Genomic DNA, 115343 nt, shown 5'->3' with positions numbered 1-115343 from the left:
GTGCGCGTGCCGGTCAAGATCGTGGCGAGCGTGATGGCGTTCGGCAGCGGGGTGCTGCTGTCGGCGGTGTCGTTCGAGCTGATCGCCGAGGCGCACGAGCGCGGCGGCATGCGGCCGACGGTGCTGGGCGCCCTGGCGGGCGCCCTGGTCTACACGGGAGCGAACGTCGCGTTGTCCAGGTACGGCGCGCGGCACCGCAAGCGCTCGGGCGAGCAGCAGCCGTCCGAGTCGGACAAACCGGGGTCGGGCACCGCGATCGCGCTGGGCGCCTTGCTGGACGGGATACCGGAGTCCATCGTCATCGGCACGAGTCTGCTCGGCGGCGGCGTGGTCAGCGCGACGACCGTGGTGGCGGTGTTCATCAGCAACGTCCCCGAGGGGCTGTCGAGCGCCTCGGGCATGCGCCGGGCCGGGCGCGGCAAGGGCTACGTGTTCGGCATGTGGGGCACCATCGCGGTCGTCAGCGGCCTGGCCTCCATGGCGGGATACGGCCTGCTCGACGGCGCTTCGGGCGGTCTGCTGGCCGCGATCACCGCGCTGGCGGCGGGGGCCATGCTGTCCATGATCGCCGACACCATGATCCCCGAGGCGTTCGAGAACGCGCACATGTGGATCGGCGTGATCACGGTCGTCGGCTTCCTCATCTCCTTCGGCCTCTCGCAGCTGGATCCCTGAGGACGGGCGGCGCCTCGATGTGGAGACGGCGCTGTCGCACACCTCGCAGCTGGACTCCTGCGGGCGGGACGGCGGTTCGCCGTTGACAATGCCCTGCTCAAAGAGCACAATATATTGTAAATCATCGATGTTTACGTGAACATTACGTGTAAGACCCGAAACGCCCCCACCCAGCGAAGGCGGTCATCATGCCGAAGCACCCGACCTCACCCGAGCCCGATCGCCCCGCCCCGCGCTGGACCAGGCGGGCGGTGATCGCGATGCCCGCGGCCGCCGCGGTGCTCGCCGGAACGGCCGCCCGGGCCTCCGCCGACGACCGGATGAGCGCCGCCGCCTGGGAGACCGTCATCAGCGGCTCGTTCGCCGGCCGCCAGGCGCTCGAATCGGAGTGGAACTACCTCTACCCGTGGGGGTCGGACCACAACGGCACCGCCCGGATGTACGCGAGCTCCACGGACAACAACCACCTCTACCTCTCCCCCAGCGGCCAGCTCAACATCAAGGCCACCCGGATCGATTGGGACGAGGGCACCAGCTCGAAGGACCCGCACCTGCCGATCCACTACCACTCGGGGGCGATCCACTCCAAGGAGCTGATCACCGTCTCCGACCAGTTCCCCAACTACGAGATCCGAGGGGAGTTCCAGGCGCCCTCGGCCCGGGGCACGTGGCCGGCGTTCTGGATCACCGGCGCGAACTCGTGGCCGCCGGAGAGCGACATCCTGGAGTACAAGGGCGACGCCAGGAACTGGTTCAACACCTACGACGGGTCGTGGGACAACACCGTCGTCCCGGTCTCCTCGCCCGGCAGCTGGCACGAGTACCGGATCTGGATGACCAAGGTGAGCGGCGCCGACGTGGACATCCACTACTACCTCGACGGGACGTGGAAGGGCGCGCACCGCGGATCGAACTTCGTGGGCGAACCGATGCACCTCATCATCAACCTCCAGATGGAGGGCTCCTCGGGTTCGTCGGGGCCGGGCGGCGACACCTACTTCAGGGCCAGGAACGTCTACGTGGGACGTTCGCGCGCATAACGCACGCGCCGCCGCGGGCGAGCCTGACGGGACTCCATCGAACCGGTCGCGCCGGACATCGCGCCACAGTGCACCGATCCCTTAATCTGGGAGCACACCCTCACGCCCCGAGATCTTGGAGTCCTCGATGCCCGAACGCCGCCCCGCCCCTCCCCACCGAATCGGCATCGACGAGTGCCGCTCACTGGCGCATCGCGGCGATCGGCGCCGACGGGCCGCCGAGTCATGAGCGCGGACCACCGGAGTCGGCGGCGGAAGTGGTGGTGGGCGCTGGTCGCCACAGTGGTGGCGGCATCGACCGTCGCCGTGGTGGCCGCCGCGTTGTGGGGCGGCACTCTCTGGAAGCAGGTGCCGTACGTCGTTCTCACCCTGTGGCTCGGTCCCTTGATCCCGCCGCTCATGAGGTGGGCTCGAAATTGGGAACCGCGCGGACGCCGCCCCCGCTCGGCCGCTCGCCGTTCGCGCCGCGGCGGTCGGGGCCCGAGCGCCGACGAGCGGGCGCTCGACGTTCCCTGGACCCCACGGCCCCAAACGGAGCACGTCTTCAGCGCGCAGGTCTCCATCGCCATAGGGTTGTTCATCACCGTCTTCACCCTCTTCGCCTACATATCGCCCACGGTGCGCGACCTCTGGTTCGGCACCGCCGCTGAACCCCATCCCGAACCCGAACTGCTGCAAACGCTGGGCATGCTCATGGTCGGCACCTGCGGCATCGGTCTCGGTTCCACACAGCTGTCGGCCGATCCCGATCAGGCGTCGATCAGAGTCGACGCCGAAGGGCTCACCGTCCGCGTGGGCAGGTATCGCTCGCGCCTGCCGTGGAGAGAGGTCGACGGACTCACCGAGAAGAGCGGATTCCTCATCGTCGAGTCCGGGGCCCTCGACCGGCGCCGCGCCCGCAGGTTGAACACCGAGGTCGGAGCGCGACAGGGTCTGGACGGAGCGCTGAGCCTCTGGTCCGAGCAACGACCTCGGGCAACGGTCTGCCATCTCAAAGCGTTGACGGGGCCGAGCGCGCCGCTGTTCGATGCGATAGCGGAACGCTGGGGCGGGAACGTCACCGGTCGGCAACGACCGCAGCAGCGAAAGCGACCGCGGAAACGGTGACGGTGAGCCTCCGAGCGCCACGGGCAGGGCGGCGACACGTGCTTCAGGACCAGAAACGTCTACATGGGCCGCTCCAGGACCTAAAGAAGTTATATTACATCATACATATTACACTATATAATATAGGTTATATGGTATAGGTTTCAGTCGCTCTCGCGCCGGGAGAGGGTGCGGCCCTGCGGCGAAGGCGAGGTGCGGCGAGGCCGGAGGCCGCGGCCACTCCCCGCGCGTAGGGACGCCCGCCCGAACGAGGCCCGGTGATGTCGCCGCGCCGGGCCACTCCCGCGCATAGGGACGCGAGGCGGTATCCGAGCCCACTCACCCGCCCGCAGTATGGGCGCGGCAACGCAGCGAGCGGGCACGCGGCTCGCGCGGCGCGACGGCGTCCGGCTCGGGCGGCGTGAGACGGACGGGTTCGTTCGGGGGACTCGGTCGGGTGTCAGCGGCGGTCGGATCATATCGGTACGGGCGGACGCGCTCGGGGACTCGGACGCCGCCTGAGTACACCCCTGCGACGAGGGCGAGATACGTTCGCACGCTGATGCGGCGTCGGCCGCACGCCGCGACGATGAAGTCATGGATGACAACATCGTGTCGACCGACCGGTTGACGAAACGCTACGGCGACCGCGCGGCCGCCGACCGGGTGAGCCTGACCGTGCGCCGCGGCGAGGTCTACGGCTTCCTCGGCCCCAACGGCGCGGGCAAGACCACGACCCTGCGGATGGTGCTCGGGCTGGTCAAGCCCAGCGGCGGCTCGGCACTCGTGCACGGCCTCCGGCCGGGCAGCCCCGAGGCGCTGCGGCGCACCGGCTCCCTCATCGAGGGGCCCGGGTTCTTCCCGTACCTCTCGGGCCTGGAGAACCTCCGGGTCGTCGGCCGCTACCGCGGCCTGGGCCGCTCCGACGCCGAGGAGGCGCTCGAACGCGTCGACCTCGCCGACCGCGGCAAGGACCGCTTCCGCACCTACTCGCTCGGGATGAAGCAGCGGCTCGGCGTCGCCGCCGCCCTCATGGGCCGCCCCGACCTGCTCGTGCTCGACGAGCCCACCAACGGCCTCGACCCGGCCGGGATGGCCTCGATGCGCCGCCTGATCCAGGACCTGAGCAGCGAGGGCCAGACCGTCCTGCTCTCCAGCCACCTCCTGGCCGAGGTGCAGCAGTGCTGCCACCGCGTCGGCGTCATCGTCGACGGCCGGATGTCCTTCGAGGGCACCGTGGCCGACCTGCGCGGCGCCCGGGTGCTGCGGGTCCGCGCCGAGCCCGGCGACCGGGCGATGCCGATCGTGCAGGGCGCGGCGGGCGACGTCGAGCAGAACCGCGACGAGGACGGGCGCGCCGTCCTCACCGCCGACGCCGCGGGCGTCGACGTCCCGGCCATGGTGCGCAAGCTCGTGGCCGACGGCGTGGACGTCCACTCGGTGGCGGTGCAAGAACGCTCACTCGAGGACGTGTTCCTCACGATGACGGAGGCAGGACGATGAACGCTTGGTCGCACAGCACACGGGCCGAACTGCGCAGGCTGATGCTCTGGCCGGCCACCTGGGTGCTCGGGGGCGTGTGGATCACCCTCCTGTTCGCCTTCGCGTACGCCTTCCCCTACATCGCCTACCGCAGCGGCGACGCGGACGCCTTCCAGGGCGGGCCGACGGCCGAGCTGCTGGCGTCGATGCTGCCGCAGGCGGCACCGGCGATCCTCATCCAGGGCACGCCGATGTTCGGCGGCGCCGTGGCGATGATCTTCGCCGCGCTCACCGTGGGCAACGCCTACAGCTGGGGAACGTGGAAGACGGTCCTGACACAGGGGCCCGGCCGGGTGGCCGCCGCGGGCGGCACGGTGACGGCGATCGGGGTGTGCGTGGCGGGGCTCGTGCTCTTCAGCACGGTCTTCACGCTCGGCCTGTCGAGCCTGGTGGCCGGGATCGAGTCGCAGGCCCTCGTCTGGCCCGACTGGGGCGACATGGCCGCCTCGGTGGGCGGGACCGCCCTGGTGCTGGGCATGTGGGCGGCCGGGGGCGTGTTCCTCGGGGTGCTGACGCGGGGCCCGGCGCTGAGCGTCGGCCTGGGCCTGTTGTGGACGCTGGTGGTGGAGAACCTGCTGCGCGGCGTGTCCCAGCTGATCGACGGCATGCCCGCCGTGGTCGACCGCCTGCCCGGCTCCAGCGCGGGTTCGCTCGCGGGGGCGCTCAGCTCGGCGGCGGGCGGCGCCGAGGGCACGCCGGGGGTGCTCGATGCGCTCTCCGGGCCGGTCGCCACGGGCATGCTGGTCGGCTACCTGGTGGTCTTCGTGGCCCTCGCCCTGACCCTCATCAAGCGACGCGACGTCGCATAGCCATCGCATAGTCACAAGGACGGCACGGGCGTCTGCGATCGGCCAAAGGCCGGTCGCAGACGCCCGTCATCGTCCCAGCGGCCGCACCGGTCTTCACTCGCGGGGTGGTCGGCGGGTTCTGGAGCGGGACCGTGACTGCGCACTCTGGCCGTTCCACTGTGCATTTCGGCCGTTCCCAAGTCGAAGGGCGGCAAGCAACCGCTTTCACCTCGACACCGCCAGTTGCGAACCGGTGGTAAATTCTTGTGATCACGCAATGACGCGACTCTGCCCCATGACTAGAGGAGTCCCCTCGTGCCTGATTCCCCCGGCGAAGGCAGCCGATTCTCCGCCGACCTCTACGAGCTGTACGAGGTCGCACAAAACGATCTGCGGCCACTGGCAGAGCAGTACAGTGGATACTCCGCGAAGGTCGATCAGACGACGGCCTTCAACCTCGATCCCGCTCCGGTCGCAGGCGTCATGTCCAGAGGCAGCGGGATCTTCCGCTCCGGTTCGGCGCTTCTCGCCCTTCGCGACGACGTCCAGTACGCCTTCGCCAAAAGCAGCGAGAACATCGAGGCCGCGGCCACGACGCTCATCGAGGTCGCGGAAAACTACGCCGGCGCGGACGACGAGACACAGTCCGACTTCAACGCGCTCTTGGCGGAAGGCTTCCCCGACGGTGAGGAGCCCGGAACGCCGCCGCGCCCCCCAGTCTACCCCGACGGAAGCCGGAATCAAGGTCGCCCGGTTCCCGAAGACTGAACCGCCCGGCCCCTCCCGGCACAACCACACTGGAGACACGATGCCAGTCCCCCAAACCCCCGAAGAACTCGAACAGGCCCTCTACGAGCTCGCCGTGAACATCCACGAGCTCAAGGCGCTCGAAACGGCCATTGACGCCTGGAATCCCCTCTCGGCGGCCGCCGCAGCGGTCGGCACCGGTCTTCCGTTCAAGGCATACTACGAGGCCGCGATGGAGAAGGAGGGAGCGGTCATTTCAAGCGAGGACAGTCCAGACCTCGGAGGCATCCCTGACTTCTGCCGGAACGTCTACAGCATCGACGCGGAGCAGTTCAGCGGTGCCGCAGAAATTCTCGACGTGGTAGCTCTGGACATGGTGGACCTTGAAGGAGCGCCCGGCAATGTGCTCAACAAGATCGGCGACTGGTACGGAGACGCCGCAGAATCCTTCGAAGAGTACTTCAGCGGATACCGTCCGGCTCAGCTGCGGCAGGCAGAGATGTTCGCCGCCGCGGACAACGCGTGCGCGTCATTGAAGGCGATGGCGAGTGCGGCCAAGGACTCTGCGGGCAATTTGATCGATGGCGCACTCACGCTGACGGCCGAGATGATAAAGGTCTATTGGGAGCAGCAGGAGGCCATGCAGGACACGATCACCATCGGGGTTCTCTCTCTGGTGGCCGCAGGACTGAGCGCGGGAGCCTCCGCGGGGGCGCTGGCCATTGCCGGGGCGCTCGGAGGCGGTGTGACGGGGTTGGCGGGAAGCATGTACTCATTCCAATTGACCGAGAAGCAGTTGACCGCGAAGAACGTGAGTTCGCTGCTGAGAAACCTGGGCACGAGGTTCGGCGAAGTCGAGACTGCGCTCAGGGAGGCCGACGACGAGATCTATGCGGCCATCGACGCGGTTCGCAGCGAATGGCCCATGCGGAAGGTGGCGATTCCGGTCCCTCCCGGAGCTGACGAGATCAACACCGAGAGCTTCCATCATGAGTCAAGCCTTTAGCCAGTCTCCCGGATCCCAGAAGTGGTGGGGGGAGCCCGGTTCCAATCGACGGATGTTCCTGGTGCTGGGCTACATAATTGTCATCATCGGGATGTTCGTCTCATACGAGCTGTTCGACCACCTGAGAATCGACTACCGCTTCAACGCGCCCGAGAGCTGGTCGACCACATGCCTCGGCAGTGTGGACACCACGGCGGAGCTGCTGGGGTGGGACGGGGTGGAAGCGGACTCCCCGGGGATCTCGAAGGTGGGAACGACCAGCGAATATCGGTGTGAGTGGAAATGGTGGGGAACCAGCGAGTCGGCCACCGACAGTCAGGAGATCACAATCGAGATCGACGTCAGAGACCAGCAGGAATACGGTCCCTACGAGCCGATGTTCGATGACGGCGGGTGGCCCGACTACAAGGCACTCAACGGGTGGGAGCACGGCACCTGCCTCCACAAACAACGACCGGGCATCGACAACTCGTACAGGTGCGTCGCTTCCGAGAGCAATCTGCGAGTCACCATCTGGAGCCGAAACAGCTCCGGAGACTCCGACCGCGACCCCAAGTACTTCGGCCCAGAGGAGAAATCGGTCGAGGACATGACCGTGGAGCTCGGGGAACTGGTGCGCTCGGTGTTTCACAAGTGACAGGTGAGGCATCCCAGCGTTCGCATCGATCCTCGCCCGCCGAGAACGGCGGCGGTGTCGGAGTCGAGTTCCAAGGTCTGGTCTTCCGCGAGGTGGGGCGGTAGGGTCTGGTCTTCTACGAGAGGAGGCCCGGTGTGGCGGCGAGGATCGATTTGACGTTCGACTGCGCGGACGCGGTGCGGTTGGGCGAGTTCTGGAAGCTGGCGCTGGGGTATGTGGACGAGCCGCCGCCCCCGCCGTTCAAGACGCGGCAGGAGTGGCTGCGGCACCACGGGGTGACCGAGGACGATCCGAGCGAGGGCACCTGGCTCTGCGACCCCGAAGGAATCGGCCCGCGCCTGTCGATCCTGCGCGTGCCCGAGCCGAAGACGGCGAAGAACCGCCTCCACATCGACATACGCGTGGGCGGCAAGGGCGACGACCGCTGGGAGCGGATCGCCGCGGAGGCCGAGCGCCTGAAGGCGGCCGGGGCGACCGTGATCGACGAAGCAGAAGGCCACCACATGGTCATGGCCGACCCCGAGGGGAACGAGTTCTGCGTCGCCTGAGGTGCGGTCGTGTGTTCGAATTAAATGCGTTGATTCCCGCGCGGTGATCTTGGAGGATATGGGTCGCGACGAGGCCCGTTGTCCCCCAGCAAATCCCGTGAAAGGAGTCTTGCCGTGCCATTCACCACCCTCGAGACCAAGGCGGCTCCGATCCGCCTGTGGGGCGATGTCGACTCGGTCGAACCGCAGGCCAGGAGCCAGCTCTACAACATCGCCGCGCTGCCGTGGGTCCACGGCGTCGCCGTCATGCCAGACGTCCACTATGGCATCGGTGCCACCGTCGGCTCGGTCATCGCCATGCGCGGCGCGGTGTCGCCCGCCGCCGTCGGCGTCGACATCGGATGCGGCATGACCGCCCAGCGCACCTCGCTGACCGCCTCGGACCTGCCCGACGACCTGAGCCGCCTGCGCTCGGCCATCGAGGCCGCCATACCGGTCGGACGCGGGATGCACAAGAGCTCGGTGGACGTCAAGGGGCTCAAGACCGGCCTGCACGGCTGGCACGAGTTCTGGTCGGGCTTCGACGAGCTCGCGGGCCCGGTGGCCCGGCGCGTCGAGGCCAAGGCCATGAAGCAGCTGGGCACGCTCGGCGGCGGCAACCACTTCATCGAGGTGTGCCTGGCAGACGACGACCAGGTCTGGCTCATGCTGCACTCAGGGTCGCGGTACGTCGGCAACGCCTTGGCGGAGCACCACATCGAGCGCGCCAAGGCGCTGCCGCACAACGCGGACCTGCCGGATCCGGACCTGGCGGTCTTCATCGCCGACACGCCGCAGATGGAGGCCTACCGGCGCGACCTGTACTGGGCGCAGGACTACGCCCGGCGCAACCGGGCCATCATGATGGCGCTGCTGCGCAAGGCCGTGCGGAAGCGGTTCCCGAAGGCGCGCTTCGAGGCCGAGATCTCCGCGCACCACAACTACGTGGCCGAGGAGACCCACGACGGCCGGGAACTGCTGGTCACCCGGAAGGGCGCGATCCGCGCCGGGAAGGGCGACATGGGGATCATCCCCGGATCGATGGGCGCCTCCAGCTTCATCGTGCGCGGGCTCGGAAACGGGGCGTCGTTCGAGTCGGCCTCGCACGGGGCCGGCCGGAAGATGAGCCGCAACGCCGCCAAGCGCCGGTTCACCGCCGAGGACCTCGCGGCGCAGACCGAGGGCGTCGAGTGCCGCAAGGACGCCGGGGTCGTCGACGAGATCCCGGGCGCCTACAAGGACATCGAAGCGGTCATGGCCGCCCAGACCGATCTCGTCGAGATCACGGCCCGCCTCCGCCAGGTCGTCTGCGTCAAGGGCTGAACCGCGTGAACCGCCCGCGGCCCGTACGAGCCGCGGGCGGTCACGTCTGCGGCCGCTTCACCGCTCTTCCACTCGGAACCCGCGACGACATCGCAGTCGCCGTCAAAGCCGTCCCACTCGGCCGATCTCCATCGCACCCTTGACGGGGATGCCGCTCACGGGGTACGCCTCCTCCCGGCTCCCCCGCAGCGGCGCGCCCTTGTTCGCCTCGCATGAGCCGTACCAGAATCGGCATCGCCGAAGACGGGTCCGGTCCCACTCTCCCCGACCTCGCCTCAGGGTCGGCGGCCTCGGCGGTCCTCACGGCGTCATCGACTCCGTCGAAGGGGAACCGCACCGCGATGTCCTTGCCCGTGAGCAGCTTGTGCTTGCGCATCAGCTCGTCGAGTTCCCTCGAGGACCTGGGCCCCCGGACATCGAGGACGTGCCAGAGCAGCCACATCTCGAACTTCAGGTTCGACACCAGAAGAAGAACACCGTGCTCCGCGGCGTACTCGGCGGCTTCGGAGAGGGTCGAATGCCGATCCCTGTCCACCAGGCATACGCACCAGTCGTACTTCTTCTGCCGCCGCTCTGCGTCGTCCATGAGCTCGATGCACTTCGTCACTACCTCTCGCGGGTCTCTCCCGACCCCGACGGCCTTGACCGAGACGCGGACAGCGCCTTACCTGAGATGCTGCCCGAGCCCTTCGACGTACTGCGGCTCGGTTCGGATCCCTTCCGCGACCACCAAGCCGCGCTTGTACACCGGTTTCGGCTGCCTCTTCCGGCGCCGACCGGCGCCTCCGGGCATCAGCCGGACGCCTTCCGGGTCAGCAGTCGGCCGATCGCACTCGGTGCCAGCCTCGGTGTGCCGCCGTACCTTCCGATCAAGTACCGCTTGGAGACGTTCGCGTCCTTGTGCCTCGGGAAGTCCGACAGGCAGGACAGTTCCGTGGCGCCCTCATTGGACTTGTCCGTGAACCAGACCTGTTCGGGCTCCAACCTGACCTCGCTCAGCGGCGACAGGATGTAGCTGTCGTGGCTGATGAAGACCAGTTGCGCGCCTTTCGTATTCAAGGCGGGATCATCGAAGATCCTCAACAGGGCCTCGATCAGGTGCGGGTGCAGGCTCGAATCGATCTCGTCCACGCAGTACAGCCCTCCGCACCGCAGCATCTCGATCGCGGGCACGCTCAGTGCCAGCCATGCCACTGTCCCGTCGCTCTCGGATCCGATCATGAACGGGGGGCGATCCGCTCCGGTGCCGCGGTGCGTGAAGAGCAGGTTTCTCACCACCGCGTCGGATTCCTCCGGTCCGATGGCGACCCTGACGGGAGGCGGATCGTCTTCCTTCTCCTGGGTGTCCTTATCAGCGCGCGCTCTGGTCAGGGCTTTGATGTCTTTGAGCAGATCCTGGAAATCAGAGGGGTAGGAGTCCTCCCGGATGTCGACGTGCTCCACCCCGATATCGGCCGCCTGGAGGAGTGTGACGATGTCGTCGAAGTCGATCGAACCGTCGGCCAGGAATTCGGTGATCGACCTGAGGCGCTGCTCGCGATGCCCCGGCTTCACCGTCATCTGGTCGAACCGGCCCACCAGGCCCCGTGCGATCTCGGCGAGCTGCGGATGTTCCAGCAGCACCGCCCGGCTCAGCACGAGTTCGCGGTTCGTGACCTGGCCGATGGCCCGGAGCGTCGGATGCGTCTTGAGCATGCCCGCTTCACGGTCTCGTTGGAGCAGCGTGCGCCAGCGCTTCGACGGCACGTCGCGCAGCCATTCGGCGCGCACGCCTTCGGCGTCCACCTCGAATCCGTACGCATAGCGGCGCTCGGCATGGACGAACTCGATCTCATATCCGCTCGGCTCGTCCTTCGAGCGGTCGTCCAGCAGGAACGGGAGCCGCGGCAGGTTGGGAAATCCTTGCCATGTCGTGGCGGAGCTCTGGATCGCGTCGAAGGCGTAGGCGATCGCGTCGAGGACCGCCGACTTGCCGGATGCGTTCGCACCGAAGATCCCCGCGAGGGTGTAGACGTGATCTTCCCAGCGCGTGCCCTGAGGTGGTAGCAGCGTCCGCAACGAGGGCTTGGTCAGATCCAGGACGAGTTCATCGCGGATGCTCAAATGATTCCGGACCGTGAAACTGAGCATCATCATAGATCGATCCTGTCAACTGAAGGGTCTACATCACACGTTTTTCGCGCTGAACACGCCCTTGAGCTTGATCTCAAGCTCTTTGTCATGACGCTGGCAGCTCACCGCGGCCCTACGGCTCGGGCTGCCGGTCCTCGGCGTAGGTCTCGACCTGCTCAACGACCTTCTTGACCGCGGCCCGTACGGGCCGCGGGGCGGTCCGCGATCGTGCGAGCCCGGAGACGGCCTTGCGGGCATGCTCGCCGGTCATCTCATCGACATCGAGGGACGGCGGCGAGGTCGTCGGTTCCGGAGATCAACCGGAGGCGACCTCGGTCAAGCGGTCGAAGAGCGCACGTATGTAATCGGTGCTCATCCACTGGTGCAGCACATCGGAGGAGATAAGGCAGTCGGATGCGAGATCAGTAGTGTCGCAGTACTGGTGATAGATCAGGTCCTCAGCGTAGTTCTCCGCATCCGCAGCGAAACGAAAGTTGATACCGACTGCGAAGTCCTCCGCCTTGGCCCAGCCTCCGACGATGTAGACGTCTTGGCTGTAGTAAAACCCGTCGAGCGCATATGTCTCCCCGCTGCCCCATCGAGTCGTTATAGGACGGACCATCCAGTCGAGAATCTCATCGGCTTTCGCCTGCCCGCTGAGCTGGAACCTGCCGAAGCCTCCATGGGAGTCCTCGGGATCCAGGTCGCTCGCGTCGAATATTCGCGCGATGAAGTCTATTCTGCCGACCTTCTCGCCCCCTTCCATAAGGGGGAGATACCCATAGCATTCGCTGAACTTCCCTGTCGCCTCCTCGGACCAGTCGACGGTAGCGGAATCTGCACCGAAGACCATGCCGGGCGCATTACTTACATCGAGTATCTCGCAGGGATGTTCATAGGCGAGGACCGGCGGAACGGACTCCTCTGGTTCGGGGTCGTCTGACGAGAAACAGGCGCCGGTCGCGAGGAGGACCGCTGCCGCCATCGCGGCCGACACGATTCGGATCCGTGCCGTTCTCGACGGCTTTCCGGTAAGGCACTTGTTCATGTCGTCCTCGAAACGTTCGTAAATCGAAGAGGTCATGGCCGCCCAGACTGACTTCGTCGAGCCCATGACCAGGCTTCGCAGGGTCTTCTGACCCGTCGTTGAGAAGGCGGCGCTGCTTTCATCGGCTTCTGCAATCAACCGGAGGCGACTTCGGTCAAACTCTCGAAGAGCGCACGTATGTAATCGGTTTTCATCCATTGGAACAGCACATCGGAGGAGATCAGACAATCAGATGCGAGATCGGTGGCGTCGCAGTATTGGTGATAGATCAGGTCCTCAGTATAGTTCTCCGCATCCGCAGTGAAACGAAAGCTGACACCGACTGCGAAGTCCTCCGCCTTACCCCAGCCCCCGACGACGTAAACGTCTTTGCTGAAGTAAGCTCCGTCGAGCTCGTACGTCTCCCCACCCGTCCATCGCGTTATGATAGGACGAACTTTCCAGTCTAGAATATCGTTGACTGCCGCTTGACCGCTCAGCTGGAATCTGCCGATACCGCCGTTGGAGCCCTCGGGCTCCAGATCACTCGCATCGAATACCCGCACGAGGAAATCTATACCGCCGACCTCTTCGTTCCCTTCCGTGAGAGGGAGATACCCATGACACTCGCTGAACTCTCCTGTTGCTTCCTCTGACCAGTCCGCGGTAGTAGAATCCGCACCGAAGACCATGTTCGACGCATCGCTTATATCGAGCATTTCGCAGGGATGCTCATAGGCGAGAACCGCCGGAACGGCCTCCTCTGGTTCCGGATCGTCTGACGAGAAACACGCACTGGTCGCGAGGAGCGTCACTGCCGCCACCGCAACCGACACGATTCGAATCGGAGCCGTTCTCAACGATCTCCCGGCAAGAATTGATATTCCTGTCATTCAGTACACCGCCCCTTGGATCAGGCCACTGGTGTCGGCGTCAACCTGGGCTATGAACTCGGATATAGTGGATCTTCCGTCAGCGAGGGTGGACTCGACGGTTGCCAGAACGTCATCGATGCCAGCCGCCAGTGCCTCGAAGGTGTCAGAGTCCATGCCTACCTCATATTCACCAATAAGGTACTTGTCCTTGAAGCTGGTAAACCATGAAGTATCCTGTTCCCCTTCAGCATTCTCGATGCCGAAGTTCTCAACGATGGAGACAGCTCCATCGATATATCCCAAAGGCGTGAACATGGCAGTGCCAAGGTATATGTTCTCCAGAACAAAACTGCGCGCTTTCTGAACCTCTATCAGTTTCTCCGCCAGGTTTGAGAGTCGAGCCCCAAGACTGTTCCTGGTCTCGGCCTGAATCGTGAATTCGGCGACCGTAATCTGTGTAATCAGGTACAGCAGCGTCCTCTGGTGACCGGCATTTGCACGCATGTTCCCGAATGCCAGGAACGCTTCGTTGTTGTCAGATCCACCCGTCCATCCTTCGAAGAGGTCGGCAATCCGATTGAAGCTTGTCCCTTCGTGTTTTTCTATGAAGTCACCGAAAACCTCATTGAAATCGACCAAGCGGTCAACCGCAATAGCCACGTCTAGGAGCGAGTCGGGGTAGAGCAGGCTTGAGAGCTTCGTCGACGCGTCGTTGAAGCGCTGCGAGGCGTCCTGCTGCGCCTCGCCGCAGATCGAGTCCAGGTCGGATTCTTCGGCCTCGTACGGGACCGCGCAGTTGGTGGTCTCGCTCCATTTCTCGGTGGGCGTGTACGGGCTCGTGTCGTCGTAGTTGAACGATTCGGTATGCAGGATCCATTCTTCCCGAGTCGCGTACCAGACCTGCTGCCCTATCTCCGGAAAACGCTCCAGCACCAGCTCCCGCGTTCGGATCTCGACCATGGGCCGATAGAACTGGTACAGGTATTCGTCGATCTTCTCGGGCGTTATCTGAAGGCAAGTCGCCACTTCTGAACTGAACGTGGACATGTAAGGAGCCTCCTTCTCTCTATCAGGGTCAGTAGTTGACGTCCAGTTCGCTCTGGAGCTCGTCCAGGTCAAACTCCGCGTTCGCTTCGTCTTCGCGCATGGTCTCCGCGGTGGCCTTCATCGCGCTGCCGAGGTGTTCGAGGTTCTTCGCCGAGAGCTTCATGCCGTCCTCGAAGCGTTCGTAAAGGGCTCTCCAGGCGGCGCCGACTTCGGCGGCACCGGGCGGTTGCACCGGAGCCCCACCCGAACCGGGGCCGGTGTTCGTCGTGACCGAGGCCTCTTGGAACATGGAATCGCGTGCGCTTCCCGCGCTGCGGGCGCCTTGCGCCAGATCCCAGTAATCGTTGGACAGGCTCGGCAAGACATCGCGGCCTATCTCTGCGATCTGGTCGATGTCGTAAGTTCGGGACATGGACGATTCCCGTCATGTAGAGGGCGTGGCTGTGTCACGGCGCTCGCGCAGCATGGGCAGAGTCCCGCCCCGCGTTCACCTGGATACTTGGCGAGGCTTCGTCTGCGGGGTCCACAGGGGCGTGATCCGTCCTACTGCGCTCAGTGCCGTAAGGGTTACGCGACAGACACTATCGCATCACGACGAATCGGGGGGTTCCAGTCGCAACCGACGCCGTCCGCCGCCTCGAAGCGTCCGTAAGTCCACTTTCGAGCAGGATGTCCCCGGTCACGGGGAGAACCGGTTGGCGCGGACCGTGAGGCGGCTCCTGCGGGGAGGACGTTCCCGGCCGCGGGGGAAACCGGCGGGCGCCGGCATGATCTTCCAGGGCGGAGCGAGCGGACTCCCCGCGGGTCCCGCAGGTGTCCGGCACCGTGCACAGTGGCGCTACGCTCCGGGCTGCCAGTCCTCGGCGTAGGTCTCCACCTGCTCGATGACCTTCCTGATCGCGGCCCGCTGCCCGTCCGGCGGGTAGCCGTGACGGCGCAGCAGCCGCTTCACGACCAGCCGCAGGTTCGCCTGGACGTCGTCGCGCTTGGCCCAGTCGGTGGTGAGGTTGGAGCGGACGCTCCTCACCAGGTCGCGGGCGATGGCCGCGAGCTTGCCCGAGCCCATCTCGTCGAGTGCGGCCGGGTAGGAGGCGACGGCGTCGTAGAACGCCAACTGGTCCTCGGTCAGGCCGAGCGCGGCCCCGCGGTCGGGCTCGGCGGAGATCTGCTTGGCCATCTCCACGAGCTCGGCGATGATCTGCGCGCTGGAGAGCTGCTGGTTGGTGTAGCGGTTCATGAGCGCTTCGAGCTTCTCCGAGAGCTCTTCCTGCCGTACGACGTTGTGCCGCACGTTCTTGCGCATCTCCTGCTGCACGAGCCGCTGGAGCGCCTCGATGGCGAGGACGGGGTGCTTGTCCTCCTGCATGCGCCGGATGAAGTCCGCGTCCAGGTGGGAGAGGTTCGGGCGCGGCATCCCGGCGGCGGTGAACAGGTCGAGCACGTCCCCGGCCTCGACGGCCGCGGCGGTCATCTGCCGCAGCACGGCCTCGATCTGCGCCGAGACGGCCTGCCCGGCGGCGCGGCGCTCCTGGGCGTCGTAGGCGGCCATGTGCCCCCGGACGTCATGGAAGAACTCGACTTCCTTCCGCACGGGCTCCTTGTCGGCGTCGCGGGCGAGCCGCCACAGGGCGACCATCTTCTGGGCCTGCTGGTTGAAGCGCGCCTTGAGGGTCGGCTCCTCGGGGTCGAGCGGGTCGTTCGCGGGGTTGGCCAGGTCGCGAAGGTGGTTCATCGCGCCGAGGACGGCGTCGTTGTAGGACGTCTTGTGCTTCTTGGCGAGCGCGCCGCGCCAGTCGTAGCCGTCGAGCAGTTCGGAGCCGATGACGTGGAGGACGTCGCGGAGGTGCCCGATGGCCTCCTCGGTCCTGCGCCCCACGGGCCGCTGCTCCTGGTCGTCCACGGTGTACTCGGCAAGGGCCTTGTAGAGGTGCTCGGTGAGCGGGGAGTAGCCGACCATGAGGCCCTCCTCCTTGACACCGAAGGTGCGGTTGGCGCGCGCGATGGTCTGCATGAGCAGCGCGCCGCGCAGCGGCCGGTCGATGTAGAGGGTATGGAGAGGCGGGGCGTCGAAGCCGACGAGCATGCGGTCCTTGACGATGACGAGCTCGAGTTCGTCCTCGGCGCTCTTGACCCGCCCTTCGAGGGCTCGGCGCTGGGAGGGGCGCAGCATGTGGTCGGCGAGCTCGGTCTCGGAGGGCTTGCCGGAGATGTTGACCTTGATCTTGCCGCGATCGAGCCGGTCGTCGTGCCAGTCGGGACGGAGCTTGACGATCTCCTCGTAGAGCCGGACGGCGATCACACGGGAGGCGACCACGATCATGGCCTTGCCGCGCACGCCGAGCTCGGCTTCGACGGCGGCGGCGCGCTTGTCCCAGTGCTCGGTGAGGTCGGCGGCAAGCGTGCGGAGCCGGTCGGGCGCGCCGTAGACGGCGCTGATCTGCGCGGCGGCCTGCTTGGCCTTCTCCTGTTCGGACTCGTCGAGGTCGTCGAGGATCGCGGAGGCCCTCTCGTCGAGCTCGGCGGCGACGTCGTCGGGGACGTCGACGTCGATCACGCGCGACTCGAAGTAGACCGGGACGGTGGCGCCGTCGTTGACCGCGCGGGTGAGGTCGTAGATGTCGATGTAGTCGCCGAAGACCTCGCGGGTGTCGCGCTCGGCCTCGGAGATCGGGGTGCCGGTGAAGGCGATCATGGTTGCGTTCGGGAGGGCGCGCTTGAGGTGTTTCGCGTAGCCGTTGATGTCGTCGTAGTGGCTGCGGTGGGCCTCGTCGACGATGATCACGATGTTGCGCCGGTCGGACAGGAGCGGATGGTCGGCGCCGGATTCGCGTTCGCCTTGGGTGCGGCCGAACTTCTGGAGGGTCGTGAAGATGATCCCGCCGCTGAGTCGGTCGAGGGCGGTGCGGAGTCCGGCGCGCTTGGTCATCTTCTGGGGCTGTTCGGGGAGGAACTCGGAGCCGCGGAAACCTTCGAAGAGCTGACCGTCGAGTTCGGTGCGGTCGGTGATGACGACGACGGTGGGATTGCCGAGGGCACGGTGCCGCATGATCTGGGCGGTGTAGAGCTCCATCTCGAAGGACTTGCCCGAGCCCTGGGTGTGCCAGACGACCCCCGCGCGGCCGTCAGAGCGGACGGCATCGACGGTCTTGGAGATGGCCTTCGAGACGGCGAAGTACTGGTGGGGCTTGGCCACCATTTTGATGGGCTTGCCGTCTTCGTGGTTGAAGCCGACGTAGTGATCGAGCATCTCGATCAGGCGGGTCGGTTCGTAAAGGCCGTCGAGCGCGAGGGCCGTTTCGGTGTTCGACCAGGTCGAGGGGGGTTGTGGGACGGGCTGGCCGTCGGGGTCGACGTTCCAGGCGGCGAAGTGCTCGATGGGGGTGAAGACGGAGCCGTAGCGGGCGCTGGTGTTGTCGGCTATGAGGCAGTAGGCGGTGGCGGAGAAGGCGAGGGGGAATTCTCGGAGGTAGGTCTGGAGCTGGGCGTGGGCGTCTTCGATGGCGGTGTCGGAGAGGGCTGGGCGTTTCAGTTCGGCGATGGAGATCGGGAGGCCGTTGAGGTAGAAGACGATGTCGAAGCGGCGCTCGTGATCGCGGTCGACGAGGCGGACTTGCTGGACGGCGAGGAACTCGTTGTTGGAGAAGGTGTGGCGGTCGATGAGGTGGACGGTCGGAAGGTGAAGGGTGCCCTCCGAGTCCGTGTATTCGATGCCCTGGATGCCGGAGGTCAGCAGCTTGTGGATGCGGAGGTTCTCGGCGAGGGGGTCGGCGGACTCGGGGGTCAGGATTTTGGAGACTGCTTCGTCGATGGAGGAGGAGGGGAGGGAGGGGTTGATGCGGGTGAGGGCGGCGTGGAGGCGGGGCGGGATAAAGAGTTCGGCCCAGTCGGAGCGCTGGCCTGTGCCCGGGGCGATGGCCTGGCCGGTGGTGGTGGACCAGCCGAGTTCGGAGAGGCGGGCCATGCACTGAGATTCGAGCTGGGCCTCGGTAAGGGATGTCATGTCGCTTCCTCCACGGTTTTTTCGGCGTCTTTGACTCGGATCTCCCCCGACATGAGGCGGGGCAGGAGTGTATCGCGCAGCTCTGCCAGTTTGAGATTCTCTTGTTCCGCTAGCAGAGATCGATTCCACAGAGGCCTAATTCGCGAGTCCAATTCTGTAAGCGTTTCGACCCCAGGAACATCCACTGGATCATCAAGGTGCCTACGTTGAATATGACCCATAGTTGTCGCCTTGTCAGCCGCTATAGCTTGAAACTCCTTGATCTTTCGCGCAACTAGTTGATAAACCAGCCACATCGGCATACCATCGTTAGGAATTACCTTGAATATGTGCTGATTGACAATTGCTTCCGAGCGGAACCATCGCTTGACAGTCAACGACCCCGACCAAGAAAAGAGCACATCCCCTGCGCGTGCCAGGTATTTTTCAGGCACCTCTATTTCGTTATATACCGTAGAGAATCCCGGTCCATTATTCAGCTCAGCAATGCGAACGACCATACGACCAGAACTCGTAGCATCCTTCGTGAACGCGCGTCCATTGATAAACTTAGCTGTCTGCGACAGCGGCACCAAATCGAACTGACTAGGTTTCGCCTTCATACGAGACTCTAGCAAAAGACTACAGAGTTCATCAGCTGTTGAGGCGAGGCGGTTATTGACGGCGATCTTGTCATCCAAAGCCCTAAGTACTGCTACCAAGCTTGCTTGTTCATGCAACGACGGTACCCGTACACACTCCCTGTCAAGGAATACCTTGAATTGGAAATTACTGATCCCTGTAGACTGATTTTCGTAAAATGCTGCGCGCCCCGATCTATGCATGTCTTGCAAGGCATACGATGCGTACTGCGGTAGTATGACAGACGAACGCACTCGGATCAGCCTGCAGAAACTTGCAGGAATTACCGCCTCCTTGAAAGCATCAAGAATCTCCTGTGTGATCAATAGCGATCGTCCGGTGCTTTGGCCTTTAACACTACTGCCACCGGAAATTTCCAGGAGCAAGTCGCCGTCTTTAAGCAGGCGCTTATTAGCTCGTTTCGCATTCTCCCATCTCCGAGGGACCTCTTCCGTTTGGATTTTTTCTACCTGGCTGAAATCGGTTCCTCTTATAACTGCTACTGGAATGGAATCCACAGTCGGAATGTCGGTGCCCCATCCACCACCCAAAGCGAAGTCAACAATCTCTTTGAATGGAATATTATCGACCATCAATCCTCCCGATTTGAGTACGCACTTCCTGTTCAAGCTTTGCAGATTCTTCAAAATTGGCGAAGAGATCTTTGGTCAAGCGATCGATCTTTTCTCTGATCGGTTCTCCGTCATCTTTTTCTTTCTCTGTCGTTCCCACATACCGCCCCGGAGTGAGCACGTAGTCATTTTTAGCGATCTCTTCTAGCGAGGCGCTGTAACAGAAGCCCGCCTCGTCCGAGTACTCCAGATTCTCTTCCTGGGCGCTCTTCGTTCCTCGCCATGCCCTATACGCGTCAGCGATCTTGAAGATGTCCTCATCCGGGAAGACCCTCTCCGTCCGGTCGGCCATCACGCCCAACTCCCGGGCGTCGATGAACAGGACTCGGCCTTGCCTGTCCGTCCTCCCGCTCTTCGCGCTCTTGTCCTTCGTGAAGATCCACAGGCACGCCGGAATCTGCGTCGTCCTGAACAGCTGGCCCGGCAGCGCGACCATGCACGACACCACATCCGCCTCCAGCATCGCCCGTCGAATGTCGCCCTCACCGCTCGTGTTCGAGGTCATCGAGCCATTCGCCATCACCACACCGGCCGTGCCGTTCTCGCTCAGCTTGTACAGGATGTGCTGCATCCAGGCGTAGTTGGCGTTCCGCACGGGCGGCACTCCGTACCGCCAGCGCCTATCGTGCTCGTCGCGGTACCAATCCTTCAGGTTGAAGGGTGGGTTCGCCATGATGTAGTCGAACCGCAGATCAGGGTGCCGGTCATCATGAAACGTGTCGGCCCACCGGCTCGACAAGTCGCCCCAGATCCCATGGATGGCCAAGTTCATCTTCGCGAGCCGCCAGGTCCGCTCGTTCAATTCCTGCCCGTACACGGCCAAGCTGTCGCGCCGTCCCTGGTGTGCCTCCACGAACCGCTCGGCCTGCACGAACATCCCACCGGAACCGCACGCCGGGTCGTAGATGCGCCCTTCGTAAGGCTCGATCATCTCCACCAGGGTCTTTACGACACTTCCCGGCGTGTAGAACTCGCCACCCCGCTTGCCCTCGGCCTTGGCGAACTTGTCCAGGAAGTACTCGTACACCTCACCCAACACATCCCGCGCGGCCTTGCCATGACCCGTGAACTTGGTGTTGTTGATCAGGTCCACCAGTTCCTTCAATCGCCTGGTGTCCACGTTGTCCCTGTTGAAGATCTTCGCCAGCACTCCACTCAAGGACTTGTTGCTCTTCATGATCTCGCCCATGGCGTCGTCGAGCCGCCGCCCGATCGTCTCCGGCGTCATCTGCTCGACCAGCGTCGACCAACGCGCCTCCACCGGCACCCAGAAGACGCCCTTGGAGATGTAGTAATCGACCTCCTCCAGCTCCTCGGCGATGTCCTCCTCCCCGAGCCCTTCGGCCTTCAGCTCCTCCCGCACCTCGTCCTGGCACTCGTCGAAGGCGTCGTTCACATACTTCAGGAAGACCAGGCTCAGCACGAAGTCCTTGTACTGCGAGGCGTCCATGGACCCCCGCAGCTTGTCCGCGGCCTTCCACAGCATGTCCTTGATGTCGGCCAGGTTCGCCTTCGGCGCCAGGCCGGGCAGCGGCTCTGCTCCGGCTGCGGCTCGTTTCTTGGGAGGCATCGTCAGTCTTCCTTCGTCTCGGTCATCACTGGCTCAAGGTCTACGGTTCCGTCGGCGAGACCGTCGGCTATCTGGGCGGTCAGGGCGTCGAGCGCCGCGAGCTCCGCGGCGGCCCGCTCACGTCGTCGGGCGATGGCGTCGAGCGCGGCGGCGGTCGGCGCGAGGTCGGACGGCGCGAGGATCGGCAGCCGCACGTCGGCCAGCTTCTCCCCCGGCTTGGCGCAGCGACGTATCAATGCTGCCAACAGCCAAGGGGTGAGCCGGTCTTCGCCTCGCGGTCCGATACGGATTACACGCGCGGGACGCACGGCGAGTTTCGCGCCGTCGACATCGACCCACGCGTCCTGTCCCTCACGGCTCGCCGCCACCACGACGTCACCCGGACGTGTCAGCTCGGCGGCCTGGTACGCACCGAGCGCGAGCCGGTCGAGGCATCGCGCGCCGATGCGCTCGGGCTCGGCCACCTCTTCAGCCCCGAGTAGGAGGATGCCGTCGTCGCTCACGTGCTCTTCGAGGACCCGCAGGCCCGGAACGACTCGCACGTACCTCTGGGACCGCAGGCGGGCGATGCTGGCGGTCTGCGGCCGGACCGGCGCCGTGGCGGCGCGCGGGTCGAGCCAGGCGGCCATCGGGGCGTTGCCGTCCTTCGAGGCGAGCGCGTCCAACCGCGTTCCGATCGCGAGCATGTCCGCGACCCGCGCGGCCCCGGCGACGGCGGCCCGCGGAGGCGGGCGCAGCGCACCCCAGTCCTTCCTGAGCCGTTCGATCTCGAAGGGAACGGCCTTGTCGCGCTTGCGCTTTGCGCGGAGCCGCCAAGTGAGGATGTCTTCGGCGGCCTCGTCGGCCGCGGTGCTGGTGAAGGAAGCACCGCTGAAGACGGCGCCGCCGAGGGCATCGGTCCGCAGGTCCGCCAGCAGCACCCGCCCGCGGCAGTACGCGGGGAGCGGTTTTCGCATCACCCATACGGCGGTCTTGTGGGCGGCGCGGATCGGGATCTGGCCGTCCGGGAGACTGACCACGGCCTCGGCACTCGCCTGGGCGAGCAGCCGCAACCGGAGATGCTCCAGCTTGGACTGCCCCCGCAGGTCGGCGGCGAGCGCGCTCTCAGGGCCGAGGACGACGGCGCTCGACGCCTCCGGCATCCGCAGCGAGATCCTGTCGACCGCGTCGAACACGGCCTCGGGGTCGCTGAGGCGCTGCGGCAGCGCGGTCACGACCCGGTCGGGCCTGGCGATGTCGTCGGGGAGATCGTCGCCGTGGAAGATCTGGACGTCCAGCCCGCCGTCCGCGGCGACCGCGAGGCGCCTGCGCGCCAGGCGGAGCAGGCGTTCGTCGTCGACCGCGCCGACGAAGCGCGGGGCGTAGACCCCATCGGGCAGCCGCCGCGCCGCCGCCGCGAGCAGCGCGCCCGAACCGGCGTAGGGGTCGGCGATCACGAACTGGCCGCCGTCGTCGGTGAGGTCGTCGACGGTGAGCTCGTCGCGGTCGACGATCACGGGCGCGCTCGGATCATCGGCGACGTCACCGAGCGCGAGCCTGACCAGGAATTCCTTGGCGCCGTCCGCGAGTTCGACGGCCGCAATCGCGGTGTCGCCGAGGCGTCGGTGCATCGCGATGATGTCCTCACAGGCGTCCTCGTGGGTCCACCAGGCGTCGATGAAGGCGTGGAGCAGGACCGCGAGCGCCGCGCCTTCGCTTGGGAGGCCGGCGATCTCGGAGTAGAGGCACTCGTCGTCGGGGTCGGCTTCGTCGGCGGCGTCGGCGAGCCGGGCGAGCGCTTCGGGTGCGGGGGTGTCGGGGTCCGGCCAGGCGTTGGTGCGGTGGTGGAGCGCGACGAGGGCCGTCGCGGCGTCGATGAAGTCGCCGCGCGGCCACGTGTCGGCGGTGGCGGACACGTTGTGGCGCGCGAGCTCCGAACGGCCCTCGGCGGGATCGATGCGACCGGTGCGCTCCAGCCATTCGAGGACGGGTTCGACCGCGAAGTACTGGGTCTGCCCTTGGCGGCGCACCGGCTCGGGAAAGTCGCCGAAGCGCCTGCGCCAGTTGTGGACGACGTCCTTCTGGACGCCCGCGAGACCGGCGATCTCGGCGGCGGTCAGCAGCGGGTTCGGGTTCTGGCCGGAGGTCATGTCTCCGTCTCCCTTCCGCTCGGCGCCTTCAGATTTTACGATTAGAACGTCCGATCGGATTGTTTAGGGTCGACCTCGCTGATAGTACCTGCTATCAGCATTCTAGTTTAACTCCGCGCGAGCTTGGGGGACGGTGGTGCTCATCGATAACGGCCCAAGACACGGAAGGTCAGCCATGAGCACCACCCCGCCGCCCCCCGAGCACTCGCAGCCCCCGGAGAACCCGCAGTACCCGCAGTCCTATCCCCAGCCGGGCTATCCGCAGCCGGGCTTCGTACCGCAGGCTCCGCCCGCCGCCAAGAAGCCCTGGTATCTGCGCTGGTGGTCGATCACCATCGCGGTCGTCTTCGTCCTGTGCTGCTCGGGCGGCATCATCGGCGCGCTCGGGGACGACACCGACACCGGCGACGAGGCGTCCGAGGCTTCGAGCGACGCCGACGACCAGAGCGCGGCCGAGACCGGCGAGCCGGCCGGCGCCGACGAGGCCGACGAGGCCGGGGGCGAAGAGGCCGAGGGCGAAGCCGAGGAGGCCGAGGAAGAGGAGGAGGCCGACTACTTCTCCTCGTCGTTCCCGGTCTTCGACGCGGTCACCGAGTCCGGCTCAGGTGACAGCGTGATCGACCTGCCTGCCGGGCAGGGCATCATCACCGCCTCGCACTCGGGCTCGGGGAACTTCATCCTCACCACCCTCGACGAGAACAACGAGATGTCGGACCTGCCCGTCAACGCGATCGGCTCCTACGACGGCACCGCCGCCTACGGGATCGCGGGCTTGGGAGGCGACGCGACCTCATTGGAGATCACCGCGGGCGGCTCCTGGGAGATCACCATCGCCCCGATCGCCGACGCGCCGGAACTCGGCGACCCGCAGGAGTCCCAAGGGGACGGCGTGTACCGCTACACCGGCGGAGCGGCCAACTGGAAGCTGACGCACGACGGCGCGCACAACTTCATCGTCACCTACGTCAGCGACTCCATGTTCGGATTCGACCTGCTCGTCAACGAGATCGGCTCCTATGACGGCACCTCGGCGGTCACCAGCGGCCCGGCCGTCGTGATCGTGAACGCCGATGGAGGCTGGAGCATCGCCTCCGAATGAGACTGTCCGGTTCGGCCTTGTCTTTGGGAGGCCGAACCGGACTCTTATCGAGAATGCGGCGGACGGCGACTCGGAACCGATCGGCGCCCGCCACCCCTTCAGAACCGTAAGAACTTCGCCCGAGAAGGCCCCGGAAGGAAAGACCGAAATGTCGGATCGCCCCTATGAGCAAGCATCACCGCCCGAACCGCCCCCGTCCAACGCGGTGCCGCCCGACGCGGTGCCGCCTGACATGACCGAACCGCCGTCGCCGCTCGGCGCGGCTTCGCCTTCGCCGTCCGAACCGCCGCCGTCCGGACCGCAGCTCGAACCGCCGTTGTCCGAACCGCTGCCTTCCGGCGCGGTTCCGCCCCCGCAGACTCAGCAGGCCCCGCCGATTCCGCTTGCCCCGCAGCCTCCCAAGCGCAGGCGAGCTTCCGCGGCCGTCATAGTGTCGGTGATCGTCGGAGCCGTCTTCTTCTTCGCCGCGGGGCTCGCGGTCGGTATCGGCATCGACGGCGCGGGAGGGGAGTCCTCCTCTTCCCTGGTCGAGGCTCGTGAGAACTGCGCTCCCGATTCGCTCGACATCCGCATCGGCGACGACGGGGACACGCTCATAATCGACCGCGCGGGGGCCGAAGAGAACCCGGGAGCCGACTACTTGGACGTCCTGTGCATCTTCGATGAGTTGGGGGTGCCCGATTCCGTGACCTCGCAGATCGAGGGCACGCGTGCCCTCGACGGGACGCAGGAGGCCGACTTCGGCGAGTACTCGGCGTTCTGGACGTACCACCCGGACGACGGCCTGAACATGACCATCACTTGGAATCCGTGATCGAGTTCCCGACACGCACGAAGGCCGAGCCGGACCCGGCGGGCGACGCGGGGCCCGGTCCGCGCCGCTTGGGCGGCAGCCCGTCGGCGCGCGGCATCGAGGACTGAGCGTTCCCGGAGCCGCGCGGCAGCCGAGCGTGCGCGGCGCGCACGGTGCCCGCTGGTTCGGAAAGCTCGGACGTCAGACCGCCGAACCCGTCCGGACGCTCAGCTGGACGCCCGGTCGCGGCGCCTGCCGTGGCCGGGCGTCCGGCGGCGTCACAACTGGTCTCCGGGCACGAGGTGCTCCGGAGGATGGGTTCCGCCGCCGTCTTTCGGGTCGCCCTCGCAGGTGACTCGGTGGTGGATCATGTTGTTGGGGATCAGCAACACCTCGGCCGTCCGCTCGGGATGCTCGGGACCGAGCCAGCTCTCGCCGGTGAGCAGGCGATCGGACTCCGGCCGCGTCTCGGTGGAGTAGACGACCGCGCATGACAGCGCCACGCGGTCCGCGTCCACCGCGCACAACTGGAGACCGACGTCCCGCAGCGCGTCCCCGTAGGATTCCCCGTAGTAGTCGAAGCTGTAGGTGACATCGACCATGTCGCCTTCGTCCGGCGTCTGCGGGTGCGGGCTCAACTCCCAGTCCAGGATCGCGACGGTGACGCCGAGGGGTTCGCCGTCCGTGCCCACGGCGTCCACTTCGGCCGCGGCCTCCCCGCGCTCGGCCGTGGTGTCGGTGCAGCCCCAGGAGTCCGAGCAGCCGGACGAGACGAGCAGCGCCACGGCCGGCGGAACGACGGCGAGCAGTCGCAACCAAGGGGCCACTGGTACCTCCGGGGATCGTGAGACGAGTTGCGGCCATTGTTCCCACGGGCCGATCCGGACGGACGGCCGGTCATGCGTGGAAAGATCCACGCCACACCGGGTTCAGGAGTCGCCGGGCTCTTGCTCCCATTGGGCCACGAGTTCTTCGGCCTCGTCGAGGAACTGCTCGATACCGGAACTCACCGCCGGGTCCTCTGCCGCGATCTTCGCGATCACGAGGACCTGGACGCCGATGATCTCGTCGGCCGAGATGCCTTCGAGCAGGTGCGTCTCACCGGCGCTTCCGCGAAGGATGCCCTCCACCGTCAGCGGCCGGATTTTCAGGCCGGAGTTCTGGTAGTTGCGGCACAACTCGGCCGAGAACTCCGCCAGGGTGTCACGGTTGAGGTTGTCCTTGAAGTGGCGGTCCATCAGGACGGCGAACACCCCGGAGAGGAACTGGTTGAAGGGGACACGGTCCTCGGCGGGCAGGGCGGCGTTCAACTCGCTGGCGTCCTGGCCGCGACCGGTCGCCATCAGTCTGATCTGTTCGCGGTATTCGTCCTTGACGATCATTCCGTGTTCCCCCTAGTCTTTGGCCAGCTTCTGGCCGGTTTCTGGCTGGTTTACAGCCGGTTTGTGGCTGATTTGTGGAAGCTTCGCGGCGCGGGCGGTCCCGCCGCGCGGGGGTAAGGCTACTGGCTTTGCCGCTCCCATGCGGTCACGAGCGCTTCGGCGGCGTCGAGGAACGCGTCGATGTCCTTCGAGGCGTCCAGGTCGTAGCTCGTCAGCCTGCCGACCACGATCGTCTGGGTGGAGATGATGTCTTCGTTCGAGAAGCGCTCGAAGAGGTACTCCTCCCCGGCGGTCGCCCGAAGGACGCCTTCGACGGTCCAGGAATCGAAGGTGATGTTGGCCGCTTCGTAGTCGCGGCGGATTCTGGTGACGAGCTCGGCGATGGTCTGCGGCGAGATGCCCCCGGGAGCATGCTGAAAGTGGTTGTCCAGCAGCACGGAGAACAGCGCCGCGTGGAGCAGGCGGTAGCCTGCCCATTCGTGGTCGGACATCGCGTCGCTGAGTGCCTGGGCCCGGTCGAGGTCGCCGGTCGCGAACGCCTTGAGCTGTTCGCGATGCGCGGGTGCAATGTTCGCCATCGCTCCTTCTTTCGCTGACGGGTTCGTATCGGCGGCCTGGATGCCGCAGCGGTCCGGAAGCCCGTGGCGGCGCCGTCTCGGTATCGCTCGGAAGGCAAGGACGGGCAAAGGAGGGCAAGGGGCGGCGAAGCCGCCGCCCTGAGGCGGGCCGTTATTGGTCTTCTTGCTCCCATTCGGCCACCATCACTTCGGCTTCATCCAAGAACCGGTCGAGGTCGGGCCGTACTGCGGTGCCCTGGGTGCCCAGCTTTCCGATGACCATGACTTGGGTCGAGACGATGTCTTCACTGGTCAGGTCCTCGAAGAGGGAGGTCTCACCAGCGCTTGCGCGGATGACTCCTTCGACTGCCAACCGATTGAAGGGCACGCCGGAATCCCTGTAGTCTTCGCGAAGCTGATTCGCAAACCCTGCAATCGAATCACGGCTGAGCCCCGTCCCGAAGAAATCATCGAGAAGCAGCGAGAACACCGCAGAGAGATACTGGCTATAAGCTTGGTGCTCTTCGGGAGGCATGGCCTCGTTCAACTCGCGCGCCTTGATGAGGTTACGGGCCGCGATGGCCTCCACGAGATCCCGGTGGACGGGCTTAATCGTTGTCATTGTTCTTCTTCCTCCCTCTCCTAATCCTTGATGACGCTTCAAGCGCCCCGATGCTCAGGGTAACGGTGTGAACGATCGTGTCCACGATGTTCAATGACGGCGGCGGTGGCGGCGGGGCAGAGTAGCTGATCACTTGGGGTGTGCAGTCTTGAAGTGTGAACGCTTCGGTGCTGCCTGGCGTGTCATCGAGCCTCGACAGCGCCTCGATGCCTTTGCCGACTTCTTTCGAGAACGATTGAAGATCTTCGACCTTACGAGCCGAATGCCGAGCGGTGCGGCGGAACCCGCCGAGCTTCTCATCCTCCTGCGATTTGTCCACGAGTTCCTTGCCAGAGGCTCGGGGTTCGTGTTCGGGCTCGGCCGGGATCAAGGTGACCTTCACCGGTTGGCCGTCGAGGTCGGTGATGAAGGTATGGCCGCCTTCCGGTTCCGATGGCGAACCGTTCTCGGAGCCGGAGGCATCGCTGCTGGAGGCGCTGGCGGTCGGTGAGCTTCCTCCGCCTGCCGCGCCTGCTCCGCTTGCTCCTTGGCCGTCCATCACGGCTTGCAGCACCCGCAAGGCGTCTTCGAGGTGGCCTTCCGCGAGCCAGCGTGTGTTGCGCGCCTGACCGAGCTGGGTCTTCACCTCGCTGATCTGCGCCGCTTTGCCTCTGGCTCCGATGTCCGTGAAGCTCCCGGCCAGCTGATCGGCGATCTCGCCCGTGCTCGCCATCGCGGCTTCGAGGTCATCGGACCGGCCCTTGTCCGCCGCCACCTTCGCGGCGAGTTCTCCGATGCGACTCATCAGGCGTGCTTGGCGGCCTCGGCGGCGCTGCGGGCCTGCTCGATCTGATCGGCCGTCGCGGCATTCTGCGTCGCGGCCTGCTCAATTTGGTCCTTTGCAGACTGGAGCGCGGCCACCACGCCGCCCGCACCCAGCGTCTGAGCAGAGGAGACCAGCTCCTCGGCCAGCTGCTTACTCGCCCCGATCTGAGCGGTGAGTTCTTCTGCGGCTTGCTTGTTCGCGTCCAGGGCGGTCACAAGTTCGTCGATTGAGGCCACGGGGTGTGATCCGTTCTACTGCGTTCGGTGCCGAGTGGGTTACGCACCGAACGCTATCGCGTTACGGCGAACGGATGGGTCCCGGTTTCGGCTGTGCCCCTCCGCCATTCCGGAAAATCTCGCGTGTTGGGGGTTATGTTTCCGCAACCGGTGTGCGAAGATGCTGACACGACGCGCAGGGCGCGTACTTTCGATCAATCAAATACAGGCCCGGTGGGCCGCCTTCACAGTCGCTAAACAAGTCGGCGGCCCACCCTCGAACCCTGAGAGGAAACCTCCCATGGTTGGTGTCAGCCTACGCCAAAAACCGGCGTACGCAACAGACCAAAACGCATCCGCCTCACTCCGTCCCGCCTCCATCCGGCCCGTCTCCGGCACGCCCGCCTGGGCTCGGAACGACCACGCCCCCGGCGCTCCGGGCGCTCCGCGTCCGGCCTCGCCCTGGGACACCTGGACCATCCCGCCGAAACCCGCCGCACTCAACCGCACCCGCAAACCCAGTCCACGCCCGATCGAGTCCGCCAATCCCGCCGATCTCGCCGAGTCCACCGGCACCGGCACCATCACCGCAGTCACCGATCCCGCCACTGAGCCTTCGCCGCCGTTCCGGCCCTGGCGCATCGACTTCGCCCGGCCCGAGGTCGTCGAATACCCAGCCACCGAACACCCTGTCGTCGAACCACCGATCACCGAACCGTCCGATTCGGCGACCGTCGCTCGGCGGCTGCTCCTGCTGCTCGGACTCGCCTACCTCTTCCTCGCCGCCCTGGCCTCCGGCCTCGCCTATACCGGATACTTCACCACCTCAGGCGACAGCAGCCGTGGCAGTGGCACCAGCAGTATCCGTAGCGGAACCCGAATGAATACTGCAAACGATGGCGAGGAATCCTCCGAATCGTTCGAACCATCCGAACCGTCTGAAGGCACACTTCCGCCGCAACCGCCATCCCCGCGCCCGCCCACGCGCGACCCCGACGCGCCCGGCCTGCACACCCGCCCGGACGGCAGCCGCTACCTCGTCATGCCGCTACCGGCCGACCTCGCCGACCGCTTCCGCGGCCGTGCGAACGCCGTCCACGCAGTTCAGGCCACCCACGCAGTCCCGGCGATGAGCGGGGGCGCCCTGTGAGCCTCGCCCGCTACGCACCCCACCGCATCCGCGCCCACTACCTCCGCGCCCTCAAAGCGCTCCCGCTCCCCGCCCCGCAACCCGAACCGATCGACCCGAAGCGCCTGACCGTCCTGGGCCGGGGCTGGGTCGACCAGCGCCGTCTCGTCTTCGGCACCCTCACCGAGGCCCCACGCCTCTGGGTCGCCTTCCACGGCCCCGCCGACACCGATGAACGGTCCCTGATCGGCTACTTCACCGGCCTCGCCACCGGCGAACCCGACCTGTGGCTCTGCGACGACGCCCACCGCGCCTGGACCCTCGAAGGCCAGAACACCGCGAACCTGAAACGGGCCGCCGCCCGCGTCTGGTTCGACTGCCAACGCGACTGCGAGGGCTGACCCGATGAACCACAACGACCGCAGAGACCGTACCGACCGCAACCGCGCGGACCGTACCGATCACGCCGATCACGCCGATCACGCCGACCGCACCGACCGCACCGACCGCACCGATCATGTCGGGCACGCTGGGCACATCGATAGTCCATACAACATAAGTCATACAAGTTACATGTGCCATCCGATGAGCTACGAGGAGCGCCACGCGCTCTTCCGCACGCACGCGAGCGCGGTCTTCGACGGCGAGCCCGCCGAGGCCCACCGGCTCCGGCAACTGATCTACCCCGATCACGCCCTGGCCCATCAGGTCTTCGTGTTCGCGCTGTTCACCACCTGCCTCGACGACCACTTCGGGTCCGAACTCGACTGGTCGGCGCTGGGTGTCCTCGTCGAACGCGTGCGCACCGCCTACCCGGCCGTCTCGCCGTTGAAGACCGAAGCGCTCATTCGGGTCTGCTACGGCGAGGCGGAGCTGTACCCCGAAGTGCCGCAGTGCGAGCACGACGCCTCGATGTGGGCCGTCTGCCGCCTCGTCGTCGGCGCCGGACGCACCGAGAAGGAGCTGGCCGCGCTCTACGAACGGGCCGAGGAATTCGGCCGTGAGACCGTGCGCCGCGTCTTCGCCTCCCCGCAGCTCCACGGCTGGCGCGACGAACCGGAGAGGACCGGGCCGACCGAGACGGGTTGCGAGCGGATCGAACCTGAGAAGGTCGAGCCGACCGGGACAGGATCCGAAGGGACCGAACAGGATCGGACCGAGCCGACCGAAGCGGGACCCGGGCAGACCGAGCCGGGGCGGCCTGAGTCGGAGCGGAGCGCGCCGAAGCGGGCCGAGTCGGATCGAGCTGAGCCGAAGCGGGCCGAGTCGGACCGGGTCGAGCCGGAAGAGACAGGACCAGAGCATTTCAGATCAGAGCCGGTCGGGCCGGAGCGGAACCAGCCACAAGAGACCAGACCACAGGGGACCGGACCGAAGGCGAACACACCCACAGAGGACACGCCGTGAAGCCCGAACAGCTCCACCGGGCGGTCCTGACCGCCACCGCCTTCGGCGACAAAGTCCGCTACCGCGAGCTGCGCGGGCGCTTCGGACCGTACGACGCTCGCGGCGAGTTCGAGCACCTCGAAGGCGCGGCCGCCGTCTGCCTCGCCTACCGGCTCGGCGAAACCCGGCAGCGGCGAAGGCGAACCGACCTCGCCGAACCCGCCCAGCCTGCCGCGCCCGCCCGGGCCGCAGGGCCAGCGGGGGCCGACCGGGCTGCGGAAGCCGCGGGGGCCGCTACCGCCGCCGGTCGCACCGACAGCGCCGACACCGCCGATGCCACCGGCGGCACCAGCGCCACCGGTGCCGCTGGTACCTCCGCCGATCACACCGGCACCGCTGATACCTCTGGTACCGCTGGTACCGCCGAGAGATCCGACCGCGCCGAGCTGGGGCGGTTCATGGCCGAGCTGCGCGCCGCCGGACCCGAACACTGGCCCGAGCACGGACCGCCGAGCAACTTCCTCGAAGTCGAAGGCGTCATCCGCGCTCTGAGGGGCGAACGCCACCTCATGGCCGAGATCGGCGGCGACCGCATGCGATCGGTGTTCCGCTTCCTCGTCCGCTACCTGACCGCCACCGTCCCCGAGATCCACGAGGACTTCGACACCGTCATCGACCAGGCCCGCGAATACATCATGCGGGGCCTCATGGGGTGAACCGAGCGCTGGCCGACGAGCCCGTCCCGCACCTCGTCGGCCGCCTCGGCCTTCTCGGCCCCACGGCCGAGCCCGTGCCGGGCGGGCGGGCGAAGAGGCGGGCGAGCCCGTGCGGGCGGGCGGGGCAGGCGAGCAGGCAGGCGAGCGGCCGGGCAGGCGAGCAGGCAGGCGAGCGGCCGGGCAGGCGAGCGCGGTCTTAAAGCGTGACGCCGCCCGCCTGATCGGCGGGCGGCGTCACGTTCGGGGGTTGCGGGGGTTGTTACCGAGGGTTGTCGGGGATTACGGCAGGTTGGCGATCACGAAGGGGGCGTGACCATGAAGGTAGTTGTCCCAGCCTCCCGTGACCGGCGCTCCCGCCGACAGCAGGTTGGTGGAGTCGTCCCCGACATCCAATTTCCATGCCGTCCACGAGATCCCTCTGGCGCTCATCCAGTCGATCCAGCGCTGAGCCTCGTCGAGGCACACCTGCCCGTCGAGCCCGCCGTCGGCGTCGCTGGCGCCCCACTCGGTCACGAACAGGGCCAAGCCCGCGTTGATGGCCGTGTCGGCCTTGTCGCGCAGCCAGTCCTTGTGCGTGCACGAGTAGAAGTGCAGCGTGTACATCAGGTTGGTGCCCGAGACCGGATTGGAGGCCGCCACGTCGACGTCCTGCGACCAGTTCGGGCTGCCGAGCACGACGATGTTGTCCGGGTCCTCGGCGCGGATCGCCGAGATCACCGCCTCGTGGTACGGCTTGACCGTCCCGGACCACGAGACCTGCGTGGGCTCGTTGTACGGCTCCCAGATGACGTTCGGCAAATCGCCGTAGCGCTCGGCCATATAGGAGAAGAACTCCACGGCCTCGGACTGGTGCTGGTGCGCCTCGTGCGCGTGGAAGTCGACGATGACGTAGACGCCCGCGGTCGCGGCGTTGTCGATGACCTTCTCGACCTCCGAGCGCCACAGGCCGGGATTGTCGAGGTAGGCGCCCTCGGGCTCCACGCCCATGGCGACGCGGAAGACGTCGATGTTCCAGTTGTCCCGCATCCACTCCAGCGCCGACAGGTTCTGGGCGTACGGCTGGGTCTGCCAGTGCAGCCACATGCTGGAGACGCCGCGCAGCCGCATCTGGTCGCCCTGCTCGTCGCACATGTGGGTGCCGCAGACGTGGAGCTGTCCGTGCTCCGCCACGGGGCTGCCGTCGGGGGCCTGGTTGTCCGGGTCATCGGTCGGGTCGTCGGTCGGGTCGGTGGGATCGGGGCTGGTCGGGTCCGGGTCGGTGGGGTCGGTGTCGTCCTCGCCGCCGCAGCTGACGCCGTTGACGCTGACGTTCTCGATGTCACCGGCGGTGCCGCTCGCGGTGAAGCCGAAGACCTCCTTGGTCTGGCCTGAGGCGATCGAGCCGTTCCACCCCGAGTCGGAGGCGGTGAAGTGCGATCCGCTCAACGACTGGTCGGTGACGTTCCAGGCGCTGATGCCGGAGACGGCGCCGGTGAAGTCCCATTCGACCGTCCAGCCGTCGAGCGCCTCGCCCGCGGTGATGCTCACGTTGGCCTGGAAGCCCGAGCCCCAGTCGTTCACGACGTTGTAGTCGACCGCGCAGCCCTCGGCGGCGTCGGCGGTCTGCGCCGCGACGAGCGTCATGGCGCTCGCGGCGAGTGCCGCGGCGGCCGCGGCGACGGTCGCCAGTCTTCTGCGTTTTCGGTCTACTCGCATGTTTCGATGTCCTTTGCTGGTGTGAGGCGCGGCCGAACGGGGTCCGCTCGATGCCGGTGTGCGGACGCTTCGCGAAAGGAAGCGCTCCCAACCATCACATTGAAGTTTGCCAATATGTTGCCGTCGAGTCAAGCCCCCGCCGCCCGACCGCGGCACCTGTCCGACGGAGTCAACAATCCGACACTCCGGCCCCGCGCCCCCTCCGATCGGACGGACGGGAACCGCGCGAATGCCCAGGAACACCGTGCCGAGCGGGGTCACCGCGTCCGGTTTCCGAAGCGCCTCAGCGAGTTCGCGCATTCTCCCAAGTCGACTTGAGCGGGCGTGCCCGGTGCTAGGTTCACCTGGTCGCGACGGTCCGTGCCGTCGCAATCACACACCGACACACAGGGGGATACCTATGTCCGAACAGACGCTCGCCAGGGAAGACACGCTCAGCACCACCGGCGGCTCGCGCACCTTCGCCGGCCAGTTCGTGGTCAAGTGGACGCCGTCGGAGAGCACGGCCGAGCTGGTCGTCGAGATCACCGCGGCCGGAACGCTGCTCGACCAGCGGACCTTCACTCCCGGCAACGCGAGCCACCACATGCAGGGCAACGACGGGTCGTACGGGGTCGAAGGCCAGCTGATCGCGGCGTTCAACTCGCCGCCCACCAGCGGCACGCTGCTCAGCACGAGCCTCGTCTTCACCTCGCCCGACGGCGAGCACCCGAAGTTCTCGGGAACCATCGGCACCTGGTAGCCGACCCACCGCGTCGCTCGCGGCTCCACCGGCCGCGAGCGCCACCCTTCCAAGCGATCGGAGACCGCGGCCATGCCCGAACCCGCGAACGACCCGCCCTTCTTCACCAAAGTGGCGGCCGTGCCTTTCACGGCCTCCCTCTACGAGCGCCCCGCGGGCGCCGCCGGACCCGGCTGGACGGCGTTCGCCACCTTCACCATCGGCAGCACGCCGGACGCGCTGACCTTCGCCCAGTCGTGGTCCGACTACCTCGGCAAGCCGCTCGCCGGCCAGAACGGCGGCGTCTACATCGTCGCCGCCGAGCGGCCGTCCGACCCCGGCGGCTACCTCGGGCGCCTGCTCACCGCGGTCCGCGCCCTGAACGTGAAGGCGGGCGGCTTCGGCTACCGCTACCTGTTCTTCGGCGATCCCACCTCGAAGGACCCTTCGGCGCTGCCCGGCACCATCCCCTTCGCGACCGGCTCGCGCGACCCGAACGATCCGGGCAAGGTCCACGGCTGGAACAACGGGGAAAGCCGGATCACCACCCGCGGCATCGGACTGGCCGTGGCCGACTCCGCCTACCTCTACTGCGACGTCGAGACGTCGTCGCTGCGGCTGGCGCCCAACGGCAGCGCGGGCATCACGCTGCTCGCCAACAAGTACGCGCCGAAGACCATCTCAAGCCTCGACAGCCCCGTGTCGGTGCCCCTCGACGGGCCCACCGGCGGCACGCTGCGGTTCGGCCTCAAGCTGACCGTGTCCGACGACCCCCAGCACGACGACTTCACGCTCCTCGACGTGGGACTCAAGTACTTCACCGAGCGCGACGGGCGGGTCATCAGCCAGCGCTACCCCGTGTTCGGGCCGCCGGTCGGCGGCGCGCCGGTGCCGTTCGACGTCAGCTACGACCCGCTGCGCCCACTCGACCACGGCCGCACGGCGTTCGCCTTCCGGGCGCCCGGCGACGGCGACTGCGCGCCGATGGCGAGCGGCCTGCGCGACGACTTCGCCCACCCCGTGCGGCTCGTGCCCCAGGCGGGCGAGTCCCGGCTGGTGGTCCAGGACGACATGATCACCGTCGACTCGCCGAATCAACGGCAGCACGCGTCCTACTACCTGACCCCCTCGGGGCCGTTCACGCTGGCCGCCGGGGACTCCAAGCCCCCGGCCGCCCGGGTGATGTGCGGACTCTCGCCGCTGGAGTCGGTCGTCTTCGACCCGCCGGGATCGCGGCTCGCCTTCCACCCCGACGCCGACGCGTACTCGCCGCTGCTGGCCGACACCGTGCAGGACGGCCATCCGCCGCGGCTGTCCGACCGCTTCCGCACCTCGTGGGCGACCATCACGGCGCGGGCCGCGCAGCCCCTGACGACCGCCCCGGTCTACCTCTCCCAGCCGCAGGGCTCGGCCATGTTCGGCCACGGCGACAAGACCGGCGTCCCCTACCTGGAGCACCGGGAGACACCGGCCGCCGTCCTGCGCGACGCCGCCGCGAGCGGCTCGTTCCCCATGGCGCCGTACGGCCAGGTGGTGTTCGACGCGCACCCCGACACCTTCAGCGCCGACGACGTCGCCGCGCTCGAACGCGACGTCCTCGCCGTCGAGCGGCGGGCGCGGATCTCGGCGGCGTCGCACAAGCCGACGCCCGCGACGCTCGCCGAGACGGCGTTCGCCGTCGATGCCACCGGTGCCGATGACGCCACCGGCGATGCCACCGGAGATGCGGCGCAGCCGATGCGGGTGACGACCCCGCAGGGCTTCATCGCCGACCTCGCCTCCGACGGCAGCGGCGACTGGAAGCGGCTGCACCTGGCGCAGACGTCGTGGTCGCCCTCCCCCGAGGAGTCGCCGACCGTCACCACGCTCGCGTTCGACGACGTCGACGACACGCTCCGCGCCGCCTTCCAGACCAACCAGCAGTTCCTCGTCGTCACCAAGCCGAAGGCGCCGTGGAACCCGTCCAAGGCGGCCGGGACGTCGACGACCGTGTTCGAGGACCAATTGCGCCCGCAGGGCTGGCCCTTCGACATCCGCACGGGCACCCGCTCCGACCCCGGCGACTACCGCAACGTGCTGCTGTTCAAGTTCTGCGACGGCTCGATCGAGCAGCGCATCGGCGACATCGCGAAGTGGACGGCGGCAAAGGACTTCAACGCCGACCCGGCCGACGTCGCCGAATGGCTGGCCGCCTACATCGACCAGGCGAAGCAGCTGGCCCAGGGCCCCGACGGCGCCTATTTCGCGAAGTTCGTCGACGCGGTCACCTCGGAGTCGTGGCGCGGCATCCTCGCCCTGCGCGTCGACGTCGACGCCTCGGCGCTGCCGCAGGAGCTGCGCGGCCTCGCCGCCGGAATCGATCTCGACGACTTCAACGCCCACCACGTCGGCATCGACCTCGGCTTCGTCGACACCGCGGACGGCCAGCTGCGCGCCGACGGCAACAGCTCGCTGTTCGCCACCGTCTACTACCTCGATCCGACCTACGCCGCCGGACTCGACGCCGGGGCCCCGCAAGACCTGCCGACCCCGGTCGTGGGCGGCGGCGACTACGCCTTCCGCGTCCTGTCGCTCAAGACGCTGTTCGCCAACGCCGAGATCACGGCGTTCGCCAGCAAGTCGCAGATCACGCTCGACCGGCTCTTCGGCGACCAGATCGGCGGCCTGACCCTGAACGGCGTCGAGGCGCCGAGCAACTCGCTCGTCCTGGACGGCACCTACGAGAACCACGACGGCGTCGGCGTCTACATCTTCGGCACCGACGCCGACGCGAGGTTCCTTCCGGTGAGCAACCTCTGGCGCGGCATCGAGACGGTCCGGGCCTCGTTCTCCACGCTGCGCGCCGACGATGCCGAGGTCGTCTCGCGCTTCTCCTTCCAGGGCTTCCTCGACTTCGCGTCGGTCAGCGCCGACGACGGCACGACGCGCACGCCGCTGGACGTCTTGTCCTTCGGGGGTGACGCCGAGGGGACCGACCCGGCGGGCAGCGGACTGCCGTTCGCCGAACTGCACCTGGACATGTCGTTCAACACCGCCTCGCCCGGCACGCCGTCGTTCGCCTTCCGCGTCGACCAGATGACGTTCGCGCCGACCGTCGCCCAGGCGCGCGGCGACAGCCTCTACGCCAGGATGCCGCTGACCCTCACCGGGATCACGGCGAGCACCGCGAAGCCGGGCGACCTGGGCTACCTGCCGGTCAACGCGCTGTCGCTGCCCACCGATCCGCTCGGCGGGCAGTGGTACGCACTGGTGTACACATTGGATCTCGGCACGCCGGGCGCGCTCGCCGCCTCGGCCGGGTTCGCCGCGCGGCTCATGGTGGCGTGGGGGCCGCAGAGCCAGGGCAACGGGTACCGGCTGTGGATCGGCCTGTCGCTGCCGGGCGTCAGCGGCACCTCCCGCGGCTTCTCGCTGCAAGGCGTGCTCAAGCTGACCATCGGCCGCACCCTGCTCTACCGCGACCCGAAATCCAAGACCTTCGTGCTGCGACTGACCAACGTCCTGTTGTCCCTGCTGGGCATCTCGCTGCCGACCGGCACGTCGACGGCGTTCATCGTGTTCGGCAACCCCGACCCCGGCAAGCGCGACGTCGTCGGGTGGTACGCCGCGGTCAACCGCGAACCGAAACGGGAACAGCAACAGCCGTCGTCGATCACGGGAGGCGCCTGATGCCGCGGATGGTCTTCTGGAACGTCCAGAGCTTCAGCGAGGACAAGTTCTTCGTGCGCAAGCGCAAACGCAAGCGCGACGACGAGGAGGAGTGGGGCACCAACGCCGCGCAGAACTACCTCGACGCGCTCTTCAACACGATCACGGCGAACCGGCCCGACTTCATCGTCATCGTCGAGGCCCGCCCCGGCAGGCACACCGGACGCGGCACGCTCCTGCGAGACGCGGGGTCCATGCGGCTGCTGGGATACCTGCGCATGCACGACGACCCGCAGTGGGCGCTCATCCCGCCGGTCATCAGCGGCAGGGGCAACGCCGGCGAGGGCGTCCTGGTGTACTTCCGGCGGACGCCGACGCTGTACTTCACCGGGCCGTGGCGCTGGCCCGGCGGCTACGGACCGGCCACGCGCAACAGCGCCCCCCACGTCTACCCGCCCGAGTACCGGCGGGCCTTCACGGCGCCGACGGTCGACAACCGCACCGTCCCGGCGGGCAACAACCGCTACAACGTCGGCCTGGTCGAACGGCAGCTCGCCGGGCAGTGGCGCTATTCCGCCGCAGGGGCCCGCGTGCGGTTCGGCGGCACCGGCAAACGTTACCCGTTCCGCACGACGTTCTACGACTCGACGGCGGCGCGGAACTACGCCATCGTCGCCTGCCACACGACGCCGAGCCAGGAGGGCGGCGCCGCTGGCGTCGCCGCCGCGCCGTCCACACTGGCCACCGCGGCGATCGGCAACCTGGCGGAGGTGCAGAACGTCCACGCCAACGAGACGGTCGTGGTGGCGGGCGACTTCAACGTCAGCCTGTTCGACGCCGCCGCGACCGGGGTCGCCTACGCGCCGTTCGCCGCCGCCTTCACCAAAGTCGTCGACACCACCGGCGGCGCCGCCATGCCGGCCGGCTACCCGGCGCGCGGCTACCTGAGCACGCACATCAAACCGATCCACACCGCCGACCCCGGCGACACCGACGGCTACCCGGCGTTCGGCTACATGTCCGGCGTCGACCAGTACGGCCAGTACGACTCGATCGACAACGCGTTCGTCCGCGGCGGAGCGGCGGTGAACAACGCGACGATCGCCAACATCGTGAGCGGCGCGCCCTACAACGGGGTGCATCCGCCGCCGGGCGGCGTACCGCCCGGCGTCCTGCCCTACAACTCGGTCCTGGCCTCGCCCGTCGCGCTCAACGTCCCGAACGGTTACAACCCCAACGGGATGACGTTCGACGATGAGACCGATCTGTTCCGGGACATCGACAATTACGCGCTCGCCTACGGCGTCAGCGACCATCTACCACTGGTGTTCGATTTCTTATGGCTCTCACCGAACTCGCGCAGCAGCTGCGCTCCAAGGCCGCCGCCGGACCCGTCCCGCTCGACGCGGCGACGCTGACCGGCGGCACCGGCCTCACTCTGCCCGCCGACTACGACAGCGTCGTGGGCAAGGCGTTCGGGCTCACGTCCGGAACACTGTGGACTCTGCATGTCCAGTCGGCGCAGATTCCCGACCCGTCCGCCACCGAACTGCGGATCACCGCGGGCACCGCGACGCTGCCGGGCATCGGCCTGACCGACGCGGCGGTGGACCTGCGCTTCACCGTCGCCAGTGGATCGGCGGCGCTGGTCGTCACCGCCGAGTTCACGCTCACCGACTGGAAGCTGAGCGACAGCTTCCCGTACATGCGGGGCTACCCGTTCGACCAGATCACCTACGCGGCACCGTCGTTCGTGTTCGCCTCGCAGCAGGTCACCGGCTTCAAGGCCAAGGCCGCCGACATCACCGCCGAGGCGGGCCTGAACTTCGCGAGCCTGCTGAAGATGGACCAGCTGCTGGAGCAGACGCTGGCGTTCCTGACGCCGAGCCACGAGACGTTCCCGTTCTGGGGCACCGTCGACGTGAGCGCCGACCCCGTCATGCCCGCGATGCGCCTGCGGGCCGAGCTCGGCGGGACGCTCGCCAAGCTGCCGCCGCTGAAGCTGCACTCGCCGTTCGTGGAACTGCGCGTCCAGTACGGGGCCAAGACGGGCAAGCGCTCCGTCGTCTACGCCTTCGGCATGAAGCTCGACATCGGCGACGGGCTCGCCGTCGACTTCACCGCGCTGCTGCTCGACAAGCCGGTCGAGTTCGTGATCAGTGTCGCCGCCGACCCGCAGAAGGCGATGACGCCCGACGCGCTGTTCGCGCTCCTCGGCGGCCAGACGTGGGGCAGCGCCGTGCCCGCGCCCCTGCGCACCGCCCTCCAGAGCGTCGCGTTCAAGGACCTGGAGGCCCGCACCTCGGTCAAGTCGCCGACGATCAACGCGCTCACCACGCGGGTCGGCTCCACAAAACCGGTGCCCGTGTTCGACCAGTTCACCATCGACGAGTTCGACGTCGTCTGGGAGCTTCAGCGCGACGGCGCGGAGTGGGACGGCAAGCTCACGTTCACCACCTACTTCGAGTTCTACAAGGAGCTCTTCGACGGCGAGTTCGAGGTCGGCATCTCCACCGACATGCGGCTGTGGGGCGGCTTCACCGGCAAGGTGTCGTTCGCCAAGGTGCTCCAGACCATCACCGGCGGCGCCGTCACCCCGCCGTCGAAGACGGACCTCGTCCTGACCGACTTCGCGCTGGACGTGGACGTCCCGCGCAAGGACTACTCGCTGTACCTCGGCGGCGACGCGATCTTCGACCCGCTGGGCACCGGCGTGCTGGTGCTCAGCGCCGTGCAGGTCACGCTCGGCTCGCAGGCCTCGACGAGCGGGCGCGCCTACAGCGCCGAGCTGAGCGCGATGCTGGTCATGGCCGGCTTCCCGCTCGACGTGCAGGCCGCCTACGCCACCGGCGAGGGCTGGGACTTCGAGGCCTCCATGCCGCCGGGCGCCTCCGTGTCCCTCAAGGACTTCCTGCAGCGGCTGTTCCCGAGCGCGGCGATCCCGGCGTTCCTCGACCACGTCGCCGTCTCCGGCATCCAGCTCAAGGCCCACACCGGCGGCGAGGCCCCCGCGTCGGTCGACACCGGCGCCACGCTCCAACTGCGCGACCTCAGCCTCGGCCCGCTCGGCACCTACACGATCGACGCGAACGCCGCGCTCAAGCACGTGGCGGGCGAGAAGCCCGAGACCTCGGGGAGCTTCTCCTTCGGCACGACGATCCCGGGCATCGGCGCCCGGGTCACCATCGGCTACAAGTTCACCAGCGGCGCGAGCAAGACCGTCACCGTCACCTGGGGCGCGTTCACCGCCGAGTACGACCTCACCAAGTCGGTCCTGAAGTTCTCGGTCGGCGAGGCCACGCTCGGCGAGGTCCTCGGCCAGGTCATCGGGCTGGTCCTGGGCGAGGACGACTACCGGCTGCCTCCACCGTGGAGCGTGCTCAACGGGCTGTCCCTGCGCGGCTTCGCCATCGAGTTCGACCTGAAGTCCACCCCGCGCAAGGCCAGCGTCGACTACGAGCTGTCCGAGCCGCTCGACCTCGGCTTCATCACGCTCAAGGGCCTCAAGATCAGCAAGGTCGAGGGCAAGGTCACGGTCGAGCTCGACGCGACGTTCATCGGCGGCGCGCCCGTGCCCGCGTTCGACCCGCTCGACAAGACCCCGGACGTGCCCGGCAGCGGCTCCCTCGTGGACCTGCGGCTGCTGGCGCTCGGCCAGCGCGTCACCGTCCCCGGGATCGAGAAGGCCGCGTCGATCGACAAGGCCGTGAAGATGCTCGCCGACTTCACCGACACCCCCTCGGACGGGCTGCCCGCCGGGCCGACCTTCGACTCCTCGGCGCCGTGGCTCACCGGACTGCACGTGCTGTTCGTCGCGGGCACGGTCGAGGTCGAGATCGTCTTCGTCGACCCGCTGCTCTACGGCCTGCGGATCGCCCTGGCCGGGGAGAAGGCGGGCCCGTTCAAGAACCTCGACTTCGAGATCCTCTACAAGAAGGTCACCGACACGATCGGGGTCTACCAGGCCCGGATCACGCTGCCCGACTCGATGCGGATGCTCCAGTTCGGCACGCTGTCCATCACGCTGCCGAACGTCGGGCTCGACATCTACACCAACGGCGACTTCAAGATCGACTTCGGCTTCCCGTACCAGAACGACTTCTCGCGGTCGTTCGGCATCCAGTACTTCCCGTTCACCGGCGCCGGCGGCTTCTACTTCGCCAAGCTCACCGGCGCCACCTCCACGAGCCTGGCGAAGCCGTCGAACCCGGGGACCTTCGACCCGGTCATCGAGTTCGGGCTGGGCCTCCAGCTCGGCCTCGGCAAGGACATCTCGGCCGGGATCATGAAGGCCGGGGCCAGCCTCACCGTCTTCGGCATCATCGAGGGCGTCATCGCCACCTGGAACCCGGCCGGTGACTCGCGCCTGCCCGCCGTCCGGTCCTCGGACGTCGGCAAGTCCTACTACTACCGGATCGCCGGCACGATCGGCATCATCGGCAAGATCTACGGCTCGATCGACTTCGCCATCGTCAAGGCGAACCTGAACCTCACCGTCACCATCTCGCTCCAGGCGGTCATCGAGGCGCACCGGAAGTTCGAGGTCGCGTTCGTCGCGAACGTCGACGTGGCGCTGACGGTCAAGATCGACCTCGGCCTGTTCTCGATCTCGGTGCACCTGTCGTTCTCGATGACCGTGCGCGAGTCGTTCACGCTCGGCTCCGACACGCCCGCGCCGTGGGGCACGCTCGGCGGCGCCGAGGCGGCCGACGGGCGCGCGCTGTCGCCCGCGCGGTACGACGCCTTCGTGGAGGCGCTCGACTTCGCGCCGTTCGGGGCCACCGCCGACGACGACAGGGCGCAGATCGACGTCAACTTCATCATGCAGCCCTCCGTGGCGGGCGATCCCGCCGATGCGGGCAAGACGGCGGGAAAGCTCGTCGCGATGCTCTACATCGACGGGCCCGACCCGAACGCGAAGCCCGCGAGCCCGCCCGCGGCCGGTGCGGCGCTGCCGCCCGCCGCCACCTCGTTCGAGCGGCTCGCCGAAACGGTCTTCGTCTGGGCGGTCGCCGCGTTCGGAGGCAAGGACGGCGGCAGACCGGCCATCGGCGAGTTCCGGACCACCGCCACCGACCGCGCCAGGGTCGCGGCCGCCTACGACTATTTGACGAGCACGACTGAGCACCGGCCGATCCGCTACGAGTCGGACATCGTCGCGGGCCTGTTCCCGCACCTGAGCTTCGCGGTGCAGCCGACCGGCAAGACCATGGCCAGCGCGGTCCCGATCCCGATGATCCCGCAGCTGCGGCTCCGGACCGAGGGCGTCGACCGGCGCTTCGACCAGTGCACCAAAGTGGATGACGACTATCTGAAGGGGCTGCGGGCCTACTTCGCCGAACTCGCCGCCGCCTACCAGGACGAGCTGGAGAAGCAGTACGCCGGGGCCCCCGCCCAGGGGGCCGCGGACGTGGCCGACGGCGGCGAGACGTCCTACACCGCGGCGGTGTTCGAAGACGTCGTGCTCATGCTCGCGCGCGGGATGCTGCGCGCCGGACTCGACGCCTTCGACGCCTACACCTGCCTCTACGGCGGGAAGTCGCTGTCGGCGATCGCGGACGGGCTCGACGCGGCGGGCAACACCGTCTCCGCGGCCGACCTCGCCGCCGCCAACGCCCGCCTCCCGCTCGCCGCCTCGGCGAACCTGCCGCTGACCGGCGTCGCCTACCAGTTCACCGCCACCGACACCTTCGACGGTGTCATGTCCGCCTTCGGCGTCATCGACCCGGCCTCGGTCGTCACCGACGCGGGCAACGCCGACGTCCGCGGCCTCCTGCGCACCGGCGCGGTGCTCGCCAGCGGCGAACTGCGGCACACGGTGACCGAGACCGACACGTTCCGGTCCGTCAGCGCCTCGCCGGGGTGGAGCGCCGAAACGCTCACCACCGCGCTGCTGGGCAGCCGCGACGCGATCGTGCCGCTCGCGGTGCTGCGCCTGCCGTCCGTGGTCTACAAGACGCAGGCGAACGACACGCTCGCGTCGGTGGCCGCCGCGTTCGGGCTGCCGATCGGCGAGGTGGGGACCGCCGTGCGGAACGTCGGCGGACTGTTCGCCGACCCCGACGGCACGCTCCACATCACCGCGCCGAAACTGACGGCGCTGAGCCCGGACCAGCTGCTCGGCCAGATGCGCGCCGCCGAGGCGGCCGCCCACCTGTCCGGCGCGAACGCCAGGTTCCTGCTCTACGGCATGCGTCCGCCCGCGCCGGAGGCCAACGGGCTCGGCGCACCGAAGGCCCTCTACGACCTCACCTGGCAGCAGATCGACCTGCCTGCGGCGCAGACGGCGACGCTGTCGATGGACGAGGCGCCGGACTGGATCCGCTGGCCCGACGAGTCGCGCTCGGTCCAGCTCGACATCAGCGGCGCGCTCTCGCTGGCGTCGAAGCTCCTGGGCGTGGCCACCACCGGCGGCGTACCGGCGACGGTGCAATCGATCGAGGCGCTGCCCGCCCACCACGACGACCCGCGTCGGTTCCAACTGCGCCGCACCGCCGTCGTGCAGTCGGCCGAGCCGCTGCCCTACCAGTTCGGCGGCGGCGCGCCGCCGCCCGCCGCGCAGCCGAGACTCTGGTTCGCCTCCAGCGCGCTGATCGACGCGCTCGGCGAGCACCGGGCGCTGCGGCCCGCGCTCACCCTCGCCGTCACCTCGCAGGGCGACCCGCCGGTCCAGTCCGCGCCCGTCCACTACGACTGGACGACCTCGGTCGACGTGCAGATCAAGCGGAACTCAGGCGAGCCGACCACGTACGAGGTCCTCGGCGCCGACGAGGCCGGGACGGCCGCGCTCGAAGCGCTCATCTCGCCGGACGACCCGGCGTCGGTGGCGGCCGTGCTGTTCCTGACCGGCGCGAACGGCACCGGCCAGGCGCCCTCGGGCTATGTCGCCGCCGCCTTGAACGACGCCCGCGCCTACCTGGTCAAGACGAACCTGTCGACCGACACCAACCCGACCGGCGCGTTCGACGACGAGGGCGCCGCCGAGCAGGTGCCGACCACCGGCCTGCTCAACGACCCGGGCGACTTCCTGCGGCTGCTGTGGGAGTCGAGCGTCACCCGCTCGGGCGGGTTCTTCCTGACCTACCGGCGCGGCGACGGCAAGGGCCTGCCCGAGAGCGTCTTCGCCGACGGCGACACCGCGGTCCTGACGGTCGTCGCCGTCCACGCCGCGGACGGCGACCTCGTCCACCCGGGCGTCAACGCCGCCCTGATCGGCGACGGCTTCGACCCGGCGCACCACGACCTCAGCGCCGTCTCGGCCGGGCAGCCGGTCGAGTACACCGCCACGGGCACCGAGACGCTCGCGGGCCTGGCCGCCGACTACCGGATCGAGCTGACGGCGCTCGCCGAGGCGGCGGCCGAGGCCGCGCTCGACAAGGCCGCGCAGGTGGCCGTGACCGGCATCGTCCACCAGGTCCACGGGCCCTACCAAGGGCACCCGGCGATCGAGACGCTCGATGAGATCGCCACGGCGTACGGCGTCGAGGCGCAGGCGATCAAGGACCGCAACCCCGGCGTGTCGTTCGACCCGCTGGCCGCCCTCACGCTGCTGCGGATCCCCGACCGGACCGTCACCGGAGCCGAGTACGCGAGCCTGCGCGCGATCGAGCGGAAGTTCGGCGTGCCCGTGGCGCACCTGGCGGTGACCAACGCCGACGTCAAGCTGTTCGCCTCCGGCGGCAAGCTCGCGTTCACGGACCGGTACGTCGACCGGATCGGCGCCATTCCGCCGGGGAACGTCGGCTTCAAGGTGACCAGGGCCAACCCGGGGACCGGCTCGCAGGACGCGGCCCCGACGCTCGGCGCCCAGTTCAACCTCCTGGGCTTCGGGCTCGCCGCCAACGTCTCGTTCAAGGCGACGAGCGACGCGCTGCCGGTGGGGCCCACCTCGCAGTCCGCGGCACCGAAGAGCAGGGCCGAACTGCACACCAAGGCGATCCGCGCGGCGGAGCCGTGGACCTACGACCAGGTCCTCTACGTCGCCGGGTCGGCCGTCGAGGCGGGCGGCTCGCCCTACGACGGCGTCGGCGGCTACGCACAGGTCATGTTCACGCCGCGCGACATGTTCGGCAACGTGGCCGCCTCGGTGATGACCGAACCGGCGCTCGGCCCGGCGCAGCCGCAGAACGCGGCCCCGCTGCGGGTCGGCTACTCCGACGCCGTGCTCGGGCTCGCGAACTGGCCGGGCCTCGGCGTCGACTACCGCTTCCGCGCCGACGGCGGCTCGCGGGACCTGGTGCTCGAATTCGCCTTCGACACCTCGTCCTACGTCCACGGCGCGCCGCCGGTGGCCTCGGCCGACCCGAACGCCCTGCCGGACTGGCAGCAGCGGGCGCTCGCCGACCTGCGGACGTACCAGGCGGTCGTGCGGCAGCTCGCCGCCGAGGGCGTCACCGTCTCGGCCGCGACCACGCTCGACGGCGAGACGCCGCACAAGCTCGAAACGGCGCCGTTCCAGGCGTTCGCCGCCGCCGCGGTCACCTACCTCACCGCGGTGTCCAAGGGCGAGTCGGCGACGCCGCCCGCGCTGGCGCCGATCGCGATTCCCGTCGAGGCGTCCCAGAAGGAGGACCTGTTCGCGCTGCGCGTCGCCGTCACCGTCGCCCGCCCCGCCGACCAGGTCGACGACGCCTTCCGCGGCGGCACCGCCGAGTCCTGCACGACGGCGGTCATGCCGCGCCTGGAGAAGGCGGGCGGCCAGACCCGCACGCTCACCGCGTTCGCGACCGCGTTCGAGGCGGCCTACGCCGAGGCGCCGGTCTTCCTGAAGGCGGCCACGGGCCGCTCGCAGCAGCGGGCGGCCGACGACGACTCGGTGTGGGTCGTGCGGCTGCGGACCGAGCCGGGCGGGCCCGGCGACGCGGGCATCGGCTTCGCCGTGGCCGGACCGGCCCGCTACTACGCGCCGCGCCCGCTGGCGAACGTGCTGACCTCGCGCGGCGACGTGCCGATCGTCGCCTACGACCCGCAGACCGGCATCGACTGGTCGAAGACCACCGAGACGGCGTTCACCGGCATCGCGATGGACACCTGGGGGCGCCAAGCCCTCGAAGCGCTCGACCGGTTCCTCTCGCCCGACTTCGCGGGCGCGGCGTTCCTCATCGACCACGTCGACCCCGGCGACAACGGCTATCTGCAGCAGATCCTCGACGTCAAGACGAAGCTCGCCGCCGCCATCGCCGGGACCGTCGAGCAGATCCTGACCGAGCCGCCGCCCGAGGCGGGCGCGCCGCTGGCCGACGCCGTCGAGGCGATGCGCCAGCAGATCCTCGCCAAGGCGGCGGGCGCGTACACCGTCTCGGCGATCGCGCAGTACGCCGCGGAGGTCTCCTCGCCGTACCGGGACGACCCCGCGAACGGCACCTACGCGCCGCGGTTCTACGGACCGCTGTCCGCGAAGGTCACCGCGGGCGGGAGTGGGGACGAGGAGGCGTCGGAGCGGCCGTGGTCGCTGACCGTGGCCCGGCCGAAGCTCGCGCCCGGCGCCTCGTTCGTGACCACCGCGATCAGCGTGGTCGACCCGTCGGCGCAGCCGTGCCTGCCGCTCGACCTCGGCTTCACGCTGAACCACGTCGAGCACGGCATCGAGAAGGGCGTGGACGGCGACTACCTGGCGTCGTCGTGGCTGTCGTTCGTCATCCCGTTCGAGCGGCAGAGCCCGGGCGCGCCGACGCTCGACACCGACATCGGCGAGGTGCGGATCCCGGTCGTGCTGCGCGAGATCCCGGGCGCGCCGTCGCTGCTGGGCCAGGACGCCCGGCCCGTCGACGACGGGGACGCCGACCAGCGGGCCGCCGTCGAGCACGCGAAGCGCTGGCGGTACGCCTTCACCTACGAGAAGGACGTCGTCGCGCAGGACACCATCGACGCCTCGGTGGTGTTCAACCTCGACGACGCCGCGCTGACGTACCAGATGGCGCCCCGCTCACTGGACCTGTTCGACTACCTCGCCCGGTTCATCACGGTGTGGCCCGCGATGCTGGAGACGATGACGCGGGTCCTCGTGCCGGACGAGCTCGACCTCGACCCGAGCAGCAAGGCCTACCTGCGGGCCCGCAAGCTCGTGGCCGACTTCCACCAGCTCATCGAGTCGATGCCGGAGGCCTGGGCCGCCTGGCACGCCGCGAACGCGCCGGAGGCGGACGCGCCGACCGAGGGGGCGAACCCGGAGATCGAGTTCTCCGTGCAGGAGTCGAAGTCGTCCACGGGGGACGAACTGGTGGCGACGCGGACGCTCGGCGCGAACACCGCGAAGGTGTGGGACCGGCAGCGCGGCGCGCTCGTGCCGATGCCCGCGCCCGAACTGGCGGTGGTGGACGGCGGCGTCGAGTGGACCGGCGAACTCATCGACGGCACCACCGACCGGTTCCGCTTCGTGCACGGCGGCGAGACGCTCACCTGGAGCAGGGCCGTCACGATGCACCGCAGGCAGCCGCTGCTCGGCGGGCTCGCGGGCGGCGGCCTGGACATCGCGGCCTTCCAGAACGCGTGGTCGTCGGTGCGCGTCGTCCGCAACCGCGACCTCGTGCGCGACGCCGAGGGGCACATTGTCCCGACGGCGGCGGCGTTCGTCTACGCGACGCCGCGGATCAAGTTCGCCTCCAGGGTGACGCCGCGGCTCCAGCGCGACCGGGCCTTCGACATCGCGAAGTTCACCGGGACCGCGCGGCGCCCGCTCGTCGAGCACGTGCGGGAGCTGATCGGTCTGCTGTTCGAGGGCACGGCCCCGAAGACCGAGCAGTTCATCCGGCTCGACTGCTCGTACGAGCAGGTGCTCGGCACCGGCCTGCCGGCCGCCGTGGTGCCGGTCCTGCTGGGCTCGCCCACGAGGATCCAGGCGGACACGGCGACGTTCGCGGCGGCGGTCAGCGAGTACATCGTGGCGTGGTTCGGCGAGCACACGCCGCCCGACGGCACGCTGCACTTCACGCTCACGCTGTTCCCGACCCTGAGTTCGAGCCGCCTCCCGCTGCTCCAGCTCAGCCGCCTGCTCCTGGCGCGGTCCGACGTGACGGACCTGTGAGGGCGGCCTCGGCCGTCTCGCTCCAGTCCTGAAGCGCCCCTTCGCGGAGCGCTTCATCGAATGCGGTCTCGCCGAGGCGGCGGCGCGCCTCGCCGAGGATCCGGGCGGCGTCGGGCTGCGAGCGGTCCCGCGTCCCGCGCGCGCCGTCGCCCGCGGCGACCAGCCGCACGGCCCGCTCGTCGTTCCCCTGCCGCAGCGACAGGTCCGCGATCCCGACCAGCACCTGGGCGGTCAGCGGCGGATACCCCAGCTCGACGGCGGCCTCGAACGCCTCGGCCAGGTGGGCGCGGGCCCGGTCGAGATCCTCGGCGAGGTAGCCGCCCAAGGTCTCGGCCGCGATGTGGGTGCCGCTGCGCTCGATGCCGGGCCTGGCCCGGACCGCCGCGAGCTCCCTGCGCGCCTCGTCGGCCTCGCCGCGCCAGAACGCGAGCTGGGCCTTCGCGAGCGCCACCTCGGCGGCCGTGTCCGGCCAGGTGATCCCGTCGGCGAACCCCTGCGCCCGGGCCATGGCGGACGAGGCGGCCCCCTCGTCGCCGAGCATCCAGTACAGCTGGGCCTGCCGCGTCCGCAGGCTCGCGACCTCCTCAGTGGAGCCTATCTCGGCCACGGCCGCGATCGCCTCCTCGAAGTGCCCGCAGGCGGCGGCGAACTCGCCGCGGGCGGCGAGCCGATCGGCCAGGGAGTGGAGCGCCGAGGAGATCCCCCACCGGTCGCCGAGCGCGCGGAACTGGGCGAGCGCGGTCTCCATGTCGCTGTCCACATCGGTCTCGTCGCGGCCGAGGGAGAGCCGCAGGCGGCTGCGGGCGTGCCGGGCCTGCGCGCGCACCCACGGGTCGTCGTCGGCCACGAGCGGGTCGAACGCGGACAGGAAGTCCTGCGGCTCGCTCAGCATCCGCGCCAGGGGCGTGACGAATCCGAGCATCGGGCTGCGGTGGCCGCTGCGCTGGACGAGCCGGTACGCCTCCTCGATCCACCACTGCGCCTGGTACTGGTCGCCGCCGTGCCCGGCGGTCACGAACAGCGTCACGATGGTGCAGGCCAGGGCCTTCACCTCGTCGGGGACCTCGCCTTCCAGGGAGGCGGCCGCGACGGCCAGCTCGGTGCCCTCGGCGCGGTGCCCGCTGAGGTACCAGTACCAGCCCGCGGCCCCGGCCAGCCGCATCGCCGCCTCGGCCCGTGCTTCGGCGACCGCCCAGCGCAGGGCGGCGGTGATGTTGTCGTGCTCGGCTTCGAGCGCGGCGAGCCATCGGAGCTGCTCGGACCGGCGCAGGTGCGGATCGGCGGTCTCGGCGAGCTCGGTGACGTAGGCGAGATGGGCCAGGCGCGCCGACTCGGCGTCCCCGGCCTCGGCGAGCCGCTGCGCGGCGTACTCCCCGATGGTGTTGAGCATGCGGTAGCGCGGCGCGTCCTCGCCGTAGGACAGCAGCAGCGACTTCTCGGTCAGGGCCGTCAGCAGGTCGAGCGCGTACTCGCCTTCGGGGCAGACCCGTTCGGCCGCTTCGAGGCTCACCCCGCCGGTGAACACCGACAGGCGCCGCAGCAGCTCGCGCTCGGCCTCGCTGAGCAGGTCCCAGCTCCAGTCGACGACCGCGCGCAGCGTCCGGTGGTGGGGCAGGGCGGTGCGGCTGCCGCCGGTCAGGAGGAGGAATCGGTCGTCGATCCGGTCGGCGAGCTGGTCGACCGACATGGTGCGCAGCCGGGCCGCGGCCAGTTCGATCGCGAGCGGCATCCCGTCGAGCGCCCGGCAGATCCGCGCCATCGTGGACAGCGTCCGCTCGTCGTCGCCGATGTTCCTGCGCACCGCCTCGGCCCGGTCGCGCAGCAGCCGCACGGCGGGCGAGGCGGCGGCCTCGGCCGGGTCCGCGTCCGCTGCGGGCAGGGCGAGCGGCTCGACCTGCCACAGCGCCTCGCCGGTGATGCCGAGCGGCTCGCGGCTCGTGGCGATGATCCGCAGGCCGCGGCAGTCGCCCAGGAGCCGGTCGGCGAAGGCGGAGGCCTCCTCGATCATGTGCTCGCAGTTGTCGAGGACCAGCAGCATCGCGCGGTCGCGGACGGCGGCGACGAGCCGGTCCACGGCGTCCCCGCCCGCGGCCTCGCCGGGGACGGACTGGTCGCGCAGGCCGATCGCGGTGAGCACGGCCTGGGCGAGCTCGCCGCTCTCGTGCAGCGGGGCCAGTTCCACGAGCCACGCGCCGTCGGGCAGGTCCGCGAGCATCGTCCGCGCGGTCTCGGCGGCGAGCCTGGTCTTGCCCGAGCCGCCCGCGCCGGTCAACGTCACCAGCCGGTGCGCGGTGGCGAGCTCGGCGAGCGCGGCGACGTCGTCCTCCTTGCCGACGAACGCGGTCAGCTCGGCGCGCAGGTTCGTCCGGTGGTGCCGCGGACGGCCGCCGATCTCGCCGCGCAGCAGCGCGGTGTGCAGGGCCGACAGCTCGGCCGAGGGGTCGGTGCCCAGCTCGTCGGCCAGGCGCTCGGACAGCTGCCGGTACACCGTCAGCGCCTCGGCGCCCCGGCCGGACTCGGCGAGGGCGCGCATCAAGGCGGCGGCGAAGCCCTCCCGCAGCGGGTGCCTCGCCACCAGGTCGGTCAGTTCGGCGACCAGGTCGGCGCCGCGGCCGAGGCGGACCTCGGCGTCCACGCGGTCGGCGAGCACGGCGACGCGGCGCTCGCCCAGCCGCACCACGGCGGCGTCGAACGCGCGGCTGCCCAGGAGCGCGATGCCCTCCATGGGCTCGCCGCGCCACTCGTCGAGCGCCGATCGCAGCAACTCCGCCCGCTCGGGGTCCTCGGCGCCGCGGGCGCGGGCGACGAGGCGCTCGAACCGGCTTATATCCACGTCGTCTTCGTCGGCGGCGAGCCGGTAGCCGCCGGACTTCGCCTCGATCGAGCCCTCCGGCAGCGCCTTGCGGAGCCGGGAGACCAGGACCTGGAGGGCGTTCGCCTCGTCGGCGGGGGGCTCGTCGCCCCAGACCCAGTCGACCAGCCGCGAGCGCTGGACGATCCGGCCGGGTTCGAGGGCGAGCGCCGCCAGCAGCGCGCGCATGCGGGCGCCGGGCACCGCCACCGCCGCGCCGTCGTCGCCTTGGACTTCGAAGGGGCCGAGCAACCGTATTCGCACGCGTGCCATCTTGCCGCATCGGCGGCGATCGCCGCCATGCCCGGGCCGTCACGTGCGCTCGGCCGTCGCGTGCGGCCGCCTCAGTGTTCGCATAGGATTGGCGCACGAAGCGGAGGAGGGCGGGCATGTCGACATCCCGAGGGGCGCGCCAGCCGACGATCAAAGAGGTCGCCGGCCGCGCCGGGGTGAGCCCGATGACCGTCTCGCGCACGCTGGCCGGGGGCCGGAACGTGCGCCCGGACGTGCAGGAGCGCGTGATGGCGGCCGTCCGCGAACTCGGCTACTACCGCAACGAGAACGCGCGGAGCCTGCGTCCGGGGCAGCCGAGCGGCCTCGTCGGCGTCGCGATCACGAACCTGGCCAACCCCTACTACGGCGAGTTCGCGCTCGGCGTGGAGGAGGTGGCGGCCGAGCACGGCCGGCGCATCATCCTCGGCAACACCGGCGAGGACGCCGCGCGCGAGCGGCAGCTGGTGAGCGACTTCATCGGGCGGCAGGTCGACGGGCTCGTCCTCGTGCCGACGACCGGCGACGCGGCGCACCTGCGGCCCGAGCGCCTCGGCGACGTCCCGCTCGTGCTCGCCTCGCGTCGGGTGCCGGGCCTGGACGTCGACACGGTGCTGGTCGACGACGTCGGCGGCGCCTACCGAGGCACGGTCTCGCTCCTGGACGCCGGGCACACGCGCATCGGGTTCCTGGGCAACCGCAGCTCGGTGTTCACCGGGGCGCGCCGCTACCGCGGGTACGAGCGGGCGATGCTGGAGCGCGGGGCGCCGATCGTCCCGGCGATCATCGCGCGGGACCAGCAGGACGTGTCCGCGGCGAGCCGGGCCGCCAGGGCGATCCTCGACCTCGACGAGCCGCCGACGGCGATCTTCAGCGCGAACAACCGCAACACGATCGGCGTGATGCGCGAGATCGGGCGGCGGATCCGCCGGGGGCTGCCCTCGCCGCATCCGGCCGTGGTGAGCTTCGACGACTTCGAGCTCTCCGAGCTCATGCCGGTGCCGGTGACCGTCATCGACCACGACGCGCGCCTGCTCGGCCGGGAGGCCGCGACGCTCTTGTTCGCGAGACTCGACGACGGCTCGGCCGCCGAGGCCAAGACCGTCGAACTGCCCGTGACCATCGAATCTCCCTGAGAAAACACCGCTTGAGCGGGGAATTTGCATAATCGCGTCCGTTGTTGGTAACGTTACCAAACACAAGATCATCGCGCGGACTCCCCGTCCTCGCCGACGACCACCCCAGAAGGAGCGCACGTGTCCGCTAGTTCGTCCAACACCGAGACAGGACGCTACGTGAAGCGGCCGACCGTGCCGCTGCCCTCAGGCGCCCGCGTGCTCACCGGCGCCGCGGCCTGGACCGCCGCCGCCGACCTCGCCACCGAGCGGGCCGCCGGGCGAGCGCCGCTGCTCGTCGTCGACGCCTACCCCGGCGCCGACCTCCCGCGCATCGCCGAGGCCGTCGCCGAGGCGCTGCCGGAGTGGCACCTCGTCGACGTCGAGGAGGCCGCCGCGCTCCCGATCGAGCGGATCGACGAGCGCATCGCCGACAACCTCACCGACGATCGCGTCTTCGGCGTCCTCTCCCACGCCGGGGTCGAGTCCTTCTACGACGCCGAGCGGCTCGACAAGCTCGCCGTCGAGGTCGAGGGCGCAGGTCGGCCCGTGGTCCTGATCGGCTGGGGCGCCGACCTCGCCGCCCGCCGCACCGGCGCGCCGTACGCGCTCGTGCTCGCCGACATGGCCCGCTGGGAGATCCAGATGCGCCAGCGGGCCGGGGCCACGAACTGGCGCGCCGAGAACCCCGGCGAAGACCAGCTGCGCAAGTACAAGCGCGGCTTCTTCGTGGAGTGGCGCGCGGCCGACCGCCACAAGCGGACCCTGTTCGACCGCGTCGACTTCGTCCTGGACGCCAACGCGATCGGCGCGGCCGAGCCGGTCTCCCGCGAGGCCGGGATGATCACCGGCGACGCCTTCCGCGCCGCGATCGAGGGCGCCGCGCACCGCCCGTTCCGCGTCGTCCCGTTCTTCGACCCCGGCGTGTGGGGCGGGCAGTGGATGAAGCGCAAGCTCGACCTGCCCGACGGGCCGCCGAACTACGCGTGGTGCTTCGACTGCGTCCCCGAGGAGAACTCGCTGCTGCTGGAGGACTCCGGCGGCGCGGTCGTCGAGCTCCCGTCGCTGGATTTGGTGTTCACCCAGCCGAAGGCGCTGCTCGGCGAGCGGACCTACGCGCGCTTCGGCGCCGAGTTCCCCATCCGCTTCGACTTCCTCGACACGATGGAGGGCGGCAACCTCTCCCTCCAGGTGCACCCGCTCACCGACTACATCCAGCAGACGTTCGGCATGCACTACACGCAGGACGAGTCGTACTACATGCTCGACGCCGGCGAGGACGCCGTGGTCTACCTCGGCACCAAGGACGGCGTCGACCGGGAGGCGATGCTGGAGGACCTGCGCGTCGCCGAGACCGGCGAGCGGCCCTTCGACGCCGAGAAGTACGTCAACGCCTTCCCCGCCAAGAAGCACGACCACTTCCTCATCCCCGCGGGCACCATCCACAGCTCGGGCGCGAACTCGATGGTCCTGGAGATCTCGGCGACCCCGTTCATCTTCACCTTCAAGCTCTGGGACTGGGGCCGCCTCGGACTCGACGGCGTCCCCCGGCCCGTCCACCTCGACCACGGCGAGCGGAACCTCGCCTGGGAGCGGGACACGGCCTGGACCGAGTCGAACCTGGTGGGCCGGGTCGAAACAGTGTCCCAAGAGGACGGCGTCGTCGAGGAGCGCACCGGCCTGCACGAGCTGGAGTTCATCGAGGTGCGCCGCCACTGGTTCGCCGACGAGGCCGCCCACGACACCGAGGGCACCGTCAACGTGCTCAACCTCGTCGAGGGCGACGAGGTCGAGGTCGCGAGCCCCACCGGCGCGTTCGAGCCCTACGAGATCCACTACGCCGAGACGTTCATCGTCCCGGCCTCCGTCGGCCCGTACGTCATCAGACGCACGGCCCGCTCGCGGAGCGAGCGGTTCGCGACCGTGAAGGCCTCGGTCCGCGGCACCCGCACCGGCGACAACTGAACAGCCCCTTGAGAAGACCGAGAACAAAGGAGTTCGGAATGCGATCAAGGAAGATCCCCCTCGTCGTCGCGGCCGCCGCCAGTGCCTCCATGCTGCTCGCCTCGTGCGGCGGCGGAGGCGAGGACGACGGCGCGACGACGGGCACGCTCGACTTCTACACCAACAAGGCCGCGTGGGAGCCGGACTTCGACGAGCTGAACGCCGCCAGCGAGTCCCGCGCCGACATCACCTTGAACACCACCGGCTACTCCGACGCCGAGCAGTACGACGCGTTCGTCCGGCAGTCCTTCCGCACCGACAAGAGCCCGGGCCTGTTCACCTGGCAGACCGGGCCCTCGCTCGCCGAGCTCGTCGAGGAGGACCTCATCGCGGAGACCACCGACATCTGGACGAAGGCCGTCGACTCCGGCTGGGTCTCGACCGACCTGCGCGAGACGTACACCTACGACGGCAAGCAGTACTGCGTGCCGATGAATATCGCCTACTGGGTGATGTACTACAACAAGAACATCTTCGCGGAGCAGGGCATCGAAGAGCCCACGACATGGGCCGAGCTCAACTCGATCGCCGAGCGGCTCACCGGCGCCGGGATCACGCCGTACTACCAGACCAGCACGCTGTTCACCTTCCAGTGGTTCCAGCAGATGGTCGCGGGCACCGACCCCGAGCTCTACGAGGGCCTCTCGACCGGCGAGGTGAAGTACACCGACCCGCGCATCGTCGACATCATGGAGACCTGGCTCGACCAGGAGGAGGCCGGCTGGTTCTCGGACGCGGGCAGCACCACCGACCCGGCCGTGGGCCTCAAGCAGGGCGACTACGCGATGATCAACTTCGGCTCGTTCTTCAACGGCTCGCTCGACGGGGCCGGGATGGTCTCGGGCGAGGACTACGACATGTTCGTGATCCCCGCGACGAACCCGGACCTGGAGCAGACGCCGGTGGCCGTCGAGTCGGGGCCGCTGTGCGTGGCCGAGAACTCCTCGCAGAAGACGCTCGGCCTGACCTACTCGGAGTGGTGGATGTCCCCCGAGGCGCAGACCGCCTGGAGCGAGGCGCGCGGCGACGTCGCGTTCAACCCGAAGGCCACCGTCGCCGACCCGATGCTCGAAGAGCTCGGCACCACCGTTGCGAGCGACGACTACCAGCTCTACGACCGGTACTACGAGGCGACGCCCACGCCGATCCTCACCGTCGCGCTGGAGCAGTTCGGCGCCTTCATCGCCAACCCGGGCGACCCGATGCCGTTCCTTGAGACCATCCAGGCCGAGGCCGACGACTACTGGGCCGAACAGGAGTAGCGCCCGATGACGTCCGACAAGGCCACGAGACCGAAGGCCGCCAAGGACCCCTACCACTGGTCCGCCCGGGGGTTCATCGCCCCGGGCGTGCTCGGCGTGGCGGTGCTGCTCTACGTGCCGCTGCTGTGGACGACCTTCATCAGCTTCACCGAGTACAACGGCCTGGGCGACCCCGAGTGGATCGGGGTCGAGAACTACGTCGAGATGTTCGACGACCCGGCGTTCCTCGGCTCGGTGCTCAACACGCTGCTGTGGGTGGGCGGCACCCTGCTCGTCCCCGTCGGGATCGGGCTCGGCATCGCCCTGCTCACCTGGAACCTCAAGGGCGGGACGTGGCTGCGGCTGCCGTTCCTCATCCCGTACGCGGTCTCGGGCATCGGGGTCGCCGTGATCTGGTCGTTCATCCTCGGCTCCGGCGGCGCGCTCGACCAGGCGCTCGGCGCCTTCGGGTTCAGTGACACGCCGCGCTGGCTCGTCGACGCGCCGCTCAACACCGTCGTGATGATCCTCGCGACCGCCTGGCAGGGCGTGGGCGTGAACGCGCTGCTGTTCACGATCGGCCTCCAGTCGATCCCGAAGGAGCCGCTGGAGGCGGCGCGGATCGACGGCGCGGGCGGCTTCCGCCTCTTCCGCAGCATCCTGTGGCCGATGCTGCGGCCGCTGACGGCGGTCGTCGTCGGCCTCTCGATCGTCGCGAGCTTGAAGACCTTCGACATCGTGCAGGGCATGACCAAGGGCGGGCCGGGGCGCGACTCCGAGACGCTCGCGCTGACGATGTACAAGGAGACCTTCGTGAACAGCGAGTACGGTCTCGGCTCGGCGATCGCCGTGTTCCTCACGATCGTGACGCTCGCCGCCGCGATCCTCTACCTGCGCCAGCAGCTGTCCAGCAAGCACGAGGGGTGAGACCATGCCTTCCAAAAGCACAGCGCCGCCGTTCAAGAGCACCGCAAGAGTCATCCGCACCGCCGTCCTGGCCGTCCTCGGACTGCTCTGGCTGATCCCGGTGTACCTGCTGATCATCAACGCCGCGAAGGCGCCCGAGACGTTCACCACCACTCATTCGTGGCGGCCCACCGACTTCTCGCTGCTGTCCAACATCGGCGAGGCCATGCGGCTGTCCGGGCTCGCCGACAGCGTCCTGAGCACCCTGGTGTACGCGGTCGTCTCGCCGGTGATCGCGGTCCTGGTCGGCGCCGCCGCCGGGTTCGCGATCGTCGCGCTGCGGCTGCGGCACGGCTTCGCCTGGTTCGTCGCGATCTTCGGCGGCACCGTCTTCCCGCTCCAGATGATCCTGCTGCCGCTGTTCGACGCCTACTCGCGCATGAACCTGTTCGACACCAGGCTCGGCATGATCCTGGTGTACACGGCGATCTCGATCCCGTTCTCGGCGTTCGTGATGCGCAACTTCTTCACCGGCATCGCGCACAACGTCTTCGAGGCGTCCGTGCTCGACGGGGCGTCGACGGGGCGCATCTTCTTCCGGGTGTACCTGCCGATGGCCTCCAGCGCGCTGGTGGCGATCTTCATCCTGCAGGCCACGTTCATCTGGAACGACTTCCTGCTCGGGCTGGTCCTGAGCCAGTCCGACACCGTGCGGCCGATCGTGACCAGCCTCGCCGGGATGCAGAGCACGTACGGCGGCGCGCAGATGTCGACCGTGCTCGCGGGCGGCCTGCTCGTCTCGCTGCCCACGGTCGTGCTGTTCCTGTGCACGCAGAAGTTCTTCTCCCGCGGCCTGGCCCTCGGCCAGTATTAGGAGTCCACATGCGTCTGATTCCCACCGTCGACGACCTCGCCGCCGACGCGGTCACGCACCACTACGACGACATGATCGCGCCCAGCGGTCTGACGAACTTCCTGGGCACGGCCAGGGTCGACCACGACCTCACCGCGGTCAGCGCGGTGACGTTCCCGCCGGTATCGCAGGGGCTCACCCGCACGGCGGTGTGCTTCGTGGACGGACGCCTGGTGGAGTCGTACGGGGCCCCGATCACGCACGAGTGGCGCCCCGACAGGGTGCGCCGGAGCGTGTCGCTGCCGGACCTGGAACTGAAGACCACAACGGTCTGCGTTCCGACCAAGACCGCAGTGGCCATCGATGTGAACGTCACCAACACCGGGAAAGAACACCGCACGGTGCCGGTGACGCTCTCGCTCACGGCCGGGGCGGCGAGATCCGAAGACGCCTGGCTCGACGCCGAATCCCCGTCCGAACCCAACGCCGCCGAGGCGGCACCGTCACGCCTGGTCTTCAGGAACAGGCCGGAAACGGCCTGGAGCGTGCAGGGAGTGGACACCGAGGCCGACGTGCGGCTCTCGGGCATCGCACCGGCCACCGCCGAGCACGACGAAGGCATCGGCGGCATCGAGCGGGGCGGCGAGGTGACCGTCCGCCTTGACGTCGCTCCGGGCGAGACGGCGCGGTTCGGCTACGTCCACGCCGTAGGTGCCTCCCAAGACGAGGCCGCGGCGGTCTTCGAGGCCGTCGCGGCGGACGTCCCGGCCGCGGTCGCGGCCGCCGAGTCGTTCTGGAACGCCCAGCTGGACGCGGCGTTCCGGCCGGGCAACGGCGAGTTCTCCGGGCATCTGCCCGTATTGCAGACCACCTCGGAGCCGCTGCGGCGCCTGTACTGGTGGGGCGTGCTCGGCGTCATCTGGTTCCGGCGCGACTTCGCGGGCAACGTCCTGGGGCGCAGCTACGACACGCTGATGCCCAACTACTGGGCCACCACGACGTTCATCTGGGACTACAGCCTCAGCTCCATCACGCACGCGCTGCTCGACCCGGAGGCCATGCGGCGCCAGCTGCGGCACTGGATCGCCTCCGACATCCACACGCACTTCGGCACGTCCTCGCTCACCGGCGGGCCGGTCGGGCGCTGGTACTCGGTCAACGACTACGCGATGACCAGGCTCGTGCACGACTACGTCAGGTTCACCGGCGATGCCGACCTGCTCGACGAGGCTCCCGGTGGGCGCCCGGTGGTCGAGCACCTGCGGAACTGGGCGCTGGCGTGGCAGGGGCTGCGCGGTGCGTCGCCGCTCGCCGACTACGGCGAGATCGACAACCTGCTCGAATGCGTGAGCTCCTACACGCACGAGGTCGCGAGCCTCAATGCGGCGAACGTGTGGAGCATGCGCACGGTGGCCCAGATCCTCACCGCCCGCGGCGACGCCGACGGCGCCAAGGCGCTCGCGGCCGAGGCCGACGCGCTGGTGGAGGCCGTGACCGACCTCTACGAGCCGGGCACCGGGCACTTCGCCGCGAGGCAGCCGGACGGCACGCGGGTGCCGGTGCGCCACGTCTACGACTTCAGCATCGTGGGCACCACGATCGCCGACGACCTCGACGCGACGACGCGTCAAGAGATGGTGGACTTCTACAAGCGCGAGCTGCAAACAGAGACCTGGCTGCGCTCGCTGTCCCCACGGGACCCCGACGCGAGCTTCAGCGTGCGCCCCGACCACCAGTGGAACGGCGCCTATCCCGCGTGGCCCGCCGACGCGGCGCGCTCCCTCGTGGCGCTGGGCGCCTCGTCGGTGGCCGCCGACTGGCTCCCGGGGCTCGCCCGCTCCGCGAACCAGGGGCCGCCCGCGCAGGCGCACTTCACCGAGGAAGCGATGCCCACTGTGGGCGGCGGCGCGCGCAAGGCGCCGCCGCAGCTGCCGTACATCATCGACTGGTCCTGTTCCTCGGCCGGTTCCTATGTGGCCCTGGTGATCGAGTCGTTCTTCGGGGTGGACCCGAAGGTGGGCTCGGCCCAATGGGACACGACCAGAGCATGCGTCGCCGACCTCGACCCCGAAGCGGTGCTTCGCGGGCTGCGACTGGGCGAGCGCCTGGTCGACGTGCACGCGGACGGCACCGTGACCGAAAGGAACCGAACATGATCCGCCGAACGACGACCCTCGCCGCATCCCTCCTCATGGGACTCGCGGCCGTCCCCGCCGCCGCCCAGGCCGCACCGGGATGCGAGCCGCGCGTCTCGGCGGACGTCAACACCGAACTGACCGAGCGCTTCGGCACGTACGGCGACACCGCGGGGCGCTGGACGGGCGCCGACTCCGCGTACAGCATCCCGCTGCCGGACGGCTCGGTGGCGTGGCTGTACTCGGACACGTTCCTCGGCGAGGTCGACGAGGACCACGGCAGGCCGCTGGACTCGCCGTTCATCCACAACTCGATCATCGTGGACGACGAAGGCGAGCTCACCACGCACACGGGAGGCACGGAGGAGGCCCCCGAGTCCCTGGCGAAGGTGGAGGGCGCGGGCGAATCCCAGAACTGGTACTGGTTCGGAGACGGAACGGTGGAGGGCGATCGGCTCCACGTCATGCTCCTGGAGTTCGAGAAGACCGGAGACGGCGTCTTCGACTTCGCGTTCGCGGGCAACGCCGTGGCGACCTTCGACACCGACGACATGAGCCTTGAGGGGATCGAGGAACTGCCGGACTCCGAGATCAACTGGGGCGCGGCGATCTACGAGGACGAGGACTACACCTACGTCTTTGGGGTGGAGGACCTCCAGAGCGAGAAGTACGCCCACCTGGCCCGAGTGCCCACGGGCTCCCTCACCACGGCGGACTGGCAGTACTTCGCGGGCGGCAAGTGGACCGGCGACCCGGACGGATCGTCCAGGATCCTCGAAGGCGTCTCGAACGAGTTCAGCGTCTCGCGCTACCAGGGCAGGTTCACGCTCGTCACCGGCGACGCGACGGAGCCGCTCAGCGCCGAGATCGTGATGTACCGGAGCAAGGACATCGAGGGGCCGTACACGGGCAAGACGGTGCTGTACGAGACGCCGGAGACCGGCGGGAACGTCTTCACGTACAACGCGAAGGCGCACCCGGAGCTGGGAAGCGGGAACCGGCTGCTGGTGACGTACAACGTCAACAGCTTCGACTCGGGAGACCTGTACGAAGAGGTGGACAACTACCGCCCGCGCTACATAGACGTCCACGCCCAGATCCCGAACGGCCACGCGTGCGAACAGGGGCCGTCCGCCTGACCGGAATCAGCCGCCGGTGTCCTTCCGGCGCTCACTTCAACGGCCGCCATGATCGCCGCTGCCTCGCAGCGGCGGCGATCATGGCGGCCGTCTCGCGTCCGGCGTCGGACCTTTCGGAGAATCGCCGCTTATTGATTAGTTGACAAAAACTCGCGCGATGGGTACAGTCGGCTTACCAATTACAGTCATTTATACAATATGCAGTAAGTTGGCATCAGACGGCACTGTCCGTCACCGCCTTTCTTTCAACTCCACACCCCTTCATCGATCTCCGCGCACATCCTGGGGCCGACTGGATTCGTCGGCTCCCCCGTTCGGGGTCTCCAGCGCCGAATGCTCCACCGCTGAGCCCGTGACGAAGTGCGCCTGAAAACGAAAGCGAGACGCTCCGCCATGCACGACGTTCCGAAGCAGGCCTCACCGCAAGCTCCACCGCACAGGCTCGATCCCGACAAGAGCGCGGTCGCGAAGCACCTGTGCGCCGGTGCCCACCTCGACAAGTCCTTCCGGGACAAGATCATGAACGAGATCTACCACCGCCCCGACCGGGCGCTCGCCCCCAGCCCGGGAGTGAACACCGCACTGGTGCTGAGCCACGCGAGAACCGCGCGCGGCCGCGAGCTCGGCCAGCACTTCCTCACCACCGGCGTCGCCGTCCTGATCGTCTTCACCACGCTCAGCGCGCTCCTCCATCCGGGAATGCTGCTGTTCCTGTTCATCTGGGCCCTGGTCGGCTGGAGTGTGCAGCACGCGGCGGGAGAGAACAACGAGGACCTCACCATCGTCCAGCTCCTCATCGGCGGCTCGGCCCTGGTCGCACTCACCTTCTTCGCCGAGCCGATCATCCAGGCGCTGTTCTACCCCACTGGGGCGAGCGGCGGCCGCGTCGCCGGGCTCTGGATCCTGCTGATCTCCCTGACCGTCGCCACCGCCGCTTTCGGAGGGATGCGCGGGGTCTGGATCAACCGCATCGACGAAGACAGGGGCGAGCCGTACCTCGACGACCGGCTCAGGACCATCAGCAGCCGGCAGGGCAATGCCGAGGTCGTCAACTACAGCGCCTACCGCAAGCCGTTCGTCGGCGCGGGCAGGTCGATAGCGACGTGGCAGTTCGCCATGCCCATGCGCCCGAAGAACGGCGCGGAGACCCAGGCCGACCCGGTCTGGCCGCACTTCAGCTCCTCGGCTCTCAACGACCACATCCGCGACGCCGTCAGCGCACTGGCGGCCGACCGCGGCCACTCCCGCCACCTGCCCGGACTCGAACTGGCCGACCGGGTCTACGTCTCGGGCGTCGACACCTCCGCGCCCGCGCACTTCCTGCGCCAACTCCGCAGAGACAACCTGCCGGACTCGGTCGCCGGCATCCAGGCGGACCCGACCAGCGCCGCTCGACACTACCTGGTCTGCCAGGCGTCCTCGTGGGACGGCGAACTGGTCACCACGATCTTCATCCACACCGCGATCCAGGGCGAGACGCTCTACATGGAATTCCACAGCTACAACCTGCCGCCGACCCGCGAGGCGTACCACGTGTTCGGGCGCAATGCGCCTTCCGGGGACAAGCGCGTCGCGCTGAGCGCCGCCATCGGCGCGGCGGGCGCCCCGCTCTCGCTCATCACCGGCCCGATCGGCCTGGCCCGAGCCGCCGTCGACGGGATCAGGAACGCGATGTCCGGCGGCGGCGGGAACGGCGACGACGTCGGCGCGGTGGCGACCGTCCGCGAACTGGGCAGCGACATCCACCTCCACAACTACTTCCAGGGCCGCGACGCGGTGAAGTACACCGAGATCCTGGAGGCGCAGCTGCTCCACACGGTCGTCGAGTACCTCGGCGACAAGGTCGACACCTCGCAGCTGACCGGATTCGCCGAGACCATCGTCAACCACGGCATCGTCAACTACGGCCGCATCGACGCCGGTGCGATCGGGCACGGCGCGTCCGCGACCGTCGGCTCGGTCGGCCGCGGCAGCCGCGGCTCCGTGGCCAAGTGAGAGCCGAGAATCGCCTGTAAGAGGAATCCTTTGCGACAAGAGCCCTTGCCCGGCGGTCCTGCCGCGTTGCGGCGGGACCGTCGGGCAAGGGCTTCGTGCGTCCTCCGTCAGGGGAGATCGGCTCGGGGACCGCTTTCCACGCTCTCCGAGAACCGGTCCAGCAGCACCTTGACCAGGTCCTGCGGCAGGTGCAGGTGCCGCATCGGCGGGGTTATGAAGGGGAACTCCGCCAACTGGGCCATGCTGAGCCGCAGCACCTTGCGCTGGTCGTCCGTCAGACTCGTCTGGCACGGCGCGGGCCGCGAACGCGGATGGAGCACCCTCGCGAAGGCGCTCAGTGGACCGAGAATCCCGGCGTCCCGCACGACGGTCGCCTCGGCGTCCTCGGGTCGGCCGAGGGCCGCGGTTATGCCGCGTGCCACCGCACCGATGGAAGCATCGTCCCTCACCTCGGTGTGCCGCAGGAGGATCGCCCGGCAGCACGCCGCGATCTGCCTGCGCTCTTCCCCCTTGAGTCCTTTATCGCCAGATCCATTTGGTATGGACTCTCGCAGCCGCTGCCAGAGCCCTCTGGGGCCTTCGAGGACACCGCCGGGACTGGCCAGCCATTCGGTGACGATCGGCTCAGTGTGCAGGGCCCTCGTGGCGGCGACCCCGAGGAAGTAGGCCATGAGCACCGCCGTCCCGGTAAGGCTCTGGTCCTCCGCCTCCGCCGCATCGCAGACGAGGACGGCCGCGAGCATCGGCGCCAGGTCGGGCTCGGCGGTGGCCTTGAGGTCGAACGAGGCGCGCCCGTGCTCGCGCATCCACTCGCGCAGCAACGCGGGCGGGTCCAACACCGGTTCCGACCGGAGGATCAGCCCCGCCGCGTGCAGCAGCCTCGCGGTGCTGTCCGTGGCGTCCTGATAGGAAATACTGCCGCCGACCAGATCGGCGTACCGCTTGTGGAGGACCACGTCCGGAAGCCCGGACTTGTCCTCCTCTCGGTGCGCGATGGCAGAGCGCATCCATCGCGGCAGGTCGATGAACGCCGTCCGGGTTCCGGAGAACACCGCCCTCACGGTGCGCCGCATGCCACCGTCCACGGACCGGTCGGGGACCGCCGCGTAGTTCTCGACCTCGACCTCGCACTGCTCGCCCGGTACGACACCGCGGCCGCGCGGCTTGAAGAGCAGCGGAATGCCGAACGGCTCTGTCGTCGCAAGCCACTTCGACGTCCCGTGCTGGCTTCGGAGCGTGGCTCCGAAGCGGCTCCCGAGCGAGAGGTCGGCGAACTGCCGCTTGGCACCGATCCTGTCGACGATCGAGACCGAGAGATTCGGCCGCAGCGCCACGGTGATCCTCTCACCCAGGCAGTTCCGGAGCGCCTTGGCGTCCAGGTCCTGCGTCCACGCGGCCTGGCCGACCGGCATCCAGTGCAGCGCCTTGGTCAGGACGTCCCTGCACAGCAGCCCGGCACACTTGCCGCCGCGGTCGACACCGTCGACGATCTCCACCTCGATCTCCGGTCGCCAACCCCACCGGGGCTCAGCCGAGCCGGGCTCGCTCTTGCCCGGTGCCGACCGCCACCACAGGTTCCCCGTCTCCGGCAGGCGCTCGGCGACGAGTGCGATGTCTTCGCCTTCGAGACCGTGGACGAGCCCGCCGATGGGGAGCTGCCGCAGCACCGAACCCTGGGACACGATCAGCTGCCCGCCGCCGAGATGGGCCTTGGCCTGGCCGAACATCAGCGTCTTCGACGGCCCCTTCGGCCACCTGCTACTCGGCTGCAACCGCCGCGACACTGTGACGGCGCCGTCCTCGCACGCTTCGACGGTGACCGGCAGCCCGCCGCCGCACCCGGCGATGACGTCGGCGCGCAGCACCGGGTCCGCGAGGGCACGGTGCAGCCATTCGGCGAAAGGCCAGGTGCGGGAGTCCGCCTCACTCAGTTCCACCGACGCGTCCGGCAGGCCGAGGACTCGGAACTCCCCTTCACCATCGAGGCCGAGCAGGACCGTGTCGTCGGGCGCTGGACCCGATCCGGACGCGGAGGCGAGCGTGTTGTCCCGGCCGAGCCAGACCGCCGGCTCCTCCCGGTACTTCATGAGCTCACGAGGACCCACCGGGTAGCGCACCGGACGATCGACCGTCCCAAGGTACAGGCAACCCCGCTTGTGGTCGGCTCCGGTGACATCGAGCAGCATTCGCCTCGAAGCACCGCTCATGGCGGACCGGAGGTTCGGCGCCCAGTCCAGCAGTTCGAGTCGCCCGAGTTCGCCGGGCTCGGCGATCGCCTTGAGCCACACCGAGTCGCCGGGGCCGAACGCCGCCCATTCGACGCGGTCCCCCAGCGCGTCGCCGCCGCTCGACGCGGTGAGGATGGAGCCGGGGACCTCGAAGATGCGGCCCGGGCTGACCTCGACCCAGAGCCCGCCCGTCTTGGAGGGCGCCGAGGTCGGTCCAGCCACCGTGAACCGGCGCTCCTGGTTTCTCCGCATGCCCATGAGGAGCTCGTTGACCGGGTACCCGAAGCGGGCGAGTCGGTCCTGCGGGTAGCGGAGCGTCAGGCGGCCCTGTTCCTCATGGAAGAACACCGGTTCGTCCATGACGGTGAGCCTGTGGCCCCCCTGCCTGGCGATGTAGTACTCGCGCTCGGACGATTCCCTTGTGCGGTCAAAGGTCTTGAGGTCGTGGTAGCGCCAGTTCGCGTGCCGGCAGGCCTGCCACAGGTCCGCCCGCGAGCCTTCCCTGAACGCCAGCTGCGACCACGCCACCTCTGGTGCGGCGGTCTCGTGCGCCGCCCCGTCGCCCCTGAGTTCGAGGGGGACGGCATCGCCCCCTTCACGGCCGTCACCGACCTTGGCGGCCACCGCGCGGTCCAGACGGGCGACCGGCTTCACGACGACGCGATCGGTTCCCGCTTCTCCGACCGCTCCGAGCTTGGGGTGTCCGACCGCGAGCAGGTCCACGGCGTCTGGCCTGACCAGCAGGCGGACTCCCGGGAACCCCGCGGCCGTGTACCCCTTCTCGACCTTCGGCACGTCAGAGAGGTCCACGTTCTTGAGGGGGTTCATGGGCAGCAGGATCAACGGGCGCTGGGCGCTCAAGTACTCCTGTTCCGCGGGGACGGCCTGAGAGGCGACGATCCGTTTGCCGTCAGGCGCCAACCGCACCACCGATCCGTGCGGAATGCCCTTGAGGCCGGCGATGCTCTTGGTGGACCACAGCAGCCCTGGGCGCAGTTCGATCTTGGTTTGGCCGAGGAACGCGTTATAGGCGCCGCCTTGGTGCTGCAGGAAGGACAGGAGAGTCGACAGCTCTCGCATGGGCGGGTCGTTCGTGGCTCCCTCCCAGCGGTTGGCGGTCTGCGGATTTCGCGGCGCCTTGGTCAGCTTCACGAGCATCCGAACGCCATTGAGACCGCCGTTCGAGACGCCGTTGAGGTGGCTGTTCGAGCCCCCATGGCGCTCCAGTTCCCGCCGCAGGGCATCGTGCTGGATCGAGTACCGCCTCCTGCTGACGGCGACGTGGAGGGCCGAATCCGGGTCGGAGCGCACCTCGTGCGGCAGGCCGAATTCGAGCAGGAGGTCGTTCGGCTGCCGGTGGACGTCGGTCACCTCGAGATAGAGGTGATCGCCCACCCGCAATCCGTTGCCGTCCGGCGTGCTGGAGAGGACGGGCGGGACGTACTCGAAGCCGAGCACTTCGCCCTGGCTGTCCTTGATGACCTCCCTGTCCGCCCTGACGTTGACCCAGAACCGGTTGTCGGTGTCCCCGGCCTCCACCCGGTGCCAGTAGTGCTCGAACAGCGCGGAGATCGACTTCTCGCCGATCCGCGCCCGCCCGTGGAGTCGCTTCTCCAGTCCCTCGGGCCTGCCGGACCGCAGGTCCCGGAGCCGGATGCACCGGACCACGGCGCGGCCCGAGCTCTCGTCGATGTCGACCAGTGCTTCGTGGACGATCCCGAGGCGCGACTCCTCGTAGATCTGCGAGGCGAGGTAGTGCGTGATGTCGCTCGGCCAGATCTGGACCGACGTCTTCTCGGGATCCTCGGTCCGCTTGAATACGGCGGCGCGCACTCGGTCGCCGTGGAAGAGCGCCGTCGAATTGACGGTGACGGGCTTGCCGGCGACGAGCAGCCGGTCCGCGGCCACGTCGGCGACCCAGCCGAGTCCCCAGCAGAACTGGTGGAATTCGCGGCCCTTGACGGTCTTGCGCCCCAGGTAGAAGACGGGCCGGTTGCCGAACCAGGTCTTGCCGTTCTTACTCACTTTGCCCAGCCGGTTCAGCGTCTCGGACATCTCGTCCGCGGTCAGCGGTTTCACATCGTTCACGTCGAACGAGGCGGCGTAGCCCCTGCGGTACGGGACCACGCGCACGCGGACGTGGCTCTCCGGGAACCCGTTCTTGACGAGTACCGGCGGGCGCGTGCCCGGCTTGAGCGGCAACGTGTCGCCGAAGCCGCCTTCCGGTTGCGGCACGAGCGTGTCGACCGGCGGAACGAACAGGGTTCCCCCCTTCCCCAGCGTGCCGACGAGGTGGTCGTCGTTCTCTTCCAGCAGCGCCTTCCACGCGTCGTGGGCGCTCTCGGTACCCGGCGGCTGTATCCGGCCGGCACGGCGTCCGCCGCCTCCGGCGGGCCGCGAGACGATCTCCGAACGCAGCAGGACCATGCCGTCGATGCGAGTCTCCCGCAGCTCGATGTGGTCCACGACGACATGGCCCCCGAGGTACCGCTGCCGCGCGCGCGAGAAGAAGGCCGCCTTGCGCCGCCGGTCCGTCGCCTGCACGTTCAGGTACTTCGTGCCCTCCTCGGACCAGGTCTCCTTGCCGGACTGCCGCAGCTCGGCGCCCGCGAACGCCGTCTCTCCGGCACCGGCCGCGCCGCGCCACGCGACGACGGGGCGGTGCGGGTCCTGAAGCAGTTCGCGCGGGCGGCCGACGGTCGGGGAGCGGCCGATCCGGATCCAGCCCTCGCCCGGCTCGTCCGCCGTCTCGAACAGCGCGCGTGCCCGTATGATGCGCCGCTCGGCGCAGACGAGCCACCGATGGTCTTCGCGGCGGATCCGGACCGGGTCGCCGATCCGGTTCACCGCTCCGAGGTACTGCTCGGGAATCCGTACATAGAGCGGAGCGCGGCCTTCGGCGATGCGCAACCAGACGCCGCAGTACCTGCCGTGCTCGTCGGAGCCGATCGGCTCCACCACGCATCCGTCAATGCGTCGGAGCCCTTCACGCAGCACGTGGTCGCCATCGGAGCCGAGCACGCGGTGGAGCTCCGCTTCCGGCACTTCCCGCCAGGTCGGCACCGCCGTGCTGCTCGGTCCGTCCTTCACGACGACGGCTCGCCGCTTCGTCCTGAACCCGCTCCGCCAGCCCGCTCCGGTCTCGACGCCGGCCAGACTGACCGTCTCGCTGTGGAGCTGCACCTGGAGATCGCTGCCTTCGACGCCGCAGAGGACGAAGGGCCTCGCGGTTCGCGCGTTGGGGATCCTTCCGAGCCGCACTACCCGGTCCCGCTCGTTCCCGGTCAACGCCAGGTAGCGCTCCTCACTGGGAAGCTGCGGGTCGCTGATGCCGTCGAGGCCCTTCTGCCACTTGCCGTGCACTTCGGCGCGACGCGCAGTGCGCTCGTCCCAGACCGATTCGATCTCGCAGAGGCAGTCGTCGGTCGATTCGGTGCTCTCCATGCCCGTCACACCGATCCGTGGGGGAATCCCTTCCGGCACCTCGTCGAACTGGTCAGTCGGGAGGTGCCATCGATCGCCGTCGAAGCGGGCGATGCACGCCTCGGGCAGGTCGAATTCGAGCCAGCGGCGATTCCGCTCGTCGAAGTCCCCGTCGTCACCGGCGCCTTCGACGATGGAGATGCGTCCAGTGCGGCGGTCGACCTGAATCGACGCGCGCAGCCCGGTCGGGTCGGCCTTCTCTGCATCGGCCTTGTCCGTGAGGAGACTCAGCGACCTGTCATCCCAGTCCGAACCGCGCACCAGATAGGTCTCCCCGGGCCGGACCACGACCCGCCAGCTGCGCGGCCTGCCGGGGAACTCGGGGTCGGTCATGTCGCCGAACACGACCGGCAGGCTCGAGAGCCAGGTCCGGGCGCCGCCGAATTCGCTGGCGATGAGCTCGCTCGACGAGCGCTCCACGGGCAGCCAGGCATCGCGGTCGGCGTCCCATCGGACGAAGGTCGTCCACGGGTCCTCGCCTTGGAGGGACCGGAGCACATCCGGTTCCCAACGGTTCCTGACCAAGGTGGCCGTGCCGGAGTCACCCTCGGGAAGCATCCATTCGGGATCTCCCTCCACCGCGACCCTCAAACGGGGGAAGTCGTCGATCGGCGCGACTTCGGCCGGCCGCACCTCGCCGTGGCGCCGTTCGCGGCCGAGGCCGACCAGGGGCCTCACTTCCGCGATGCGGCCGTTCCTGAGACTCACCTCGAACTGGTCGCCGGGCGCCCGCGGGTCCTCCGCGTTCAACCGGTGCTCGACGAGTTCGTCCAGGCCGCAGTCGAACCGGGCCGTGACGCCGCCGTCTTCGGTTCGGCTGTCGACGAGCACACCGAGGACGGTGGCCGGCCGGGCGCCCGGCGCGGGGACCGGCACCATGTCCGCTCCGGTGTCCTTCGGCGCGATCAGCCAGCGCCGACCGCTGTACTCGTCCGAGACCGCCCCCAATGCGAGGAGGCGGTCGTTGAGGGCATCGGTGGCGGGGATGCGCCCGATGATCTCGGGGGTCAGCGCCTCGGCGAAGGCATCGGCGATCTCGCGGCCCAGGGACGCGCGGCTGCCGGGGAGCCAGCGCTCGCTCACGGCGCTGAGGAACCGGTTGAAGAGATAGCGGGCGGCCGTCTCGGCGTTCCTGGACTCGATGAGCTCGTACGGTCCTCGGTCGGCGGCAGGTTCCATGCCGCGCAGGGCGAGGAAGCGCTTGGCGGTCCTCGAGTACACGCGGTCGAGTTCGGCCTTGTCGCGGTCCTTGCGGAAGCCCTCGCCGGTGAGCGTGGTGAACAGCTTGTCGTAGTACCAGACCGCGTTGCCGCTGAACTCCAGGATCGCGTCGATGACGAGGTCGGTGACCTCGCCGACGTCGTCCCGGACACTCGGGTCGGAGGGCCACGGGGTGGAGAGGATTCGCTCGATCATGTAGTGCCGCAGCGACTGCGGGAATTCACCGGGGTTCTTGATCGCTGTGACGGCGTCGCGCCACTCGCCGATCCATTCGGCGCCCTCCCTCGATCCGGTGTCGGCGCGGTGTCTGAGCACCGCGCACAGGCGCACCGTGGCCAGGATGAGGGGGCCGCCGTTGTCCTTCCATCCCTTGGTCTCCTCCCATTCGGAGGCCCGCGGCATGATGTCCTCTTCCCAGGTGTCGAAGTCGTAGTCGGGGGCCGCGAGGAGACTGCGCCGTTCGACGACGGGGAACTCGCTTCCCTTGCCGTTCTTCTTCCGGCTGAGTCTGATCAGCTCGTCGAAACGGTTGAACCAGTCGAGGGAGACGTCCTCCTCCAAGGGATATCCGAGGGGAGCGAGCTGCTCGTAGATGTCCCGGCGCGCCAGCTCGGCGGCGATCCGCTCGTTTCGGTCCGGGTCCTCGCTCCGATGCAGCATCGCGTCGTCGTCCACGAGGTCGGCGACGACCAGCTGCGACGGCGAGTCGTCCACGGGTTTGAACCAGTACCGCCCCCGATCGCTCCGGTAGCGGCCCTCGCCTCCGGACCTGGCGAGCCGGAGCCAGTAGAGCACCGCGCGTTTGCCGGATCGGCGGTACATCCGCGCGCGCGGACCGTCCTCGCCTCGGTCGGTTTCGAACCTGTCCGTCAGATGACCGGCGAGCTCTGCCGGCGTCACGGCGGGATCGGTGCCCTGTCCGATCCGGTTGAGCAGCCCCTCGGCGAAGAGGGAGAGTCCCAGCATCGGGAGCGGCAGGAGATCGGTCTTCTTGCCCTGTCGATGATGCTGGAGCGCCCCGAAGAGGCAGCTGTGCAGGATGACGTCCTTGCCGTGCATCACGAGGTCGAGCCAGTCCTCACGGCCCTCGGCCCCTGGAGTGTGGAGCAGGCCCACGGCGGTGATCGCCGAGGCCAGGGACCGAAGCGCCACAGGTTCGAGATGGCTGCCGAACTGGCCGTACTGTCCCATTGCGGGATCAGGCTTGGACACCGGGCGGTGCAGGTCGTTCTCGCGGCGGAGCCAGGGGGAGACGAGTTTCGCGTTCAGTTCGGCCGCGACCTCGCCGGAACCCACTTCGACCGGCGCCTCGGCCGTTCCTCCGATGTCGACCAGGGCGTTCAGGAGCGCCGGCTTGTACGGTGGCGCGGCGTCGAAGCCGGGCATGACCGCCACGGTTTCGCCGGGAACCGGTTTCGCGTCCGCGGGCGGGCTCCACCAAGTGGCGAGGACCGTCGAGGCCTCGCGGGGGATCTGGTGGACGGCCTCCCACCACCAGCTGTGGTGCCAGATCACCGCGCCGGTCTTGAGCTGCGTGGCCAGAAGCGGCTGATCGCCGATCATGCGGGCCAGGACGGTCCTGCGGAGTTCCTCGGCGTGGCGGGGTTCCGGCCCGTATCTGCGCCAGCGGTCCCAGTACCGGCCGACCGCGGCTTCGACGCCGATGCGCTCGGCGGCCTTCCGCGGTTCGCCCTCCTCGATCCAGTCGCGAACGGTCAGGCGCGCCACCGTGCCGACCAGGTCCGGTTCGAGATCGGCCGCGCCCTCGCCTGCCATGGCGACCTCGGCGGCGACGGCCTCGACCGAGTCGAGTTCGAGCTTCACGGCCAGTTCGGCGGCGAGCAGGTAGGACATGCGGCCGCAGTCGCCTTGCCTGGCGCGGTCCACGAGCGCCGTGATGCGCTCCTCATTGCTGTAGAGGTCCTCCGCGTTCGAGCGGTCCCGCGCCGCCAGCTCGCCGAGCAGCACGAGCATGCAGGCCGAGTCGACGTGCGAGGTGACGTCGGCGTACGGCGTGGTCGACCTGCTCAATCGCGTGGGCTCCAGGCTCGGCACCCGTTCGAGAGCGACCCTGAATGCGATATAGTCCTCTTTGGATTCCATACAGACGTTGAACGCCTTGAGCAGGCCTCGTCGAACCCCCTCGTTCTGCACCAGGGAGCAGACGGATTCGAGCAGTGCTCGGGCGGCCTCGACGCAGCCGCGATCGATGCCGGGACGGTCTATGAGGGCCAGGATTCGCGGCACCGAGTGGACGGCGAAGGCGCTCTTGTCCGGTTGGGACAGCACCTCCAGCGCCGTGACCACCGAGTGCTTGTCCGCGCTGGGCGCGTCCAGGATCTCGACGCATTCGAGATAGGTCGTGATGTCTTTGGCCCTCGCTCTGCGGCAGGCGCAGAAGTACCAGTCTGCAAGCACGTGCGGTTCCTTTCAAAGGGTGTCAGGAGGGCTCGGGCCATGCGGCCGAGCGGAGTTCGGCGAGATCATCGCTGTCATCGAGCTCCTCCGCTCCGACGAAGCGGACGAAGCGGCGCAGCTCGGGGTCGAGCTCGGCGAGACGCAGGGCGACGTCTTCCCTGAGCGGAGTCCGGTGCAGCCCCGCCCAGCCGAGTGGGCGCCGGAAATCGGCATACGAGAGCAGTCGGCTGTTCACGAGATTGGCCCTCCAGGCGAATGCGGCCATTGCCACATTGCCGACCTTGTCGAGCCTCACTCCGTCGTGCCAGTCGTCCGCGTGCTCCAAGTAGAGGCCGACGACCCTCCGCAGGTGAGGGTTCGTCGCCCAGCCGACGATGTCGTCGTCGCGTCCCAGCTCCCCGATTCGCAGCAGTCCCAGAAGGAAGATGCCGACGCCCTCGTGGCCGATGGCTCCGACCAGTGCCGGATTCCTGCGCGATGCCGCGGGGAGCGAGTCGATCCAGACATCGAGGTCGTAGTCGTTCTCAAGCGCGATGGCACAGGCCGCGTCGACGCCGGCAGAGGCGTCGGGCACTTGGGTTCCGTGCCTCGCCAGGGCGCTGAGCACGCCGCGCCATTTGTCGCAGCTCATCGCTCTGAGCGAGCGCAGCTCGTGATCCGCTTCGGCCCTGTCCAACCCGACCAATTCTTTCTGCAGCTTCTTCAGGATCGGCACGACTGCCTCGGGGGCTTCGATGCCCGCCCAGTCCGCGCGGACCGCGACTCCATTGCGGCCGAGCAGGCCCAGTCCGCTCAAGGAGTCCAGGATCCTGCGAGCGTCGTTCACCGACTGCATCAGCGAGGTCCCCGCCACCTGCACGACGATCGGCGACTGGTGGGGCAGCCTGTTGACGAGCTCTTCCAGCGCCCTGGGCTGGCTGGGTGCCTCTTTGACTCGGAGGACGAAGGCGGGCACGGGGTCTTCCGGACCAGCGCCTTCACTGAGAGCGGCGGCCTCGTAGAGCGCACCTTCAGGGGGTCTCCCGAAGCCGTCGAGTTCGAGCCCGAGCCATCGGCGCTGCGGAAGCCCGAGCCGCCGCAGGGCCTCGTGAAGGCATTTGGTCTCGCAGGCGGCCAGTTCGGCTGCGAGATCGTAGTCGGCGCGGTCGGCGATCACCGCGAGCTGCCAGACGCGGTCGAGTCCCCAGAGCACATCGGTCGTGGTGCGGAGCCGCTCGTCGAACTCGAATCGGCCGTCGAGATCGCCGCGGGAGACCCTGAACACCGACCTGTTGGGATCCCGCTCGCCGGAGGCCGAGGAGGGCCCGATCCACGGGCCGGTGCTCTTCGGTTTTCCTTCTTGTAGGGATCCTCCTGCGCCGTTCCCTACTATTCCGGCCGTACCTTGCGGGTTGGAACCGAAGGCTGCCGTGTTCACATTTCCATTGACCTCGATATAGAAGCCGCCGTCCTTCGATTGGTTCCCCGTGGGTTTCTCAGCCGTGGCTTCAACAACGAGCGCGCCGATCGCGTCATTCAATGCATCGGCGTGGTTTACGAAGGGTCCGGGAGGGGACTGGTCGAACTCGGGGGGCATCGGTGGACTCCTGTTCGTCGAACGGATCCGTCGGCAGGCGGGCCCGGGGAGGGAAGGCGAGCGAGCCCGGGCCTGAGGAGACCCGGGACCGCTCCGCCTTCGAGAGAGGTGGGCCCGCCGCCTAGGACTCGCCGCCGCCGAAGAACGCGATGATCTTCGCGACGAGATCCGCCAAGGCGGTGAACGGTTTCACGAGGCCTTCGAGCAGTTGGAGCTTCCCGTGGACCTGCGCGTCCGGCTCGCGGTTCTCGATGTCGTCTTCGATCTCGTCGACGCTCTCGGCGATCTCCTCGTGGAGGTCGCCGACGGCGTCGCGTTCCTCCTCAAGGGCCTCGCGCAGGTCGGCGATGAGCTCGAGGGCCTGTTCGAGCCGGCGCTGGTCGGCGTCAACGCCGGAGTACATCACCCCTCGCGCGTGCTCGCCGACTGCCACAGCGAACCCCCTCGCATGGGGCCCCATGGCCGTCGTATTGACATTGCCAGCAATATGGATTCCGCCCGAGATGTTCCCGTGAGTATCGTCGCTGTTCCGTTTCGGCATGGTCTGTACTCCTGAACTGTGGTCGTTCTTCTGCTGAGAGGTTTCGGTTCCCGGCCGCGGTGCGCGGCTCGATTCCAGGCGGTCAAGGACAGCGAGCGCGAACGCCGCGGCGTTCCGGGCGGCGCGCGGCTGATCCGTCCTGTCCTTGGCCTTGGTCTTGTCGGCGAGCAGGTCGGACACACCCCTGATCACCATGGCTTCGACAGACTGGTTCATCCAGGCCGCGGCGAGCGCACCGAACCCCTCCATCTCGATTCCCTGGGCGTCGCCGCAGTGGCGATCGATCAGCTTCGCGATGGGAGAGGAGTTGCTGGCCACGACCTTGCTTCCGGCCGCGAGCGGGCGCAGGTGCACGTTGGGGATCCGGTCGCCGGCTCCGAGGCGGAGCCGTCCGAGCCAGGTGCCCTCCCGCGAGACCTGGTGCGCCTGCTGGACGAGCGCGTGGGCCGAACGGAGCGTGCTGGCACGAGGAAAGTAGCCGTCGTCGCTCTCCAGTCCGATTTCGTAGCCGTAGACCTCGGTGGCGGCGATGACGTCGCCGACCTCCGAGGTGCGGCGGCCTCCGGCCACGCCGACGAGGATCAGCGTCCGCGGCGCGAACGTGGCGACGGTGCGTTCAATGGCCGCGGCCGTCATTTCGTTCTGTCGGCCGGTCATCGTGACGACCAGCCTCCAGGTGCCATGCTCCCCTGCGACTTCGGTGATCTGGAACAGAGTGCCGTTCACGCTCTGCTCGCGGAACTCATGGCCGGGGAGCAGGTCGATGACGGCGTCGTGCTCCAGTCCCATCGGGGCGGCGATGACGCTGGTGGGCATCCCTGGGGACGGGTCCACAAGGGCCTCCAAGAGGTGAGATACGGGTGGGGTTGGCGTTGCATGGAGTTGCTGATGGCATCCCGAGTCGCGTGAAACCGCGTTCCTGATAGATTGCTAAATATTGTTCCGATGACTGGAAGTGCCGTCTCCAAGCTACGCACCGATCCGGTTCTTGTCAAGTCACCAATAAGGGGGAATCGAGCCTGATGGCCGAATCAGTGAAAATCGCCGCAGACGTAGTTCTTCTGACCATCCATGACAACTCGCTCAGTGTGCTTCTCGTGACCCGGGGCAAAACACCCTTTAAAGGACAACCCGCATTGCCGGGGGGGTTTCTGGAGCACGGCGAGACCGTCGAAGTGGCCGCACAGCGAGAGTTCCTGGAAGAGACAGGGCTGACACCGGACAGGATCAGGCTCGATCAGATCGGGGTCTACTCGGATCCGAAGAGGGATCCCCGGAGCCGGGTCGTCAGCGTCGCGTTCAGCGCGCTGATCCCCAAGGCGATAGTGCCGTCCGCTGGAGGCGACGCCTCAGACGCCCACTGGATATCGGTCGCCGAGGCGATGAAGCAGGATCTGGCCTTCGACCACCACTCCATCCTCCAAGCGGCAGTGGAACACGCCCGCCATGTGCTCGAGCACTCGGCCGCCGCCGCAGCATTCTGCGAGGCGGAATTCACGATGTCCGAGCTGCGGCGGGTCTACGAGATCATCTGGGATGTCGAGCTCGACGCGGGGAACTTCCACCGGAAGGTCGCCAAGATCCCCGGCTTCGTGGAACCCGTGGGGAGGAGCACGGCTCGCGACGGCGGACGTCCGGCGACCCTCTACCGGGCCGACCCCAACCGCCGCCTCAGCACCTTCCTCACTCAGCCGTCGCGTGAGACCGACGGGGCGTCCTGATACAAAGCGGACCGTTTGCGGCGCAGGGAGTCCGGGAACCTCCAGCCGTTCCGCGTCGCCGACGAGACCGGACACGGCGGCATGGGCACCGGCGACCGCCCGAGCGGGGACACTCGGCTTCAACGTGCCGCCGGCGGCCGGGCTTTCGTCCGGCCACCGGCTGTCGGGGTCCGCGTCGCGGGCCCGGTGACCGGCGCTAAGCCGCGGTGCAGGTCACCTCTGGGGACGCGCTGGTTCCGGTCCCTATGAAGCCGAAGACCTCTCTGGTCTGGCCGGTGGCCACGCTGCCGTTCCAGCCCACGTCGGCGGCCGTGACCGTGGAGCCCGTGATACTCAAGTCCGCGTTCCAGTGGCTGGTGACGGCCTGGTCTCCCGGCCAGGTCCACTCCAGGGTCCATCCGTCCAGGGCCTCGCCGGTGGCGGTGACGGTGACGTTGCCCTGCCAGCCCGAGCCCCAGTCGTTGACGACCTTGATCTCGGCGGTGCAGTCCTCTTCGGTCGGCTCCGTGGTCGGGTCGGTCGGTTCGGTGGTGGGGTCCGTGGGGTCGGTGGTCGGGTCGGTCGGGTCCGTCTGGTCGTCGACGGGGTCGATGCGCGAGATGTTCCCGAACCTGCCGTCCAGGATGTAGAGCTCCAGGTCGGGCCCCTGCACGAACGAGTAGGTGCCGCCGCTGGGGATGTCGATGAGGTTGGTCTCGACCACCTGGTCGCCCTCGACTTCGAGGGCCCTGATGTCGCCCTCGCAGTAGTCGCTGAACAGGTAGGCGCCCTGGAGCGCCGGGATGGCCTCGCCCCGGTAGACGTAGCCGCCGGTGACCGCGCAGCGGGCCCCGTCGTTGTCGTACTCGAAGATCGGCGGCGTGTGGTTCGCCGGCTCCTCGCCGGAGAACACCAGCGTGCCCTCCATCCGGGACCAGCCGTAGTTCTGCCCGCCGACGCCGGCCGGCGCCCGGTCGACCTCCTCGCGCAGGTTCTGGCCGACGTCGCCGATCCACAGCTCGTCGGTGAGCGCGTCGAAGGAGAACCGCCACGGGTTGCGCAGCCCGTAGGCCCAGATCTCGCCCCGGGCGTTCGGGTCGTCGACGAACGGGTTGTCCGATGGGATGGCGTACGGTTCGACGCTGGGGTCGATGCGCAGGATCTTGCCGAGGAGGGTGGTCAGGTCCTGGCCGTTGTCGTCCGGGTCGCCGCTGCTGCCGCCGTCACCGATGCCGATGTAGAGCATGCCGTCGGGGCCGAACACGATGTTGCCGCCGTTGTGGTTCGAGTACGGCTGGTCCTGCGTGAGCACGCTGCGGCGGGTGTCGAGCTGGAGCTGCCCGTCGGCGACGTCGAACTTGTCGATGTCGTTGTCGCCGTCCAGGTTGGTGAACGAGATGTAGAAGTGCTCGAAGGACGGGTCGAACGCGAGCCCCAGCAGGCCGCCCTCGCCTTCGGTGGACACCTCGTCGCTGATGTCCAGCACCGGCGCGCCCAGTCCTTCGTCGCCGAGGACGTGGATCGTGCCCGTCCGCTCGGCGATCCAGAGCGCACCGTCCGGTCCGACCGTGCCGGAGGTCGGCGACTCCCCCGTGCCGACCGGGGTCAGCTGCAACTCGACGTCCTGGAGCGATGCGGCCTCCGGTTCGTCGGCGAGGACGGTGGGCGCCCAGCCGGCCATCGTCGCGGCCACACCGAGGGTGCCGACGATGCCCAGGAGCTTCGTGCGTCTGATGATACGACTCATACCTGAACGATAAATATTGACAATAGTCAATGTCAAGGGCAGCATTGACACAAGGGACGAACGGACACCGCGTCCGACCGCACGGACGACCCGGTGGCGGCTTCGCCGAGCCCCGCGGCCGGGAGCCGCGGCGTCGCGCTCGTCGAAGGCCCGGACGGCGCTTACCATGAGATCGTGGGCGACTCGATCTCGGACGCGCCGCCGAAGCGGGGCGCGGCCCAGCGGTCCGCCCGGGCGGGCAGGCAGGTCATCGACCCGGTCCGGCGCCGGGTCGGCATCGCGCTGGCGCTGGTGGGCATCCCCGCGCTCGTGCTCGCACTCCAACCGCTGCGGGGCGAGCTGTCCCTGAGCAGCACCATGCTCATCGTCCTCACGGCGGTCATGGCGATCACGCTGACCGGCGGCATGTGGCCCGCGCTGCTGGCGGCCCTGGCGGGGTTCTTCGGGCTCAACTTCCTCTTCACCCTCCCCTACTACACGTTCAAGGTCACCGGCCGCGAGTCGCTGCTGGAGCTGACGGTGTTCGTGGCGCTGGCGCTGAGCGGCGCGGGCGTCGTCAACCTCTCGGCGGCCAGGGCGCGGCTCGCCGCGAGGGCGAGTGCCGAGGCGCAGACCCTCGCCACGCTCGCCGGGAACGTGCTGCGCGGCGACCACGGCCTGACCGACCTGCTCGAACAGCTGCGCATCACCTTCTCCCTGGAGTCGGTGACGCTCCTGGAGCGCGTCGCGGCGGGCGAGGGCCCCGAGTCGTGGCGCGTCGTCGCCTGCTCCGGGGACGCCTGCGCGAGCCCCGGCGAGGCCGAGAACCGCGTGCGGATCGGCGACGGCCTCTCCCTGGCGCTGGGCGGCCACACCCTGGAGGCCTCGGACCGGCGCGTCGCCCAGGCGTTCGCGATGCACGCGGCCGCCGCGCTCGAACGCGAGCGCCTGGAGCGCGAGGCCGCGGCCGTGCAGCGGCTCACCGACACCGACAAGCTCCGCACCGCGCTGCTCGCCGCCGTCTCGCACGACCTGCGCACGCCGCTGGCCTCGGCGCGCGTCGCGATCAGCAGCCTCGGCTCCACCGCGGACCTGTTCACCGACGACGAGCGCGGCGAACTGCTCGACACCGCCGAGTCCTCGCTCGCGCGATTGTCGGGCCTGGTCGACAACCTGCTCGACATGAGCCGCCTGGAGGCCGGGGTGCTCGGCGCGATCCCGGTGCCGATCGCCCTGGACGAGGCGGTGCCGACCGCGCTCGACGAGCTCGGGGACGCGGCCGCGGGCGTGCGGCTCGACATCGCCGAGGACCTGCCGGAGGTCTCGGCCGACCCCGGGCTCCTCCAGCGCATCCTCGTCAACGTCATCGGCAACGCGCTGCGCTACAGCCCCGCGGACCGCCCCCCGCGCGTCGGCGGGAACGCCCTCGGCGACCGGGTGCAGCTGCGGATCAGCGACCACGGCCCCGGCGTGCCCGACGAGGAGCGGGAGCTGATGTTCACCCCGTTCCAGCGCCTCGGCGACCGCGACAACTCGACCGGCGTCGGACTCGGCCTGGCGCTCTCCAGGGGCCTGGCCGAGGCCATGGGCGGCGCGCTCGCGCCCGAGGCGACGCCCGGCGGCGGCCTCACGATGGTCCTGACGCTGCCGAAGGCCACCGGCAAGGAGACCGCATGATCAAGGTCCTGGTCGTCGACGACGAACCGCAGATCCTCCGGGCGCTGCGCATCAACCTCGCCGCGCACGGCTACGAGGTCCACACCGCCGAGGACGGGGCCGCCGCGCTGCGCCAGGCCGCCGCCGTCGTGCCCGACCTGATCGTGCTCGACCTGGGCCTGCCGGACATGGACGGCGGCGAGGTCATCGCCGGGCTGCGCGGCTGGACGAAGACGCCGATCCTCGTCCTGTCCGGGCGGGCGGCCAGCACCGAGAAGATCACCGCGCTCGACGCCGGGGCCGACGACTACGTGACCAAGCCGTTCGACATCGGCGAGCTCCTGGCGCGGGTCCGCGCGGTGACCCGCCGCGGCGGCGACGAGGCCGAGTCCCCCCTCGTCACCCTCGGCGAGACCGCCGTGGACCTGGCCGCGCGGACAGTGCGCCGGGCCGGGGAGGAGGTGCGCCTGACGCCGACCGAGTGGCAGCTCGTCGAGATCCTCCTGCGCAACCCGGGGAAGCTGGTCAGCCAGCGCGAACTGCTGCACCGCGTCTGGGGCCCGTCCTACGACCGCGAGACGAACTACCTGCGCCAGTACATGGCCCAGCTGCGCCGCAAGCTGGAGGCCGACCCCGCGCGCCCCGCCCACCTGCTCACCGAGCCGGGCATGGGCTACCGCTTCCGCCCGTGACGGAGCGGCGTCAAGACCGCGTCAAGATCCGCGCCCGGCGCGTATGGAAGGCGTCAAGCCCTCTAGGCAAACGGCGCCCGGCGGAGGTTCACTCAAGCCGCCGGGCGCTCCCGGCCCGCTGACGCGGCACGGTGCCGCGCTTCCTGATCGAGAGAAGGGTCGGCCGCGGCCACCAACCCCATGCGCACCGTCATACGAGGCTTCGCCCGCCGCCCCGTCCGCATCGTCCCGGTCGGCTTCGCCGCCGCCATCCTCGTCGCGTCCGCGCTGCTGATGCTGCCGATCGCGAGCCGGGGGCCGGGCGGGACCCGCTTCCTCGACGCGGTGTTCACCGCCACCTCGTCCGTCGCCGTCACCGGCCTGATCACCGTCGACACCCCGACGTACTGGAGCGGCTTCGGGCAGGCCGTGATCCTGGCGTGCATGCAGCTGGGCGGCCTGGGCATCATGACCACCGCGGCGCTCCTGGGGCTGCTGGCGGGCCGCAGACTCGGGCTGCGGTCGCGCCTGATGACGCGCGCCGAACTGCACCAGGGCATCGGCATCGGCGAGGTCAAGACCGTGCTGCTCAAGGCCGTCACCGTCACGTTCATCACCGAGCTCGCCATCGCCGTCGTCCTCGCGCTGCGGTTCGACCTGGCGTACGGCCTCGGGAGGGGCGAATCGGCCTGGATGGGCATCTTCCACGGCGTCAGCTCCTTCAACAACGCCGGGTTCGCCCTGTTCAGCGACTCGATCATGAGCTACGCGACCGACCCGTGGATCAGCCTGCCGCTGTGCGCCGGGACGATCATCGGCGGCCTCGGCATGCCCGTGCTGTTCGAGCTGACGCGCCGCGGCTGGGGACGCGGGCGCTGGTCGATCCACACCAAGATGACCCTGCTCGGGACGGTCGTCCTGCTGCTGGGCGGCTGGTTCGTCCTCTTGGGCTTCGAGTGGTCCAACCCGGGCACCCTCGGGCAGTTCCCGTGGCCCGACCGCTTCCTTCCCGCGTTCTTCCAGTCGGCGGTGCTGCGCACCAGCGGCTTCAACTCGATCGACGTCGGCGCCATGCACGACCACTCGCTGCTGGTGTCGATCGTGCTGATGTTCATCGGCGGCGGCGCGGCCTCGACGGCGGGCGGCATCAAGGTGACGACCTTCTTCGTGCTGCTGTGGGTGATCTGGGCGGAGGTGCGCAGCGAACCCGACGTCTCGGCGTTCCAGCGGCGCCTCGGCATGCCGGTCATCCGCGAGGCGCTGTCGGTGGCCCTGGTCTACGCCGCGCTCAACGCCGCCGCGGTCATCCTCATGCAGATCTTCGAGCCCCACATACCGCTGACCCCCATCATGTTCGAGGTGGCCTCGGCGGCGGCGACCGTCGGCCAGTCGACCGGCATCACCGCCTCGCTCAGCGACCCGTCGAAGTGGCTGCTGATCGCCGTCATGTACGGCGGCCGGATCGGGCCGGTCCTGTTCACCACGTCGCTGGCGATGCGCACCCGCAAGCGCCTGTACCGCCACCCCGAGGGCCGCCCGCTCGTCGGCTGACCGGCCCCGGCCCCGCGGCGATCGACGCGAGCGAGGGCGGACGCCCGGCGAGCGGCGTTACCATCCGCTCATGCACGTCTCGCATGCCGGTGCCCGGTCGGCGCCCGCTCGCCCGCCGGGAAGGAACCGGCGTTCGCCGCGCGGGGCCCCCGATGGCTGAGCGCCGGTTCCCGCGCCGTGTGTTCGAGGACGGCGAGGAGCCCGATCCGCGTTTCTCGCTGGCGAACGAGCGCACCTTCCTGGCCTGGATCCGCACCTCGCTGGCGTTCACCGCCGGAGGCGTGGCGCTGGAGGCGCTCGCCGTGCCGCTGCAGGACACGCTCCGGCTCATCGCCGCGCTCGTGCTCGTCGCGATCGGCCTCGCGCTGCCGGTCCATGCCTGGATCGACTGGGCGCGGTCCGAGCGGGCCATCCGCGCCGGCCGGCCGCTCCCCTCGCCGGTCGCGATCCTCCCGGTCGCCGTCGGGGTGGTGCTCGCCGGTGGGCTCATCGCCGTCGCGCTCCTGATCGGTGCCGACCGGTGACGAAGGCGACCGGGCCGTCCGGGCCGCCGGACGGCGGGCTGCAACTCGAACGCAGCGATCTGGCGTGGCGGCGCACCGCGCTCGGGCTCACCGCCGCCTTGATGCTGGCGTCGCGCCTCTCGGCGTCCGCGCACCCGTGGCTCGGCTTCGCGCTGCCACTGGCGGCCTTGGCCGCCGGGGGGATCCTGATGGCGGCGGCCGCCCGCCGGTCGGGCCGGTGGCTCCGCGCGTGGCGGGCGGGCGGGCCGGTTCCCCGGGCGCCGGGAGCCCGGCTGCTGCTCGTCGCCACCGCGCTGGCCGCGCTGGCCGCCGCGGTCGGCGCCTGCCTGGTGCTGGGCGTGTACGGCCCGGTCGGCCCTTGAGGGCCCCAGGTCGCGTCCGGGGCAGGCATGAGTCAGGTGCCCGACAGTGGGGGCACCGTCGGTTATGCGAGAATCGCTCCGTGCGCATCGGCCGACCGATCATCCGAGGGTTCCGCGCCCTCGTGTTCGCGGTCGCCTGCGTCCTGGTCTCCGCCGGTCTGCACTTGGCCGCCGGAGGTGCCCTCGTCTCGTGGGGCACCGGCGCCGCCGCCGCGGCGGCGGTGGCCTCCATCGGCTACCTCCTCGGCGGATCGCAGCGCGGCTGGGCCGTGCTCCTGCCCGCCTGCGCGCTGGTGCAGGCCGGGCTCCACGTGTGGTTCAGCGCCGCGACCGGGCACCTCGCGCACGCCGTGCCGAGCCCCGCGATGCTGCTGGTGCACGCCCTCGCGATGGCCGTCTGCGCGGTCTGGCTCGCACGCGGGGACGCCGCGCTCGCGGCGTTCGTGGACCTGCTGGTCCTCTGGGCGGCCGCGGCACTCGTGCTGCGGTTGTTCCGCGCCGCCCCGGCCCGCCTCCCGCGCGCCTTCACCGAACGGGCGCTCACGCCGCCGGTGCTGCGGCTGCTCGCCACCGCGGCCTCACGGCGCGGCCCGCCCGCGTTCGCCTTCTCCCACTGACCTTCTGACGTCGGCGGCGCCCACCGCGGCGACCGCCGCGAGCCCACGCACCCGTCGCACGCGCGGTTCACCCGCGCCTCGGCAGCGTGCGCTCGCATCTGGAAACGAGAGCGAACATGCGCAAGACCAATACGACCTTCCCCGCCCGTGCGGCGGCCGCCTCGGCGGCGCTGCTCAGCGCGGGCCTGCTCGCCGCCTGCGGCGGCGAGGCCCCCGAGACCGACCAGGCCGCCGAGGCGGCCGAGCCCAGCGCCGCCGCATCGGTGACGGTCACCGACGCCTGGGTCAAGGCGACCGAGGAGGACATGAGCGCCGTCTTCGGCGTCCTGGAGAACGCCTCCGGCACCGAGGCGCACCTCGTCGCGGCCGAGAGCGACCTGGCCATGACCGAACTGCACGAAGTCGTCGAGTCGGACGGCTCGACGGTCATGCGGGAGGTCCCCGACGGGTTCACCGTCCCGGCCGAGGGCTCGCACGAGCTCGCGCCCGGCGGCGACCACATCATGCTCATGGGCCTGGGCGCCCCGATCGTCGCCGGAGACGAGGTGACGGTGACCCTCGAGTTCGAGGACGGCTCCGAGCTGGAGCTCACCGCCGTCGCCAAGGACTTCGAGGGCGGCGACGAGGAGTACCGGCCCGGCGACATGGGCGACATGTAGGCCCCCGGCATGGAACCGAAGCGACAGCGCCTGAACCGGCGCGGACTGCTCGGGGCCGCCGGAGGGGCCGCCGCGCTCGGCGCCGTCGGCGCCGGTGCGGCGGCCCTGGGCCGCGGCTCCGACGAGACCGAGCCCGCGGCCGCACCCGCGACCACCGTGCCCTTCCACGGCGCCCACCAGGCCGGGATCACCGATGACGCCCCCTCGCAGGCCGTGCTGCTCGCACTGGACGTCAACGACGACGTGGACGCCGACCGCCTCGCCGCGGTCATGCGCCTGCTGTCCGACGACGCCGCGCGCCTGACCCAGGGCGAGGCCGCGCTGGCCGACGCCGACCCCGAACTGGCCGCCGAGCCCGCGCTGCTGACGGTCACCTTCGGGTTCGGGCTCGACCTGCTCGACCGGCTCGGCCTGAGCGTCCCGGCCGGGGCCGGGCCGCTCCCGGCGTTCTCGGTGGACCGGCTGGAGGACGCCTGGTCCGGCGGCGACCTGCTGATCCAGGTGTGCGGCGAGGGCGATCTGGCCCTGAGCCACGCGATCCGGATGCTCGTCAAGGACTCCCGGTCCTTCGCCGGCGTCCGCTGGGCCCAGCGCGGCTTCCGCCAGCGCCCGGCAGGCGGCGGCACGCCCCGCAACGTGCTGGGGCAGATCGACGGGACGAGCAACCCGGATCCGGGCTCGGCGGACGGCGGCGAGGCGATCTGGTTCGGCCCCGAGGCCGGGGCGCTGGCGGGCGGCACGGTCATGGCCGTGCGCCGCATGCGCACCGGCCTCGACCGGTGGGACAGGCTGGATGCGGTCGGCAAGGACCGGGTGATCGGCCGCCGCATCGCCGACGGCGCCCCGCTCACCGGGGAGGCCGAGGACGATCCGGTCGACCTCGACGCGCGCGAGGACTCGGGGCTCCCGGTCATCCCGACCAACGCCCACGTCCGCCGCGCCATCGAGGCCGGGGAGACGATCCTGCGCCGCTCCTACAACTACGACGACGGCCCCGGTCCGGACGGCGAGTCGGACACCGGCCTGGTGTTCATCGCCTACCAGGCCGACATCGGGCAGTTCATCGCGATCCAGGAGCACTTGGCCGAGGCCGACCTGCTCAACGACTACGCCGTCCCGATCGGCTCGGCCGTGTTCGTCCTCCCGCCGGGGTGCGAGGAGGGCGGCTGGATCGGCCAGGGCCTGTTCGCATGAGTGCCGCGGCGGCCGTCTTGCCCAGCCGTCCGCCGCGGCACCATCCCATTCTACATTCAGCCAACTATATTTACATATATAAATTTAACAATGAAAATCGAACACCGCGAGACTCATCGGCGCCCTCAGCGCCGCGACCTTCCACAGAAAGCAGTACCAGCAATGCAGCGATCCACCGCCCGCCGCGCGCTCGCGCGCACCGCCGTCGTCGGCGCCGCCGCCTCGCTCGCCGTCCTGGCGGCCACCGGCCCGGCCGCCGCCCACGTCACCATCGCCGGGGACAACACCGTCGCCGGCTCCTACACCCTGCTCACCGTCTCGGTCCCCCACGGCTGCGACGGCGAGGCCACCACCCAGATCGCCGTCCAGGTCCCCGAGCCCATCAACGCCGTCACCCCCAGCGTCAACCCGAACTGGGAGGTCGAGAAGGTCATGGTCGACCTGCCCGAGCCGATCACCGACGCCCACGGCAACGAGCTCACCGAGCGCGTCGACCAGATCGTCTACACCGCGGACACGCCGCTGCCCGACGGCCTGCGCGACGCCTTCGAGCTCTCCCTCAGGCTCCCCGAGGAGACCGCGGGCCAGACGCTCTACTTCCCGGTCGTCCAGACCTGCGGCGAGGCCGAGCATCCCTGGATCGAGATCCCCACCGACGGACAGGCCGCCGACGAGCTCGAATCCCCCGCCCCGTCGATCACCGTGACCGCGGCCGACGAGGCCGGCACCGAACCCGCCGCCGAGGCGACCGAGGCCGAGGCCGCCGACGACCACGCCGACGACGAGGGCACCGACCCGCTCACCTACATCGCGCTCGCCATCGGCATGATCGGCGCCGGGCTCGGCGCGTTCGCGCTCGCGAAGGGACGGCGTGCGGCGTGATCGGGCTCCGCACGCGACCGCCGGGGCGGGCACTCCTGCTCGCCCTGGCGGCCCTCGCCATCGCACTCGCGCCCGCCGCCCCCGCGCAGGCGCACGCCGCCCTCCTGGCGACCGACCCCGCCGACCGCGCCGTCCTCGACGCCGCCCCCGATGCGGTCACCCTCACCTTCAACGAGGCCGTCCAACCCGTCGACGACGCCATGCGCCTGGTCGACGGCGACGGCGGCGAGACGGCGGTCCCGGCCGCCGCCAGCGACGCCGACGTCGTCATCGACCTGCCCGAACTCGCCGACGGCCCGTACTACCTCAACTGGCGGGTCATCTCGGCCGACTCGCACCCGATCTCCGGCGTCCTGTCCTTCGCGGTCGGCGGCGGGGCCGCGCCCCCGCCGCCGGTGGACGCCGAAACGGAGCCCGACCGGCCGTGGGCGGCCTGGGCCGTGAACGTCGCCTACTATTTCGGGCTGCTCCTGTTCGCCGGTTACGCGGTCTTCCGCACCGCCGTCGCCCGCGAGCTCGCCCCGCCCCGTCCCCGGCACCGGCTCCTGCGCGTCACCGGCGCGCTCGCGATCCTCGCCGCGGCCCTGGCCGTCCCCGTCGGCGCGCTCGACGCGGCCGGGGAGCCGCTCAGCCGCATCGGCGACCTCGACGCCTGGCGCGACACCGTGCAGACCGGCGCCCTCGTCGGGCTCGCGGCCACCATCGCCGGCGTCGCGGCGGCCTGGCTCGGCGTCCGCGGACGCCGCCGGTGGGCCGCGCCCGCGGTCCTTGCCGGCAGCGCGGCGGCCCTGCTCGCACCGGTCCTCATCGGACATTCCATGGCCTTCGGGCCGCGCTGGCTCATGGTCGCCGCCGACGGCGTCCACCTCGCCACGGCCGCGATCTGGGTCGGCGGCATCACCGGGCTCACGGTCGTCCTCATGCGCTTGCGCCGCGAACCGGACAGCGCCGAGCGCGCCGCGACCGTGGTCGCGCGCTTCTCGACGTGGGCCGGGTACAGCGTGGCCGCGTTGGGCGCGAGCGGGATCGCGATGGCCCTGATGATCCACCGGACGTGGGCGAGCCTGTTCGAATCCGACCACGGCCGGGCGCTGCTGATCAAGCTCGGTCTGGTGGCCGTCGCGGTGGCGCTCGCCGGGTGGAACCGGTACCGGCTCGTCCCCTCGGTCCGCGCCGCCCGCGACGCCCCGGCCGCGCTCTCGCGGCTGCGGCGCACCGTCCGCGGCGAGGCCGCCGTCCTCGCCGCCGTCATCGCGCTGACCGGGGTCCTGGTGAACCTCTCCCCGGAAACCGGGGAGGAGTCCGCCGCCGCGCCACCGGGACCGGTCTCGCTGCAAGCGGACCTCGGCGACGGCGAAGCGCGGTTGCAGGCGACCACGGAGGTCGCCCGCGAGCACACCCTGACGCTCGCCCTCGTCGACGCCGCCGGTCAGCCGCTGGAGCCGCTGGAGCCGCCCGTCGTCACCGCGACGCTGCCCGAGCGCGACTTCGGCCCCCTCAACGCGATGGTCCACGAGTTCGAGCCCGGCCGGTACCACTGCGTCGTCAATCTGCCGCTCAGCGGCGAGTGGGAGATCACCGTGCAGGTGAGGATCTCGGAGTTCGAGTCCCAGACGGCGATCTTCGATCTCGCCATCGGTTGAGGCCGGAAGAGGACGACGGCCATGGCCCGCTCGCCGGACGCGAGGGCGTCGCGTCCGGCGGCTCGGGTCTATGCGGCGTCGAAGGAACGGGCGGACTCCTCGAAGATCAGCTCCGCGTCGTAGTCCACCGAGGCGAGGTGGTAGCTGTTGTGCAGCAGGATCTCCCTGGTCTGCCCCGGTGACGTCGCGCCGGTGACGATCGAGCTGGAGAGCTCCCCGGACTCGCCGTCGGCCACGGACCTGAACAGCACGATGGGCTGCCGGACGGTCCGCAGCCTCGGCCCCAGGTCCTTCCAGAGCCGCGTCAGCGTCCCGACCGCCCGCAGCGGCAGCCGCGAGTAGCTGATCCTCCCCGCCCCCGGCTTCTTCACCAGCGGCCCGTCGTTCGGGATCGACTTCATGACCAGTTGGATCACCGGCAGGAGCGGAAGCAGCCGGTTCGGGTTCGCCAGTGCCGGGTTCACCAATGCGACGGACGCGACCTCGTCCGGCCGCATCGCCGCGAGTCGGAGCGCCAGCGCCCCGCCCATCGACTGGCCCGCGACGTGGACCCGCTCGCATTCGGCGGCCAGTTCCAGCAGCGACGCCTCGGCCGTCTCGTACCAGGCCGTCCACGGGACGTCGGCGAGCTCACGCCAGTGCGTCCCGTGCCCGGGCAGCAGTGGAACGCTCACCGAGTAGCCGCGCTCGGCGAGGTGCTCGCCCCACGGGCGCATGGAGGCGGGCGTGCCGCCGAAGCCGTGCAGGAGCAGCACTCCCGTCGATCCGCCCCGCACCCGCATCGGCTCGGCCGTTTCCGCCGCGAACTCGTTGCCGGGCATGTTCAAGGGAATCACCTCACCAGACGTCGGGGTGCCGGTCCGAAGCGGCCGCCATCGACTCCAGTTCGGAGCCGAGCAGGGCCAGCAGCCGTTCCTCGCCGTACCCGGCCGTCAGCATGACGCCGATCGGAACGCCGTCGTCGTTCCAGTGCAGCGGCAGCGAGACGGACGGCAGGCCGGTCATGTTGGCGAGCGGGGTGTAGGGCATGAACCGCCCCATCGCCGCGAAGTCCCGTTCCGGATCGGACCAGAAACTCCCGATCGGCGCGGGCGGCTGCGCCAGGGTCGGCGTGAGGATGACGTCGAAGGACGCGAAGACCATGTCCCGCATCATCTGCCCGACGCCCGCGAAGGTGCACAGGTCGGCGTGGAACGTCGTGGCCGAGACGCCGCGGCCCGTTTCGCGCATGTACCTGGTGAACGGCGTCAGCAGCGCCTCGTCGTCGTCCTCGACCTCGATCCGGGCCGCCACCACCGACCACACCCGCTGGAAGGCGTCGGCGACGTCCTGGTCCTTGGACATGTCCATCTCGTCCACCGAGTGCCCCAGCTTGCCGAGCAGGGCGGCCGCCCGCTCCACCGCGGCGCGGCACTCGTCGTGGAGCGCCGCCCCCGGCAGCATCGGCTCGGCCATCACCGCCACGCGGCAGCGGGCGTCCGGGTCCGCCTCCGGCCACAGGGGAGCGGTCGACGTGTCGCCTGGCATGAGGCCGGACATGGCCTCCAGCGTCATCATGGCGTCCTCGACCGTCCGCGCCAGCACGCCGTGGGTGTCGATCCCAGTGGGGTCGTGCGATATGGGCCCCTTGGAGACGCGCCCGCGGCTCGGCTTCAGGCCGACGAGCCCGCAGGCCGAGGCGGGGATGCGCACCGAGCCGCCCGCGTCGGTCCCGTGCGCGAGGGGCGCCATGCCCGCGGCGACCGCCACCGCCGATCCCCCGCTCGAACCGCCGGGCGTGAGCCGGGTGTCCCACGGGTTGCGCGTCGGCGCGGCCAGCTTGTTCTCGGTGTAGCACGGCAGCGCGAACTCGGGGGTGTTCGTCTTGCCCAGGATGGGCATCCCGGCCTGCTTGAACTTGGTGACGACGTGGTCGTCGATGTCGGCGACCTCGCCTCGGCGGGTCAGCGAGCCCTCGGTGCACTCGACGGACTCGACGCGCACGACGTCCTTGAGCGCCACCGGGACGCCGAACAGCGGCGGGAGCGCGCGGCCCTCCTCCCGGGCCGACCGCAGTTCGCTCTCGGCCTCCTCGGCCTGCTCGAACGCGAGGTCCTCGGTGACGGTCACGAAGGCGTTGAGCCGCGGGTCCAGGGCCTTGATGCGCGAAACGTAATGTTCGACCAGCGCCGTCGGGGTGATCTCGTCGTCCTTGACGGCGGCCGCGAGTCGGGCGGCCGAGAGGTCGTGCAGGCTCATGCTCGTTCCTTCGTTCGTGTCGCTTGTGCTCGTCCCAGTGCGGCCAGCTTCACGCCGACCCGGCGCTGCCAGCCGCCGTCGTGCGGCGAGCGCAGCTCGCCCTCGATCAGGTCCATATAGGCCCCGAAGTCCTCGGGGAACATCGCCACGAACGGCTTCGCGGGCTTGTCGCGGTCGTAGCTCGGCCACATCAGCTCGTCCCGTCCCAGCTTCGGCTCGGTGCCCTCCACGACGACGGCGCGGAACCCCAGCGCCCGCAGGTGCCGGAGCGCCCCGCTCTCGTGGGCGTCGCCCAGCACCAGCCGCGCGTCGGTCTGCAGCACGGCCCTGCCCAGCCCCAAGATCAGGTGCCAGGGCACGCGTTCGGTCTGCGGCCCGGTCGGCAGGCTCGGGTCCCGTATGAGGCGCTTGATCTCCACGACCCGGTGCGTGTCGATACCGGGCGCGGCGAAGCGGTCCAGCAGGTCGACCCGGTGGGCCATCTCCGCGGGGAATCGCGCCCGCTCGGCCGAGTCCAGCGGCCGGGGGACGGGGTCGGGCGATCCGACCAGCGCCATGTACCCGATGATCTTGCCCCTGGCGCTGATGCAGATGCCGTGGATCGTGCCGGGCCCGTCCAGGGCGGCCACCGGCTCGATGTGCATGCCGCAGCCGTGGACGATCTCGGGGTCCATGAACCCGATCTGCAGGAACTTCGCCAGTCGGAACCCGAGCAGCGCCCGGCGGTAGCGGTCGGGCAGCTGGGAATCGTGCACGCAGAGGGTGGTGATGCCGTCGCCCGCGCCTCGCAGGAGGAACAGCGGATCGCCGGTGATGGCGCCGAGGAGGCCGCCGAAGGTCAGCCGGTCGTGCATCCTGATGATCTCCGTCGCGAACCACCGGCTCTTCGCGCTGGCGGAGGGGTAGAGGGCGATGCTGCTATTCGAACGGGTCATCCTCGTCTCCAGCTTCGTACAGGCACTCGGTGATCGTCAGCGCCAGCGCCTCGGGGGTGCCCTCGTAGATCCGGCTTCCGAAGGCGTCCCGGACGATCTTCTCCATGCCGTAGGACTTGACGTAGCCGCGAGCGCCCATGAGGGACATGGCGGTGGAGGCGACCTCGATGGCGGTCCGGTCCGCGAACATCTTGGCCACGGCCGGTTCGTAGGCGGGGGCGGGCAGCTCGCTGTCGACGCGGTGCGCGGCCCTGCGGTAGAGCAGCTGCGAGGCCTCGACCGCCGCGGCCATGTCGGCCAGCTTCCGCGCGCTCATCTGGTGCCTCCACAGCTCGGTGCCGCCTTGGACGCGGCTTCCGGCCCACTCGCGCGCGACTTCGAGCGCGTGCCGGGCGATGCCGGTCGAGATGGCCGCCACCGACGGCCGGGCCATGTTCCCCTGGGCGATGTTGATCGGGCCGCCCTCGGCCTCGCCGCCCACCAGGTTCTCGACCGGGACGCGGACGTTGTCGAAGTGGATCTCGGTGCCCAGGCAGTTGCGGTAGCCCATCTTGTCGGCGACGGCGCCGCGCGTCACCCCGGCGCTGTCCAGCGGCACCATGATGCACGTGAGGCCCGTCGCGCCGGGGTAGCCGTCGAGGTTGCCGAACACCGACGCGAAGGAGGCGACCTTGGCGTTGGTGATGAACCGCTTCCTGCCGTTGAGGACGTACTCGTCGCCGTCCCTGCGGATGCTGGTGACGTTCCTGGCGTGGGGGTAGCTCTGCTCCAGCACCAGGTCGGTGCCCGCGTCCTCCTCGGTCACCGCGTTGCAGGCCAGCACCACGTCGTCGCCGGAGAACAGCGGGAGGAAGCGCGCCTGGAGCCGGGTGTCGCCGGAGAGCAGGACGGGGGCCTGGCCCAGCATGGTCGCCCCGAACGTCAGGGCGACGCCCGGATCGGCGGCGGCGATCTCCTCGAGCGCGAGCGCCACGCCGACCACGCCGACGCCGAGGCCGCCGTACTCCTTGGAGACGATCGCCCGCGTCATGCCGATCTCGTGCCCCTTCTGCACGAGGTCCCAGTCGAAGGCGTCCGCGGCGTCCTGGTCGTTCTTCAGGGCACGGGGCAGGACCTCGTCGCGGGCGAACTCGCGAACCGTGGAGCGGAACTTCCGCACTTCGGGTGGGAAGTCGTCGAAGTTGAGGTCTTGCGCGTCCTGAGAGGTCATTGCATCACTCCTAGTGATCGAGGTGGTGGTGGGATCGTGGCGGGGCGGCGCGGAGCTACTTGCCTCCGGCGATGCCGTGCTCGCCGGCGATGTCGGCGTAGCGGTCGAAGGCGGGCTGGAGGATCGGGATGAGTTCGAGGACCTTGGCCACCTTGCCCCTGATCCGCACCCGCCCGGTCGCCACGGCGCTGGGCATCATCAACTCGCCCCGCCACAGCGCGTCGGCGGTGTCGCAGGCCATCTTGATGGTGACCGTCGACCGCTCCGGCACCTCCTCGCCGAGTTCCACCGCGTCCGCCGAGACGTAGACCCGGCATTCGGGCTTGGTGTGCAGGAGACGAACGGTCATGTCGTTCTCCCGCAGCGCCGACGTGAACGCCTCGTCCTCGGCGAGGATCGAGAAGAGCGAGCCGAATACGGCTTCGGCCTGCTTGGTGGATTCGAACTTCTGCATGGTGGCTTCCCTTGGCTGGTCGTTCGCTGTCGTGTTCTGGATTCGGTTCGAGCGGTTCGCGGTGCGCGGTCGGTTCAAGGTGCGCAGTCAGTGCGAAGTGCGCGGTCAGTTCAGGTGCGCGGTCAGTTCATGGTGCGCAGCCGCACGAGGAGCCGCGCCGCCGTCGAGTAGCGGCGGATCGCGGAGCGCCACCGCTCGCCTCGGGGCCGCGCCAGGTGGTGGACGTCGACGAGGAGGTGCTTGCGCACGGGCTGGTCCGCCAGCAGCAGCAGCGTCACTCGCGCGCTGAGGGCGCTGAAGGCGTCCGCCGCGTAGACCAGCTGCGGGAACACGATCTCGGGGGCGTCCAGGTTCCGCGAGGCGAATTCGAGCATCTCGACCGGGGCGAACCGCATGGGGACCATGCGGCGCAGCAGTTCCCATGGCGCGAGCTCCTCCATCTCCTCGCGCTTGACCTTCCCGTCGAGCGGCGGCGAGGGCTTGCGGTAGTCGTAGACGCGGACGTACTGCATGCCGGCCATGTCCCATCCGGTGAACAGGGGCCGCCGGTGCCTGCTGGCGCTCTCGTGGAGGAGGTACTTGGCCCGCAGGCCCTGCCTGGTGGTCACGTCGACGCCGTCGACGATCACATCGGACTCCCCGACCAGCTCCTCGACGTTCTCCGCCGTGATCCCCCGGTCGCAGACCCGGGTCCGCGAGTCGGGGTCGACGGCGCGGATCCGCTCGGCGGCCGCTTCGGCCTTGTTGCGTCCGAGGTCCTCGATCCCGGCGTTCTGCCGGTTGAGGTTGTTCAGCTCGTAGGTGCCCGGATCGGCCAGGGCGAACCGCCGCACGCCCATCCGGACGAGCGGTTCCACCGCCGCGCCGCCGATGGAGCCGCAGCCCGCGATGAGCACGTTCGCCTCGCGCAGGCGGTCTTGGACGTCGTCGGGGATGAATCCGGTGTTCCTGGAGGTCCGTTCCCGGTAGTCGTCGTCGCTTCGGGGTTCGGAGCGCGGGTCTGAGGTCAGGGGGTTCACGAGTGCTCGCCTTCGGGTTCGGGGAGACGGCGCGGGAGCCAGAGCATGCCCACCACGGCCACGGCCACCAGTACGGCGGCCGCCGCGGCCATGGTGATCCGCTGGGCGTCCATGAAGGCGTCCTGCGCTCCACTGAGGATGGATTCGAGCTCGCTCGGGCTCGGCGCGTTCGGCGATTCGGACACGGCTTGCACGGTCGTGGCCGTGCCGCTCAGCGAGTCGTGCGCCGCGTCGGGAAGCAGGCCCGAGGCGGGGAGGTCGTCGAAGCGGTCCCGGTAGACCACCGAGTACAGCGATCCCATCACCGCGACGCCGAGCGCCGCCCCGACCTGGCGCAGGGTGTTGTTCACCGCGGCGCCCGATCCGGCCTTGTCCGCGTCGACCACGAGCATGACCAGGGTCGTGGTGGCTCCCATGACGAATCCCATGCCGAGGCCGGCGAGGCCGAGGTAGATCTCCACGGGCCACAGCGCGGTGTCGGCGCCGACCGTGGCGATCCCCGCGAGCGAGGCGGCCAGCAGGAGCAGTCCCAGGGTGATCGTGAACCGGGGGCCGCGGCTCTTGGACATGGCGCCGCTGGACAGCGCCGAGGCCACGCTTCCCACCGCCACGGGGAGCAGGATCAGGCCCAGTTCGAGCGGGCTGTTGTCGCGCACCATCTGGATGTAGAAGACCAGCAGGAAGGTGCCGCCGGTCAGCGCGAAGAACGCCATCGCGATGCTCGTGGTCCCGGCGGTGAAGGCGGGGTTCTTGAACAGCGACACGTCCATGGCCGGGTGCGCGGTCCGGCGTTCCACCGCGACCAGGACCACCGCGAGCACCAGGCCGAGGACGATCAGGCCGAGCGTGTCCGCTCGGAGCCATTCGGACGTCTCGCCGCCGCGGATGATGCCGTACACCAGGGCGGCGATCGCGGCGGCCGAGAGGAGCAGGCCCGGCAGGTCCATCCGGGCCCGCGTCTGGGCTCGGGACTCGGGGACCCGCCACAGGATCAGCAGCAGGCACGCGGCGACGATCGGCACGTTGATGATGAACACCGAGCCCCACCAGAAGCGCTCCAGCAGCGCGCCGCCGAGGATCGGCCCGAAGGCCACCGAGAGGCCGCCGATCGCGGACCAGACGCCCAGTGCCTTGCCCTGGTCCGAGGACGGGAAGGAGTCCTTGATGATCGCCAGTGTCGCGGGCGGCACGACCGCGCCGCCCAGGCCCATCACCGCCCGCCACGCGATCAGCTCCTCAGGAGTGGACGCGTAGGACGACAGGGCCGAGGCCACGGCGAACACCACCAGTCCGACCACCAGGATGCGGCGCCGCCCCAGCGCGTCGGCCAGCACTCCCGCGGTGAACATCAGCGCGGCGTACACCAGGATGTAGGCGTCCACGGCCCATTGGAGCTGCGAGTTCGACGCGGACAGACTGCGCTGGATCGTCGGCAGCGCCACGTTCAGGATCGTGTTGTCCATCATGACGACGAGGAAGCAGGTCCCCAGGACGGCGAGCACGGTCCACCGCCGGCCTTGGCGGAGTTGGGTATTCGTCACAGATCATTCCTTCTGGTCGCTCGGCGGTGGGTGGGTGAGCGGTGGGTGGGCGGAGCCCCGTCAGATCTCCCGGTGGACCCTCGATCCGGCTCGGCGGTGGCCGCGGGAGCGGCGGATGTCGTTGACGACGAAGCAGCGGCGGAGCCAGCGGTCGGTGCCGTCGTAGCGGGGTTTGAACGCGGTGCGGCCGTGGACGGCCCGCCGGTTGTCGATGACCAGCAGGTCTCCCGGCTTGAGCACCACGCCGATCAGCGCCTCTTGGAAGAGGCCCTCCAGCACGCCGAGCGCCTTCTTCGCGCCGAGCGTGTCGCCTTCCATCGCGTGGAAGTCGACGCAGAGGTCGGGGTCCGCTCGGGGCCCGGAGAGGATGGGGATCGCATCGGAGTACTTCGTGGACTCGCCGCCGGTGAAGGAGCTGGCGAAGCGGATGCGGAACTCCGGGCGCCGCAGGGCCTCGACCGTCTCCTCGTCGAGGCGCTCCAGGACCGAGCCGATGCCGCACCCGAGCGTGTAGGCCGTCCCCTCGTGGTCGCCTCGGAGGCACATGAGCCCCACGAAATGCGGCATGTTGGGGTGGAATCCGTCCTCGGTGTGCAGTTCCAGCAGCCGGCTGCCGGAGTTCTCCTGGAGGCTCTCGGCTCCGGGCACGGGGCAGACGTCCTGCACGAGCCGCCCCGCCTTCTCGTCGGCGTAGGAGATCACGTCGCCGAGGTGGCTCATCAGGACCAACTGGGCGACCGTGCTGACGGCGAGGTCCGTCCAGGCCCCGGAGAACTGTCCATTGCCGGGAGTGGGGCTCAACGGCGAGTCCACCGGCAGCCCCGTGATCAGCATCAGGCCCGCCGGCGTTCCGTTCTGGCGGAAGTCGACCAGCTTGGAGGCGATGCCGGGGTCGGTGGATCGCCGCAGGACTTCGAGGTCCGTCAGGAGTTCCGGCGTGTCGAGCTGGCGGTCGCCGTGCCGGTGCACGATCTCCTTCGCCAGCTGCTTCACCGCCTCGGCGGAGCTCGGCGGCATCGCTGCGACGGCGTCCGCCGGGATCGGGCGATACATCAATCCCCTCCTCTGTTTCCACTGACGTGTATCAGTGAGAGAGTCAATTTCAACTCATGTTGATCCGACCATATTCCGCACCACCCAGGCTGTCAACTGGTGTGAGAAGACTTACACTCTAAGATCAACATGAGTGAAAATTGAGGATGGAGGCATCGGATCTTGACAGCTTGCAGCCTGTTACGGCGGATACTCAGAGGAATGAACGCCAGTTTTGCCGACGAAGCACACGGTCTGCGCGGCCACACGAATCACCGTGGGGCGCAGGAGCCCCGACCGTCGGCCGCCCGCACCCGGCATCGCGCGGCCGGGAAGGCGGGCCGCGGGCCTCGGGCCGCAGCGGCCTCCTCGCGTTCCGCGCCCGAGAGCCATTGACCAAGCCGCTCTCGAAGCCCAAGATTGAACGGGGAGGAAGCGACTATCCGAACAACAAGGAACAGAACGACCGAACCCGGGCCGTTCGCGCGGCGGCTCCCCCGGTCCCACCGGCCTCCCGCCACCGGATGAACCACAGCAGGTGATCACATGACAGAAGACCACAGCCGAGACGACAGCAGCTTCGCATTCAAACTCAATCAATTGTTCGAGACCATCTCCGCCCCCGGCGGCAACGCCTACACCAACGACGAGGTCGCGGGCGCCATCACCGAGGGCGGCACTCCGATCTCGGGAAGCTATATCTGGATGCTGCGCAAGGGCCAGCGGGACAACCCGACGCTCCGCCACATCGAGGCCCTCGCCCACTTCTTCGGCATCCCCGTCTCGTACTTCTTCGACGACGAGCTCGGACGCGAGGTCGAGCGCGACCTGAAGCTGCTCGCGGCACTGAAGGACGCCGAGGTGCGCAGGATCGCGCTGCGCAGCGCCGACCTGAACGAGCGGTCGCTCCACATAGTCACCGATATCATCGATCGGGTCCGCGAGCTCGAGAACAAGTCGGAGGACGACACCGACCGTTAGCCCCGTTCATTCGGACGCCGACCGATCGGCATCGGCCACCGGATCGAGAAAGGCATATCGAGCGTCGCACGGCCGCATCGCCCGATGATTCCCGCCGGGGCGCCCGAATCCCGGAACGACCATTTCGGAGCGGTCATTTCCCGGCCGCCGTCGCCGGACCGCCGGACACCGGTCCGTTCACTCCCGGCGACACCGGCACCACCGGCCAATCCGGTGACACCGGCACCAAGCCCGTATGCAATGGCGTCCCGACCGGCCATTCAGTCGCATTCGACCAGGTCGCAAGCCGGAAGCGCACCGCAATACCGGCGATCTCGGTGGCCCCTCCAATCGGCGGAGCTCCGGTAGACTCGTGTCCACGCCCCGATGACCGCACGTCAGTGCAGGAGAAGCGCATGGCTCGAGAACCTGACCGCCGCCGAGAGCCGATACCTCGCAGCCGGTTCTCCAACGGAGAGTATCGAAAGATCATTCGGCACTGTCGTTCCAGAATCGACGCGCTCAACCCGGTCAGGCCGTACAACCTCGATGATCTGCTGAGCAAATGGGAGGCGCACACCGGCCGGACCGTGCAACTGATGCCCATGAGTCTGCGTCAGGGGAACCTGACCGGCCTGTGCCTGTCGAGCACGGCGACCGACTACATCGTGTTCGAGCAGGACGCGGCCCAGTTGCACCGACTCCACATCATCTACCACGAGTTCGGGCACCTGCTTTGCGACCACCGCTCTCAGGAACTCGACATTAAGGTTTCCTCCCTGTTGTTTCCGACCCTCGACCCGATGACGGTAAGGCGAACACTGATGCGCAACTGCACGTACAGCGACCGCCAAGAACAAGAGGCCGAGACCACCGCGTACATTCTCATGGAATCGCTTTTCGCGCCTTCGGCGGCGTCCACCGCCTCCAATGAATCGACGAATCCCGCCCACAGAATTGCCGAGTCGCTGACAATTCCGAACGGGTGACCATGAAGGAAATCCTCTTCGGCTTCTGTGTCGCGGTCGCGATCCTGACCGTGTTCCCGCACCTGTCGGTGCTGCAAAGATCCAAAAAGGATCCTACTCGGTGGACGATCGTGACCGCCCTGTCGCTCATGGCCGCGGCACTCGCCACAGCCATGCCCGGGGTGGCCGGGAGGATCAACACCGCGCTCCCGAACCCCAACTCGGCGTCGCTGCTCGTGGCCATATGCAATGTGGCCTTCAGCATCGTGGCGCAGATGCTGATCGTGCAGTGGACCCGCCCCCCGGAGCGCGCCCGGACCGCCATCCGCTTCCGGCTGCTCGCCATCGCGATAGCGGTGACCACCCTGGTGGTCCTGTTCGCGGCCGCCGCCGTCACCCGTCCGACACCGCACCTGCTGCTCGAGGAATCGCACCACCCGCGCGTGGCCGCGTTCATATTCTTCTACCTCGCATCGATCGCGCTCGGTTACGGCGCTCTCGCCTACACCTGCTTCAGGCAGGCGCGAGGGCTCGATTCGCCGTGGCTTCGCGCCTCGGTGCGGCTCATCGCCTGCGGCGCATGCCTGGGACTGGTCTACTGCGTGTCAAGGGCGGTCACCGTCGTCCTCTGGTGGACCGAGCGCGCGGTCGTCCCCATGGCGTCCCTGGTGCCGCTCATGCTGACCGCGGGCGCGCTCCTGGCGATAGTCGGCTTCAACCTCCCGGTCTGGCACCCCGTGCTGTCCCGCCTCCGCATGCACCTGTCCATGTGGCGGGCGTACCACCAGCTGTCCCCGCTGTGGTGGCGCCTGCTGGAGGTGGCGCCGCACATGTCGTACTGGCCTCCGCGTTCGCGGTTCTCCGACCGCTTCACGGTCAGGAACATCGGCCACCGGCTGTGCCAGCGCGTGATCGAGATCCTCGACATCAACCTCGCGATCCGCACGCGGGTGACCCCCGACTTGAGCGGCGCGGCCCGATCGGTGCTGGAGCGGACCGGCCTCAACGGCGAGTCGCTGCGGCTGGCGCTCATCGCCGCGGAGATCGAGATCGCGCTGCGGCTGGCCGACCTCCACGGCATCGACCCGCCCGGCCCGCACTCCAGTGCCGCCACGGGCATGCCCGACGGCAACAACGACGACGTCCTCACCGAGGCGCTGTCATTGGTGACGATCGCCAGAGCGCACCGGCGCTCGCCGTACATCCGGGAATGCGCCGAGGAGGCACTGTCCGCAACCGCCGCGGAGACCACCGCGCAACTGCGGATCGACGCCTGAGCGGCGTCCGCCGATCCCGAGGCCGCGGCCGCGCGGGCCGACGACGGTTCCGGTGCCGACGCCGGGCGCGGTTCGTATATTTGAGCGCATGTCCAGCTTCCGGTCGCCGCCTCCGCTCACTGTCGGCGTGCTCGGGCCGCTCGAGGTCGTGGCGGGCGAGGGGGAGATCGCGATCGCCGGAGCCCGGTTGCGGGCACTGGTCACGCGCTTGGCCCGGGCCGTGCCCGATCCGGTGAGCGCGGCGGCACTGGCCGCCGACCTGTGGCCGGACGAGAGTCCCGCCGACCCCGCCGCCGCCGTGCGCTCGCTCGTCACGCGGCTGCGCCGCCTCCTGCCGCCGGACACGATCGCGTCCACGCCGCGCGGGTACCGGCTCGCGGTCGAACCCGAAGCGGTCGACGCCCTCCGCTTCCATCGCATGGCGGCGGAAGGCCGCCGCGCCCTCCGGTCGGGCGACGCCGGGACGGCCCGGCGGTCGCTCACCGAAGGCCTCGGCCTGTGGCGCGGCCCCGCGCTCGCCGATGCGCCCGAAGCGGTCGGCGCCCGCGCCGCGCTCGAAGAGGAGCGCCTCGCCGCCGTCGAGGACCGCGCCGAGGCCGCCCTCGTGCTCGGCGACGGCGCCGCGCTCGTGGCCTCCCTCGCCGAACACGCCGCCGCTCATCCGCTCCGCGAACGCCTGCACGCCATGCTCTTCCGCACGATGGCCGAGGCCGGACGCGGCGCCGAGGCGCTGGCCGCCTACGAGGCCCTGCGGGAGCGACTGGCCGACGAGCTCGGGGCCGACCCCGGCGCCGAACTGCGCGCCGTCCACCTCGCGCTCCTCGAACCCCCGGCCGCGCGGCCCCATCGCTCCACCGGGAACCTCCGCGCCCCGCTCACCAGCTTCATCGGCCGCGAGACCGAGATCGACCAGCTCGCACAGGCGCTGCGCGGCTCCCGGCTGGTGACGCTGTGCGGGCCGGGCGGCGTCGGCAAGACCCGGCTCGCCACCGCCGTCGCCGCCGCCCAGGAGAGGCCGGCCTGGATCGCCGAGCTGGCCTCCGTCACCGACCCGGCCGACGTGCCGCAGGCCGTGGCGCTGGCCGTGGGCGCCGCCGAGCCCGAGCTGCGCGGCCGCGCCGACCCGCTGCCGGGGGCGACCGCCGACCGGCTCGCCGAGACGTTCGCCTCGCGTCCGGCGCTGCTCGTCCTCGACAACTGCGAGCACGTCATCGCCGCCGCGGCCGAACTGGCCGAGCGGCTGCTCCTGTCGTGCCCCGGCCTGACCGTGCTCGCCACCTCGCGCGAACCGCTCCTCATCGGCGGCGAGACCGCCGTCCCGCTCGGCCCGCTCCCGGCGGAGGCGGCCGTACGGCTCTTCGCCGACCGGGCCGCCGCCGTCCGGCCCGGCTTCACCGTGGACGCATCGAACGGCGCCGCCGTCGCCGAGATCTGCCGCCGCCTCGACGGCCTCCCGCTGGCCATCGAGCTCGCCGCCGTCCGCTTGCGCGCCTTGGAGGCCGAGCAGCTCGCCGCCCGCCTCGACGACCGGTTCCGGCTGCTCACCGGCGGTCCGCGCACCGCGATGCCGCGCCACCAGACCCTCCGCGCCGTCGTCGCCTGGAGTTGGGACCTGCTCGACCCCGGCGAACGCGCCCTCGCCGAGGCCGCCTCGGTCTTCGGCGGCGGCCTCACCATCGAGTCCGCCGAAGCGCTCGGCCATGCGCTCGATACCCTGACCGCCTTGGCGGACAAGTCGATCCTGCGCCCCACCGGCACCGGCCGCTTCCACATGCTCGAAACCCTGCGCGAGTACGGGCGCGAACGCCTCGCCGAGGCCGACACGCTCGGCGACGCCCGAGGGGCCCACGCCGCGTACTGCCTCGACCTGGCCGAACGCGCCGCTCCGCACCTGCGCGCGGGCGACCAGCTGGAGTGGATGGCCCGGCTCGACGCCGAGCACGACAACATCCTCGCCGCGCTCCACTTCGCCGCCGCCGCGGGCGATGCCGACACGGCGCAGCGCATCGGGGCCGCCATGAGCGTCCACTGGATGCTGCGCGGCGCCCGCCCCGAAGTCACCGCCTGGCTCGAGACCGCCCGCGACACCCCCGGCGAGGCCGAGCCGGTCGCCCGCGCCGTCGTCACCGGCATGGCCGTCATCAACCGGATGAGCTGCGGCACCTTCCAGCCCGACCAGGTGCTGGCCGACTTCGAACGCGTCGTCGCCGAGGCCGGGCGCCACCGCGACCACCCGCTGCTGGCGCTCGGGGAGCCGCTGCTGCACATGTTCACCCACGACCACCCCAGGAGCCTGGACGACATCGACGCCCGCTTGGACCACCCCGATCCGTGGACGCGGGCGATGCTGCGGGTCATGCGGGCGATGGCCCTCGAAGACCGCGGGGAGATGACCGCGATGCGCGAGGACCTGCGCAGGGCCGTGGCGGGCTTCCGCGGCGTCGGCGAGCGCTTCGGCCTTCAGCAGGCGCTCGCCTGGCTCGGGCAGGCCGACCTGATGTTCGGCGACACCGCCGCCGGGAGCGCCGCGCTGGAAGAGGCGATCGCCTTGCAGCGCACGCTCTCCCCGGGCACGGCCGCCGTCCGCAACCGCACCGTCGCGGCCGGGGCGCGCCTGATGGAGGGCCGCGTCGACGCCGCCCGCGCCGAACTCGAGGCGATCGTGGACGACGCCGAGTCCGAGGGCGAGCACCCGCAGGCCGGGCGGCAGGTCCTGTACGCGCATCTGGCGCTCGGCGACCTCGCCCGTTCGGAGCATCGCCTCGACGACGCGGACGCCCACTACGAAGCGGCGGAATGGCCGATCGGGTCCCAGTCGCGGCGATCCTCGGCGATCCCGCCGCAGTGGCGGGTCCTCGCCGCCCGGGCCCGCGCGCTTTTGACGATCGCGCGAGGCGACACGGGCGCCGCCGCGTCCTTTCTCGACGAAGCGGTAGCGAACGCCTTGGAGGCCATGGACATGCCGGTGGTCGCCAAGGCCGCGGTGGCGGCCGCCGCCCTGCTCGCGGCCGAGGGCCGCGACGCCGAAGCCGCCGCGCTGCTGGGCGCGGCGGACCGGCTGCGCGGGGCCCCCGACCGCTCCGACCTCGACGCCGTCAGGGTCGAGGAGGCCCTGCGCGAGCGGCTCGGGGCGGCGGCCTTCGAGGCCGCCGCCGGAGCCGCTCGCGCAGGCGACCGCGAGTCGGCGCTGGCGCTGCTCGATCAGACCCGGCGCCGGTAGGCGGCCACCGCGAGCGGCGCGAAGACCGCGATGATCCCGACGCTCCACAGCACCGTCGACACGACTTCGCCGGTCACGTCACCGCCGGTCAGCAGCCCGCGGCAGGCCTCCATCGCGACCGAGGCGGGGTTGACGTCGACCCACGCCTGGAGCCAGCCAGGCAGCGTCTCGGTCGGCGCGAGCAGGTTGGAGCCGAACGTGAACGGCATGACGAGCACCAATCCCAGCCCCTGGACTCCGCTCGGTTCCCTCATGACCGCGCCGAACAGCACGAAGACCCAGCTGAACGCGAAGGCCAGCCCGATCGCCAGCACGGCGGCCCCCAGCGCGTGGGCGGCGTCGGTCTCGACGCGGAAGCCGATGAGCGTCGAGAATCCGAGCAGCACCACGATGGTGAGGACGTAGCGGACCACGTCGCCGACGGCCGCGCCGATGAGCGGGGCCGAGCGGCCGATCGGCATGGAGCGGAAGCGGTCGAACAGGCCCGAGTTCAGGTCGTCGCAGAAGCTCGTGCCCGACTGCATCGTGGCCATGAGGGTGAGCATCACGAACAGGCCCGGCACCAGGGACTGGAGGTAGGCCTCGGTGCCGCCCGCCACCGCGCCGCCGAGGAGGAAGGCGAACAGGCCGGTGAACAGGATCGGCTGGAGCACGACGTCGAGCAGCTGCTCGGGGTTGCGCATGGTCTTGATCAGGCTGCGGCGGGCCAGCGCCGCGGCGTGGCGCGCGAGTCCGAAGGGACGTCTGGCGACCGGCGCGAACACGGGGAGGTCGGCGGGGCGGGTCTCGGTGACGGTGCTCATGCTGCGATCGCTTCCTGCTCGGTCTCTTCGGCGGCGGTGTGCCCGGTGAGCTTGAAGAACACGTCGTCCAGGTCGGGCAGCTGGAGGGCGAGTTCGGTGACGTCGATCCGCACGCGGTCGAGTTCGCCCACGACGGCGGTGAAGTCGCCGTCGGAGCCGACCGGGACGCTGAGGACGCCTCGCTTGGGCGAGTCGACGCGGCGGCCGGTGACGGTCGCGAGCACCGCGCCGCACTTGTCGAGGTCGGCCTCATCGGCCGGTCTGACGACGATGGACTGCCCGCCGACGATGCGCTTGAGCTCGGCGGGAGTGCCGTCCGCGATGACGCGGCCGTGGTCGATCACCGTGATCGCGTCGGCGAGCGCGTCGGCCTCGTCCAGGTACTGGGTGGTGAGCAGCACCGTGGTGCCGTCGGCGACGAGACGGCGGACCACGCCCCACAGCTCCTCGCGTTTGGCGGGGTCCAGGCCGGTCGTGGGCTCGTCGAGGAAGACGATCGCGGGGCGGCCCATGAGGCCCGCGGCCAGGTCGAGGCGGCGGCGCATCCCGCCCGAGTAGGTCTTCACGGGCCGCCTGGCGGCCTCGGTCAGGTCGAAGTCGGCCAGGAGCCGCTTGACGCGGGCGCGGATCTCGTTGCCGCGCAAGTCGAGCAGCCGCCCGATGAGCGCCAGGTTCTCGGTGCCGGTGAGCTCGCCGTCGACGGACGCGAACTGCCCGGTGAGCCCGATGAGGCGCCGCACCCGGCCGGCCTCGGCGACGACGTCGCACCCGCCGACGATCGCCCGCCCCGCGTCGGGGCGCAGCAGCGTGGCGAGGATGCGCACGGTCGTGGTCTTCCCGGCCCCGTTGGGGCCCAGCACGCCGAGGACGGTGCCGGCCTCGGCGGCGAGGTCGACGCCGTCGAGCGCGGTGAAGTCGCCGTAGCGCTTCACCAGGCCCTCGGCTTGGAACGCGTATGACATCCCGGTTTCCTCTCGAACGATGTCGGTTGCCGGAACCCATCGTTCGCGGGCGGCGTGTCATCGGCGGTGCACGAGCGTGTCACGTCCGTTCGCCCTGGTCAGGACGCGCGTCCCGCCGCGGGGAGGGCGCGGTTCTCGGGACCGCCCCGCCGGCATGTGTCCTGGATTCGGCTCCACTGCCGGGCGGTCCATGGACGGCCCGACGCCTCCGGCCCCGGAAGCGCTCCTCCAAGGCCGGCGGCCCGCATCGGCGACCTCGGCAGGCCCGGAAAGGCGAACCGTCGTCAAGGAAGATTCCTTTGCGACCCTCGCGCACCCTGAGCAAGGGGCGGCACCGGACACGGGCGGGTGAGACCGGAGAACGACGAAGGCCCGTCAACTCTGCATGACGCAGGTCAACGGGCCTTTTGGCGGAGGATATGGGATTTGAACCCATGATCGGCTATCAACCGAAACCCGCTTAGCAGGCGGGTACCATGGCTTCATCAATATGGCATTTACCGGGGGTAACGCGGTGCCGTGCAGCGAAGTGCCGAACTTTGGCACGTATTTGGCAGGCGGAGCTCCCCCACGCCTACGTGTCTCCTGATCGTGTCCAGCCATGTTCAATCACAGCCAGGAACCATGACCGTTCCACCGCCCCACGCCGGTGCGTCAGTCGCAACGAAGGCGGAACTCTCCCACCTAGCCCCCGGCAATGTGCATCGCGGAGTGAAGGCTGGACCCGTCAAGGCCCTCTGATGATCCGCCTCCAGCGGCAATCGCGTCAGCAGGTGGAGCGGAAAAGACCACCGACGGCATCGGCGGTGGCGACTCGGTTGTACAGCTCGACGAGCTCACGGGTCTCGGCCGCTCGGTAAGGAATGCCGAGGCGGTTCAGCAGCATCACGGTGGCCGGGTCGACCTCGAGACGACGCTCCATGCCCAGCGAGCGGATGACCGTCTCGACGATACGATTCAGGAGGTATTGGACGTCAGCGGGTTGAATCCTGGGTCTGTGCCGGGTGTCGGACTCGCACCAGTCCCACGGCCTGCCTCCACCGGGATGCAGCATGAACTCCTTGTCGCTGCCCAGACCCTCGACATCCATGCAGCCCCAGGAGACCGAGAGGGTCTTCAGCGAGCGCGGACGATCTCGAGTCGATGAGTCATAGCCGTATCCCAAGACGCCTTGGTTCGATCCCGCAATGTCCACCATGCTTCGATGGCGCCACGAGACACTGAACGCTTCTCGGAGTTCACCCGGTACATCGTCACGTCAATGATGCGGTTGCTCTGTGAGAGGGTACTGCGCGGTTCAGTCGAGAGCCGGGGCCACCGCTACGCCGCACTGGCGGCGGCCCCGATCTGGGTGTTTCACAGTCTCCAGCGAGTTCCTACAAAAGTTGCCATTGCTGGTTGGCCTGGCCGTTGCAGGTCCACTGCCTGATCTCGGATCCTGGGGCGGTGCCCCAGTTGTAGTTGTCGAGGCACAGGCCGCTGTGGCGGTTGACCAATCTCGAATAGCCGCCGCCGGCGTCGACGACCTGCCATTGCTGGACGTCCAGGCCGTTGCAGGTCCACTGCCGGACTTCGGCGCCGGGTTCGGTGCCGAAGTCGTAGTCGTCGAGACAGAGGTCGCTGTAGGAGTTGCGTATGGCGACGTAGCCGCCTCCCCGGTCGGTCAGGAACCAGTCCTGGTTGTCCTGGCCGTTGCAGGTCCACTGCCGGACCTCGGCGCCGGGTTCGGTGCCGAAGTCGTAGTCGTCGAGGCACAGGCCCGAGTGCCGATTGCGGATCTGCTGCCCGGTGTCGGGTTCGCCGCCGGTGTCGTCGATGTCGTCGACGTCCATGGTCCCGTAGGCGTCCTCCAGATGCGCCAGCGGTTCGGCGTGTGCGACGGAGTTCCACGGCAGCCAGAGATTGACCCCGCCGTAGCGCAGGTCCGACAGGCCGATCGCCTCTTCGAGCAGGCCGTCTCTGGCGTAACCGAGCGGGTTGCCCGGCCACTGGGTGGTCAGCTTGGTCTCGTTGGCGAGCAGCCTCGCGTACTCGAAGTAGTGGTCGTCGCCGGTGGCCTCGTAGAGGCGGTAGAAGTCGAACAGCGAACTCGAATGCCACGTGTCCATCCCCGAATGGCCGGTCGCGATGAGGCTCTGGCCGCGCACGCCGTACAGGTCGTACGCCGGGCGGGTCGAGGACACCTCGTAGTTCCAGGCATAGGACCACGTCTCCCCGAAGTCGGCGGCCTGCTCGGCCGCGTCCAGCCAGCGCTGCTCGCCGGTGTGGTCGTACAGCGACAGGAACGAGCGCAGCGCCAGCAGCGCGGCCTCCTTGTCGGTGACGTTGTCGTTGTCCGGGGTCCCGCCCACATAGGCGGCCGGGAGGTGCACGTTCTGGTAGGCGTACTCCCCGGCCCGCAGCGCGGCGTCCCGGTAGCGGCCGTCGCCGGTGTAGTCGGCCAGGCCCAAAAGGAACGGCACCGCGTTGTGCGTGTTGTACTTCGCCTCGTGCACCGGGGCGGTCCCCGCGAGGTTGTAGGCCCGGTAATAGGAGCCGTCCGCGTTCTGGTGGGCCACCAGCCAGTCGCCGAACCCGCGCATGTAGGCCTCCCACTGCGCCACCGGGGTGCCGCGGTCGCGCATCAGCTCGGCGGCATTGAGCATGCCCTCCATGCCGTCGGTGGCGATGCGCAGATAGGTCGGGTAGAAGCTGCGCCACTGCCCCGGGTTGATGTCCCACCAGGTCCTGGGCAGCCCCGACGGGGCGGCGGAGTTCTGGGCCCAGAAGTCGAGGATGCGTCGGCCCTTGTCGATGTAATCGGCGTTGCCGCTGTCGTAGCCTTCGCGCAGCAGCAGGTATCCGGCCGGGATCTGCTGGCCGACGAAACCCATCTGGAAACTGACCTCGTTGACCTCCCCGCCGGGCAGCCAGACGCTGAACGGCAGCCCCGGGACGCCGTTGTAGTCCCGCACATAGGAGGCGAGCACCGCGATCGAGGAGTCGTAGACCGACTGGACCGGGACCTTCTGGATCTGGGGGTCGGACATCTCCCAGTGGTAGCGCCAGGACTCGCGCACCGCCTCGCCGAAGCCGCCCGAGCGGTCGACGTTGATCCGGAACTCGTAGTGCTGGGCGTATCCGGGGGTCACCGGGTTGGAGCGGCGCACCCAGTCGGCGCCGCGGTCGACGTAGTTCTTCTCTCCCTCCATGCCCGGGTAGACGATCGCCAGCTTGGTGGAGGGCACCTGCTGGGCGCCCAGGGCGGCGTAGGTGATGTCGCCGTCGACCAGCCACGCGCCCGAGCCCTCGTCCACGTCCGAGCCGGTCTCGGGATTCTCGTGGGCGATGCTGACGTCCAGGCCGCTGGCGGGGTCGTGCATCATCACGAACGGCAGCGGCATCCGCATCTCGCGGAAGTAGAGGTAGTCGTCGCTGTAGTCGCTGGCCAGCGCGCCGGGCGGCACGTGGTCGTTGTGGTCGTACCACACTCCCGGCGCCAGGAACCGGTAGTCGCCGATCGGGCGCGGGCTGGTCGAGCCGATGGTGAAGCGGGAGTTGAAGCCCTGGTCGGCGGGATCGGCGCTCACCACGGTCACCGCGCGTTCGACGGAGAACCCGCCCGCCTCGGCGACGGAGTAGCGGTCCTCGAATCTGAAGACGCTGCCCGCGGGGCTGCGGACCTCGCCGGTGGCAACCAGCGCAGTGCCGTCGACGGCGACCGAATCGTATTTCCCGCCGGCGTCGGTCGCGGTGTTACCGTTCTTGAGGATCAGTTGCACAGGCTGCTCCTCAGCGAGCACCGCCGCGCCGCTTGCGATCTCCCGCACCATCACCGGGCGGGGCACATCGCCGTCGGTGACGACGAGCTCGTAGCCGCCGGAGCGCAGGGTGATCTCAGCTGCCTGCGCTCCGGCCATGTGGACGGTCATCGTGGTCGCCGCGGTCGCGATGGCGAGGATCGCGGCGAACATTCCTTTTCTCCTTCGTACCTGCATGTCCGGACTCCTTTGCCGGGTTGAGGTGGAGTGCTTTCCTTGAGGGGGCCGGAACGGCGACACGGCCGGTCCTCGGCTTCGCCCTGAATCGGGGGCCGTGTTCGTGATCGTGACGCCGCTCCGGCGGTGCGGGCTGTCGTCAGACGAGCTGCCACTGCTGGGCAGCGTTGTTCAGGCAGGTCCACTGCCGCACTTCAGCACCCGGTTCGGTGCCGAAGTTGTAGTCGTCGAGGCACAGGCCCGAGTGCCGGTTGACCAGGTTGACGTAGCCGCCTCCGGCGTCGACGACCTGCCACTGCTGGACGTCCAGGCCGTTGCAGGTCCACTGCCGCACTTCGGCCCCCGGTTCGGTCCCGAAGTTGTAATCGTCCAGGCAGAGATTGCTGTAGATGTTGCTGATGGCGACGTAGCCGTTGCCGAGGTCGTTCAGGTACCAGTCCTGCACCGGCAGGCCGTTGCAGGTCCACTGCCGAGCCTCGGCCCCCGGTTCGGTCCCGAAGTTGTAGTCGTCCAGGCACAGGCCCGAGTGCCGGTTGCGAATCCGCTGCGCGGCGGGGCCGGACTCGCCCGAGGGGCCTTGGAGGACGGTGCCGGTGGAGACCGGGACGCCGAGGTTGGGGGTGCCGTCGGCGTTCCAGGAGATCTTCTGCACCCGGGTGGTGCGGGTCGTCCCGCAACCGTCGGAGGCCGAGTCGTTGGCGTGGTAGGCGATCCACGTCTCGGTCCCGTCCGGTGAGGTGAAGAACGAGTGGTGGCCCGGGCCGAACACGCCCGCGGCGTCGTTGCGCTGGAATATCGGGTCGGCGAACTTGTGCCAGGAGCCCATCTGGAGCGGGTCGCCGCCGGTGTACTCCAGCATCCCGATCTTGTAGTTCGGGCCGTTGCAGTGGCTGGCCGAGTAGGTCAGGAACGTGCGCCCGCCCCGCTGGAGGGGGAAGGAGCCCTCGTTGACCGCCCCGTCCTGGCGCTCCCACGAGAGGGTCGGCGCCGAGATGCGGCTGCCGTGGCCGCTCGCGGTCCACGGGTTGGCCATCGGGGCGATGTAGAGCGACTGGAGGCCGTCCTCGGCGGCGAATGCCGAGAAGGTCATGTACAGGTTGCCGTTCAGGTGCAGCGGGGCCGCGTCGATCGCCCAGCCGTCGTTCGGCATCAGATCGAGGATGCCCAACTCCGTGTACGGGCCCATGGGATCGGACCCGGCGCTCTGGGCGACGTGGGTGCGACGGGCCGCGCAGCACTGCTCGACCGAGTAGTACAGGTACCAGCGGCCGTCGATCATCTCCAGGTGCGGCGCCCACATCGTGTCGCCGCCGGTCTCGACCACGACGTGCTCGGGTGCGGTGTTCAAACCGGCGATGGTCGGGGATTTGCGCATGACCACCTGGGACGACCAGGTGGTGGCCACGTAGTAGTAGAACCCGTTGTGCTGGACGAGGGTCGGGTCGGCGCTGTTGGGCACGTCGACCACCGGGTTGGTGAACGACGTGCCGGGCGCGGCTTCGGCGCGCTCGGCGCTGGTGGCGACGTACGTCGCGGCTATGAGGATCGTGGCGGCGACGAGCACCAGCGCTCTTCGCACGGCGGTCGGTGGACAGGCGAACTGCATGGCTGCTCCCAGTGAGGGTGGGACCGCCGCCCGTACACGGACGGCGGCATGAGCATGGTGGCCACCAGGTATGTTCACGGTAACAAAGGCTGGGCAAGTCCGTCAATACATTCATATATTTAGATTGTTTTCGAAAACTTGCCTTGCCCTCCGGCACCGGCGTCGTGTCGGCCGAGCGCCATGGAACGGACGCCGCCGCTGCGGAGCCCGCGGACACGGCCCCGCAGCGGCGGCAGGCTACTTCACGGTGAAGCCCTGCGAGTTGCCGTAGTCGACCAGTTGGTCCTGCCAGGCCGACAGGCCGGCGTTCAGATCGGAGCGCTCTATGCAGGCGGTGCCGACGGTGTCGGGGAAGATGCTGTTGGCGTATTAGCCGATCGCAGAAAGGGCATGGCTGGCGATCAGCAATCGCAAAGCTGCGGATGCCTTGTCCTGCGGAAGCGCGCGAAGCGCTTGAAAACGGGCAAGTTCGACATCAAGGAGGGTTGCTCTACCGGTCTTCGGGCCCTGGCGAGGGAGATACCACAGATGACAACGCAGCGACTCGACCTCCGTATCACCAGCGGCGTTTCGCACGCCGGGGAGCAGGAACTTCGGGGAGGACGAATCTACTTCCGCACTCAGGGAATCCCCTGAACTCCAGCATGCTCCCCAATGTCTTGCCTTTGCGAACTCATGAGCTGCAACAAGCTCGTCGATCGTCAGCACCTTGACCACAAAGTCGTTGTCCTGCATATCGACCTTGGAGAATCGTATGCCTTCCTCCGACCCCACACGGTCCTCCCTTATCGGTCCTAATCTTCGTCAGTTCACGATGACTGCTTCGCCTGGACGGAAGACCACCCACAGCTCTGAACCTAGATGTTGACCTGATCGATGAGCGCCGGGGAGGCTGGCTGCGACGATTCGACCCCGAGGAGGTACCAGATCGGCACCGGAGGTTAAAAATCAAGTTGGCTCTGGACCGTTCGATTTCACGCGTTCGGCGGCGCCGGGTGAGCGACATAGGGATGCGGTTGAGTTGGTCGATCGGTTGCGCGCTGAGCGGACTGTGGACTTGGTGTCGTTGTCCGAGGCCGAGAAGGCCCGGTGGCGTAAGACCATCGACTACACCAAACGCCACAACCTCGTCCCCGAGGCGCATCGGATCGAGACCAGCAGCTTCGGCAACACCGGCACGATGCTCATCCGACTCGCCACCGCCGTCCACCCCAACCCCGGATGGAAAAACACTGCGGAACTGCCGCCCGTCGCTATCCCGGAGACCTTGGAGCAGGCCCACCCGGTCGTGGCCCGGCTGCGCGACGACCCCGGACGGCTCGACATGCCCGAGGAAGGGCGGGGCCGGTGCCTGCGCCTCCTGCAGGCCATCGCCGCGGCCGCGACTGAGCGCGGATGGGAGATCACCGTCCATCCGTCGATCTCGACGGCGCCCTCACCGACCTGGTCCGAACCGCGCGTATTCGCGCAGGCACCATGCGGCTCAGCCTCGATGGTCGCACCTATGCCGTCACCATCGACCAGAGGCATCCGCTGTCTCCAGACCCGGTCAAGGCCGGACACCTCAAGATCGCACTGCCCGAGTCGCATTCGGGTGTCCAATCGACATGGACCGACGGCAAGACCGCTCCGCTGGAACAGCGGCTCCCCGAAGTGATCGAAGCACTCGCCCAACGCGCAGCCGAGGACCACGAACGACTCGCTGCTGCAGCGCGCGCGAAGGCCGCCCGGCAGCAAGCGATCAGGGCCGACCTCGCCAACGCCAAAGCGCAGGCGCGGGAACGCTTTTACGGCAAAGAACTCGAACGCCAAGCCCTCGCGTTCGAACGATGGCGGATCCTCACCGCCTACCGCGACCGGCTCGAAGCGCACCTCGCCGCAGCCGACCCCGAAGCGCCCGAAACCGAATCCGCTCGATCACGGCTCGCTCGAGCGCGGGCCCGCACGGCGGCGGCCGACCCGTTCAAAGAACTGCCGGGCATGCCCGAAGTGTCGGAATCCGGGCCCGATGACCTCAGGCCTTTCATGACGGACCAAAATTCCTTTGACCCGATGACCGATGTTTCAGCTGTTAAACGACCCGCATCATCTCATCCTCCCGAAATATGGGATACAGGCCAGTGGTTTCACCCCAATGGGTGAACGAACCAGAGCCGTGATCGCTTGCCTGCCAAAACTTAGGCAGAAATCTGGCTGGCGTCCCTTGGACAGAGTGAGACACCCTTGGATCTGAAGACCCAGACATCAGGAGTTTTCGCAGGTCAATGGCCAGAAAGCCCTCCCTTGCGAACATTTGGACCAAAGTTCGAAGCGCCGGATGCGAAAAAGCCCCGGTGACCTGCCATATTCGCAGGTCAGCGAGGCTTTGTGGCGGAGGATATGGGATTTGAACCCATGATCGGCTATCAACCGAAACCCGCTTAGCAGGCGGGCGCACTAGGCCACTATGCGAATCCTCCGAGACGCGGACGGCCGGAAACCGGCCTTGGCACGTACCGAGAGACGAGCATACCGGCAAGCACGCGTGCGTGCGAAGCGGGTTCCCGTCGGTCAGAGCCAGCTCACGTGCGGGGCGACCAGCATGTAGCCGACGAAGGCCGCGACGTCGAGGAGCGTGTGGGCCACCACCAGCGGGCCAGTGCGCTTCCAGCGCAGGAACACGAGGGCGAACACCGCCCCCATCACGGCATTGCCCACGAAGCCGCCGAAGCCCTGGTAGAGGTGGTAGGTGCCGCGCAGCAGGGAGTGGGCGACGACGATGGCGACGGGGCTCCAGGCCAGTTGGCGCAGGCGCGTCACGAGGTAGCCGACGCCCACGACCTCTTCGATGACGGCGTTCTTCAGCGCCGCGAGGACGAGGACCGGGACCGCCCACCACACGTCGTTGAGGTTCGCGGCCGCGATCGTCGCGTTCAGGCCCAGCGCCCGGGCCGCGAAGTACAGGCCCAGGCCGGGGATGCCGATCGCGGCGGCGAGGGCGGCGCCGCCCAGGAGGTCGAAGGCCGGGCGCCTGCGGTCGAGGCCGATGAGGCGGAACGGGTCGCCGCGGTCGAGGGCCAGGAAGTGGAGGGCGAGCGCCACCGGGGCCATCGCGAGCGCGAGGCTGACGAGCTGCCGCGTGAGGTCCAGCCAGGGGCGCTCCGCTCCGGCGCGGGCGCTGTTCATCGTGGCGACGGCCTCGGACAGCCCGCCGGGCTCGGTGAGGGTGGCCACGATGCTCACGACCGCGCCGATCGCCGAGGCGCCGAGGGAGAGGGCGAGGACGATGACGATCTCGCGCCGTATGACGGGGGCGGGGAGGGCGGGTGCGGTCGACATAAGGGCCAAGCCTGCCAGAGTCCGGCCGGTGGTCGCACGTCGTGTGCGACGGGGTGCGCGTGCGGGAGCGCAGAATCGGAACGGTAAAGGCGAGGTGCTGTGAAGCTCATCCCATTCGGCGACGCTCACCCATCACGGCACCTCGCTTTTCTAGCACTCGTCCCCCGCCGTGTCTGTCAGCTCCTTGACACTCGAGCGTCCGCGTCGGGTAAGGTTAGCCCAGCCTTACCTGAGAAGGGGTGGACGATGGGATGCGCATGCGTGGAGGGCCTCACGTGCTGAGTGCCGCCGCCGTCGATCTCCAGCGTTCCGACGTGCGGGAATTCGTCCCGCAGCACCCTTCCTTCCCCAACCTGGCCGCGCCGCTGCGCACCGCCGCCGACCACGTCGAGCGCCGTCACGGCCCCCACCCGCTGCGGGGCCTGCGCCCGTGGCTCGACGGCACGGAGGCGCCCGCGGGCGTCGATCTGCCCGGTTCGGCGCTGGCCGACGGCAGCCGCATCGGCGAGCTGCTGGCCGACTCGGCCCGCCTGTGGGGCGGCTCGCCCCACGCCTCGGCCGCGCTCGCGTGGAAGACCTACTGCTACTGGGTGCTCGTGCCCGCCGTCCTCGGCTATGTCTCGGCGCGGCGCGTGCCGCTGCTGGAGGCCGACAACTTCGTCTTCACCATCAGCGAGGACGAGCCGATGTTCTCGGGCCGGCAGATCCGGCCCCGGTTCGCGGCGCTCCGCGACGACCCGATGGCGGGCGCGCCCGGCGTCGAGGTCGCGGCCGACGAGGCCGAGCTGCTGGGGAGGATGCGCGCCTCGCTGTTCGAGGGGCACCTCGACCCGGTGCTGGAGGCGATCCGGGGCGAGGTCCGCATCGGGCGGCGCACGCTGCTGGGTTCGCTGGCGTCGGGCATCGCCTACGCCACCGCGAACTGCTCGACGGCGGGCCGCGAGCCCGCGGAGGTCGTCGCGAAGAACCTGCTGGAGGCCTTCGACGTCGCCGACCTGGTGGACGTCGCCACCGACGAGCACGGCCGCCTCGTCTACCAGCGCCACACCTGCTGCCTGGCGTTCACCATCGATGGCTGCGGCACCTGCTCCACCTGCTGCGTGCAGCCGGACCAGCGCTGACCGGCACGGCCACCAGAGCTCGCCGTCGCCGACACCGTGTGGTCAGAGCGTTGACGACCGGGCCGCCGAGCGGCACGGTCACCCGAGCTCGTCTCGACCTCACCGGCATGGACGACCACTCGGTTCGCCGGTCACCGTATCCGCTCCTTGCAGGAGAGGCGTTGGTGACCGTTTGGTAGATTTGCGGATGCCCTGAAGGCCCGGAGGGGTCGCATAGTGGACTAGTGCAGCGGTCTTGAAAACCGCCAGGTCGGTAGCCCCGGCCTCGTGGGTTCGAATCCCACCCTCTCCGCAATTTCATTCCTGGACGGGAAGCGCCACCAGCGCTGAGCTGGGCCGGCGCTTCTGTCCTCTCCGGTTGGAACC

General features: G+C 69.1%; 82 protein-coding genes, 2 tRNA genes and 2 pseudogenes (1 of these 86 running past the window's edge). 46 read left to right on the top strand and 40 right to left on the bottom strand.

Going from position 1 to position 115343, the window contains the following annotated elements; all coding sequences use genetic code 11:
* The 10 genes from H613_RS0109190 to H613_RS0109145 all read left to right on the top strand — a co-directional run.
* Positions 1-675, top strand: the 3' portion of a protein-coding gene (locus H613_RS0109190) for a ZIP family metal transporter (protein ID WP_026923563.1). It extends 81 nt beyond the left edge of the window; 675 of the gene's 756 nt are visible here — the last part of the coding sequence; its start codon lies beyond the left edge, outside the window; its stop codon occupies positions 673-675.
* Between the two features lie 260 nt (positions 676-935).
* Positions 936-1715, top strand: a complete 780-nt coding sequence (locus H613_RS0109185) for a glycoside hydrolase family 16 protein (protein WP_035737267.1) — start codon at positions 936-938, stop codon at positions 1713-1715.
* Between the two features lie 225 nt (positions 1716-1940).
* Positions 1941-2822: a hypothetical protein gene (locus H613_RS30790; protein WP_156925931.1), complete on the top strand. Its 882-nt coding sequence runs from the start codon at positions 1941-1943 to the stop codon at positions 2820-2822.
* A 576-nt stretch (positions 2823-3398) separates the two neighbouring features.
* Positions 3399-4304 carry an ABC transporter ATP-binding protein gene (locus tag H613_RS0109175; protein ID WP_026923560.1) on the top strand — a complete coding sequence of 302 codons (906 nt, stop codon included), beginning with the start codon at positions 3399-3401 and terminating at the stop codon, positions 4302-4304.
* On the top strand, positions 4301-5152 hold the full coding sequence (locus H613_RS0109170; RefSeq protein WP_026923559.1) for an ABC transporter permease: 852 nt from the start codon (positions 4301-4303) through the stop codon (positions 5150-5152). Before H613_RS0109175 ends, H613_RS0109170 begins: the two co-directional genes overlap by 4 nt.
* Positions 5153-5446: 294 nt before the next feature.
* Positions 5447-5899: a lysozyme family protein gene (locus H613_RS0109165; RefSeq protein ID WP_026923558.1), complete on the top strand. Its 453-nt coding sequence runs from the start codon at positions 5447-5449 to the stop codon at positions 5897-5899.
* A 40-nt stretch (positions 5900-5939) separates the two neighbouring features.
* Complete coding sequence (locus H613_RS0109160) at positions 5940-6884, top strand: hypothetical protein (RefSeq protein WP_026923557.1); 945 nt, start codon at positions 5940-5942, stop codon at positions 6882-6884.
* Positions 6885-6936: 52 nt separating this feature from the next.
* Positions 6937-7521 (top strand): hypothetical protein, encoded by a 585-nt coding sequence (locus H613_RS0109155; RefSeq protein ID WP_026923556.1) that lies wholly within the window; start codon positions 6937-6939, stop codon positions 7519-7521.
* Positions 7522-7655: 134 nt separating this feature from the next.
* The gene (locus H613_RS0109150; protein WP_026923555.1) at positions 7656-8069 is read left to right on the top strand and encodes a VOC family protein; all 414 of its coding nucleotides are present in this window, start codon (positions 7656-7658) and stop codon (positions 8067-8069) included.
* 114 nt (positions 8070-8183) lie between these two features.
* A complete protein-coding gene (locus tag H613_RS0109145) occupies positions 8184-9371 on the top strand; it encodes an RtcB family protein (RefSeq protein ID WP_026923554.1) in 1188 nt (395 codons plus the stop codon).
* A gap of 40 nt (positions 9372-9411) precedes the next feature.
* Here H613_RS0109145 and H613_RS25510 read toward each other — a convergent pair.
* The 11 genes and pseudogenes from H613_RS25510 to H613_RS0109085 form a co-directional block, all read right to left on the bottom strand.
* Positions 9412-9996, bottom strand: a pseudogene (locus H613_RS25510) (RloB domain-containing protein); the annotation flags it as partial.
* Between the two features lie 167 nt (positions 9997-10163).
* Positions 10164-11507 carry an AAA family ATPase gene (locus tag H613_RS0109130; RefSeq protein ID WP_026923553.1) on the bottom strand — a complete coding sequence of 448 codons (1344 nt, stop codon included), beginning with the start codon at positions 11505-11507 and terminating at the stop codon, positions 10164-10166.
* A 109-nt stretch (positions 11508-11616) separates the two neighbouring features.
* Positions 11617-11754: a hypothetical protein gene (locus H613_RS30785; RefSeq protein WP_156925930.1), complete on the bottom strand. Its 138-nt coding sequence runs from the start codon at positions 11752-11754 to the stop codon at positions 11617-11619.
* Positions 11755-11799: 45 nt separating this feature from the next.
* Positions 11800-12567 (bottom strand): hypothetical protein, encoded by a 768-nt coding sequence (locus H613_RS0109120; RefSeq protein ID WP_156925929.1) that lies wholly within the window; start codon positions 12565-12567, stop codon positions 11800-11802.
* A 98-nt stretch (positions 12568-12665) separates the two neighbouring features.
* On the bottom strand, positions 12666-13346 hold the full coding sequence (locus tag H613_RS0109115; RefSeq protein ID WP_169731976.1) for a hypothetical protein: 681 nt from the start codon (positions 13344-13346) through the stop codon (positions 12666-12668).
* Positions 13347-13403: 57 nt separating this feature from the next.
* On the bottom strand, positions 13404-14432 hold the full coding sequence (locus H613_RS0109110; RefSeq protein ID WP_026923550.1) for a hypothetical protein: 1029 nt from the start codon (positions 14430-14432) through the stop codon (positions 13404-13406).
* A 28-nt stretch (positions 14433-14460) separates the two neighbouring features.
* Complete coding sequence (locus tag H613_RS0109105) at positions 14461-14844, bottom strand: hypothetical protein (protein ID WP_026923549.1); 384 nt, start codon at positions 14842-14844, stop codon at positions 14461-14463.
* A 426-nt stretch (positions 14845-15270) separates the two neighbouring features.
* On the bottom strand, positions 15271-18432 hold the full coding sequence (locus H613_RS0109100) for a type I restriction endonuclease subunit R (protein WP_026923548.1): 3162 nt from the start codon (positions 18430-18432) through the stop codon (positions 15271-15273).
* Positions 18429-19646, bottom strand: coding sequence for a restriction endonuclease subunit S domain-containing protein (locus H613_RS30780; RefSeq protein WP_156925927.1), 1218 nt, complete (start codon positions 19644-19646; stop codon positions 18429-18431). Before H613_RS30780 ends, H613_RS0109100 begins: the two co-directional genes overlap by 4 nt.
* Positions 19636-21255, bottom strand: coding sequence for a class I SAM-dependent DNA methyltransferase (locus tag H613_RS0109090; RefSeq protein WP_026923547.1), 1620 nt, complete (start codon positions 21253-21255; stop codon positions 19636-19638). Before H613_RS0109090 ends, H613_RS30780 begins: the two co-directional genes overlap by 11 nt.
* Before the next feature lie 2 nt (positions 21256-21257).
* Positions 21258-23384, bottom strand: a complete 2127-nt coding sequence (locus tag H613_RS0109085) for a hypothetical protein (protein ID WP_026923546.1) — start codon at positions 23382-23384, stop codon at positions 21258-21260.
* Positions 23385-23559: 175 nt separating this feature from the next.
* Here H613_RS0109085 and H613_RS29110 point away from each other — a divergent pair, with 175 nt between their 5' ends.
* Both H613_RS29110 and H613_RS0109075 read left to right on the top strand, forming a co-directional pair.
* Positions 23560-24483, top strand: a complete 924-nt coding sequence (locus H613_RS29110) for a hypothetical protein (protein WP_051393144.1) — start codon at positions 23560-23562, stop codon at positions 24481-24483.
* A 436-nt stretch (positions 24484-24919) separates the two neighbouring features.
* Positions 24920-25297, top strand: a complete 378-nt coding sequence (locus tag H613_RS0109075; protein WP_156925926.1) for a hypothetical protein — start codon at positions 24920-24922, stop codon at positions 25295-25297.
* A 257-nt stretch (positions 25298-25554) separates the two neighbouring features.
* On the opposite strand, the gene H613_RS0109065 is transcribed toward H613_RS0109075, so the two are convergent.
* From H613_RS0109065 to H613_RS0109040, 6 genes are all read right to left on the bottom strand, one after another.
* Positions 25555-26103: a hypothetical protein gene (locus H613_RS0109065; protein WP_211234753.1), complete on the bottom strand. Its 549-nt coding sequence runs from the start codon at positions 26101-26103 to the stop codon at positions 25555-25557.
* A 102-nt stretch (positions 26104-26205) separates the two neighbouring features.
* Positions 26206-26658, bottom strand: a complete 453-nt coding sequence (locus H613_RS0109060) for a hypothetical protein (RefSeq protein ID WP_026923543.1) — start codon at positions 26656-26658, stop codon at positions 26206-26208.
* Between the two features lie 119 nt (positions 26659-26777).
* Positions 26778-27236 (bottom strand): hypothetical protein, encoded by a 459-nt coding sequence (locus H613_RS0109055; RefSeq protein WP_026923542.1) that lies wholly within the window; start codon positions 27234-27236, stop codon positions 26778-26780.
* A 151-nt stretch (positions 27237-27387) separates the two neighbouring features.
* A complete protein-coding gene (locus H613_RS0109050; RefSeq protein ID WP_156925925.1) occupies positions 27388-27837 on the bottom strand; it encodes a hypothetical protein in 450 nt (149 codons plus the stop codon).
* On the bottom strand, positions 27824-28621 hold the full coding sequence (locus H613_RS0109045) for a hypothetical protein (protein ID WP_026923540.1): 798 nt from the start codon (positions 28619-28621) through the stop codon (positions 27824-27826). Before H613_RS0109045 ends, H613_RS0109050 begins: the two co-directional genes overlap by 14 nt.
* Positions 28621-28878: a hypothetical protein gene (locus H613_RS0109040; protein ID WP_026923539.1), complete on the bottom strand. Its 258-nt coding sequence runs from the start codon at positions 28876-28878 to the stop codon at positions 28621-28623. The genes H613_RS0109045 and H613_RS0109040 overlap by 1 nt, the downstream gene beginning before the upstream one ends.
* Before the next feature lie 160 nt (positions 28879-29038).
* Here H613_RS0109040 and H613_RS0109035 point away from each other — a divergent pair, with 160 nt between their 5' ends.
* From H613_RS0109035 to H613_RS0109020, 4 genes are all read left to right on the top strand, one after another.
* A complete protein-coding gene (locus H613_RS0109035; RefSeq protein ID WP_169731975.1) occupies positions 29039-30007 on the top strand; it encodes a hypothetical protein in 969 nt (322 codons plus the stop codon).
* Positions 30004-30387: a hypothetical protein gene (locus tag H613_RS0109030; RefSeq protein WP_026923537.1), complete on the top strand. Its 384-nt coding sequence runs from the start codon at positions 30004-30006 to the stop codon at positions 30385-30387. The genes H613_RS0109035 and H613_RS0109030 overlap by 4 nt, the downstream gene beginning before the upstream one ends.
* Before the next feature lie 184 nt (positions 30388-30571).
* Entirely contained in the window at positions 30572-31393 is an 822-nt protein-coding gene (locus H613_RS25500) for an ICP22 family protein (protein ID WP_156925924.1), read from the top strand.
* A complete protein-coding gene (locus H613_RS0109020) occupies positions 31390-32088 on the top strand; it encodes a hypothetical protein (protein WP_026923536.1) in 699 nt (232 codons plus the stop codon). Before H613_RS25500 ends, H613_RS0109020 begins: the two co-directional genes overlap by 4 nt.
* 279 nt (positions 32089-32367) lie before the next feature.
* On the opposite strand, the gene H613_RS25495 is transcribed toward H613_RS0109020, so the two are convergent.
* Positions 32368-33783 (bottom strand): cellulase family glycosylhydrolase, encoded by a 1416-nt coding sequence (locus tag H613_RS25495; protein ID WP_169731974.1) that lies wholly within the window; start codon positions 33781-33783, stop codon positions 32368-32370.
* A gap of 400 nt (positions 33784-34183) precedes the next feature.
* Here H613_RS25495 and H613_RS0109010 point away from each other — a divergent pair, with 400 nt between their 5' ends.
* The 4 genes from H613_RS0109010 (at position 34184) to H613_RS0108995 (ending at position 49175) form a co-directional block, all read left to right on the top strand.
* Positions 34184-34525: a hypothetical protein gene (locus tag H613_RS0109010; protein ID WP_026923535.1), complete on the top strand. Its 342-nt coding sequence runs from the start codon at positions 34184-34186 to the stop codon at positions 34523-34525.
* A 72-nt stretch (positions 34526-34597) separates the two neighbouring features.
* A complete protein-coding gene (locus H613_RS0109005; protein ID WP_026923534.1) occupies positions 34598-38173 on the top strand; it encodes a hypothetical protein in 3576 nt (1191 codons plus the stop codon).
* Entirely contained in the window at positions 38173-39570 is a 1398-nt protein-coding gene (locus tag H613_RS0109000) for an endonuclease/exonuclease/phosphatase family protein (protein ID WP_026923533.1), read from the top strand. Before H613_RS0109005 ends, H613_RS0109000 begins: the two co-directional genes overlap by 1 nt.
* Positions 39492-49175, top strand: a complete 9684-nt coding sequence (locus tag H613_RS0108995; RefSeq protein WP_026923532.1) for a hypothetical protein — start codon at positions 39492-39494, stop codon at positions 49173-49175. Before H613_RS0109000 ends, H613_RS0108995 begins: the two co-directional genes overlap by 79 nt.
* Here the strand turns inward: H613_RS0108995 and H613_RS25490 are convergent.
* A complete protein-coding gene (locus tag H613_RS25490) occupies positions 49132-52290 on the bottom strand; it encodes an AfsR/SARP family transcriptional regulator (protein ID WP_051393142.1) in 3159 nt (1052 codons plus the stop codon). The genes H613_RS0108995 and H613_RS25490 overlap by 44 nt on opposite strands.
* Positions 52291-52415: 125 nt before the next feature.
* On the opposite strand from H613_RS25490, the gene H613_RS0108985 reads away from it, so the two are divergent.
* The 8 genes from H613_RS0108985 (at position 52416) to H613_RS0108950 (ending at position 63684) form a co-directional block, all read left to right on the top strand.
* Positions 52416-53432, top strand: a complete 1017-nt coding sequence (locus tag H613_RS0108985) for a LacI family DNA-binding transcriptional regulator (protein WP_026923531.1) — start codon at positions 52416-52418, stop codon at positions 53430-53432.
* Between the two features lie 120 nt (positions 53433-53552).
* Positions 53553-55376 carry a class I mannose-6-phosphate isomerase gene (locus H613_RS0108980; protein ID WP_026923530.1) on the top strand — a complete coding sequence of 608 codons (1824 nt, stop codon included), beginning with the start codon at positions 53553-53555 and terminating at the stop codon, positions 55374-55376.
* 38 nt (positions 55377-55414) lie between these two features.
* Complete coding sequence (locus H613_RS0108975; protein WP_026923529.1) at positions 55415-56677, top strand: ABC transporter substrate-binding protein; 1263 nt, start codon at positions 55415-55417, stop codon at positions 56675-56677.
* A gap of 6 nt (positions 56678-56683) precedes the next feature.
* Positions 56684-57583, top strand: coding sequence for a carbohydrate ABC transporter permease (locus tag H613_RS0108970; RefSeq protein ID WP_026923528.1), 900 nt, complete (start codon positions 56684-56686; stop codon positions 57581-57583).
* Between the two features lie 4 nt (positions 57584-57587).
* A complete protein-coding gene (locus H613_RS0108965; RefSeq protein WP_051393141.1) occupies positions 57588-58436 on the top strand; it encodes a carbohydrate ABC transporter permease in 849 nt (282 codons plus the stop codon).
* 8 nt (positions 58437-58444) lie between these two features.
* The gene (locus H613_RS0108960) at positions 58445-60571 is read left to right on the top strand and encodes a glucosidase family protein (protein ID WP_026923526.1); all 2127 of its coding nucleotides are present in this window, start codon (positions 58445-58447) and stop codon (positions 60569-60571) included.
* Entirely contained in the window at positions 60568-61689 is a 1122-nt protein-coding gene (locus H613_RS25485; protein ID WP_051393140.1) for a DUF5005 domain-containing protein, read from the top strand. The genes H613_RS0108960 and H613_RS25485 overlap by 4 nt, the downstream gene beginning before the upstream one ends.
* A gap of 393 nt (positions 61690-62082) precedes the next feature.
* A complete protein-coding gene (locus H613_RS0108950; protein WP_026923525.1) occupies positions 62083-63684 on the top strand; it encodes an AbeC-like domain-containing protein in 1602 nt (533 codons plus the stop codon).
* A 107-nt stretch (positions 63685-63791) separates the two neighbouring features.
* Here the strand turns inward: H613_RS0108950 and H613_RS0108945 are convergent, their stop codons facing one another.
* The 3 genes from H613_RS0108945 to H613_RS25480 form a co-directional block, all read right to left on the bottom strand.
* A complete protein-coding gene (locus tag H613_RS0108945; RefSeq protein ID WP_026923524.1) occupies positions 63792-73034 on the bottom strand; it encodes a hypothetical protein in 9243 nt (3080 codons plus the stop codon).
* Between the two features lie 22 nt (positions 73035-73056).
* Positions 73057-74610, bottom strand: a complete 1554-nt coding sequence (locus H613_RS0108940; protein ID WP_156925922.1) for a hypothetical protein — start codon at positions 74608-74610, stop codon at positions 73057-73059.
* A 121-nt stretch (positions 74611-74731) separates the two neighbouring features.
* Complete coding sequence (locus H613_RS25480; protein ID WP_156925921.1) at positions 74732-75985, bottom strand: 5'-methylthioadenosine/S-adenosylhomocysteine nucleosidase family protein; 1254 nt, start codon at positions 75983-75985, stop codon at positions 74732-74734.
* Positions 75986-76173: 188 nt separating this feature from the next.
* On the opposite strand from H613_RS25480, the gene H613_RS0108930 reads away from it, so the two are divergent.
* Positions 76174-76872 carry an NUDIX domain-containing protein gene (locus tag H613_RS0108930; protein WP_035737113.1) on the top strand — a complete coding sequence of 233 codons (699 nt, stop codon included), beginning with the start codon at positions 76174-76176 and terminating at the stop codon, positions 76870-76872.
* 196 nt (positions 76873-77068) lie between these two features.
* Here the strand turns inward: H613_RS0108930 and H613_RS32580 are convergent, their stop codons facing one another.
* The gene (locus H613_RS32580) at positions 77069-77347 is read right to left on the bottom strand and encodes a cellulose binding domain-containing protein (RefSeq protein WP_342673012.1); all 279 of its coding nucleotides are present in this window, start codon (positions 77345-77347) and stop codon (positions 77069-77071) included.
* 108 nt (positions 77348-77455) lie between these two features.
* Positions 77456-78532 (bottom strand): annotated as a pseudogene (locus H613_RS25475) (PQQ-dependent sugar dehydrogenase); the annotation flags it as partial.
* Positions 78533-78772: 240 nt separating this feature from the next.
* On the opposite strand from H613_RS25475, the gene H613_RS25470 reads away from it, so the two are divergent.
* From H613_RS25470 to H613_RS31350, 10 genes are all read left to right on the top strand, one after another.
* A complete protein-coding gene (locus H613_RS25470; RefSeq protein ID WP_245598508.1) occupies positions 78773-80254 on the top strand; it encodes a sensor histidine kinase in 1482 nt (493 codons plus the stop codon).
* Positions 80251-80925: a response regulator gene (locus tag H613_RS0108915; protein ID WP_026923521.1), complete on the top strand. Its 675-nt coding sequence runs from the start codon at positions 80251-80253 to the stop codon at positions 80923-80925. The genes H613_RS25470 and H613_RS0108915 overlap by 4 nt, the downstream gene beginning before the upstream one ends.
* 180 nt (positions 80926-81105) lie before the next feature.
* Complete coding sequence (locus tag H613_RS0108910) at positions 81106-82455, top strand: TrkH family potassium uptake protein (RefSeq protein ID WP_035737110.1); 1350 nt, start codon at positions 81106-81108, stop codon at positions 82453-82455.
* Between the two features lie 152 nt (positions 82456-82607).
* Entirely contained in the window at positions 82608-82979 is a 372-nt protein-coding gene (locus H613_RS0108905; protein WP_026923519.1) for a YidH family protein, read from the top strand.
* On the top strand, positions 82976-83341 hold the full coding sequence (locus H613_RS25465; protein WP_051393137.1) for a DUF202 domain-containing protein: 366 nt from the start codon (positions 82976-82978) through the stop codon (positions 83339-83341). Before H613_RS0108905 ends, H613_RS25465 begins: the two co-directional genes overlap by 4 nt.
* A gap of 80 nt (positions 83342-83421) precedes the next feature.
* Positions 83422-83958 (top strand): hypothetical protein, encoded by a 537-nt coding sequence (locus H613_RS0108895; protein ID WP_026923518.1) that lies wholly within the window; start codon positions 83422-83424, stop codon positions 83956-83958.
* 116 nt (positions 83959-84074) lie between these two features.
* The gene (locus tag H613_RS30775) at positions 84075-84617 is read left to right on the top strand and encodes a copper chaperone PCu(A)C (protein WP_026923517.1); all 543 of its coding nucleotides are present in this window, start codon (positions 84075-84077) and stop codon (positions 84615-84617) included.
* Between the two features lie 9 nt (positions 84618-84626).
* Positions 84627-85811 carry a Dyp-type peroxidase gene (locus tag H613_RS0108885; protein WP_026923516.1) on the top strand — a complete coding sequence of 395 codons (1185 nt, stop codon included), beginning with the start codon at positions 84627-84629 and terminating at the stop codon, positions 85809-85811.
* Between the two features lie 162 nt (positions 85812-85973).
* Positions 85974-86693, top strand: coding sequence for a YcnI family copper-binding membrane protein (locus H613_RS0108880; protein ID WP_026923515.1), 720 nt, complete (start codon positions 85974-85976; stop codon positions 86691-86693).
* The gene (locus H613_RS31350) at positions 86690-88336 is read left to right on the top strand and encodes a copper resistance CopC/CopD family protein (protein WP_026923514.1); all 1647 of its coding nucleotides are present in this window, start codon (positions 86690-86692) and stop codon (positions 88334-88336) included. The genes H613_RS0108880 and H613_RS31350 overlap by 4 nt, the downstream gene beginning before the upstream one ends.
* 68 nt (positions 88337-88404) lie before the next feature.
* On the opposite strand, the gene H613_RS25460 is transcribed toward H613_RS31350, so the two are convergent.
* From H613_RS25460 to H613_RS0108835, 8 genes are all read right to left on the bottom strand, one after another.
* Positions 88405-89157, bottom strand: a complete 753-nt coding sequence (locus H613_RS25460) for an alpha/beta hydrolase (RefSeq protein ID WP_051393136.1) — start codon at positions 89155-89157, stop codon at positions 88405-88407.
* Positions 89158-89173: 16 nt separating this feature from the next.
* A complete protein-coding gene (locus H613_RS0108865) occupies positions 89174-90574 on the bottom strand; it encodes an amidase (RefSeq protein WP_026923513.1) in 1401 nt (466 codons plus the stop codon).
* On the bottom strand, positions 90571-91509 hold the full coding sequence (locus tag H613_RS0108860) for a hypothetical protein (RefSeq protein ID WP_026923512.1): 939 nt from the start codon (positions 91507-91509) through the stop codon (positions 90571-90573). The genes H613_RS0108865 and H613_RS0108860 overlap by 4 nt, the downstream gene beginning before the upstream one ends.
* Positions 91493-92719 carry an acyl-CoA dehydrogenase family protein gene (locus H613_RS0108855; RefSeq protein ID WP_026923511.1) on the bottom strand — a complete coding sequence of 409 codons (1227 nt, stop codon included), beginning with the start codon at positions 92717-92719 and terminating at the stop codon, positions 91493-91495. The genes H613_RS0108860 and H613_RS0108855 overlap by 17 nt, the downstream gene beginning before the upstream one ends.
* A 55-nt stretch (positions 92720-92774) precedes the next feature.
* Positions 92775-93173: a hypothetical protein gene (locus tag H613_RS0108850; protein ID WP_026923510.1), complete on the bottom strand. Its 399-nt coding sequence runs from the start codon at positions 93171-93173 to the stop codon at positions 92775-92777.
* A gap of 122 nt (positions 93174-93295) precedes the next feature.
* Positions 93296-94192: a HesA/MoeB/ThiF family protein gene (locus tag H613_RS25455; RefSeq protein WP_051393135.1), complete on the bottom strand. Its 897-nt coding sequence runs from the start codon at positions 94190-94192 to the stop codon at positions 93296-93298.
* Positions 94189-95733, bottom strand: coding sequence for an MFS transporter (locus tag H613_RS0108840; RefSeq protein ID WP_026923509.1), 1545 nt, complete (start codon positions 95731-95733; stop codon positions 94189-94191). The genes H613_RS25455 and H613_RS0108840 overlap by 4 nt, the downstream gene beginning before the upstream one ends.
* A gap of 60 nt (positions 95734-95793) precedes the next feature.
* A complete protein-coding gene (locus tag H613_RS0108835; protein ID WP_051393133.1) occupies positions 95794-96786 on the bottom strand; it encodes a TauD/TfdA family dioxygenase in 993 nt (330 codons plus the stop codon).
* A 525-nt stretch (positions 96787-97311) separates the two neighbouring features.
* Between H613_RS0108835 and H613_RS25450 the strand changes: the two genes are divergently transcribed.
* The 4 genes from H613_RS25450 (at position 97312) to H613_RS0108815 (ending at position 103190) form a co-directional block, all read left to right on the top strand.
* Complete coding sequence (locus H613_RS25450) at positions 97312-97746, top strand: helix-turn-helix domain-containing protein (RefSeq protein ID WP_035737106.1); 435 nt, start codon at positions 97312-97314, stop codon at positions 97744-97746.
* Positions 97747-98141: 395 nt separating this feature from the next.
* Entirely contained in the window at positions 98142-98714 is a 573-nt protein-coding gene (locus H613_RS25445; RefSeq protein ID WP_156925919.1) for an ImmA/IrrE family metallo-endopeptidase, read from the top strand.
* Between the two features lie 2 nt (positions 98715-98716).
* Positions 98717-99970 carry an MAB_1171c family putative transporter gene (locus H613_RS0108820; RefSeq protein WP_035737104.1) on the top strand — a complete coding sequence of 418 codons (1254 nt, stop codon included), beginning with the start codon at positions 98717-98719 and terminating at the stop codon, positions 99968-99970.
* Positions 99971-100058: 88 nt separating this feature from the next.
* Positions 100059-103190 carry an ATP-binding protein gene (locus H613_RS0108815; RefSeq protein ID WP_051393131.1) on the top strand — a complete coding sequence of 1044 codons (3132 nt, stop codon included), beginning with the start codon at positions 100059-100061 and terminating at the stop codon, positions 103188-103190.
* Here the strand turns inward: H613_RS0108815 and H613_RS0108810 are convergent.
* The 6 genes from H613_RS0108810 to H613_RS30770 form a co-directional block, all read right to left on the bottom strand.
* Entirely contained in the window at positions 103172-103993 is an 822-nt protein-coding gene (locus H613_RS0108810) for an ABC transporter permease (RefSeq protein ID WP_026923505.1), read from the bottom strand. The genes H613_RS0108815 and H613_RS0108810 overlap by 19 nt on opposite strands.
* The gene (locus H613_RS0108805) at positions 103990-104955 is read right to left on the bottom strand and encodes a daunorubicin resistance protein DrrA family ABC transporter ATP-binding protein (protein ID WP_026923504.1); all 966 of its coding nucleotides are present in this window, start codon (positions 104953-104955) and stop codon (positions 103990-103992) included. Before H613_RS0108805 ends, H613_RS0108810 begins: the two co-directional genes overlap by 4 nt.
* A gap of 766 nt (positions 104956-105721) precedes the next feature.
* On the bottom strand, positions 105722-106153 hold the full coding sequence (locus H613_RS0108800) for an MTH938/NDUFAF3 family protein (protein ID WP_211234752.1): 432 nt from the start codon (positions 106151-106153) through the stop codon (positions 105722-105724).
* 178 nt (positions 106154-106331) lie between these two features.
* Positions 106332-108908: an RICIN domain-containing protein gene (locus H613_RS0108795; RefSeq protein ID WP_026923502.1), complete on the bottom strand. Its 2577-nt coding sequence runs from the start codon at positions 108906-108908 to the stop codon at positions 106332-106334.
* A 163-nt stretch (positions 108909-109071) separates the two neighbouring features.
* Entirely contained in the window at positions 109072-110511 is a 1440-nt protein-coding gene (locus H613_RS0108790) for a family 43 glycosylhydrolase (protein ID WP_026923501.1), read from the bottom strand.
* Between the two features lie 396 nt (positions 110512-110907).
* Positions 110908-111273, bottom strand: coding sequence for a hypothetical protein (locus tag H613_RS30770; protein WP_169731972.1), 366 nt, complete (start codon positions 111271-111273; stop codon positions 110908-110910).
* 660 nt (positions 111274-111933) lie between these two features.
* On the opposite strand from H613_RS30770, the gene H613_RS30765 reads away from it, so the two are divergent.
* A complete protein-coding gene (locus tag H613_RS30765; protein WP_156925917.1) occupies positions 111934-112680 on the top strand; it encodes a hypothetical protein in 747 nt (248 codons plus the stop codon).
* A 226-nt stretch (positions 112681-112906) separates the two neighbouring features.
* On the opposite strand, the gene H613_RS0108780 is transcribed toward H613_RS30765, so the two are convergent.
* Together H613_RS0108780 and H613_RS0108775 are read right to left on the bottom strand one after the other, a co-directional pair.
* Positions 112907-112997, bottom strand: a tRNA-Ser gene (locus tag H613_RS0108780).
* 91 nt (positions 112998-113088) lie between these two features.
* Entirely contained in the window at positions 113089-113856 is a 768-nt protein-coding gene (locus H613_RS0108775; protein ID WP_026923499.1) for a CPBP family intramembrane glutamic endopeptidase, read from the bottom strand.
* Positions 113857-114131: 275 nt separating this feature from the next.
* On the opposite strand from H613_RS0108775, the gene H613_RS25440 reads away from it, so the two are divergent.
* Positions 114132-114977, top strand: coding sequence for a hypothetical protein (locus tag H613_RS25440; protein ID WP_051393129.1), 846 nt, complete (start codon positions 114132-114134; stop codon positions 114975-114977).
* Between the two features lie 202 nt (positions 114978-115179).
* Positions 115180-115269, top strand: a tRNA-Ser gene (locus H613_RS0108765).
* Positions 115270-115343: the final 74 nt, after the last annotated feature.

The sequence above is a fragment of the Glycomyces arizonensis DSM 44726 genome (assembly GCF_000482705.1).
GTDB classification, from domain to species: Bacteria; Actinomycetota; Actinomycetes; order Mycobacteriales; family Micromonosporaceae; genus Glycomyces; species Glycomyces arizonensis.
This window is presented reverse-complemented; position numbering and strand designations above follow the sequence as displayed.

Coding starts and splice junctions, on each gene's coding strand:
- H613_RS0108885 (WP_026923516.1), top strand. CDS start 84,627: ATGGAACCGAAGCGACAGCGCCTGAACCGGCGCGGACTGCTCGGGGCC.
- H613_RS0109155 (WP_026923556.1), top strand. CDS start 6,937: ATGTTCCTGGTGCTGGGCTACATAATTGTCATCATCGGGATGTTCGTC.
- H613_RS25450 (WP_035737106.1), top strand. CDS start 97,312: ATGACAGAAGACCACAGCCGAGACGACAGCAGCTTCGCATTCAAACTC.
- H613_RS0108855 (WP_026923511.1), bottom strand. CDS start 92,719: ATGACCTCTCAGGACGCGCAAGACCTCAACTTCGACGACTTCCCACCC.
- H613_RS25445 (WP_156925919.1), top strand. CDS start 98,142: ATGGCTCGAGAACCTGACCGCCGCCGAGAGCCGATACCTCGCAGCCGG.
- H613_RS0108930 (WP_035737113.1), top strand. CDS start 76,174: ATGGCCGAATCAGTGAAAATCGCCGCAGACGTAGTTCTTCTGACCATC.
- H613_RS0109060 (WP_026923543.1), bottom strand. CDS start 26,658: ATGATCGTCAAGGACGAATACCGCGAACAGATCAGACTGATGGCGACC.
- H613_RS30770 (WP_169731972.1), bottom strand. CDS start 111,273: ATGCAGGACAACGACTTTGTGGTCAAGGTGCTGACGATCGACGAGCTT.
- H613_RS0109185 (WP_035737267.1), top strand. CDS start 936: ATGCCCGCGGCCGCCGCGGTGCTCGCCGGAACGGCCGCCCGGGCCTCC.
- H613_RS0109000 (WP_026923533.1), top strand. CDS start 38,173: ATGCCGCGGATGGTCTTCTGGAACGTCCAGAGCTTCAGCGAGGACAAG.
- H613_RS0108865 (WP_026923513.1), bottom strand. CDS start 90,574: ATGAGCCTGCACGACCTCTCGGCCGCCCGACTCGCGGCCGCCGTCAAG.
- H613_RS0109110 (WP_026923550.1), bottom strand. CDS start 14,432: ATGTCCACGTTCAGTTCAGAAGTGGCGACTTGCCTTCAGATAACGCCC.
- H613_RS0109130 (WP_026923553.1), bottom strand. CDS start 11,507: ATGATGATGCTCAGTTTCACGGTCCGGAATCATTTGAGCATCCGCGAT.
- H613_RS0109010 (WP_026923535.1), top strand. CDS start 34,184: ATGTCCGAACAGACGCTCGCCAGGGAAGACACGCTCAGCACCACCGGC.
- H613_RS25485 (WP_051393140.1), top strand. CDS start 60,568: ATGATCCGCCGAACGACGACCCTCGCCGCATCCCTCCTCATGGGACTC.
- H613_RS0108800 (WP_211234752.1), bottom strand. CDS start 106,153: ATGGTGGACATTGCGGGATCGAACCAAGGCGTCTTGGGATACGGCTAT.
- H613_RS0109160 (WP_026923557.1), top strand. CDS start 5,940: ATGCCAGTCCCCCAAACCCCCGAAGAACTCGAACAGGCCCTCTACGAG.
- H613_RS0108795 (WP_026923502.1), bottom strand. CDS start 108,908: ATGTTCGCCGCGATCCTCGCCATCGCGACCGCGGCGACCACGATGACC.
- H613_RS0108940 (WP_156925922.1), bottom strand. CDS start 74,610: ATGCCCCCCGAGTTCGACCAGTCCCCTCCCGGACCCTTCGTAAACCAC.
- H613_RS0109050 (WP_156925925.1), bottom strand. CDS start 27,837: ATGACAACGATTAAGCCCGTCCACCGGGATCTCGTGGAGGCCATCGCG.
- H613_RS0108975 (WP_026923529.1), top strand. CDS start 55,415: ATGCGATCAAGGAAGATCCCCCTCGTCGTCGCGGCCGCCGCCAGTGCC.
- H613_RS25495 (WP_169731974.1), bottom strand. CDS start 33,783: ATGCGAGTAGACCGAAAACGCAGAAGACTGGCGACCGTCGCCGCGGCC.
- H613_RS0108880 (WP_026923515.1), top strand. CDS start 85,974: ATGCAGCGATCCACCGCCCGCCGCGCGCTCGCGCGCACCGCCGTCGTC.
- H613_RS0109045 (WP_026923540.1), bottom strand. CDS start 28,621: ATGAGTCGCATCGGAGAACTCGCCGCGAAGGTGGCGGCGGACAAGGGC.
- H613_RS25500 (WP_156925924.1), top strand. CDS start 30,572: ATGAGCTACGAGGAGCGCCACGCGCTCTTCCGCACGCACGCGAGCGCG.
- H613_RS0109055 (WP_026923542.1), bottom strand. CDS start 27,236: ATGGCGAACATTGCACCCGCGCATCGCGAACAGCTCAAGGCGTTCGCG.
- H613_RS0108985 (WP_026923531.1), top strand. CDS start 52,416: ATGTCGACATCCCGAGGGGCGCGCCAGCCGACGATCAAAGAGGTCGCC.
- H613_RS0109085 (WP_026923546.1), bottom strand. CDS start 23,384: ATGACCTCCGGCCAGAACCCGAACCCGCTGCTGACCGCCGCCGAGATC.
- H613_RS30775 (WP_026923517.1), top strand. CDS start 84,075: ATGCGCAAGACCAATACGACCTTCCCCGCCCGTGCGGCGGCCGCCTCG.
- H613_RS0109120 (WP_156925929.1), bottom strand. CDS start 12,567: ATGACCTCTTCGATTTACGAACGTTTCGAGGACGACATGAACAAGTGC.
- H613_RS0109090 (WP_026923547.1), bottom strand. CDS start 21,255: ATGCCTCCCAAGAAACGAGCCGCAGCCGGAGCAGAGCCGCTGCCCGGC.
- H613_RS0109100 (WP_026923548.1), bottom strand. CDS start 18,432: ATGACATCCCTTACCGAGGCCCAGCTCGAATCTCAGTGCATGGCCCGC.
- H613_RS30785 (WP_156925930.1), bottom strand. CDS start 11,754: ATGACCGGCGAGCATGCCCGCAAGGCCGTCTCCGGGCTCGCACGATCG.
- H613_RS0108910 (WP_035737110.1), top strand. CDS start 81,106: ATGCGCACCGTCATACGAGGCTTCGCCCGCCGCCCCGTCCGCATCGTC.
- H613_RS0108965 (WP_051393141.1), top strand. CDS start 57,588: ATGCCTTCCAAAAGCACAGCGCCGCCGTTCAAGAGCACCGCAAGAGTC.
- H613_RS0108995 (WP_026923532.1), top strand. CDS start 39,492: ATGGCTCTCACCGAACTCGCGCAGCAGCTGCGCTCCAAGGCCGCCGCC.
- H613_RS0109175 (WP_026923560.1), top strand. CDS start 3,399: ATGGATGACAACATCGTGTCGACCGACCGGTTGACGAAACGCTACGGC.
- H613_RS0108860 (WP_026923512.1), bottom strand. CDS start 91,509: ATGACCCGTTCGAATAGCAGCATCGCCCTCTACCCCTCCGCCAGCGCG.
- H613_RS0108905 (WP_026923519.1), top strand. CDS start 82,608: ATGGCTGAGCGCCGGTTCCCGCGCCGTGTGTTCGAGGACGGCGAGGAG.
- H613_RS25460 (WP_051393136.1), bottom strand. CDS start 89,157: ATGCCCGGCAACGAGTTCGCGGCGGAAACGGCCGAGCCGATGCGGGTG.
- H613_RS0108960 (WP_026923526.1), top strand. CDS start 58,445: ATGCGTCTGATTCCCACCGTCGACGACCTCGCCGCCGACGCGGTCACG.
- H613_RS0109170 (WP_026923559.1), top strand. CDS start 4,301: ATGAACGCTTGGTCGCACAGCACACGGGCCGAACTGCGCAGGCTGATG.
- H613_RS0109035 (WP_169731975.1), top strand. CDS start 29,039: ATGCTGACACGACGCGCAGGGCGCGTACTTTCGATCAATCAAATACAG.
- H613_RS0108950 (WP_026923525.1), top strand. CDS start 62,083: ATGCACGACGTTCCGAAGCAGGCCTCACCGCAAGCTCCACCGCACAGG.
- H613_RS29110 (WP_051393144.1), top strand. CDS start 23,560: ATGAGCACCACCCCGCCGCCCCCCGAGCACTCGCAGCCCCCGGAGAAC.
- H613_RS0108775 (WP_026923499.1), bottom strand. CDS start 113,856: ATGTCGACCGCACCCGCCCTCCCCGCCCCCGTCATACGGCGCGAGATC.
- H613_RS30790 (WP_156925931.1), top strand. CDS start 1,941: ATGAGCGCGGACCACCGGAGTCGGCGGCGGAAGTGGTGGTGGGCGCTG.
- H613_RS0108915 (WP_026923521.1), top strand. CDS start 80,251: ATGATCAAGGTCCTGGTCGTCGACGACGAACCGCAGATCCTCCGGGCG.
- H613_RS30765 (WP_156925917.1), top strand. CDS start 111,934: ATGGGAGATCACCGTCCATCCGTCGATCTCGACGGCGCCCTCACCGAC.
- H613_RS0108815 (WP_051393131.1), top strand. CDS start 100,059: ATGTCCAGCTTCCGGTCGCCGCCTCCGCTCACTGTCGGCGTGCTCGGG.
- H613_RS0108835 (WP_051393133.1), bottom strand. CDS start 96,786: ATGTATCGCCCGATCCCGGCGGACGCCGTCGCAGCGATGCCGCCGAGC.
- H613_RS0108970 (WP_026923528.1), top strand. CDS start 56,684: ATGACGTCCGACAAGGCCACGAGACCGAAGGCCGCCAAGGACCCCTAC.
- H613_RS30780 (WP_156925927.1), bottom strand. CDS start 19,646: ATGGTCGATAATATTCCATTCAAAGAGATTGTTGACTTCGCTTTGGGT.
- H613_RS0109105 (WP_026923549.1), bottom strand. CDS start 14,844: ATGTCCCGAACTTACGACATCGACCAGATCGCAGAGATAGGCCGCGAT.
- H613_RS0108805 (WP_026923504.1), bottom strand. CDS start 104,955: ATGTCATACGCGTTCCAAGCCGAGGGCCTGGTGAAGCGCTACGGCGAC.
- H613_RS0108810 (WP_026923505.1), bottom strand. CDS start 103,993: ATGAGCACCGTCACCGAGACCCGCCCCGCCGACCTCCCCGTGTTCGCG.
- H613_RS0108820 (WP_035737104.1), top strand. CDS start 98,717: ATGAAGGAAATCCTCTTCGGCTTCTGTGTCGCGGTCGCGATCCTGACC.
- H613_RS0109005 (WP_026923534.1), top strand. CDS start 34,598: ATGCCCGAACCCGCGAACGACCCGCCCTTCTTCACCAAAGTGGCGGCC.
- H613_RS0108850 (WP_026923510.1), bottom strand. CDS start 93,173: ATGCAGAAGTTCGAATCCACCAAGCAGGCCGAAGCCGTATTCGGCTCG.